Origin of the sequence: Methylobacterium sp. J-067, assembly GCF_022829465.1 — a bacterium.
GTDB classification, from domain to species: Bacteria; Pseudomonadota; Alphaproteobacteria; order Rhizobiales; family Beijerinckiaceae; genus Methylobacterium; species Methylobacterium litchii.
The window spans coordinates 1-112,273 of the sequence record NZ_JAKSXZ010000146.1; the positions used below are offsets into that span (position 1 = coordinate 1).

The 112,273-nt window shown below is 69.7% G+C and carries 103 protein-coding genes, 1 tRNA gene and 1 pseudogene (1 of these 105 cut by a window edge); 56 read left to right on the plus strand and 49 right to left on the minus strand.

What is annotated here, in order from left to right; genetic code table 11:
• From MKK52_RS23375 to MKK52_RS23395, 5 genes and pseudogenes are all read right to left on the minus strand, one after another.
• Window positions 1-1,599: pseudogene (locus MKK52_RS23375) on the minus strand (hypothetical protein); the annotation flags it as partial.
• A gap of 88 nt (window positions 1,600-1,687) precedes the next feature.
• A complete protein-coding gene (locus MKK52_RS23380) occupies window positions 1,688-1,933 on the minus strand; it encodes a hypothetical protein (protein ID WP_243958432.1) in 246 nt (81 codons plus the stop codon).
• A 1,056-nt stretch (window positions 1,934-2,989) separates the two neighbouring features.
• Window positions 2,990-4,129: a YihY/virulence factor BrkB family protein gene (locus tag MKK52_RS23385; protein ID WP_243958433.1), complete on the minus strand. Its 1,140-nt coding sequence runs from the start codon at window positions 4,127-4,129 to the stop codon at window positions 2,990-2,992.
• A 43-nt stretch (window positions 4,130-4,172) separates the two neighbouring features.
• A complete protein-coding gene (locus tag MKK52_RS23390) occupies window positions 4,173-7,079 on the minus strand; it encodes an EAL domain-containing protein (protein WP_243958435.1) in 2,907 nt (968 codons plus the stop codon).
• Window positions 7,080-7,163: 84 nt separating this feature from the next.
• A complete protein-coding gene (locus tag MKK52_RS23395; RefSeq protein WP_243958437.1) occupies window positions 7,164-7,451 on the minus strand; it encodes a hypothetical protein in 288 nt (95 codons plus the stop codon).
• Between the two features lie 138 nt (window positions 7,452-7,589).
• On the opposite strand from MKK52_RS23395, the gene MKK52_RS23400 reads away from it, so the two are divergent.
• The 7 genes from MKK52_RS23400 (at window position 7,590) to mdoH (ending at window position 14,441) form a co-directional block, all read left to right on the plus strand.
• Entirely contained in the window at window positions 7,590-8,699 is a 1,110-nt protein-coding gene (locus MKK52_RS23400; RefSeq protein ID WP_243958439.1) for a major royal jelly family protein, read from the plus strand.
• Between the two features lie 96 nt (window positions 8,700-8,795).
• On the plus strand, window positions 8,796-9,149 hold the full coding sequence (locus MKK52_RS23405) for a hypothetical protein (protein ID WP_243958441.1): 354 nt from the start codon (window positions 8,796-8,798) through the stop codon (window positions 9,147-9,149).
• Between the two features lie 74 nt (window positions 9,150-9,223).
• Entirely contained in the window at window positions 9,224-9,577 is a 354-nt protein-coding gene (locus MKK52_RS23410) for a hypothetical protein (RefSeq protein ID WP_243958443.1), read from the plus strand.
• Window positions 9,578-9,609: 32 nt separating this feature from the next.
• Window positions 9,610-9,771, plus strand: a complete 162-nt coding sequence (locus tag MKK52_RS23415) for a YqaE/Pmp3 family membrane protein (protein ID WP_243958445.1) — start codon at window positions 9,610-9,612, stop codon at window positions 9,769-9,771.
• Between the two features lie 420 nt (window positions 9,772-10,191).
• A complete protein-coding gene (locus tag MKK52_RS23420) occupies window positions 10,192-10,635 on the plus strand; it encodes a MucR family transcriptional regulator (protein ID WP_243958447.1) in 444 nt (147 codons plus the stop codon).
• 129 nt (window positions 10,636-10,764) lie between these two features.
• Window positions 10,765-12,306 carry a glucan biosynthesis protein gene (locus MKK52_RS23425; RefSeq protein ID WP_243958449.1) on the plus strand — a complete coding sequence of 514 codons (1,542 nt, stop codon included), beginning with the start codon at window positions 10,765-10,767 and terminating at the stop codon, window positions 12,304-12,306.
• Window positions 12,306-14,441, plus strand: coding sequence for a glucans biosynthesis glucosyltransferase MdoH (gene mdoH / locus MKK52_RS23430; RefSeq protein WP_243958451.1), 2,136 nt, complete (start codon window positions 12,306-12,308; stop codon window positions 14,439-14,441). Before MKK52_RS23425 ends, mdoH begins: the two co-directional genes overlap by 1 nt.
• A 2-nt stretch (window positions 14,442-14,443) precedes the next feature.
• On the opposite strand, the gene MKK52_RS23435 is transcribed toward mdoH, so the two are convergent.
• Window positions 14,444-14,992 (minus strand): invasion associated locus B family protein, encoded by a 549-nt coding sequence (locus MKK52_RS23435; protein WP_243958453.1) that lies wholly within the window; start codon window positions 14,990-14,992, stop codon window positions 14,444-14,446.
• A 220-nt stretch (window positions 14,993-15,212) separates the two neighbouring features.
• Here MKK52_RS23435 and MKK52_RS23440 point away from each other — a divergent pair, with 220 nt between their 5' ends.
• Window positions 15,213-16,406, plus strand: coding sequence for a YbfB/YjiJ family MFS transporter (locus MKK52_RS23440; RefSeq protein WP_243958455.1), 1,194 nt, complete (start codon window positions 15,213-15,215; stop codon window positions 16,404-16,406).
• Between the two features lies 1 nt (window position 16,407).
• Here MKK52_RS23440 and MKK52_RS23445 read toward each other — a convergent pair whose 3' ends face one another.
• The gene (locus MKK52_RS23445) at window positions 16,408-16,884 is read right to left on the minus strand and encodes a CYTH domain-containing protein (RefSeq protein WP_243958457.1); all 477 of its coding nucleotides are present in this window, start codon (window positions 16,882-16,884) and stop codon (window positions 16,408-16,410) included.
• 423 nt (window positions 16,885-17,307) lie between these two features.
• Here MKK52_RS23445 and MKK52_RS23450 point away from each other — a divergent pair, with 423 nt between their 5' ends.
• From MKK52_RS23450 to MKK52_RS23485, 8 genes are all read left to right on the plus strand, one after another.
• Complete coding sequence (locus MKK52_RS23450; RefSeq protein ID WP_243958459.1) at window positions 17,308-19,764, plus strand: PAS domain-containing protein; 2,457 nt, start codon at window positions 17,308-17,310, stop codon at window positions 19,762-19,764.
• Between the two features lie 71 nt (window positions 19,765-19,835).
• On the plus strand, window positions 19,836-21,416 hold the full coding sequence (locus MKK52_RS23455) for a sigma 54-interacting transcriptional regulator (RefSeq protein WP_243958461.1): 1,581 nt from the start codon (window positions 19,836-19,838) through the stop codon (window positions 21,414-21,416).
• 206 nt (window positions 21,417-21,622) lie between these two features.
• A complete protein-coding gene (locus tag MKK52_RS23460) occupies window positions 21,623-22,174 on the plus strand; it encodes an OsmC family protein (RefSeq protein WP_243958464.1) in 552 nt (183 codons plus the stop codon).
• Window positions 22,175-22,232: 58 nt separating this feature from the next.
• Window positions 22,233-23,414 (plus strand): acyl-CoA dehydrogenase family protein, encoded by a 1,182-nt coding sequence (locus MKK52_RS23465; RefSeq protein WP_243958466.1) that lies wholly within the window; start codon window positions 22,233-22,235, stop codon window positions 23,412-23,414.
• Window positions 23,411-24,745, plus strand: a complete 1,335-nt coding sequence (locus MKK52_RS23470; RefSeq protein WP_243958468.1) for an FAD-dependent oxidoreductase — start codon at window positions 23,411-23,413, stop codon at window positions 24,743-24,745. Before MKK52_RS23465 ends, MKK52_RS23470 begins: the two co-directional genes overlap by 4 nt.
• A gap of 59 nt (window positions 24,746-24,804) precedes the next feature.
• The gene (locus MKK52_RS23475) at window positions 24,805-26,163 is read left to right on the plus strand and encodes a CmpA/NrtA family ABC transporter substrate-binding protein (RefSeq protein WP_243958470.1); all 1,359 of its coding nucleotides are present in this window, start codon (window positions 24,805-24,807) and stop codon (window positions 26,161-26,163) included.
• Window positions 26,164-26,166: 3 nt separating this feature from the next.
• Window positions 26,167-27,006: a nitrate ABC transporter permease gene (gene ntrB, locus MKK52_RS23480; RefSeq protein WP_243958472.1), complete on the plus strand. Its 840-nt coding sequence runs from the start codon at window positions 26,167-26,169 to the stop codon at window positions 27,004-27,006.
• A 7-nt stretch (window positions 27,007-27,013) separates the two neighbouring features.
• On the plus strand, window positions 27,014-27,976 hold the full coding sequence (locus MKK52_RS23485) for an ABC transporter ATP-binding protein (RefSeq protein WP_243958474.1): 963 nt from the start codon (window positions 27,014-27,016) through the stop codon (window positions 27,974-27,976).
• Window positions 27,977-28,045: 69 nt separating this feature from the next.
• Here MKK52_RS23485 and MKK52_RS23490 read toward each other — a convergent pair.
• Together MKK52_RS23490 and MKK52_RS23495 are read right to left on the minus strand one after the other, a co-directional pair.
• Window positions 28,046-28,122 (minus strand) — tRNA-Met (locus tag MKK52_RS23490).
• Between the two features lie 94 nt (window positions 28,123-28,216).
• Entirely contained in the window at window positions 28,217-30,184 is a 1,968-nt protein-coding gene (locus MKK52_RS23495) for an OPT family oligopeptide transporter (RefSeq protein WP_243958476.1), read from the minus strand.
• Window positions 30,185-30,316: 132 nt separating this feature from the next.
• Here MKK52_RS23495 and MKK52_RS23500 point away from each other — a divergent pair, with 132 nt between their 5' ends.
• Genes MKK52_RS23500 through MKK52_RS23520 form a run of 5 tightly spaced genes read left to right on the plus strand, consistent with a single transcriptional unit; the run spans window position 30,317 to window position 34,084 of the window.
• A complete protein-coding gene (locus tag MKK52_RS23500; RefSeq protein WP_243958478.1) occupies window positions 30,317-30,745 on the plus strand; it encodes a CHRD domain-containing protein in 429 nt (142 codons plus the stop codon).
• Between the two features lie 29 nt (window positions 30,746-30,774).
• Complete coding sequence (locus MKK52_RS23505; protein ID WP_243958480.1) at window positions 30,775-31,110, plus strand: hypothetical protein; 336 nt, start codon at window positions 30,775-30,777, stop codon at window positions 31,108-31,110.
• 31 nt (window positions 31,111-31,141) lie between these two features.
• Window positions 31,142-32,047 carry an aldo/keto reductase gene (locus MKK52_RS23510; RefSeq protein ID WP_243958482.1) on the plus strand — a complete coding sequence of 302 codons (906 nt, stop codon included), beginning with the start codon at window positions 31,142-31,144 and terminating at the stop codon, window positions 32,045-32,047.
• Window positions 32,037-32,774 (plus strand): NADPH-dependent F420 reductase, encoded by a 738-nt coding sequence (locus MKK52_RS23515; protein ID WP_243958484.1) that lies wholly within the window; start codon window positions 32,037-32,039, stop codon window positions 32,772-32,774. The genes MKK52_RS23510 and MKK52_RS23515 overlap by 11 nt, the downstream gene beginning before the upstream one ends.
• Window positions 32,771-34,084 (plus strand): NTP/NDP exchange transporter, encoded by a 1,314-nt coding sequence (locus MKK52_RS23520; protein WP_243958486.1) that lies wholly within the window; start codon window positions 32,771-32,773, stop codon window positions 34,082-34,084. The genes MKK52_RS23515 and MKK52_RS23520 overlap by 4 nt, the downstream gene beginning before the upstream one ends.
• Window positions 34,085-34,105: 21 nt before the next feature.
• Here MKK52_RS23520 and gyrB read toward each other — a convergent pair whose 3' ends face one another.
• From gyrB to MKK52_RS23535, 3 genes are all read right to left on the minus strand, one after another.
• Window positions 34,106-36,550 carry a DNA topoisomerase (ATP-hydrolyzing) subunit B gene (gene gyrB, locus MKK52_RS23525; protein ID WP_243958488.1) on the minus strand — a complete coding sequence of 815 codons (2,445 nt, stop codon included), beginning with the start codon at window positions 36,548-36,550 and terminating at the stop codon, window positions 34,106-34,108.
• Between the two features lie 171 nt (window positions 36,551-36,721).
• Window positions 36,722-37,690, minus strand: a complete 969-nt coding sequence (locus MKK52_RS23530) for an aldo/keto reductase (protein WP_243958489.1) — start codon at window positions 37,688-37,690, stop codon at window positions 36,722-36,724.
• A 5-nt stretch (window positions 37,691-37,695) separates the two neighbouring features.
• Complete coding sequence (locus MKK52_RS23535; protein ID WP_243958501.1) at window positions 37,696-38,340, minus strand: MBL fold metallo-hydrolase; 645 nt, start codon at window positions 38,338-38,340, stop codon at window positions 37,696-37,698.
• A 143-nt stretch (window positions 38,341-38,483) separates the two neighbouring features.
• Here MKK52_RS23535 and MKK52_RS23540 point away from each other — a divergent pair, with 143 nt between their 5' ends.
• The 4 genes from MKK52_RS23540 to MKK52_RS23555 all read left to right on the plus strand — a co-directional run bounded on the left by MKK52_RS23540 (window position 38,484) and on the right by MKK52_RS23555 (window position 44,868).
• A complete protein-coding gene (locus MKK52_RS23540; protein WP_243958503.1) occupies window positions 38,484-40,091 on the plus strand; it encodes a cytochrome C oxidase Cbb3 in 1,608 nt (535 codons plus the stop codon).
• 63 nt (window positions 40,092-40,154) lie between these two features.
• The gene (locus MKK52_RS27275) at window positions 40,155-40,409 is read left to right on the plus strand and encodes a hypothetical protein (RefSeq protein ID WP_243958505.1); all 255 of its coding nucleotides are present in this window, start codon (window positions 40,155-40,157) and stop codon (window positions 40,407-40,409) included.
• Window positions 40,410-40,750: 341 nt separating this feature from the next.
• Entirely contained in the window at window positions 40,751-43,771 is a 3,021-nt protein-coding gene (locus MKK52_RS23550) for a penicillin-binding protein 1A (protein ID WP_243958507.1), read from the plus strand.
• A gap of 26 nt (window positions 43,772-43,797) precedes the next feature.
• On the plus strand, window positions 43,798-44,868 hold the full coding sequence (locus tag MKK52_RS23555) for a hypothetical protein (RefSeq protein WP_243958508.1): 1,071 nt from the start codon (window positions 43,798-43,800) through the stop codon (window positions 44,866-44,868).
• A gap of 3 nt (window positions 44,869-44,871) precedes the next feature.
• Here MKK52_RS23555 and MKK52_RS23560 read toward each other — a convergent pair whose 3' ends face one another.
• Complete coding sequence (locus MKK52_RS23560; protein ID WP_243958510.1) at window positions 44,872-45,087, minus strand: hypothetical protein; 216 nt, start codon at window positions 45,085-45,087, stop codon at window positions 44,872-44,874.
• Window positions 45,088-45,329: 242 nt separating this feature from the next.
• Here MKK52_RS23560 and MKK52_RS23565 point away from each other — a divergent pair, with 242 nt between their 5' ends.
• Both MKK52_RS23565 and MKK52_RS23570 read left to right on the plus strand, forming a co-directional pair.
• Window positions 45,330-45,578: a hypothetical protein gene (locus MKK52_RS23565; RefSeq protein WP_243958512.1), complete on the plus strand. Its 249-nt coding sequence runs from the start codon at window positions 45,330-45,332 to the stop codon at window positions 45,576-45,578.
• Between the two features lie 132 nt (window positions 45,579-45,710).
• Window positions 45,711-46,265: a hypothetical protein gene (locus MKK52_RS23570; RefSeq protein ID WP_243958514.1), complete on the plus strand. Its 555-nt coding sequence runs from the start codon at window positions 45,711-45,713 to the stop codon at window positions 46,263-46,265.
• Here MKK52_RS23570 and MKK52_RS23575 read toward each other — a convergent pair whose 3' ends face one another.
• Entirely contained in the window at window positions 46,266-46,844 is a 579-nt protein-coding gene (locus MKK52_RS23575; RefSeq protein WP_243958516.1) for a polysaccharide biosynthesis/export family protein, read from the minus strand.
• A 248-nt stretch (window positions 46,845-47,092) separates the two neighbouring features.
• On the opposite strand from MKK52_RS23575, the gene MKK52_RS23580 reads away from it, so the two are divergent.
• Window positions 47,093-49,285, plus strand: coding sequence for a GumC family protein (locus MKK52_RS23580; protein WP_243958518.1), 2,193 nt, complete (start codon window positions 47,093-47,095; stop codon window positions 49,283-49,285).
• A gap of 6 nt (window positions 49,286-49,291) precedes the next feature.
• On the opposite strand, the gene MKK52_RS23585 is transcribed toward MKK52_RS23580, so the two are convergent.
• The 3 genes from MKK52_RS23585 to MKK52_RS23595 all read right to left on the minus strand — a co-directional run bounded on the left by MKK52_RS23585 (window position 49,292) and on the right by MKK52_RS23595 (window position 51,269).
• The gene (locus MKK52_RS23585; protein WP_243958520.1) at window positions 49,292-50,500 is read right to left on the minus strand and encodes a GNAT family N-acetyltransferase; all 1,209 of its coding nucleotides are present in this window, start codon (window positions 50,498-50,500) and stop codon (window positions 49,292-49,294) included.
• Between the two features lie 122 nt (window positions 50,501-50,622).
• On the minus strand, window positions 50,623-50,958 hold the full coding sequence (locus tag MKK52_RS23590) for a hypothetical protein (protein ID WP_243958522.1): 336 nt from the start codon (window positions 50,956-50,958) through the stop codon (window positions 50,623-50,625).
• A 107-nt stretch (window positions 50,959-51,065) separates the two neighbouring features.
• Complete coding sequence (locus MKK52_RS23595) at window positions 51,066-51,269, minus strand: DUF2842 domain-containing protein (protein ID WP_243958525.1); 204 nt, start codon at window positions 51,267-51,269, stop codon at window positions 51,066-51,068.
• A gap of 157 nt (window positions 51,270-51,426) precedes the next feature.
• Between MKK52_RS23595 and MKK52_RS23600 the strand changes: the two genes are divergently transcribed.
• The 3 genes from MKK52_RS23600 to MKK52_RS23610 all read left to right on the plus strand — a co-directional run bounded on the left by MKK52_RS23600 (window position 51,427) and on the right by MKK52_RS23610 (window position 55,001).
• Window positions 51,427-52,539 (plus strand): COX15/CtaA family protein, encoded by a 1,113-nt coding sequence (locus tag MKK52_RS23600; RefSeq protein WP_243958527.1) that lies wholly within the window; start codon window positions 51,427-51,429, stop codon window positions 52,537-52,539.
• Between the two features lie 150 nt (window positions 52,540-52,689).
• Entirely contained in the window at window positions 52,690-53,373 is a 684-nt protein-coding gene (gene trhA / locus MKK52_RS23605) for a PAQR family membrane homeostasis protein TrhA (RefSeq protein WP_243958530.1), read from the plus strand.
• Window positions 53,374-53,486: 113 nt separating this feature from the next.
• A complete protein-coding gene (locus MKK52_RS23610; RefSeq protein ID WP_243958532.1) occupies window positions 53,487-55,001 on the plus strand; it encodes an undecaprenyl-phosphate glucose phosphotransferase in 1,515 nt (504 codons plus the stop codon).
• On the opposite strand, the gene MKK52_RS23615 is transcribed toward MKK52_RS23610, so the two are convergent.
• A complete protein-coding gene (locus MKK52_RS23615; RefSeq protein WP_243958534.1) occupies window positions 54,995-56,236 on the minus strand; it encodes a penicillin-binding protein activator in 1,242 nt (413 codons plus the stop codon). The genes MKK52_RS23610 and MKK52_RS23615 overlap by 7 nt on opposite strands.
• Window positions 56,237-56,374: 138 nt before the next feature.
• Between MKK52_RS23615 and rsmI the strand changes: the two genes are divergently transcribed.
• Complete coding sequence (rsmI, locus tag MKK52_RS23620; protein WP_243958543.1) at window positions 56,375-57,310, plus strand: 16S rRNA (cytidine(1402)-2'-O)-methyltransferase; 936 nt, start codon at window positions 56,375-56,377, stop codon at window positions 57,308-57,310.
• Entirely contained in the window at window positions 57,310-57,690 is a 381-nt protein-coding gene (locus tag MKK52_RS23625; RefSeq protein ID WP_243958545.1) for a YraN family protein, read from the plus strand. The genes rsmI and MKK52_RS23625 overlap by 1 nt, the downstream gene beginning before the upstream one ends.
• Window positions 57,691-57,696: 6 nt before the next feature.
• On the opposite strand, the gene MKK52_RS23630 is transcribed toward MKK52_RS23625, so the two are convergent.
• From MKK52_RS23630 to MKK52_RS23640, 3 genes are all read right to left on the minus strand, one after another.
• Window positions 57,697-58,086: a response regulator gene (locus MKK52_RS23630; RefSeq protein WP_243958547.1), complete on the minus strand. Its 390-nt coding sequence runs from the start codon at window positions 58,084-58,086 to the stop codon at window positions 57,697-57,699.
• Window positions 58,087-58,378: 292 nt separating this feature from the next.
• On the minus strand, window positions 58,379-59,476 hold the full coding sequence (locus tag MKK52_RS23635; RefSeq protein ID WP_243958549.1) for a L,D-transpeptidase: 1,098 nt from the start codon (window positions 59,474-59,476) through the stop codon (window positions 58,379-58,381).
• 82 nt (window positions 59,477-59,558) lie between these two features.
• Window positions 59,559-60,377 carry an extensin family protein gene (locus tag MKK52_RS23640; protein WP_243958551.1) on the minus strand — a complete coding sequence of 273 codons (819 nt, stop codon included), beginning with the start codon at window positions 60,375-60,377 and terminating at the stop codon, window positions 59,559-59,561.
• A 133-nt stretch (window positions 60,378-60,510) separates the two neighbouring features.
• Between MKK52_RS23640 and MKK52_RS23645 the strand changes: the two genes are divergently transcribed.
• Both MKK52_RS23645 and MKK52_RS23650 read left to right on the plus strand, forming a co-directional pair.
• Complete coding sequence (locus MKK52_RS23645) at window positions 60,511-62,586, plus strand: M3 family metallopeptidase (protein ID WP_243958553.1); 2,076 nt, start codon at window positions 60,511-60,513, stop codon at window positions 62,584-62,586.
• 86 nt (window positions 62,587-62,672) lie between these two features.
• On the plus strand, window positions 62,673-63,524 hold the full coding sequence (locus tag MKK52_RS23650; RefSeq protein ID WP_243958555.1) for a hypothetical protein: 852 nt from the start codon (window positions 62,673-62,675) through the stop codon (window positions 63,522-63,524).
• 9 nt (window positions 63,525-63,533) lie between these two features.
• Here MKK52_RS23650 and MKK52_RS23655 read toward each other — a convergent pair whose 3' ends face one another.
• Both MKK52_RS23655 and MKK52_RS23660 read right to left on the minus strand, forming a co-directional pair.
• The gene (locus tag MKK52_RS23655) at window positions 63,534-63,752 is read right to left on the minus strand and encodes a hypothetical protein (RefSeq protein ID WP_243958557.1); all 219 of its coding nucleotides are present in this window, start codon (window positions 63,750-63,752) and stop codon (window positions 63,534-63,536) included.
• 209 nt (window positions 63,753-63,961) lie between these two features.
• Window positions 63,962-64,357, minus strand: a complete 396-nt coding sequence (locus tag MKK52_RS23660; RefSeq protein WP_243958559.1) for a DUF2267 domain-containing protein — start codon at window positions 64,355-64,357, stop codon at window positions 63,962-63,964.
• 250 nt (window positions 64,358-64,607) lie between these two features.
• On the opposite strand from MKK52_RS23660, the gene MKK52_RS23665 reads away from it, so the two are divergent.
• The 3 genes from MKK52_RS23665 to MKK52_RS23675 all read left to right on the plus strand — a co-directional run bounded on the left by MKK52_RS23665 (window position 64,608) and on the right by MKK52_RS23675 (window position 68,421).
• The gene (locus MKK52_RS23665; protein WP_243958561.1) at window positions 64,608-65,468 is read left to right on the plus strand and encodes a transglutaminase-like domain-containing protein; all 861 of its coding nucleotides are present in this window, start codon (window positions 64,608-64,610) and stop codon (window positions 65,466-65,468) included.
• 351 nt (window positions 65,469-65,819) lie between these two features.
• Entirely contained in the window at window positions 65,820-67,550 is a 1,731-nt protein-coding gene (gene ilvD / locus MKK52_RS23670) for a dihydroxy-acid dehydratase (protein WP_243958563.1), read from the plus strand.
• On the plus strand, window positions 67,537-68,421 hold the full coding sequence (locus tag MKK52_RS23675; protein ID WP_243958565.1) for a tetratricopeptide repeat protein: 885 nt from the start codon (window positions 67,537-67,539) through the stop codon (window positions 68,419-68,421). Before ilvD ends, MKK52_RS23675 begins: the two co-directional genes overlap by 14 nt.
• A 6-nt stretch (window positions 68,422-68,427) precedes the next feature.
• Here the strand turns inward: MKK52_RS23675 and MKK52_RS23680 are convergent, their stop codons facing one another.
• Entirely contained in the window at window positions 68,428-69,051 is a 624-nt protein-coding gene (locus MKK52_RS23680) for a glutathione S-transferase family protein (RefSeq protein ID WP_243958567.1), read from the minus strand.
• Window positions 69,052-69,068: 17 nt separating this feature from the next.
• Entirely contained in the window at window positions 69,069-69,863 is a 795-nt protein-coding gene (xth, locus tag MKK52_RS23685; protein WP_243958569.1) for an exodeoxyribonuclease III, read from the minus strand.
• Window positions 69,864-70,027: 164 nt separating this feature from the next.
• Here xth and MKK52_RS23690 point away from each other — a divergent pair, with 164 nt between their 5' ends.
• Together MKK52_RS23690 and glpX are read left to right on the plus strand one after the other, a co-directional pair.
• Window positions 70,028-71,344, plus strand: coding sequence for a homoserine dehydrogenase (locus MKK52_RS23690; protein WP_243958571.1), 1,317 nt, complete (start codon window positions 70,028-70,030; stop codon window positions 71,342-71,344).
• Window positions 71,345-71,478: 134 nt separating this feature from the next.
• The gene (gene glpX, locus MKK52_RS23695) at window positions 71,479-72,468 is read left to right on the plus strand and encodes a class II fructose-bisphosphatase (RefSeq protein WP_243958579.1); all 990 of its coding nucleotides are present in this window, start codon (window positions 71,479-71,481) and stop codon (window positions 72,466-72,468) included.
• Window positions 72,469-72,507: 39 nt separating this feature from the next.
• Here the strand turns inward: glpX and MKK52_RS23700 are convergent, their stop codons facing one another.
• The 9 genes from MKK52_RS23700 to MKK52_RS23740 all read right to left on the minus strand — a co-directional run bounded on the left by MKK52_RS23700 (window position 72,508) and on the right by MKK52_RS23740 (window position 81,193).
• The gene (locus tag MKK52_RS23700; protein ID WP_243958581.1) at window positions 72,508-72,867 is read right to left on the minus strand and encodes a hypothetical protein; all 360 of its coding nucleotides are present in this window, start codon (window positions 72,865-72,867) and stop codon (window positions 72,508-72,510) included.
• Between the two features lie 158 nt (window positions 72,868-73,025).
• Window positions 73,026-75,578, minus strand: coding sequence for a TonB-dependent receptor (locus tag MKK52_RS23705; RefSeq protein ID WP_243958583.1), 2,553 nt, complete (start codon window positions 75,576-75,578; stop codon window positions 73,026-73,028).
• Between the two features lie 226 nt (window positions 75,579-75,804).
• The gene (locus tag MKK52_RS23710) at window positions 75,805-76,431 is read right to left on the minus strand and encodes a hypothetical protein (protein ID WP_243958585.1); all 627 of its coding nucleotides are present in this window, start codon (window positions 76,429-76,431) and stop codon (window positions 75,805-75,807) included.
• Window positions 76,428-77,318: an ABC transporter permease gene (locus MKK52_RS23715; RefSeq protein ID WP_243958595.1), complete on the minus strand. Its 891-nt coding sequence runs from the start codon at window positions 77,316-77,318 to the stop codon at window positions 76,428-76,430. The genes MKK52_RS23710 and MKK52_RS23715 overlap by 4 nt, the downstream gene beginning before the upstream one ends.
• Before the next feature lie 13 nt (window positions 77,319-77,331).
• Window positions 77,332-78,120 carry an ABC transporter ATP-binding protein gene (locus MKK52_RS23720; protein ID WP_409564731.1) on the minus strand — a complete coding sequence of 263 codons (789 nt, stop codon included), beginning with the start codon at window positions 78,118-78,120 and terminating at the stop codon, window positions 77,332-77,334.
• Window positions 78,075-78,320 carry a hypothetical protein gene (locus MKK52_RS23725; RefSeq protein ID WP_243958599.1) on the minus strand — a complete coding sequence of 82 codons (246 nt, stop codon included), beginning with the start codon at window positions 78,318-78,320 and terminating at the stop codon, window positions 78,075-78,077. Before MKK52_RS23725 ends, MKK52_RS23720 begins: the two co-directional genes overlap by 46 nt.
• A complete protein-coding gene (locus tag MKK52_RS23730; RefSeq protein WP_243959715.1) occupies window positions 78,320-78,727 on the minus strand; it encodes a hypothetical protein in 408 nt (135 codons plus the stop codon). Before MKK52_RS23730 ends, MKK52_RS23725 begins: the two co-directional genes overlap by 1 nt.
• Before the next feature lie 157 nt (window positions 78,728-78,884).
• On the minus strand, window positions 78,885-79,868 hold the full coding sequence (locus MKK52_RS23735; RefSeq protein WP_243958601.1) for a YVTN family beta-propeller repeat protein: 984 nt from the start codon (window positions 79,866-79,868) through the stop codon (window positions 78,885-78,887).
• A 101-nt stretch (window positions 79,869-79,969) separates the two neighbouring features.
• Window positions 79,970-81,193: an ABC transporter substrate-binding protein gene (locus tag MKK52_RS23740; protein WP_243958602.1), complete on the minus strand. Its 1,224-nt coding sequence runs from the start codon at window positions 81,191-81,193 to the stop codon at window positions 79,970-79,972.
• A gap of 194 nt (window positions 81,194-81,387) precedes the next feature.
• Here MKK52_RS23740 and MKK52_RS23745 point away from each other — a divergent pair, with 194 nt between their 5' ends.
• From MKK52_RS23745 to MKK52_RS23775, 7 genes are all read left to right on the plus strand, one after another.
• Window positions 81,388-81,915 (plus strand): DUF3280 domain-containing protein, encoded by a 528-nt coding sequence (locus MKK52_RS23745; protein WP_243958604.1) that lies wholly within the window; start codon window positions 81,388-81,390, stop codon window positions 81,913-81,915.
• Between the two features lie 80 nt (window positions 81,916-81,995).
• Window positions 81,996-82,682: a (5-formylfuran-3-yl)methyl phosphate synthase gene (locus tag MKK52_RS23750; protein WP_243958606.1), complete on the plus strand. Its 687-nt coding sequence runs from the start codon at window positions 81,996-81,998 to the stop codon at window positions 82,680-82,682.
• Window positions 82,679-83,248, plus strand: a complete 570-nt coding sequence (locus MKK52_RS23755; RefSeq protein WP_243958608.1) for a uridylate kinase — start codon at window positions 82,679-82,681, stop codon at window positions 83,246-83,248. Before MKK52_RS23750 ends, MKK52_RS23755 begins: the two co-directional genes overlap by 4 nt.
• A complete protein-coding gene (locus MKK52_RS23760; protein WP_243958610.1) occupies window positions 83,245-84,750 on the plus strand; it encodes a DUF6513 domain-containing protein in 1,506 nt (501 codons plus the stop codon). The genes MKK52_RS23755 and MKK52_RS23760 overlap by 4 nt, the downstream gene beginning before the upstream one ends.
• A gap of 4 nt (window positions 84,751-84,754) precedes the next feature.
• Window positions 84,755-85,345: a DUF447 domain-containing protein gene (locus MKK52_RS23765; RefSeq protein WP_243958618.1), complete on the plus strand. Its 591-nt coding sequence runs from the start codon at window positions 84,755-84,757 to the stop codon at window positions 85,343-85,345.
• Between the two features lie 21 nt (window positions 85,346-85,366).
• Window positions 85,367-85,900 carry an SRPBCC family protein gene (locus tag MKK52_RS23770; RefSeq protein WP_243958621.1) on the plus strand — a complete coding sequence of 178 codons (534 nt, stop codon included), beginning with the start codon at window positions 85,367-85,369 and terminating at the stop codon, window positions 85,898-85,900.
• Window positions 85,897-86,847 carry a YncE family protein gene (locus tag MKK52_RS23775; protein ID WP_243958622.1) on the plus strand — a complete coding sequence of 317 codons (951 nt, stop codon included), beginning with the start codon at window positions 85,897-85,899 and terminating at the stop codon, window positions 86,845-86,847. The genes MKK52_RS23770 and MKK52_RS23775 overlap by 4 nt, the downstream gene beginning before the upstream one ends.
• Here the strand turns inward: MKK52_RS23775 and MKK52_RS23780 are convergent.
• From MKK52_RS23780 to MKK52_RS23805, 6 genes are all read right to left on the minus strand, one after another.
• Window positions 86,844-87,044: a hypothetical protein gene (locus MKK52_RS23780; RefSeq protein ID WP_243958624.1), complete on the minus strand. Its 201-nt coding sequence runs from the start codon at window positions 87,042-87,044 to the stop codon at window positions 86,844-86,846. The genes MKK52_RS23775 and MKK52_RS23780 overlap by 4 nt on opposite strands.
• A 92-nt stretch (window positions 87,045-87,136) precedes the next feature.
• Window positions 87,137-88,282: a chlorophyllase/cutinase-like alpha/beta fold protein gene (locus MKK52_RS23785; RefSeq protein ID WP_243958626.1), complete on the minus strand. Its 1,146-nt coding sequence runs from the start codon at window positions 88,280-88,282 to the stop codon at window positions 87,137-87,139.
• A 98-nt stretch (window positions 88,283-88,380) separates the two neighbouring features.
• Window positions 88,381-88,578 carry a hypothetical protein gene (locus MKK52_RS23790; protein ID WP_243958628.1) on the minus strand — a complete coding sequence of 66 codons (198 nt, stop codon included), beginning with the start codon at window positions 88,576-88,578 and terminating at the stop codon, window positions 88,381-88,383.
• A gap of 108 nt (window positions 88,579-88,686) precedes the next feature.
• Window positions 88,687-89,130 (minus strand): response regulator, encoded by a 444-nt coding sequence (locus MKK52_RS23795; RefSeq protein WP_243958630.1) that lies wholly within the window; start codon window positions 89,128-89,130, stop codon window positions 88,687-88,689.
• Window positions 89,131-89,375: 245 nt separating this feature from the next.
• Window positions 89,376-90,245 (minus strand): dienelactone hydrolase family protein, encoded by an 870-nt coding sequence (locus tag MKK52_RS23800; RefSeq protein WP_243958632.1) that lies wholly within the window; start codon window positions 90,243-90,245, stop codon window positions 89,376-89,378.
• 54 nt (window positions 90,246-90,299) lie between these two features.
• Window positions 90,300-91,217, minus strand: a complete 918-nt coding sequence (locus MKK52_RS23805) for a YihY/virulence factor BrkB family protein (RefSeq protein WP_243958633.1) — start codon at window positions 91,215-91,217, stop codon at window positions 90,300-90,302.
• Window positions 91,218-91,415: 198 nt separating this feature from the next.
• Between MKK52_RS23805 and MKK52_RS23810 the strand changes: the two genes are divergently transcribed.
• The 4 genes from MKK52_RS23810 (at window position 91,416) to MKK52_RS23825 (ending at window position 96,038) form a co-directional block, all read left to right on the plus strand.
• Window positions 91,416-92,312, plus strand: a complete 897-nt coding sequence (locus MKK52_RS23810; protein ID WP_243958635.1) for a DMT family transporter — start codon at window positions 91,416-91,418, stop codon at window positions 92,310-92,312.
• An 84-nt stretch (window positions 92,313-92,396) separates the two neighbouring features.
• Window positions 92,397-93,950, plus strand: a complete 1,554-nt coding sequence (locus MKK52_RS23815) for an FAD-dependent oxidoreductase (protein WP_243958637.1) — start codon at window positions 92,397-92,399, stop codon at window positions 93,948-93,950.
• 89 nt (window positions 93,951-94,039) lie between these two features.
• Entirely contained in the window at window positions 94,040-94,246 is a 207-nt protein-coding gene (locus MKK52_RS23820; RefSeq protein WP_243958639.1) for a hypothetical protein, read from the plus strand.
• A 109-nt stretch (window positions 94,247-94,355) separates the two neighbouring features.
• Window positions 94,356-96,038, plus strand: a complete 1,683-nt coding sequence (locus tag MKK52_RS23825) for an acyl-CoA dehydrogenase family protein (protein WP_243958641.1) — start codon at window positions 94,356-94,358, stop codon at window positions 96,036-96,038.
• 47 nt (window positions 96,039-96,085) lie between these two features.
• On the opposite strand, the gene MKK52_RS23830 is transcribed toward MKK52_RS23825, so the two are convergent.
• Window positions 96,086-96,259: a hypothetical protein gene (locus MKK52_RS23830; RefSeq protein WP_243958643.1), complete on the minus strand. Its 174-nt coding sequence runs from the start codon at window positions 96,257-96,259 to the stop codon at window positions 96,086-96,088.
• A 539-nt stretch (window positions 96,260-96,798) separates the two neighbouring features.
• Here MKK52_RS23830 and MKK52_RS23835 point away from each other — a divergent pair.
• The 4 genes from MKK52_RS23835 to MKK52_RS23850 all read left to right on the plus strand — a co-directional run bounded on the left by MKK52_RS23835 (window position 96,799) and on the right by MKK52_RS23850 (window position 101,651).
• Window positions 96,799-97,152, plus strand: a complete 354-nt coding sequence (locus MKK52_RS23835; protein WP_243958644.1) for a phasin — start codon at window positions 96,799-96,801, stop codon at window positions 97,150-97,152.
• Between the two features lie 106 nt (window positions 97,153-97,258).
• Window positions 97,259-97,672, plus strand: a complete 414-nt coding sequence (locus MKK52_RS23840; protein ID WP_243958646.1) for a hypothetical protein — start codon at window positions 97,259-97,261, stop codon at window positions 97,670-97,672.
• Window positions 97,673-97,835: 163 nt separating this feature from the next.
• Window positions 97,836-99,092, plus strand: coding sequence for an N-acetylmuramoyl-L-alanine amidase (locus MKK52_RS23845; protein WP_243958648.1), 1,257 nt, complete (start codon window positions 97,836-97,838; stop codon window positions 99,090-99,092).
• A gap of 144 nt (window positions 99,093-99,236) precedes the next feature.
• Window positions 99,237-101,651 carry a penicillin-binding protein 1A gene (locus MKK52_RS23850; protein WP_243958656.1) on the plus strand — a complete coding sequence of 805 codons (2,415 nt, stop codon included), beginning with the start codon at window positions 99,237-99,239 and terminating at the stop codon, window positions 101,649-101,651.
• 48 nt (window positions 101,652-101,699) lie between these two features.
• Here the strand turns inward: MKK52_RS23850 and MKK52_RS23855 are convergent, their stop codons facing one another.
• The 4 genes from MKK52_RS23855 to MKK52_RS23870 form a co-directional block, all read right to left on the minus strand.
• Window positions 101,700-102,929, minus strand: a complete 1,230-nt coding sequence (locus tag MKK52_RS23855) for an acyl-CoA dehydrogenase (protein ID WP_243958671.1) — start codon at window positions 102,927-102,929, stop codon at window positions 101,700-101,702.
• Window positions 102,930-103,035: 106 nt separating this feature from the next.
• Window positions 103,036-103,965, minus strand: coding sequence for an AEC family transporter (locus tag MKK52_RS23860; RefSeq protein ID WP_243958673.1), 930 nt, complete (start codon window positions 103,963-103,965; stop codon window positions 103,036-103,038).
• 393 nt (window positions 103,966-104,358) lie between these two features.
• Window positions 104,359-104,814 carry a hypothetical protein gene (locus MKK52_RS23865; protein ID WP_243958675.1) on the minus strand — a complete coding sequence of 152 codons (456 nt, stop codon included), beginning with the start codon at window positions 104,812-104,814 and terminating at the stop codon, window positions 104,359-104,361.
• An 89-nt stretch (window positions 104,815-104,903) separates the two neighbouring features.
• Window positions 104,904-106,109 carry a trans-sulfuration enzyme family protein gene (locus tag MKK52_RS23870; RefSeq protein WP_409564732.1) on the minus strand — a complete coding sequence of 402 codons (1,206 nt, stop codon included), beginning with the start codon at window positions 106,107-106,109 and terminating at the stop codon, window positions 104,904-104,906.
• A 79-nt stretch (window positions 106,110-106,188) separates the two neighbouring features.
• On the opposite strand from MKK52_RS23870, the gene MKK52_RS23875 reads away from it, so the two are divergent.
• Window positions 106,189-106,707: a TspO/MBR family protein gene (locus tag MKK52_RS23875; RefSeq protein WP_243958677.1), complete on the plus strand. Its 519-nt coding sequence runs from the start codon at window positions 106,189-106,191 to the stop codon at window positions 106,705-106,707.
• Window positions 106,708-106,719: 12 nt separating this feature from the next.
• On the opposite strand, the gene MKK52_RS23880 is transcribed toward MKK52_RS23875, so the two are convergent.
• From MKK52_RS23880 to MKK52_RS23895, 4 genes are all read right to left on the minus strand, one after another.
• The gene (locus MKK52_RS23880; protein WP_243958679.1) at window positions 106,720-107,256 is read right to left on the minus strand and encodes a phosphate-starvation-inducible PsiE family protein; all 537 of its coding nucleotides are present in this window, start codon (window positions 107,254-107,256) and stop codon (window positions 106,720-106,722) included.
• 57 nt (window positions 107,257-107,313) lie between these two features.
• Complete coding sequence (locus MKK52_RS23885; protein WP_243958681.1) at window positions 107,314-107,871, minus strand: DUF4337 domain-containing protein; 558 nt, start codon at window positions 107,869-107,871, stop codon at window positions 107,314-107,316.
• A 71-nt stretch (window positions 107,872-107,942) separates the two neighbouring features.
• Window positions 107,943-111,077, minus strand: coding sequence for an efflux RND transporter permease subunit (locus MKK52_RS23890; protein ID WP_243958683.1), 3,135 nt, complete (start codon window positions 111,075-111,077; stop codon window positions 107,943-107,945).
• 9 nt (window positions 111,078-111,086) lie between these two features.
• Window positions 111,087-112,273 carry the 3' portion of an efflux RND transporter periplasmic adaptor subunit gene (locus MKK52_RS23895; protein WP_243958684.1) on the minus strand. 43 nt of this gene lie beyond the right edge of the window, so 1,187 of the gene's 1,230 nt are visible here — the last part of the coding sequence; its start codon lies beyond the right edge, outside the window; its stop codon occupies window positions 111,087-111,089.

The following is a 112,273-nucleotide window of genomic DNA, read 5'->3' on the forward strand; positions in this document are numbered from 1 at the left end:
CGCCACGCTGCGCCCCACCGACGCGTTCGCATTGAACCCGATCGCCACCGCGCCCGCCGCCCCGGCGACGTTGTTCATCCCCAGCGCCACCGTATGAACGCTCGCCGCGTTCGCCGCGCTGCCCAGCGCCAGCGAGCCCTCCCCCGACGCCCGGGTCGCCGTGCCCACCGCCGTCGTGTAGGCATCGACGGCGCTGGCTTGGTTGCCCACCGCCGTGGCCAGCTTGTCGGTCGCCCGCGCCTCGTAGCCGATCGCCACCGCGTTCCAGCCAGAAGCCACCGCCCCGGACCCGATCGCAGGCGCAGGGCTCGTCAGCGGCGCGATTTGCACCTGCGTGGTGGAGACCACCGAGTACAGCTGGCTGCCGTTGATGGCGTCCGTTGAGTCGGCGGTGATTTGGCCGGCCGCGACGTTCGTGATCTGGCGCGTATCATAGCGACGCGTATCGACATTCTGGCCGCCGACCGAGACCGTGCCGGTGGGCGTGGTTCCCGCGAAGCCGCCGTACGTCGTAATTCCGATCGTGGCGTCCGACACGTTGACGGGGGACGCCGCGCGCGAATAGGCGCCCAACGCGACGCTGTTGGCGACACTGGCCTTGGCCTTGTAGCCCAGGGCCAAACTGTTCACGCCCGAGGCGGTCGCCTGGGGTCCCACCGCGGTCGCTTGGTCGCCCGAGGCTTGGCTGGCGTGGCCGATCGCGACCGCCGCAGACCCCGTCGCCGACACCTGCGAGCCGAGGGCGACCGAATCCTGAGTCTTCGCGAATGCCTGATAGCCCGCGGCCAGACTATAGGACCCCGCCGCATTGGCGGACGAGCCAAAGGCCGCCGCCCCACTCCCCGACGCATTGGCGCCAGACCCAATCGCGGGTGTATCGCTGGCACCGGACGCGGCCGAGACGGCCGAGACCGCCGCATAAAGCTGGCTGCCGTTGATCGCATCGGTTGAATCCGCAGCGACTCGCCCGGCCGATACGTTCTGGATCTGACGGGTTTGCGCAGCAACGGCTCCTCTTTGGACGGTGCCCACAGACACCACACCAACTGAAGACGTACCCGCAAAACCCGTCAACGCTACTCCACCAACCGTCGCCGAAGACACAGGCGTAGCCGCCGCAACGACACTGGAGCTGTCGCCGATCGATACACTATGCGCGACGTTCGTTTGTGCATACATTCCTATCGCGATAGCATATTCAGCGTTGGTCTTTGCTGACTCACCAACTGCGATAGCGCCTTGACCGATGGCGTTTGCATAACTTCCGATAACGGTGGCCCCAGAACCGTGGGTTGCTGATTGAAATCCTATGGCCGTTGAACTGATACCATCGGTAACTGCCATATCTCCCAAAGACGTCTCGGTGACAGCTATGGCAGGCACGACTCCCCCGAACGTCGCAAGAACCGCCCCCGCCCCGAGCGCCCCCAATCGCGCCCGACGACCGAACGCCATGCACAGCGACGACAGCCGCAGCACGGCCATGATGCGCCTGCGCATACCGCGCGAGAGATTACCCTGGATGCCCACGGTGTAACCCACGTGGACGAGGCGGCGGCCCTTCTGGTCGGCGGGCCGGTTGGTGCGGTTCGTGTTCATGCTCACCCTCGATGATGGTCGCGCCGTCGCCGTCGCGTTGAGCCGCTCGCCTTCGGGCGGGCAGCGAATTCGTTTTTGGGATGTCGGGTCAGGGCTCGGTCTGGAGCCGGTCCTGCTCGAAGGCGCCGCGGAGCCACCAGCCGGCGAAGCCCATGCTCGGCACGAGGAACGTCGCCAGGAGTGCGAGGCCCGCTTCGCCGTGGACGATCAGGCCCATGACGAAGCCGGAGACCGCCGCCAGCATGAGGGCGACGAGGACCGCGCGGCGGTCCTCCTCCCCTTGGCTGTCCTGGCCCGCGTCCTCGAACCGGCCATCCGATTTGCGCTCGCGCATCCGATCACCCCCGACCCCTCGGCCCCGCTCCCAGCATTCGCAGGCTTCGGTTTCGTCACGGCGCCTCGAAAGACACCGAACATCACGAACTCTTGCCCGATCCAGCCTAACAAGTTGCCTGCTCAGCGCTGATTGCATTGTTTTGAGCTGCAACTTGAAGTAATATTGGTCGTATTACTTGAAGCGAATTGGTGATGTCCGAGCCACAGGACCCTGTCAACGCAGGGCGAGGGGCGGTTCCATCACTAAGGTGAACGAGTTGCGGCCGAGCATTGCTTAACAAGTCGGAAAGCAACCCATCGACAGTTCATCGGCGAAACTGTGTGATCGGTGGCTCGCACTCTCGGTGGCTCAACGGATGTTGGCGCGCGGTCGGCCGTAGCTCTCGGATCATCGGCTCGGTGAAACTCAGTACGCGTGGCGCTGCGCAGATTTCTGCGGCGAAGACCGCGTTCTTCAGGATTGTCCGCCGTGGCGGTCGCATGATCCTGCCGGGATTTGCCGAGCTTCGGTGCGATGCCGATGATCGGCCCCGTGGCGTCGCGATTGACTTTCCGGCCCGGCACGGATGTCGGCGAAGATCTCGTGGCAATCGCTTTGGTCGCGATAGTGTCGAGGGGCGGGGTGTGGGGGCGTTGGCGGGCCGGTTCCGGGGCGCTTTCCGGCGGGCGGCGTGCGCTCCGGCCCGTGGCGGCGTGGGCGTGGGGACTCGTGGGGGGATGCGGCGTCTTCAGTCTTCAGCCGAGGTGGATGGCGCAACAGCGGGCGATACGGCGCCGCCTTCCAGTGTTCCGGGGGCGACCGGGGGCCTCCCGCGAGATCCTGTCCAGTCAAACGCCGCCGCTGGTCCGCATGATGGCGCGGTGATGCTCTCGGGATGCGCTTCGGCATTGGAGGAAAGGCGGTTTTTCGCGGTGTTGCTTTGCGGGATGGGCCGGGAATCTGGGCGTGGGATACCCGGCGTTCCGGCCCCCGATTGGGCGTTCCGCCGGCTGGGGCCGGGGGTTTCGCGCAATCTCGGCGGGGCGTGGCATTCGCGCCACACCCCTTTGCCGGTCATTCGGCCGCCTGCCCCACGGTGTCCGCCATCCGGGCGCGGCGGGTGCCCATGGGCTGGGGTTGGCCCACCGTCGTGTCCTCGGCGGTCTGGTGTTCCATCTCGGCGTTCAACTGCGCGCCCAGCAGCACGATGGTGGTCGAAATCCAGATCCAGGTCATGAAGCCGATGGCGGCGCCGAGGGACCCGTAGGTCTGGTTGTACTTGCCGAAGTTGCCGACGTACCACGAGAACAACAGGGAGCCGCCGAGCCACAGGAACGCCGCCAGGGCGGAGCCGGGGGTGGCCCAGCGCCAGCGGGGGGCGTCGCGGCTGGGGCCATAGCGGTAGAGCAGCGCGAGGCCGAGGAGCACGGCGAGGAACATCACCGGCCAGCGCAATTGCGAGAGCCACCATGCGCCCTCGCCGAGGCCGAGGAAGTTCAGGGCGATGGGCAGGGCCACGACGCCGGCCAAAGCCAACAATAGGAACAGCAGCGCCCCGGCGGTGAAGCCGAGGGAGACGAGGTTGAGGGTGAAGAAGCCGCGCGATTCGCGCTCGTTGTAGACGAGGTTCAGCGCATCGAAGACGTGCTTCATGCCGCCGTTGGCGCTCCAGAGCGACAGGGCGAGGCCCAGGAGCAGGCTGAAGCCCAGGGTGGTGTTGCCCTTCTCGTTGAGGCGCGTCACCTGCTCACCGACGATGTCGAGGGCGCCCTGGGGCAGGATGCCCTGCAGGCTGCCGAGTTGCTCGGAGATGGTCGCCGTGTCGGCCACGAGGCCGTAGAGCGAGACCAGGGCGGCGATGGCGGGGAAGATCGCCAGCAGGGCGAAGAACGTCACGCCGGCGGAGACGAGCATGATTCGGTTCTCGCCGACATCCCGCCACGTGCGCACGAGGATGTCCTTCCAGCCGGCGGCGGGGATCTCCTTGGGGGTGGCGGCCTTGCGGCCCCGGTCGGCCTGGGTGCGGGCGACGTGTTCGGCCTCGGGGCCGGAATGGGAGGGCGAGGGCTCGCGGGCGTCGCCCTCCCGCGGCCTCGGCGTGCGGGTTCTCGGCAGGGCGACGAGGCCGACGAGGGCAGTGGCGAGGCCGAGCGTCCAGATGAGGGACGCCGCGCCCGTGGTTCCGTCGTGACGTGGGGAAGGTGAATCCGGCATCGACGCCCCCGTTTCATTCGGGAATGCGCCCGAATTCCTTCGGCTAACCTCCGTTCGACCCGGCGCGTTTCAGGGGTCGGCCGGTTTGTCTTTCGGGGGGTGCGAGGCGGGCTTGCCCATCCCTGGCCCAGGCCGCCGCCGCGCCCTCGCCCCGGAGGTAGTGGGCGAAGACCTCGATGGGTTCGGGCCGGCCGACGAGGTAGCCCTGCACCTCGTCGCATTCCTCATCGGTGAGGAAGCGCATCTGATCGGTGGTCTCCACGCCCTCGGCCACCACGCCCATGCCGAGGCTGCGCCCGAGGCCGAGCACGGCGCGGACGATGACCGCCGCCTGGGGGCTTCCCTCGACATGGCCGACGAAGGAGCGGTCGATCTTGATCTTGTCGAAGGGGAAGGCCTGCAGCGTCGCGAGGGAAGAATAGCCGGTGCCGAAATCGTCCATGGCGATGGAGATGCCGAAGCTCTTGAGCCGGCGCAGGATGCTGAGCGCGCGGGCCATGTCGTTGATGATGACCGATTCGGTGATTTCCAGTTCGAGCCGCGCGGGCGGCAGGCCCGCCTCGGCCAGGATGGCGAGGACCCGCTCGGCGAGGTCCGGCTGCTGGAACTGGAGGGGGGAGAGGTTCACGGCGATCTTGAGGGGCCGATCCCAGCTCGCCGCCTCGCGGCAGGCCGCCCGCAGCACCCATTCGCCGAGGGCCATGATGAGCCCGCTCTCCTCGGCTAGGGGCACGAAGACGCTCGGCGGCACGAGCCCCCGCGTGGGGTGGCGCCAGCGCACCAGCGCCTCGAAGCCCACGAGGTCCCGCCCGCCCGTGGTCATCTGCGGCTGGTAGTGGAGCGTGAGCTCGTTCGCTGCGATGGCGTCGCGGAGGTCGCATTCGAGGTCGCGGCGCTCGGCCACCGCCTCGTCCATGGCGGATTCGAACACGCGGTGGGTGTTCCGCCCCTCCAGCTTCGCGCGGTAGAGGGCGAGGTCGGCGCGCTTGAACACCTCCTCGCCGCTCTGGCCGTGCTCCGGCACCAGGGCGATGCCGATGCTAAGCCCCACCTCCATCCGCTGCTCGCCGAAGGAGATCGGCGCGTTCACGGAGAGGATGAGGCGCCGCGCCAGATCCTCGATGGCGGCGAGGTCGCCCCCCTCGGCCACCAGCACGGCGAACTCGTCGCCGCCCAGGCGGGCGACCACATCCTCCGCATGCACCTCCACCCGGATGCGGTGGGCGACGGCGCGCAGCACCGTATCCCCCGCGAGGTGGCCGAGGCGGTCGTTGACGGCCTTGAACCGGTCGAGGTCGAGGCAAAGCACCGCCGCCGAACCCCCGCGCTGCCGGAGTTCGCCGAGGCGTTCGTCGAGGCGATCGTAGAACAGGGCGCGGTTCGGCAGGTCGGTGAGGCCGTCGTGGCGGGCCATGTGGGCGATCTGGCCCTCGGCGGCCTTGCGGGCGCTGATGTCGATCTGCGTGCCGACGAAGCGCAGGGGGCGGCCGTCCTCGGCGCGGGCCACCACCCGGCCCCGGGTGAGGAGCCACGCCCAGGTGCCGTCGCTGCGGCGCATCCGGTGCTCGCACTCGTAGAGCGCCGTGCGGCCTTCGAGGTGGTCTTCCAGGGTGCGCTCGGTGAGGGGCGCATCCTCGGGGTGGACGAGCATCCGCCATGTGCGGGCATGGGCTTCGAGATCGCCGGGCTGGTAGCCCAGCACCTGCCACCACCGCTCCGAGCACCACGCGGCGCCGGTCGCGAGGTCGGAATCCCACAGGCCGTCGCTGCCGGCGTCGAGGGCCAGCGCCAGCCGCGCCTCGCTCTGCGTCACGCGGATCTCGGCGGCCTTGCGGGCGGTGATGTCGGTGAAGGTGAGCACGGCGCCGCCGCCGGCGAGAGGCACGAGCCGCACCTCCACGACGCTGCCCTGCGGGCCTTCGTGCTCGAAGGCGTAGGTCTCCCCCATCGCGATCCCGTCGAGGGACCAGTGGCGCAGCCGCTCCGGGGCCTGGGCGAAGCGGCCCGCAGCGATCAGGTGGGAGCACACCGCCTCGAAGGCGGCCTGGGCGCGCATCAGCGCGGGCGGCAGGCCGAGCAGGGCGACGGCGCGCTCGTTGCACACCCGCACGGTGCCGGCGGAATCGACCATCATCAGGCCCTGGTCCATCGTCTCCAGGACCGTGTCGAGCAGTTCGGACTTCTCCCGCAGGAGTTGCTTGCCTTCCCGCAGGCTGCGGTTCGTGCGGTGCAGGTGCTCGACGAACAGCGCCAGCGCCGACATGGCGAGGATCGTCAGCATGCCCGCCGCGATGCCGAGCGCCAGCGCGCCGCGCGGGAAGGTGTTCACCTCCGGCACGAAGGTCGGATCCGGCACGATCTCCACCGCCGCCATGGCGATGAAGTGCAGGCAGGCGATGGCTCCGGTCAGAAGAGTGGCCGACACTACGTCGGCGCCGCGCCCGGCCGCGCGCCGGGCTTCGGTGAGCGCCAGCGCGGCGAGGCCTGTCCCCGCCACCAGGGCGACGCCGACCATGGGGATGTTCCAGGCGAAGAAGCCCGGCAGGCGCACGCCGGCCATGCCGGTGAAGTGCATCGCCGCGATGCCGAGGCCGAGCACCGCCCCGGCAAAGGCCGCCCCCGCCGCCCCGGGCAGGTGCCGGGCGAGGACCAGGGCAGTGCAGGAGGAGGCCACCCCGACGCCGAGGGACAGGAGGGTCAGGGACAGATCGTAGCCGATGCCGAAGCCGGGATCGTAGCCGAGCATCGCGATGAAATGCGTGGACCAGATGCCGATGCCGGCCGCGAGACCCGCTCCGAGGATCCAGGCGGTATGGCTCGCCTGCGCGCCGGCCCGCGACTGACGCAGGAGGTAGAGCGTCGCGAGGCAGGAGAACCAGCAGACCAGGGCGGCGAGCGGCACCGCCCAGGCCGTGTGTTCATAGGTCAGGCAGAAGAACGCGCGGTACATGAGTCCATCGAGCCCCCGACAGTTGGGGGACGATGGACTCACACAACTTTAAGATGTGTTATTTTGCAACCTGTCGGCGATATTCTAACGGCCTAGTGATGGGCCGCCGGCCGCACCGCCGGTGCCGGGCGGGCCGCTCGTGTTGGTGCCGCCGATGTTCACGCCGGGCGTCGTGCCGGGAATCGGCGAGTTGCTGGGATTGGCCTCGTTCCCGCGCGTGACCGGGCTCGTGCCGAGGTCGCGTTCGCCGCGGGTGACGCCGCCGACGCTGGCGGGCGGGGTGACGCCCGTGTTGCCCGCACCTCCGGTGACGGTCTGTGCCATGGCGGGCGATGCGAGGGCGAGCGACAGGGCGAGGAAGGTGAGCCGCATGAGGTCCGATCCGTTCGGGGGGAAGCCGGGCGGCAACGGATCGGGCGGGGGAAGGTTCATCCGCGCTGCGGCGTCGCCACCGGGAACCAGCCGCGCGACGGGGGCTTTTTCGAGGCTGAACGCCTTCAGGAACCCTGCATGATCCGCCAGACGCTCGCCGCCGCCTTCCTCGTGTCCTTCGGCCTCGGCGGGCCGGGCCATGCCGAAGGGGGCGCCCAGTTCGACGGCTCGGCCCTGAAGACGATGCTGCAGAGCGACAGCCTCGTCTTCAACGGCGTCACCCGTTCGCAGGATGGGCGGGTGTTCTCGCCGTTCCAGCGGCAGAGCAAGAACAAGGGCATCGAACTCGGCGAATGGAAGGACGGCAAGGTCGTCGCCTATCCGAACGAGGAGTGGAATTCCTGGAAGCAGGGCGACGACCCGGCCAAGGCCTTCGTCGCGGTGAACGCCATCCGCATGGGGCCGGACGGCGACCTGTGGGTGGTCGACAAGGGCGCGCCGGGGCTCGGCGAAGCCCCGCTGCCCAACGGGCCGAAGCTCGTGCAGATCGACATCGCCACGAACCAGATCCGCAAGGTGTATCCGCTCGGGGCGGCCACCAGCGACAAGAGCTTCATCGACGATTTCCGCTTCAACGGCGGCAAGGTCTACCTCACCGACGCCGGGCATCCGGGGCTGATCGTGCTCGATCTCGCCTCCGGCAAGCTGTGGCGGGTGCTCGACGGGCATTGGTCGACCATCGCGCAGCGTCCGCTCACCGGCCAGGGCCGGGTGCTGCGCGACGACAAGGGCACGCTCCTGGCGATCCATGCCGATCAGCTCGAAGTCTCGCCGGACGGCAAGACCTTCTATTACCAGCCCTGCACCGGGCCGCTCTACAGCATCGGAACCCAATGGCTCGATGACGAGACCGCCAGCGATGCGGAGCGCGCCCAGCACGTGAAGCTGTTCGCGCCGACCGTTTCGACGGGTGGGACGGCCATCGCCGCCGACGGCACCATCTATTCGAGCGACACTGACGCCCTGCGCATCCTGAAGATCGCCCCGGACGGCACGACCAGCACCCTGGTGCAGGACCCCCGCCTCGTCTGGGTCGATGCCATGTGGATCGACGACGAGGGCGGCCTCTGGATCCCGGCCGCGCAGATGAACCGCACGCCGGCCATGAACGGCGGCGAATCCTCGACGGTGAAGTTCCCCACCACGATTTATCGCCTCGACATCGGCGCGAAGCCCGTCAGGAACTGAGTCGCGGAAACGCGCGGCGGTGGATGTCTCGTCCGCCGCCGCTGCATCGCGCGACGGATCGGCTAAAGTCGGGATGTCTCCGCCGCGCCCGAAGTGATGTTCCCGCTGACCGAAACGCCCGCTCCCACCCGTGACGATCCGGCCGAAGGGCTGTCGAAGGTGCACCGTCTGGCGACGGAGCTCGCGGCCCGGATGCGCTATGCGCAAATCGTCGAGCGCCCTCTGCCGTCGGAGCAGGTCGAGGCGCTCGTTCAGGCCGCCCGCCTGCTGCAGGAGAAGGGCGAGCCCTGGCCACAGCTCGTCGGCGAAGTTCTGAAGCAGGTCGCCGACGATCTGGCCGAGGAAGCCGAGCCGAAGGAGCCGGAGCCCGAGGGCGGCCGCATCGTCGCCGGGCTGAACCGTTTCCTCGGCGCATTCCGGCGAGAGGCGAAGGCGTCCTCTGGGGCATGAGCAAGTGGCGACGCGCCGCACGCAGCCTTTGCGTCGGTGTCGCGTTGGCCCCGCACGACTGCAAGGGCTCCACGATGCTTCGCTCCGAAACCCCACCCCCGCCGGGAAACCTCGATTCCCACGAGCCGCCGGAAAACGACCGGCCGAACGCCGCCCAGCTAAAGGGCGACATCAATAGCGGCCGCACCGGGGACAAGATCGAGCATGTCGATGTCGGGGCCGCGATGCTCGGCACCTGCGAGGAGGCCGGCGGCGCCCCGCCGACGTCGCAGGAGGTGAAGCTCGCCCGCAAGAACGAGGCGGCATCCGAGCGCGTCCGCGACGCCGCCGATCCGCACGGCAAGCGCAGTTGGACCCTTCCGCTTTACGGCGGCGTTCTCGCAGCTATCTGCGTCGTTCTGGTCGTCGGGCTGATGCTGATCCACTGATCGCCACCCGGCCATCGAGGAGTTCTCGTTTCATGGTCATGATCATCATCTGCTTCCTGGCGCCATGGCTCGCCATGTTCCTGCGCGGGAAGATCTTCCAGGGCATCGTCTGCATCATCCTCCACCTAACGCTGATCGGCTGGATCCCCGCGACCATCTGGGCGCTGATGGTCACGCGGAAGGAGACGGCCTGACAGGCTCGTCACGACGATAGCCCGAGGTCTGTGATCAAGATTTAAGCGCGACGCGACATTCAATGGAATGCCGCGCCGCGCTCATTTTATTGTATAATTACTTTGCTTTACGGTCGAGACGACGCCAAAATAACCGATTCATTCGCTACGACCATTCATTACATTCATAGAAAACGAACTTAGTCCAAAGCCACTACCTTAGGTAGTATACATAACGCGACAGGCGCGATGCCGCGCTGTACTCAGGTCGCCACGCCGAGCTTGGCCATACGATTTCCACAATCGACAATCTTACTGATGAGCATCCAGCCATTCGCTGAGCGCTGATCTGTAATACACCCCTACGACACCATTCCCCCTTGCACTTTTCCGCGTTTAAGCTCATCGCAAAGTCGAGGGTGCAATTATGGAAACACACGAATGTCTCACGAAACCGAAGGGCATGGCTTCGACTTCATGGTAGCGACCGGCGACATCGTCGCCGCCTACGTGTCGCACAATCATGTTGCCGCAGCCGACCTGCCCCACCTGATCGCCACCGTGCACCAGACCCTCGGTGCCCTCGGCACGAACACCCCCGCCGTTCAGGAAGAGGCGGTCGAGAAGCCGTCCGCCGCCCAGGTCCGCAAGTCGATCCAGCCGGATGCGATCATCAGCTTCCTCGACGGCCGCCGCTACAAGACGCTGAAGCGCCACCTCGCGGCGCATGGCTTCTCCCCGGCGACCTACCGCGAGCGGTTCGGCCTCGCGGCGGATTATCCGATGGTGGCGCCGTCCTACAGCGAGAAGCGCTCGAACCTGGCGAAGTCCCTCGGCCTCGGCCGCCCGACCGACTCCGCCGAGTCCGGCCGCAAGGCCGCCTGAACCAACCCGCACCGGCCGCACGGGTGACGCCCGGCGGCCGGCGCCACGCCTTAGCCGGGACAGCGGGGAACCATTCAGCGACCTTGGCTATATCTGTAGCTCCGAGACGCGCTGAAGAGACCCAATCCCGTGCATCGACGCAACGTCCTCCTCGGCGGATCCGGTACGGCCCTGGCTGGCCTCCTGGAGTGGGGTCTGCTGCCGGGCGCCGCGCTGGCCGAGACGAACGACAAGCAGCCCGCACCGGGCCCGTTCGAGGGATCGACCGTCCGCCGCCTCGCGCAGGCTCTGTCGAAACAGCCGTTCAAGGCGCCCTCCACCGACCTGCCGGGGGCGATCAAGTCCCTCAGCTACGACCAGTATCGCGGCATCCGCTTCCGCAGAGAGCGCGCCCTGTGGCGCGACCAGAAGCTGCCCTTCGAGGTGCAGTTCTTCCCGCGCGGCTTCCTCTTCCGCCCGGCGGTCGACATCTTCGAGGTCGCGGACGGCAGGGCGACCGCCGTGCCCTACAATGCCGACCTGTTCAGCTACGACGACCCGACGTTCCGGGTGACCGAGCCGCTGGGCTTCGCGGGCTTCCGCATCCATGTGCCGGGCCAGGGCGGCGGCGACAGCGACGAACTCTGCGCCTTCCTCGGCGCGAGCTACTTCCGCGCCATCACCAAGGGGCAGCAATACGGCCTCTCAGCGCGCGGCCTCGCCATCGGCACCGGCAATTCCAAGGGTGAGGAATTCGCCCGCTTCCGCTCGTTCTGGCTGGAGAAGCCGAAGCCCGACTCACCGGCCCTGGTGATCCATGCGCTCCTCGACAGCGAGAGCGTCACCGGCGCCTACCGCTTCACCGTGCGGCCGGGCACCGCGACCGTGTTCGACGTCGAGAGCGTGCTCTACCCCCGCGTCGACATCGTCGAATCCGGCGTCGCGCCGCTCACCAGCATGTACCAGTTGTCGCCGAAGGATTCCCGCCGGTTCGACGAGTGGCGCCCGGCCGTCTACGATTCCGAGGCGCTGCTGATGTGGACCGGCCAGGGCGAGCAGATCTGGCGCCCGCTGTGCAATCCCGTAGACCTGCAATTCAGCGTATTCGGGCAGGCCAACCCACGCGGCTTCGGGCTGATGCAGCGCGACCGGATCTTCGCGGATTACCAGGACCTCGAAGCCCGCTACGACAAGCGGCCGAGCCTCTGGATCGAGCCCATCGGCGATTGGGGCGAAGGCGCCATCGACCTCGTGGAGATCCCGACGCCCAACGAGACCAACGACAACATCGTCGCGTTCTGGCGCCCGAAGGACAAGCTCTCCGCCCACGGCGAATACACCTACACCTACCGGATGCACTGGGGCTGGGACACGCCCTGGCCGACCCAGTTGGCGCGCGTCACCCGGACCCTGATCGGCGCGGGGCCGGAGGACAACAGCCGCATCTTCGTCATCGACGTGGTCGGCGAGGCGGTGAAGGGGAAGGGCGCCGACACGCCGTTCCACGCGGAGGTCGGCACGAGCGTCGGCAAGGTCACCGACGTGTCGGCCATCCCCAACCCCGAGACGGGGGGATGGCGGGTGAGCTTCCACCTGCGCCACGGCGGCGCCAAGCTCGCGGAACTGCGCTGCGTCCTGCTCGGGGATTCGGGGCCGGTCTCCGAGACCTGGCTCTACCGCTGGACCGCCTGATGCAGAGTCTGGACGCCGTGTCCGACGCGGCGACGGTTCCCGCCCTTCCGCCCCTGGCTCCGCTGGACATGCCGGTCCAGTCGCTGCGCGCCGAGCCGCGCCGTGAAGCCGGGCTGATCGCGCCGACGCGGGGTGTCGCCCTGCGGCGGCTCCTCGTCATCGGCGGCGCCGTGGTGATGACCGCCATCGGCGGGCGGCAGATGTACCTCGTCCTCAACGGGGCGGGGCAGAGCTTCCTCGGATGGGCGGTGCTCATCCTCTTCGTCGTGCTGTTCGCGTGGATCGCCCTCGCCTTCACGAGCGCCCTCGGCGGCCTGATCGACATGCTGGCCGGACGCCGCAGGAATGCCGACGAGACTCTGCCGGAGCTCGGCACGCGCATGGCCCTGCTGATGCCCTGCTACAACGAGAGCCCGGCGCGGATCGCGGCAGGTCTGCAGGCGATCTACGAATCCCTCCAGGCGACCGGCCGGCTCGACCGCTTCGACTTCTTCATTCTCAGCGACACGACCGATCCGGACGTGTGGATCGCGGAGGAGGCCTCGTTCCTCGCCCTGCGCGAGCGGACGGGGGGCCACGGGCGGATCTTCTACCGGCGCCGGGCCAAGAACACCGAGCGCAAGGCCGGCAACATCGCCGATTGGGTGCGCCGCTTCGGCGGGGCCTACCCGTTCATGCTGATCCTTGATGCGGACAGCGTCATGGAGGGCGCCAGCGTCGTGCGCCTCGCCGCGCTGATGGAGAAGGAGCCGGGCACCGGGCTGATCCAGACCCTGCCGGTGATCGTGAACGGCACGACCCTGTTCGCGCGCATGCAGCAATTCGCCGGGCGCATCTACGGCCCGCTCATCGCCCACGGCATCGCCCGCTGGCACGGCACCGAGGGCAATTACTGGGGCCACAACGCCATCATCCGCACCCGCGCCTTCGCCGAGCAGGCGGGCCTGCCGGTTCTGCGCGGGCGCACGCCCTTCGGCGGCCACGTCCTTAGCCACGATTTCGTGGAGGCGGCCCTGATCCGCCGGGGCGGCTGGGCCGTGCGCATGGTGCCGGACCTGCCCGGCAGCTTCGAGGAGAGCCCGCCCTCCCTCACCGACGTCGCGGTGCGCGACCGACGTTGGTGCCAGGGCAATCTGCAGCACGCCGCCGTGCTGCCGACGCGGGGGCTCCACTGGGTCAGCCGGCTGCACCTGATGATGGGCATCGGCAGCTACGTGACCTCGCCCCTGTGGCTGGTCTTCCTGCTGTTCGGCGTGCTCATCTCGCTGCAATCGCGCTTCGTGCGACCCGAATATTTCGGCGAAGGCCCCTCGCTGTTCCCGAACTGGCCGAAGGTCGATCCGGTGCTCGCCGAGCAGCTCTTCACCGCCACGATGGCGGTGCTGCTGGCGCCGAAGCTGATGGCCTACATCACCCTGCTGTTCGACAGCCGCCTGCGCCGGGCCTGCGGCGGCGGCCTGCGCGCCTTCGGCAGCGTGCTGGTCGAGACCCTGGTCGGCGGCCTGATCGCCCCCATCGCCATGCTGATCCAATCCTCGGCGGTGGTCGGCGTGCTGCTCGGCCGGGATTCCGGCTGGAATGCGCAGCGCCGGGACGACGGGCGCGTGCCGGTCGGCGCCGTCATCCGCGGCTACTGGCAATACACGCTGTTCGGCCTGATCCTGGCGGGCGCCGCCTACGCGGTCTCGACACCGCTCTTCCTCTGGATGACGCCGGTGCTGGTGGGCCTCGGCCTCGCCGTGCCGCTGGTGCTGCTGACGTCGAGCCGCAGCGCCGGCCGCGCCCTGCGCCGCCTCGGCCTGCTGCGGATCCCGGAGGAGGTCGCCCCGCCGCCCTCACTGCAACGGGCGCTGGTCCTCTACCGACAGTTGAGCCAGGAGATGCAGGACGAGGACGCGATGCAGCGCCTGATCCGCGATCCGGCCCTGTGCCGACATCACCTCGACGCTCTGCCGCCAGCCCGTAGGCGCGGCGAAGGCCCGCTGGACGCGAACCTCGTGGTGGGCTGCGCCAAGCTCGCCGATGCGGACAGCCTCGACCACGCCTGGGCGAATCTCACCCACGCCGAACGGGCCGCCGTTCTGGGCTCCCGCGACGGCATTAAAGCCGCGCTCGCGCTTACCGAACCGGCCTGACGTCAGGTCCGGTTCAGCGCCTCGATGGCCGGCTGAAGGCCCCGCAGGGAGAGGGGCAGCACCATCGGCCGGCCGGTCGCGTCCGTGAAGGTGAGCCGGCCCGGCTCGGCGGCGGTCAGATAGGCCTTAAGCGCCTCGGCAGGGGGCTGGACCTCCGCGACGCAGCCGCCGGGGATGCAGCGGCGCCACGGCAACTCGATCGGCCGCGCGTCCTTCTCCGACAGCGCGAGGGCGGCGCTGCTCGGCAGCACGATGTTGGTCGGCAGCACGACCATGATCCGCAGGGGCTCGCCGGGCTTCGCGCGGCTGAAGGTGATCTGCGCCACGGGGACCGTGCGGTCCTTGTCCTTCACCTGGATGGTCTGCGCGACCTCGCAGGCTTGGCTCTTGTCGTTCACCCGCTGGCAGCGGAGCACCCAATCGCCGTAGGCGGCGGTGGTCGCGACCGGATCGGACGCGACCGGAACCGGCGCGGGACCGGCCGCCGACGCAACGAAGCCCGAGGCGCAGAGGAGGAAGGCGACGACCAGACCGGTTTGTATCAGTGACATCACATTGTCCGGAGGGAGCATCGACCGTACCGGCCGATATCGCTAGTTGTATTATCTCAATAGTTACATCTATAGATGTAATTGGATAATATAAAATCGAATACAAGCTCACGCCCGGTCGCACAAGCACCGGTTCGGCTTTACCGGAGGCGTTTCACCGCGAGCCCCGGGGTGGATTGGGCGTTCCCAAGGCGGGGCCGCCGTGCTCAACCCTTGGGCAATGACGAAGCCTACGCCTTCCCTCGCCCATTCCCCCGGCACGAACCGGCCCATCGTCGCGAGTGGCCTCGTCGCGCTCGCCATCGCCATGGGCATCGGTCGATTCGCCTTCACCCCGCTCATGCCGCTCATGGTCCGGGACGGAACGCTGGATGTCGCCTCCGGCGCGGAATGGGCGGCGGCGAACTATCTCGGCTACTTCGTCGGGGCGCTCACCGCGTCGTGGTTCTCGGGCAATCCCCGCCGGGGCCTGCTGCTCAGCCTCCTGGGCGTCGCGGTGACGACCCTCGCCATGGCCGCCGTCGGGGCCTCCTCGCCCGGCTTTCTCGGCCTTGGTCTGCGGGCGGCGGCGGGGGTGTTCAGCGCCTGGGCCCTGATCTGCGCCAGCGGCTGGTGCCTCGCGGAACTGGCCCGACGGGGCGCCGCCGCGCTGGGCGCCTGGATCTATACCGGCGTCGGCCTCGGCATCGCCTTCGCGGGCGTGCTGACCTGGCTCGGCGGGGTCCAGCCGGCGGAGAGGCTATGGCTCGAACTGGGGGTGATCGCCGCCCTCGGCGGCCTGCTGGTCCAGGGCCTGTCCCACGGCCAGGGCACGCAGCCGGCACAAATCGCGGAGCGGGAGGCGGCCGCCGTCGCCCCCCTGCGCGGGGGCGGGCAGACGGCCCTCGTGATCTGCTACGGCACCTTCGGCTTCGGCTACATTGTCCCCGCGACGTTCCTGCCGGCCATGGCCCGCGCCCTGGCACCGGACCCGCTGGTATTCGGCCTGACATGGCCGCTGTTCGGCCTCGCCGCCGCCCTCTCGGTGGCGGCAGTGGCCCGCTTCGCCGCGCGGGGCTCGCGGCGGCGGATCTGGGCGCTGGCTCAGGCGGTGATGGCGCTCGGCACCGCCCTGCCCCTGTTCGTGCAGACGCTGCCCGCCATCGCCGCCTCGGCGGTGTTCGTGGGCGGCACGTTCATGGTGGCAACCATGGCGGGGCTGCAACTCGCTCGGGAAGCGCGGCCCGATGATCCGACGCCGCTCCTCGCCCGGATGACGGCCGCCTTCGCCGCCGGCCAGATCGCCGGCCCGCTCATGGTGCGGGCCATCGGCCCCGGCCGCGTCGCCGGGTGGGATGCCTTGAGTTGGACGGGGGCGCTGGCGACGATCCTGCTGGTCCTCACCGCGCTCTGGCTCTGGCGGGCCGAGGCCTGATTCAGGCGGCGACCAGCAGGGGCCGACGCATCCCGGCCGCGAGCCGCGAATTGCGGTAGCGCTCGTCGGTGGTCACTTCGCGTCCGATCCAGGACGGGAGCGGCACGTCCTCGTCCTCGCGGGTCAGTTCGACCTCGGCTAGGATGAGGCCGGCGAGGCTCCCGGCGAACAGGTCCACCTCCCAGGTGAAGCTGCCGGCCGCGATGCGGTGGCGGACCTTCTCGACCCGGTGGCGGGGCGAGACCGAGTCGAGCATCGCCGCGCCGAGTGCGGCATCGACCTCACGCTCGATCTCCTGCCGGACGGCGCCCTGCCGCTTGCCCTTCCAGGCGACGAAGTAGCGCTCGCCCATCCGCCGCACCCGGAGCGTGTTCTCGTCGTCGGTGTGCAGGTAGCCCTGAACGATGCGGACCCCGTTCCGGCAATGCTCCAGCACGGACGGGTGGGCGAGGAATTTCCGCTCGATCTCGATCGACATGCAGGGCCTGGGGCGTTCGCGATGCGACGTCGTTACGCGCAATTGGCCCGGAGGCAAGGGCGCGGCACGGACCGCTTCGCGTTATCCCGCTTACGCAACAGGCGGCGGACCGCATCGACCCGATGCTGAACAAGGGAATTTGCGCCCCTTGGTTGCAGATCAGGCTTGCCCAAAAGTCATGCAGTCGGGCGAAAGCGCCGGCAAAGCTCTCACCTTCAAAGGCGTTCAGTTGCGTGGGACCAACGGGCGCCCCGTGGGGTTCCCTATAAACTTGGGTTGGCTTTCCACGGCTCCGATCTCGCGAAAGCGTCGGGTGCCGTGCAAGGTCGACTCGTGCCGGCATCGGTGCGGTGGGCATGACGACAGCTATGCACGGCAACTTGTTCGTCCGGGTGGCAGCCCCTCGGGTGGGTCGCGACTTCCATGGCTGACCCGTTCCGGTTCCTGCCTCCGGGAGGTTTGACGGGTGCCGAGATCCGCGCCCACGATTGGTCGGCGAGCCCGCTCGGCCCGCCGGAGGCGTGGCCGCCGGCTTTGCGGAGCACGCTTGCGCTGATGCTCCCCTGCCCCACCGCGATGTTCCTCGCCTGGGGGCCGGACCTGCGGTGCTTCTACAACGACGCCTACCGGCCGATGCTCGGCTACCGCCTGAGCGACGCCCTCGGACGCCCCTTCCGCGAGGTCTGGGCCAGCATCTGGGACGAGATCGAACCGCTCGTGGCGGCCACCCTCGCGGGCGAGAGCCAGACCCTCACGGACATCATGCTCGACCTGTCGCGGGACGGGGCTTCCGAACAGGGCTGGTGGTCCTTCACCTACTCGCCTGTCCTGGATGAATTCGGCAGGGTGAGCGGCCTGTTCTGCGTCACCGCCGAGACCACGGCGCGGGTGCGCGGCGAGGCCCGCCTGCGGGAGAGCGAGGACCATTTCCGCCATACGGTCGAACTGAACCCGCAGGTGCCCTGGACCTGCGATCCGCAGGGCAACATCACCTCCTATTCGAAGCGCTGGCTCGACCTGACGGGGCAGGCCACCGGCGAGCCGGACGGCGCGGGCTGGATCAAGGCCCTGCACCCGGACGACGTCCCCTGGACCGTCACCGTGTTCACGCAATGCCTCGCCTCGGGCGAGCCGGTCGATGTCGATTACCGCATCCGCGACGCGCGCACCGGCACGTCCCGCTGGATGCGCGCCCGCGCCCAGCCGCGACGTGGGGACGACGGCGCCATCCTCCGCTGGTACGGCGTGGTGGAGGACATCCACGACCGCAAGCTCGCGGAGGACGGCCTGCGCGAGATGAACGCGACGCTGGAGCGGCGGGTCGCAGAGGCCCTGTCCGAGCGCAAGCTCTGGGCGGACGTGTTCGAGACCACCGACGCCCTCGTCGGCGTCCTCGATTCCGGCTACCGCTTCCTTGCCGTGAACGCCGCCTATGCCCGCGAGTTCGAAGCCCTCTACGGCATCCGGCCCAGGGCGGGCGACAACCTGCTCGACCTGCTGGCGGATCATCCCGAGCACTGGGACGCCGTGCGCGCCGTCTGGTCGCGGGCGCTCTCGGGCGAGGAGTTCACGATCATCGCGGAGTTCGGCGACCCGGCCCGGACCCGGCACTGTTACGAGTTGAAGTTCACGACGCTGCGGGATGCGCAGGGACGGCGGCTCGGCGCCTTCCAATACGCGCAGGACGTCAGCGAGCGCCTGCGCAGCGAGGAGCAACTGGCCCGCGCCGAGGAGGCGCTGCGCCATGCCCAGCGGATGGAGGCGGTGGGCCAGCTGACCGGCGGGGTGGCGCACGACTTCAACAACCTGCTCACGATCATCCGCTCGTCGGTGGAGTTCCTGCGCCGGCCGAACCTCGCGGAGGAGCGGCGCACCCGCTACCTGGAAGCGGTGTCCGACACGGTGGACCGCGCGGCCCGCCTGACCAGCCAGCTTCTCGCCTTCGCCCGCCGCCAGCCCCTCGCTCCCGAGGTGCTGGACGTCGGAGAACGCCTCGGCGGCGTGGCCGACATGCTGAACGCCGTGACCGGAGCACGCATCCACATCGTCACCGAGGTCCCCGACGGGCCCTGCCACGTGCGGGCCGACCCGAGCCAGTTCGAGACGGCCCTGGTCAACCTCGCGGTGAACGCCCGCGACGCGATGGATGGCGAGGGCACGCTCACCCTCCGGCTCGCCTGCGGGACGGCGCTACCGTCCATTCGCGGACATGCGGGCGCGCCGGGGCCGTTCGCCGCCATCTCAGTGACGGACGAAGGGCCGGGCATCGCGCCGGATCTGCTGGTGCGGATCTTCGAGCCGTTCTTCACCACCAAGGATGTCGGCAAGGGCACCGGGCTTGGGCTTTCCCAGGTGATCGGCTTCACCAAGCAATCCGGCGGCGACGTGGAGGTCGTGAGCGAGCCCGGTCGGGGGGCGACCTTCACCCTCTACCTGCCCCAGGTCGACGCCCCGCCGCCCCCGAAGGAAAGCGATGCCGGCGCGGATGACGGGCAGGCCGACGGGCGCCCGCTCTGCGTGCTGGTGGTGGAGGACAACCTCGAAGTCGGGCGGTTCTGCACCCAGCTTCTGGAGGATCTCGGACACTCGACCGTCTGGGCGCACAACGCCGAGGCGGCCCTCTCCGAGATGGAGCGGGTGCCGTTCCGGTTCGATGCCGTCTTCTCGGATGTCGTCATGCCGGGGATGGGCGGCGTCGCCTTGGCCCGGCGGCTCCGCACCGAGCACCCGAACCTGCCGGTGATCCTCACCACCGGCTACAGCGACACGCTGGCCCGGGACGACGCCCACGGCTTCGAGCTGGTGCGCAAGCCCTACAGCGCCCAGCAGGTCGCCCGCGCCCTGCGCGGCGTCGTGAACCGGAGGGCCGCCAGCGGCTGAGACCCCGCGCGGACGATTGCACGAAGCTTGCAGATCTCCGCCGCCAGGGAGACCTCGAAGGGCGCCGCGGGATGGATGAACGTGTCAGGGGTGCGTCCTCCGCGCATTGGCGCACCCAGGAGATGTTCCTGCTGCAGGAGGTGATGAACCTGATCGGCAAGGGCATCCACCTCGATCAGGTCGCGCGCGAGATGCTGCATCTCCTGTCAGAAATCGTCGGCCTCAACCGGGGGCGGATCGTCCTCAAGGAACCGGACGGGGACGGCTACCGCATCGCCTATGCCTACGGCCTGACGCGGGAGGAGGCCGCCCGGGGGCGCTACGCGGCGGGGGAAGGCATCACCGGCCGCGTCATCAAGGACGGTCACCTCATCATCGTGCAGGACATCGACAAGGACCCGGTCTTTCTCGGCCGGGCGGTCGAGCGTGCCCGGCTTCCGCGGGGCGCGGTCTCGTTCCTGGCGCTGCCGATCCGCGTCGATCACCGAACCGTCGGCACCATTGCCTGCCATCGCATCCGCCACCGGGAGCGGGCGCTCTCCGACGACCTGACGATCCTCCGGATCATCGCCACCATGGTCAGCCAGTTGCTGACCCTGAACGAGCGGGTGGAGCGGAAGACGCGGGCGCTGGAGGAGCACAACGACATGCTGGCGCGGGAGCTGCGCATCAAGCGCGCCCGCTACGGCATCATCGGCACTTCCCCCGCCCTGCTGCGGGCGCTCGGGCAGGTGGAGAAGGTGGCGAACGCGACGGCGAGCGTGCTGCTGCTCGGCGAATCCGGCAGCGGCAAGGAGTTGTTCGCCCGCGCCCTGCACCTCGCGAGCCCGAGGCGGGACCGGCCGTTCATCAAGGTGAACTGCGCGGCCATCCCCGACAGCCTGTTCGAATCCGAATTGTTCGGCCACGAGCGGGGGGCCTTCACGGGCGCGGTGGAGGCGCGGGCCGGCTGGTTCGAGCAAGCGAGCGGCGGCACCATCTTCCTCGACGAGATCGGCGAGATGCCGGCCGTCCTCCAGACCAAGCTCCTGCGCACCCTGCAGGAAGGCACGGTGGTCCGCCTGGGCGGCAAGCGCGAGATCCGGGTGGACATGCGCCTCGTGGCCGCCACGAACCGCGACCTCGCCGCCGAGGTCGCCCATGGCCGCTTCCGGGAGGACCTGTTCTACCGGCTCAACGTCGTGCCGATCACCCTGCCCCCGCTCGCCGAGCGGCGCAGCGACATCCCCGACCTCGTCCTCCACTTCCTCACGAAGGCCAACCAGGACAACCAGCGCAACGTGAACCTGACGCAGGCGGCGTTGGGAACCCTCACCCGCCAGCCCTGGCCGGGCAACATCCGGCAACTGGCCAACTTCATCGAGCGGCTGGTCCTCCTCTCCGGAGACGGCGTCCTCGACACCGACGACCTGCGGCCCATGCTCGAAGGGGACAGGATGGCGGGCTTCGCCACGTCACGGCCATTGCCGGGGTTGGCGCCGGAACGGGGATCGCCGATCCGCCCCTACCTCCCCGCGACCTCGCACGACCACGAGCAATTGCGCATCGCCCTCTCCCAAGCCGGGGGCAACAAGACCCGCGCCGCCCAGCGCCTCGGCCTGACCGAGCGGCAATTCTTCTACCGCTGGCGCAAGCTCCAGACGGCCTACTGAGCGAATCGGACAAAGCCCGACATTGTCGACAAAGTGTCGACAATTCCTGCCGCCGGGCCCGTGCGCGGTAACGTCCTTCTCCACGCAAGCCGTTGCCGGAGAACGATCTTTCAGAATTTCCGACACTCCTTGAGGGTTGGCATCGGCCTTGCCAAACCCCAGCCGAGCCGGGCCCGGCAGGGCTCGCGCAAGGAGGATCCCTCGCCATGAGCACCAGTGCCGCCCCCAAGACCGTCACGGCCTATCTCCGCCCGATCGACCGCGACGGGCTGATGCAGTTCGCGGAGAAGGGCCGCAACAATCCGGGCTCGCGCGGCACCAACAAGGTGCACACCGTCGTCGACGGCCAGTACCGCTCCTTGAGCTATGTCGGCGACCATCAGCCCGTCGTGGTGGACGAGCCCCTGCACCTGTTCGGCGAGAACACCGCGCCGGCCCCCGGTGAGATCGTGCTCTCGGCCCTGGGCGGCTGCCTCGCGGTGGGCATCACCGCCGTGGCGACCTGGAAGCAGGTCCGCCTGTCGCGCCTCGAACTGCATCTCGAAGGCGATATCGGCAACCCGGCCGCCTGGGGTGCCGGCGGTGCCGAGAAGGCCCCGGAAGACATGGGCTTCCAAGAAATCCGCGTCGCCGTGACCATCGAGGGCGACGCCTCCCGCGAGGAACTGGACGAGATCGTCCGCCACGCGAACGCCTACTCCCCGGTGGCGAATTCCATGCGCAACCCGATCCCGTTCACGATCGGCCTCGCCGGCTAACCCCTGCGGCGGGGGCCTCGGCGCCCCGCCTCCTTCCCCCACCTGAGGAGACGGCACGATGGCGAGCGCACCCGCTCTTCGGTTGGTCGAGGCCCCCATCGGGGCGGCTTCGGCGGTCGGCCCCGACTGGACGGACGAGGCCGTCCTCGCCCGGACGACGGCCATCGCCGAGGGTCCCTTGAGCACGGCGGCGACGAGCATCGACCACGGCGACTACCCCCTCGACATCATGGGCCAGCTCGGCGCGGCGGGGGCGCTCGGCGTCCATCTCGACCGGCACGGCGGGCGCTTCGGGCTCTCCCTCGCCGCGATGCAGGCCGCCAGCCGCGCCTGCGGCGCCACCGGCTTCCTGATGTGGTGCCACGATGTCTGCGGCCTCTACCTCGAACAATCGGGCAACCCGGCGCTGACCGGCGCCGTGCTCGACGATCACCTGACCGGCCGGACCTTCGGCGGCACCGCCCTGTCCAACCCGATGAAGGCGTTTGCCGGGATCGAGCCGATCCTGCTCCGCGCCCGCCGCGTCCCCGGCGGCTACCGGGTGAGCGGCATGCTGCCCTGGGTCAGCCATATCGGGCCCGGCCAGTATTGCGGGGCCATCGCGGGCGTGGTCGGCGCGGGCGAGGCGATCAGCCACGAGATCATGTTCCTGCTGGCCTGCGACCGCGCCGAGTTGCGGCCCTGCCCGCAATTCTCCGGCATGGAGGGCACCAGCACTTGGGGCCTGCGCCTGGACGAGTACTTCGTCGGCCAGGACGACCTGATCGCCGACCCGGCCCGGCCCTTCATCGGCCGCATCCGCGCGGCCTTCATCCTGCTCCAATGCGGCATGGGCCTCGGCGTCACCGAGGGCAGCCTGGATTCCATGCACGCGGTCGAGGAGCCCCTCGGCCACGTCAACCAGTTCCTCCACGACCGGCCCGACGCCATCGCCGCCGAACTCGCCGAGTTGCGCGCGCGCGTGATACGCCTCGCCGAGACGCCCTTCGAGGGCGCGACCGACTACCTGATCGACGTCCTCGACGCCCGCGCCCAGGTGGCCGAACTGGCGCTCCGCGCGTCGCAATCGGCGCTGCTGCACCAGGGCGCGCGGGGCTACCTGATGTCGGCGGCGCCGCAGCGGCGCATCCGCGAGGCGCATTTCGTCGCCATCGTCACCCCGGCGATCAAGCACCTGCGCTGGGAGATGGCGCGGCTCTCGCAGGACATCCTGCCGGCCGCCACCGGGGGTCGGGCATGAGCGCCCCCGAACCCACGGACGGCCTCGGCTCCTGGAAACAGTTCCTCTGCCGGGCCTGCGGGCTGATCTACGACGAGGGCGAGGGCGACCCGGACGGTGGATTGCCCCCCGGCACGCGCTTCGCCGACATTCCCGACGATTGGGCCTGCCCGATCTGCGGCGTGACCAAAGCCGATTTCGAGCCCTACCAGCGTCGGACCCGGGTCGCGGCGGCCCCGGTGGCAATCGCACCGCAGCGGCGGCCGGGCGTGGTGATCGTCGGCGCCGGCCTCGCCGGCTGGAGCACGGCCGAGGCGATCCGCGCCGAGGACGCCACGATCCCGATCACCCTCGTGACCGCCTGCGACGGCGACCTCTACCACAAGCCGGAACTCTCTATCGCCCTCGGGCGCGGCCTCTCGCCCGCCGACCTGCGCCGGGAGACGGGCGTGGAAGCCGCCTCCCGCCTCGGCGCGCGGCTCATGAGCGAGACCTTCGCCATCGGCCTCTCGCCGGAGCGGCACAGCCTGCGTACCACGCGCGGCACCCTGCCCTACACCCACCTCGTCCTCGCCCACGGCGCCCGCCCCGCCCTGCCCGCTTGCCTCGACCCCAGCCTGTGCTGGCGGGTGAACGACCTCGCCGCGTGGTCCGGCCTGCATGCCGAACTGGCGCAGAAGCCCCGCAACGTCGCGATCATCGGCGCCGGCTTGGTCGGGTGCGAGTTGGCCGAGGATCTGGCGCGGGCCGGTCACACGGTGACGCTCATCGGCGCCGAGGCGCGGCCCCTGCCCGAACTCCTGCCGGAACAGGCCGCGCGCCGGCTGCTGGCCGGGCTCGGTGGGCTCGGCGTAAGCTTCCTCGGCGGCACCCTGGTGAACGGCCTCGCCCGCCGGAAGGAGGGCGACATCGCCCTCGCCCTCGCGGATGGGACGAGCCTCGTCGCCGAGACCGTTATCGCCGCGACCGGGCTCGCGACGCCCTCCCGCCTCGTGCGCGGGGCCGGGATCGCCTTCGACAAGGGCATCGCCGTCGATCCGGCGACGCTGCGCACCAGCGCCCCCGACATCTTTGCGCTCGGCGATTGCATCAGCATCGCCGGCAGTCCGTGCCGCTACATCGAGCCGGTGGCGCGGCAGGCTCAGGTGATCGCGCGGGCGATCCTCGGCTGGGAGAGCCCCGGCTATGCCCATGCCGCCCCCGTCATCCGCCTGAAGACCCGCTCGGCCCCGATCGAGCTTCACGGCGTGCCCGTCGCCGGCGCCCCCTGGCACGTCACCGAGGAGAGCGAGCGCCGGCTCGCGATGGAGCAGCGCCAGGGCGGCGAGGTCGTCGCCTGGCTGGCCGCCTAGCGCCGCTGTTGGCGCAAGTGTTGCTGAGAGTTTCTGAGACCACCCCGCCGGAGATCGCGATGGCCCTGTTCGATAATCCCTTCGGCACCCCGCGTCGCCTTCGGGGCGGTTGCTCCTGCGGTGGCCATGCGGATCAGGCCACCCACGAGGCGGCGCTTCCCTCGGGCGATGCCGCCATCACGCAGGCCGTGGAGGCGACGATGATGCGGGCGCTGTTCCCGTACGCCGCCGAGCGCCGGGCCTTCCTGCGCAGCGTCGGCCTCGCGACGGCGGCAGCGGCCGTGAACCAGTTCCTGCCGACGCGTTTCGTCGCCGAGGCCTTCGCGGAGGCGGGCAAGCCGGAGAAGACGGACCTGAAGGTCGGCTTCATCCCGATCACCTGCGCCACGCCGATCATCATGGCCAAGCCCATGGGCTTCTACGAGAAGCAGGGGCTCAACGTCGATGTCGTGAAGACCGCCGGCTGGGCGGTGGTGCGCGACAAGACCCTGAACAAGGAATACGACGCCGCCCACATGCTGGCACCGATGCCGCTCGCCCTGACCCTGGGCCTCGGCTCGAACCCCGTGCCCTTCGCGGTTCCGGCCATCGAGAACGTCAACGGCCAGGCAATCTGCCTCGCCAACAAGCACAAGGACAACCGCGACCCGAAGAACTGGAAGGGCTTCAAGCTCGCGATCCCGTTCGATTACTCGAACCACAATTACCTGCTGCGCTACTACCTGGCCGAGCATGGGATCGATCCCGACACCGACGTGCAATTGCGCCTCGTGCCCCCGCCCGAGATGGTCGCCAACCTGCGGGCGGACAACATCGACGGGTTCCTCGCCCCCGACAACTTGGTCCAGCGGGCGGTCTACGACGGGGTCGGCTTCATCCATATCCTGTCGAAGGAGATCTGGGACGGGCATCCCTGCTGTTCCTTCTCGGTGGCGCAGGACACGATCCGCGAGATGCCCAACGCCACGGCCGCGCTGCTACGCGCCGTTCTCCAGGCCACCGCCTATGCCTCGAAGCCGGAGAACCGGAAGGAGATCGCCGCCGCCATCGCCCCCGCCAACTACCTGAACCAGCCGGTGACGGTGGTGGAGCAGGTCCTCACCGGCACCTACGCGGACGGGCTCGGCAGCGTGAAGAAGGACCCGAAGCGGATCGCCTTCGATCCCTTCCCCTACGAGAGCTTCGCCATCTGGACGCTGACGCAGATGAAGCGCTGGGGCCAGATCAAGGGCGATATCGATTACGCGGCGGTGGCTCGCCAAGTCTACCGCGCCACGGACGCGGCCAAGCTGATGCGCCAGGATGGGATGACGCCCCCGGAGACGACCACCAAGACCTTCGTGGTGATGGGCAAGACCTTCGATCCGTCGAAGCCGAAGGAATACCTCGAATCCTTCGCCATCAAGCGTGCGAGCTGAGCCATGCAGCGTTCGCTGACGCTGAGGGCCGGGGCGCTCTCGCTGATCATCCTCGCCCTGGCCCTGTTCGGCTGGCAGATCGCGGTGAGCGGCGTCGGCAAGACCGAAGCCATGGACCCGGAATACGCGGCCCTGATGGGCGAGACCGCCACCACCGGCAAGTCGGCCATGCCCGGCCCCCTCGATGTCGGGGCGACGATCTGGAAGCACCTGAAGGACCCGTTCTACGACCGGGGGCCGAACGACAAGGGCATCGGTATCCAGCTCGCCTATTCCATCGGCCGCGTGGCCCTGGGCTATGGCTTAGCGGTGCTGGTGGCGATCCCGGTGGGGTTCCTCATCGGCATGTCGCCCCTGATGAGCCGGGCGCTCGATCCGTTCATCCAGATCATGAAGCCGGTCTCGCCCTTGGCGTGGATGCCGCTCGCCCTCTACACGATCAAGGATTCGAGCCTTTCGGCGATCTTCGTGATCTTCATCTGTGCCCTCTGGCCAATGTTGATCAACACCGTGTTCGGCGTATCCAGCACGCGCAAGGAATGGCTCAACGTCGCCCGCACCCTGGAAGTCGGGCCGGTGCGCCGGGCCTTCACGGTGATCCTGCCGGCGGCGGCCCCGACGATCCTGACGGGGATGCGCATCTCCATCGGCATCGCGTGGCTCGTCATCGTCGCCGCCGAGATGCTCGTGGGCGGCACCGGCATCGGCTACTTCGTCTGGAACGAGTGGAACAACCTGTCGATCACCGATGTGATCACGTCGATCCTGGTGATCGGCCTCGTCGGCATGGTGCTCGACCAGTTGCTGGCCCGCGCGCAAGCCCTCGTCACCTTCCCCGAATGAGGCCCGCATGAGCACGCTTCTGCCCTTCGCGCGGCAGGCCCGCCCCGTGGCCGAGACCCGCCGGACGACCTCGTCTGACAAGTTCATCTCCATCGAGGGGATCGCCCGGCGCTATCCGGCCCCCGGCGGCAAGCAGACCACGATCTTCGAGAACCTGTGGCTGCCGGTGCGGCGGGGCGAGTTCGTCTGCATGATCGGCCATTCCGGCTGCGGCAAGACCACGGTGCTGAACATCCTCGCCGGGCTGGAGGCCCCGAGCGAGGGCGTCGTCATCGTGGACGGGCAGGCCATCGCGGGCACCAGCCTCGACCGGGCGGTGATCTTCCAGGGCCATGCGCTGCTGCCCTGGCGCAGCGTCCTCGGCAACGTGGCCTACGCGGTCTCCTCGCGCTGGCGAAAGGCGAAGCGGGCGGAGGTCGAGGCGCGGGCCCGGAAGGCCATCGCCACGGTCGGCCTCGCGGGCTCGGAGCACAAGCGGCCCTCGGAATTGTCGGGGGGCATGAAGCAGCGGGTCGGCATCGCCCGCGCGCTCTCCATCGAGCCCAAGATCCTGCTGATGGACGAACCCTTCTCGGCGCTCGATGCGCTGACCCGCGGCACGTTGCAGGACGAGGTGCGCCGGATCTGCGTCGAGACGGGGCAGACGGTGTTCATGATCACCCACGACGTGGACGAGGCGATCTACCTCGCCGACCGGATCGTGCTGATGACCAACGGCCCCGAGGCGAAGGTGGCCGAGATCGTCGAGAACCCGCTGCCGAAGGACCGGGACCGGACGCAGTTGCACCACGCGCCCGGCTATTACGCCCTGCGCAACCACCTGATCGACTTCCTCGTGACGCGCTCCCGCACCCTGCGGGACGCGATGCCCGAGGGCTACGATCCCATGCACCCGCCGGTGGTGCGCCCGTCCCTGAGCGAGGCGGACGCCGCCGCGATCACCGCCGAGAAGCCGGCCCTGCGGGCCTGATCCCGCCACCGCCGGCCTGCCGCGCGCGCAAACAAAAACCCCGCTAAGGGCTTAGCGGGGTTGCTGAATTGGTAGCGAGGGAGGGATTTGAACCCCCGACACAAGGATTATGATTCCTCTGCTCTAACCAGCTGAGCTACCCCGCCCCAATACGCTGCCGCCCCGTAGGGGCTGCGTGCGACCGGCGCGGTATAGGAAGAGGCGGCGCTCGGTGTCAACGGGGCGCATGGCGGTTCCGGTTCAAATCGTGCGCGGGCGCGTCAGGGCGGCGGCGATGGCGCCGAGCCCTAGGCCGAACGTGACGAGGCCGAGCCACAGCACCGTGCCGCTGCCGAGGGAGCCGGCCAGCGACAGGGAGCCCGTCCGCCCGGTGGCGGCGTCGATGGCCGCAAGGCCGACGCCGACGAAGCTCTCGCCGACCAGAAGCCCCGAGGCGATCAGCACGCCCCGGCGCCGGGACGGCTCGAGCGCACCGGGATCGCGCCGCCGCAGCACCCGCTCGCAGGCGAACCCGAGGATACCGCCGAGGCCGATCGTCATCTCCACGGACAGGGGCAGGTACATGCCGATCCCGACCGTCAGCGCCGGGAAGCTGAAGCCCTGCCGCTTCAGCACCACCTCCAGCCCCACCGCCACGAGGCCGAGAAGCCCGCCGAGCAGCAACATAGGCCAGGGCAGCGTCGCGTGGACGATGCCCTGCGTGATCTGCGTGACGAGGGCCGCCTGCGGCACCGCCAGCGCCTCGCGCGGGTCCATGCCCGGCCGGGGCAGCGCGCCGACGAAGCCGTAGGCGTTGTAGAGCAGCGACAGCAGCGGCACGATCACCACCGAGCCCACCGCCACCCCGAGCAGCAGCACCGCCTGCTGGCGCCAGGGCGTCGCGTCCACGAGCTGGCCGGTCTTCAGGTCCTGCAGGTTGTCGTTGGCGATGGAGGAGGCCGTCACCACCACCGAGGCGGCGAGTAGCACCGCCGCCATGGCGAAGCGCTGGATGTTGGGCGAGGCGGTGGAGCCGACGACGAGGGGCACCGCCAGCGCCCCGACCATCGCCGAGAGGATGCCGATGCCGGAGATCGGGCTGGTGGAGGAGCCGAGCAGGCCGGCGAGGTAGCCGCACACCGCCGCCATCGCGGCCCCGAACAGGAGGCAGAACAGCACGCAGGCCGCCGTCACCCCCGCCGCCTCCGGGCCGGACAGCCCGGCCGCCGTGCTGAACCCCATGAATAGCCACGCGAGCGGCAGGGTGAGGAGCAGCGTGCCGAGGCCCACCCAGCGGATCGGCAGGTCGCGCTCCTGCCGGGGCAGGTCGCGGACGGGGCGACCGGCCGCGGCGGCGGCTGCGACGATGCTCGCGAGGATCGGCCGCGCCAGGGCTGCGACCGTCCAGAACCCGCCGACCGCGATGATCCCCGCCCCGACGAGGCGGACCTGCCCCGACCAGACCGCCTGCGCCGCCTCCCCCGGGCTCGCCCCGGCGACGGGCCCGAAGGCGGTGAGAAGCGGCACGAGGAGGCCCCAGGCGATGGCGACGCCGGTGAGCAGCGCGAGGCACGCGCCGATGCCGACGAGATAGCCGACCCCGATCAAGGCGAGGGAGAACCCGCTGCCGATGCTGAACGCGGCGCCGCCGATGGAAAAGGCGGTCAGCACCCCGTCCGCCAGCACCCGCAACCCGTTGGTGAGGAACGCGACGAGGCCGGAGCCGGCGGCGGCGGCAAGCAGGGTGGAGAGGCCCCCCCGCCCCGCCTCGGTATGTCCGGCGCGGAGCACCTCGGCGGCGGCGATGCCCTCCGGGTAGGGCAGGTTGCTGCCGGTGACGAGCGCCCGCCGCAGGGGGATCGAGAAGGCGACGCCGAGCCAGCCGCCGATGAGGCAGACGAGGCTCGTCTCCCAGAACGGGAACCCCTGCCAGTAGCCGATCAGCACGAGGCCGGGCAGGACGAGGATGACGTTGCACAAAGTCCCGGCCGCCGAAGCCTGGGTCTGCACGATGTTGTTTTCGAGGATGCCGCCGCCCGCCAGCCGCAGGGCGCCCATCGACAGCAGCGCCGCCGGGATCGAGGACGAGAACGTCATCCCCGTCTTCAGGCCCATGTAGACATTGGCCGCCATGAAGGCGACGGTGATCACCGCGCCGAGGACGAGGCCCCGCACCGTGATCTCGCGGCCATGGCGGCCCGCCGTGGCGATCTCGTTCCTCGCGTCCATCGCTTCCCGTCGGTCGCCCTTCGTGACACCGGAAGGACATCACGTCCGGGCCGCCGCGACAATGTCATGGCCACGGCGGCCGATTCCCCTATCTGCCAGGGCGGGTCCCGTGGGGGACCCCGGGAGACTGCCATGACCCACCGCACCGCATTGTTCGGGCTCGCCCTCGCGTTCCTCGCCGCCTCCGGCGCCCAGGCGGCCGATGCCGGCCGCTTCAGCGCCCAACTCACCGGCGCGGGCGAGGTCCCCCCCACGGGCTCGAAGGGCACGGGCGAGGTGACCGCCACCTACGATGCCGCCTCCAAGCGCCTGAGCTGGAAGGGCAGCTACAGCGGCCTCACCGGCCCGGTGACGGCGGCGCATTTCCACGGCCCGGCCAAGGCCGGCGAGAACGCGGGGGTGCTGGTCCCGGTGGATGCCAAGGCGAGCCCGTTCTCAGGCGAAGCGACCCTCGACGACGCCAAGGCGGCGGATCTCGAAGGCGGCAAGATGTATTTCAACCTGCATACCGCGGCGAACCCGAAGGGCGAGCTCCGCGGCCAGGTCGAGCCGGCGCGCTGAGCCCGGCCCCACGCGAGACGCCCGAAACAATGAAGCAACTCGAGGCCATTATCGCCTGGACGCCGGCCCGTTGGGCCGACCTCCGGCCGGAGACCGCCGGGCAGGTGGTCGTGCTGCCGCTGGCGGAGGCGGAGGCCGCCAAGCGCTTCGCCATGCGGGCCGGGGCGAGTTCGTCGGCGCTGGCCACGCTCACCGAGGAGGGGCGCATCGCCCGCCTGTTCATCGACTTCCAAACCCTTGTGGTCCGCGACGGGATCGACGTCCAGGCCGCGCACCGGGCCTTCCTCGCCATCGACGAGTACCGTTTCCGCATCGCCCCCGACACCGAGGGTGCCGAGTTCGAGGACCCGCCCGAGGAAGACTGACACGGCCCCTCTCGCCAGAAGGACGAGCCCGATGCCCCTGTCTCGCCGCACCCTCCTCGGCGCCGCCGCCCTCGCGCCGGTCGCGCTCCGCGAGGCCGCCGCGGAGCCCGGCGTGATCCGCCGGCCGATCCCCTCCTCCGGCGAGATGCTGCCGGCGATGGGCATCGGCACGTCGCGCCGCTACGAGGTCGAGCCGGCGCCGGAGCCGGTGAAGCCTCTGCGCGAAGCGGTCGAGACCTTCGTGAGGCTCGGCGGCACGGTCATCGACACGGCGCCGAGCTACGGCACCGCCGAGGACGTGCTCGGCCTGATCCTCTCCGAGGGCGACCTGCGCTCCAAGGTCTTCCTCGCGAGCAAGGTCGACACCAGGGGCCGCGACGAGACGCGGGCCGAGTTCGCCCGCTCCCTCCAGCGCATGCGCACGGACCACCTCGATCTGGTGGCGGTCCACAACCTCATCGACACGAAGGACAATCTCGCCGTCCTGCGCGACCTGAAGGGCGAGAAGAAGCTTCGCTACGTCGGCGTCACCGTCTGGCGGGACAACCAGTTCGACGGGCTCGAACCGGTGATGCGCGCCGAGCCGCTGGACTTCGTGCAGGTGAACTACGCCATCGACAACCGCGCCGCCGCCGAGCGCATCCTGCCGCTCGCCGCCGACAAGGGCATCGCGGTGATGATCAACGTGCCCTTCGGACGGGATCGTCTGTTCAACGCGGTGCGCGGCAAGGAACTCCCGCCCGTCGCGAGGGAGATCGGCTGCCGGAGCTGGCCGCAATTCTTCCTGAAATACGTCCTCGGCCACCGGGCGGTGACATGCCCGATCCCCGGAATGGCCAAGGCGTCCTACGTCGAGGACAACCTCGGCGCCGCCCACGACCCGCTGCCCGATGCCGGACAGCGCAAGCAGATGGAGGCCTTCATCGATGCGCTCTGACATGCTCTCGCGCCGCGCGGCGCTCGTCCTCGGCGCCCTCGCGCTTACCGTAAGCCCGGCGCTGGCGCAGGAATCCGGCGGCAAAATCAAGATCGGCGTGATCGGCGGCGGCAACATCGGCGGCACGATCGGCGGGCTATGGGTGAAGGACGGGCACGAGGTGATGTTCGCCTCGCGCCACCCCGAGAACCTGAAGCCCCTCGTGGACGAACTCGGCGCCAAGGCGAAGGCCGGCACGCCGGAGGAGGCGATCAAATTCGCCGACGCGGTGTTCCTGGCCGTACCCTACAAGGCCTATCCCGAACTCTCGAAGGAGGTCGGCCCCCTGTTGAAGGGCAAGGTCGTGCTCGATGCCGGCAACGCGACCGAGCGGCGCGACGGCGAGCTTTACGCCGAGGCGCAGAAGAACGGTATCGGCGAGACATCGGCGAAGTATTTTCCCGGTGCGAAGCTGGTCCGGGCCTTCAATGCGGCGAACTATAAGATCTTCGCCAAGGCCGGCGCCAACGGCGGCAAGGACCGCGCGGGTGGGCGTATGGCGATCCCGATCGCGGGGGACGACCCGCAGGCGCTCAAGGTGGCCGAGGGCCTCGTGCGGGACGCCGGCTTCGAACCGGTGGTGGTCGGCGGCCTGAAGGATGCCGACAAGTTCGCCATGGGCTCGCCCGGCTTCGGCCACGACGTCACCGCGCCAGAACTGAAAGAGAAGCTCGGGCTCGCCAAGTGAGCGATGGGCAGGCGGCCGCGCCCCAACGCGGCCCCCTGGCACGGCTCATCGACATCCAGCCCGGGGAAGGGCCGGCGCTCGCATGGTCCTGGGCCTACATCTTCTCGATCCTCGCTGCCTACTACGTCCTGCGGCCGATCCGCGACCAGATGGGCTTGGCGGGGGGCATCGAGAACCTGCCCTGGCTGTTCACCGCCACGCTCGTCGGTATGCTGACGCTGAACCTGCCCTTCGCCTGGCTGGTGAAGCGCATGCCCCGCGCGCGGTTCGTGCCGCTCACCTACCGCTTCTTCGCCCTGAACATCCTCGGCTTCGCCGCCGCGCTCTACCTCGCGCCGCCGGATTGGGACGTCTGGATCGGCCGGGTGTTCTTCATCTGGCTGTCGATCTTCAACCTGTTCGTGGTGTCGATCTTCTGGGCGACCATCGTCGATGTCTTCACCAACGAGCAGGGGCGGCGCCTGTTCGGCTTCATCGCGGCCGGGGCGACGCTCGGCGCCATCGCCGGCTCGGCCACGACGGCGGGGCTCGCCAAGAACGTTCCGACGTGGGGATTGATGATCTGCGCCGTCGTGTTGCTGGAGGCGGCGGTGTTCTCGATGCGCGGCCTCGCCCGGCTGGCACAGCAGCTTCACGAGGTGCCGGGGGGCGGCAACGAGGGGACAACGCGGGACACCGCCATCGGCGGCAGCGTCTGGTCGGGCATCACCCGCACCCTGGCCTCGCCCTACCTTCTGAACATCGCGGTGTTCCTGCTGCTGTTCTCGATCACATCGACATTCCTCTATTTCGAGCAGGCGGGCATCGCGAAGCGCAGCTTCCCTGACCGGCAATCGCAGACCGCCTTCTTCGCGACCGTCGACCTCGCGGTGAACGTGCTCACCCTCGGCGTACAGCTGTTCCTCACCGGACGGATCGTCGGGCGGCTCGGGGTGGCGGCGACGCTGGCGATCCTGCCGGTCTTCAGCGTCTTCGGCTTCGCGGCGCTGGTCTATGCGCCGACCATCGGCGTGATCGTGGGGTTCCAGGTCCTGCGCCGGGCCGGCAACTTCGCCATCGCCCGGCCGATCCGTGAAGTGCTGTTCACGGTGGTGCCGCGCGAGGACCGCTACAAGGCGAAGAGCTTCATCGACACGGTGGTCTATCGCCTGGGGGATCAGGCGGGGGCATGGTCCTTCACGGGACTCGGCGCCCTGGGTCTGGGCACGGCGGGCATCTCCGGCGTCGCCGTGCCGCTTTCGATCCTGTGGCTGTTCAACAGCCTGTGGCTCGGCCGCGCGCAGGAGCGGCGACGGGCGGCGCCCGAGTGAGAGCCGCCGCCCGCGCAGGCATCAGACGTCGAGGTTCGCCACGCTGAGCGCGTTCTCCTGGATGAACTCGCGGCGCGGCTCCACCACGTCGCCCATCAGCTTGACGAACAGGTCGCCGGCATCGGTGGCGTCCTTCACCTTCACCTGCAGCAGCGAGCGCACCTCGCGGTCGAGCGTCGTCTCCCAGAGCTGCTGGGCGGTCATCTCACCGAGGCCCTTGTAGCGCTGGAGTTGCAGGCCCTTGCGGCCGAAAGCCATCACCGCCTCGAACAGGCCGACCGGGCCGTGGAGCACCGTCTCGTCCGTCTTGCGGATGAGCGTCACCGGCTCGCCGTAGATCTCCCGGAAGGCGTCGGCGCGCTCGGCGAGGCGGCGGGCCTCCTGCGAGGTCACGAGCCCGGCATCGAGCATTGCCACCTGCTTCACGCCGCGCAGCGTCCGGGTCAGTCGGTAGCCGCCCTCGGCCGCCTCCCCCTGCCAGCCGCGCTCGATCTCGTCGGCGATCAGGTCGAGGCGCTTGGCGGTCATGTCCGCCAGCACCTCCGCCTCGCCCGGGCGGTTGTCGAGTTCGGGATCGAAGGCGCCAGCCAGAACCGCCTGCTCCACCACCGAACGGTCGTAGCGGGTGTGCAGCCCCTGGATGACGCCGCGGAAGCCGCGCGCCTCATCGACCAGCGCCCGCAGCTGCGGGCCGGTGAACTCGGCTCCCGTCGAGAGGCGCAGGATCGCCCCCTCGACGCCCTGCTCGATCAGGTAGTCTTCGAGCGCCCGCTCGTCCTTCAGGTAGATCGCCCGGCGCCCGCGCTCGGCCTTATAGAGCGGCGGCTGCGCGATATAGAGATGCCCGCGGTCGATCAGCTCCGGCATCTGCCGGAAGAAGAACGTGAGCAGCAGGGTGCGGATGTGCGAACCGTCCACATCGGCATCGGTCATGATGATGATGCGGTGGTAGCGGAGCTTGTCCGGGTTGAAGCCTTCCCGGTCGGTCGAGGAGCGGCCGATCCCGGCGCCGAGCGCCGTGATGAGCGTGCCGATCTCGGCCGAGGACAGCATCCGGTCGGCCCGGACGCGCTCGACGTTCAGGATCTTGCCGCGCAACGGCAGCACCGCCTGGAAGGCGCGGTCGCGGCCCTGCTTGGCCGAGCCGCCGGCCGAGTCGCCCTCGACCAGCAGGATCTCGCACTTCGACGGATCGCGCTCCTGGCAATCGGCGAGCTTGCCGGGGAGCGAGGCGATGTCGAGCGCGCCCTTGCGGGTCACGGTCTCGCGGGCCTTGCGCGCCGCCTCGCGGGCCGAGGCGGCGAGCACGACCTTGCTCATCACCACGCGGGCCTGCTGCGGGTTCTCCTCCAGCCAGGTCGAAAGGCCCTCGTTCAGCACGTTCTCGACGGCGGGGCGCACCTCGGACGAGACGAGCTTGTCCTTGGTCTGTGACGAGAATTTCGGGTCCGGCACCTGCACCGAGATGACCGCCGTCAGCCCCTCGCGGCAATCCTCGCCGGTCAGCGAGACCTTCTCGCGCTTCGAGACGCCGGAGCTGTCGGCATAGCCGGTGATCTGGCGGGTCAGGGCGGCGCGGAAGCCGGCCATGTGGGTGCCGCCATCCCGCTGCGGGATGTTGTTCGTGAAGGGCAGCACCGTCTCGTTGAACGAGTCGTTCCACCAGAAGGCGCATTCCACGCGGATGCCGTCCCGCTCGGCGCGGACCACCACCGGGTTGGTCATGCCGTCGATCGGCTTCTTCGAGCGGTCGAGGTAGCGGACGAAGGCTTCGATGCCGCCGTCGTAGTACAGTTCCTCGCGCTTCTTCTCGGCGTGGCGCGCGTCGGTCAGGACGATGCGCACGCCGGAATTCAGGAACGCCAACTCGCGCAGGCGCTTCTCCAGCGTCGGATAGTCGAACTCGATCATCGTGAAGGTGTCAGTGGAGGGCAGGAAGGTCACCTCCGTGCCCTGCCGGCCGCCGCCGGGGCCGACCACCTTGAGCGGCGCCACCGCGTCCCCGTGGCGGAACTCCATCGCGTGCTCGGTGTCGTTCCGCCAGATCCGCAGGCGCAGCCATTGCGAGAGGGCGTTGACCACCGAGACGCCGACGCCGTGGAGGCCGCCCGAGACCTTGTACGAGTTCTGGTCGAACTTCCCGCCCGCGTGCAGCTGGGTCATGATGACCTCCGCCGCCGAGACGCCTTCCTCCTTGTGGATATCGACGGGAATGCCGCGACCGTTGTCGGTGACGGTGACCGAGCCGTCGGCGTTCAGCGTCACCGTTACGAGGTCGGCATGGCCGGCGAGCGCTTCGTCGATGGCGTTGTCGACCACCTCGTAGACCATGTGGTGGAGGCCGGAACCGTCATCGGTATCACCGATGTACATTCCTGGACGCTTGCGGACGGCGTCGAGCCCCTTGAGCACACGGATCGATTCAGCGCCGTACTCGGCGGGCTGGGTCTCGGGTGTATCGGCCATGAACTTCCTCGGGCAGGCGGCGGACATCTCTCGCTGTGCGTGTACGCGGCGGAGGCGCCAGCCTGCTCATGCTTCCTGTTCGCCCAATATAGGGGTTTTGTGCTGCCGATGCACGCACTTATGGCCGGGGATCACCCGGCCATGCACGCGTTCTCGGCAGCCTGTGGACGCTTACGCCGCCTCGGCGATTCCCCCCTCGCTCGCCGCGTCGAGACGGGCCACGGCGTCGGGCGACAGCGTCAGGCGCGCGGCGCCCAGCAGTTCGTTGATTTGCGCTACGGAGGTCGCGCTGGCGATGGGGGCGGTGATGCCGGGCCGGGCGATGATCCAGGCGAGCGCCACCTGGGCCGGGCTCGCGCCGTGGTCGTGCGCGACGGCGTCGAGCACGTCGAGGAGGGCGAAGCCGCGCGGGTTGAGATAGGGCGCGACCCGGTTCTCCCGCGCCCGGCCGGTGGCCGATCCCGCCTCGCGGTACTTGCCGGTGAGGAAGCCCGCCGCGAGGGAGAAGTAGCCGATCACGCCGACCTCCTCCGCGCGACACAGGGGCTCCAGCTCGGCCTCGTAGCCCCGCGCGGCGAGGCTGTATTCCGGCTGCAGGCACTCGTAGCGGGGCAGGCCCTTGTCCCGCGAGACCGCCAAAGACTGCGACAGGCGACCGGCCTCGTAGTTCGAGGCGCCGATGGCCCGGACCTTCCCGGCCCGGACGAGCCTGTCGTAGGCGGTCAGCGTCTCCTCGAAGGGCACCTCGGCATCGTCGAGATGCGATTGGTAGAGGTCGATCCGGTCGGTCTGGAGCCGTCGGAGCGACGCCTCGCAGGCCCGCTCGATATGGGCGGCGGAGAGGCCCTTGCCGGCCTCGCCCATGTCCATGCCGACCTTGGTGGCGAGCACGATCCTGTCGCGCGCGCCCGGCCGGGACGCGAGCCAGCGGCCGATCACCGCCTCGGACTCGCCGCCCCGATGGCCCGGTGCCCAGCGGCTGTAGACATCCGCCGTGTCGATGAAGTCGAAGCCCTGCTCCACGAACCGGTCGAGGATCGCGAAGGAGGTGGCCTCGTCCGCCGTCCAGCCGAAGACGTTGCCGCCGAGGCAGAAGGGGGCGACCGTGAGGTCGGAGCGGCCGATGCGGCGCTTGTCCATGGGGTTCAGCCCTGCAGGAAGGGGTTGGAGACGCGCTCTTCGCCGAGCGTGCCGGTGGGACCGTGGCCGGGGATGAAGGCGATGTCGTCGCCGAGCGGCAGCACCTTCTCCTTGATGGCGCGGATCAATTGCTCGTGATTGCCGCCGGGCAGGTCGGTGCGCCCGATGGAGCCCTTGAACACCACGTCCCCAACGAGGGCGAAGCGCGCGTCGCGGCTCACGAACACCACGCTGCCGGGCGAATGGCCGGGGCAGTGCAGGATGTCGAAGGTCAACTCACCGACCTGTACCGTGTCGCCCTGGTCGAGCCAGCGGTCGGGCGTCACCGGCCGGGCGGGGTCGAGGCCATATTGGGCCGCCGTCGCCGGCAGGGACTCGAGGAGGAACTTGTCGGCGAGGTGCGGCCCCTCGATCGGCACGCCGAGCCTTTCGCGGAGTTCGTCCGCACCGGCGGCGTGGTCGACGTGGCCGTGGGTAAGGAGGATCTTCTCCACGCTCACCCCCTGCTCCGCGATGGCCGCCTGGATCCGGTCGAGGTCCCCGCCGGGGTCCACCACGGCGCCGACCTTGGTGGCGTCGTCCCAGATCAGCGTGCAGTTCTGCTGAAAAGGCGTGACCGGGATGATCCCGGCGCGGGGCGTTCCTGGCATGAGGCGGGCTCGTTCATCGTCGTGTGGAGGGCACCCTTCTAACGCGCCGGACCGCCCGCCGCACCCGGCGCGGCCGAACTTCCCCGCGCTCCGGCGGTTGTGCACGCGCTCGTTTTCCCGAGCCTGCTGGAAGAGGTCGAGACGTGGGCCGCAAACGAACCGCTCTGGCTCTGACCGGCGCCGTCCTCATCGTCGGAATTGGCGCTGCCGCCGGGCTCGGCCGGTTCAGCTACGCGCCGATGCCGGACGCCGCCGACCTCGCCAATCCCGGCCGCTCGCCGCTCACCACCGCCTTCGACGTGCTGGGCCGGCGCATCGCCAGGGACGAGGCCGACCGGCTGCGCGGCACCGAGGAGGGCCGACGCATCCTCTCGCCGGAGAACGGCGCGGTCGCCATCGATGAGGCGGTCGTCGCGCGGGGGCGCGAGGCCTTCTACCGCGAGACCTTCGGCAACGAGGTGTTCCTCACCGACGTGATGGGGATGCTCGACGGGGCGATCACCCCCTTCGAGGTGGTCCGCGCCGTGGCCGCCTTGAAGGGCGGGGCCACCACCAACCTTCAGGTGCCGCTCGCCCACGACATCACCATCGGCGCGAAGACCTACAGGAAGGGCGAGCGCGTCCCGACCGGCCTCGACGTGCCGAAGGGCGGCGCCTTTATCATCGGCATCAAGAGCTTTTACGACCGGGGCCACCTGCGCATGGGCATCACCTGCGCCCTCTGCCACGCGGCGGTGGACCCGGCGAGCGGCAAGGTGGTGGAGGGCGCGCCCAACACCGACCTCAATGCCGGCCTGCTGATGGCGCTCGCCAAGAACTCGTCCGCCTACTTCATGCATGCGAGTGTGCCGGAGGCGGATGCCAAGGGGACGGCCCTGCCGGATGCGAAGGCCGTCGAGGCGGCGACCAAGGTGCAGGTGGCGAGCTGGCCGCCGGGCAGCTTCGATTCCTCCGCCGACCGGGTGACGAACCCGACGTCGATCCCGTCGAGCTTCTCGGCCTATGGCGAGCCCTATAGCTGGAGCGGGCGCGAGACCCTGGGGCCGTTCGGCGGCCTGTCCTCGCTCAACAACAATGTCCACGCGGCCAATTCCGATACGACGCAACTCGCCGCCGCCGCGCCCTGGCTCTTTGGGCTCGACCCGGAAACCTATCTCGGCATCCTCCTGCGCGGCGCCCCCGACGGCCCGCTGCGCTACGACCCCGCCGGCCCACGCCGCCCCTCCGAGGTGCTGCGCGAGGCCGACCCGACGCCGGCCTCGCCCGGTCTCAACAGCTACGCGGTGCTCTCGACCTATCCGGCCACGAACTACATGACCGACAACGGGCTGTTCGCCTCGGTGCCGGGGGAGCCGGCGAACTATGCCAACAACGCCATGTCCGCTTTCCAGAACCTGCTGCGCCCGCCGCAGGCCAAGGTGGACGCGACCACGGCGCGCCAAGGCCAGGCGGTGTTCGAGCGGGCCGGCTGCGGCGCCTGCCATGCCGGCCCGGCCTTGACGAACCATCGGGTGATCCCGGAGGCCGAGATCGGCACGGAGCCGACCCGCGCCCGCGCGGGCGCCAAGATGGAAGCGCGGCTCTCGCCACCCGCGATGTTCGCCACGGACACGCCGTTCCCGCTGCCGGCCGATCCGAAGCTCGTGCCCCTCCCCATCGCAGCCGACCGGCTGTCGCAGGTGCTGCTCGCCTGGGGCCAGGGCGGGACGGAGGGCGGATACAAGGTGCCGAACCTCGTCGGCCTCGCCTGAACGGCGCCCTACCTGCACGATTCCGGCGTCAGCGTCGGGCCCGATTCCGGGAAGGATCTCGGCGTGCCGGGAACCCTGGACAAGGGCATCGCCGCCGATCCCGCCAACAGCCTGCGCGCCCTCGTGGACCGGCAGCTGCGCGAGACGGTCGTGGCCGCGAACGCCGCCTCGGAGAAGGCCCGCACCGCGCGGGTCACGGGCAAGGGCCACGCCTTCTGGGTCGATGAGCAGGCGGGCTTCACCGCCGCCGACAGGGACGCCCTGGTGGGTTACCTCCTGTCGGTCGACCGTCTCACCGAGGACGTGCCGACACCCTGAAACCGCCGAGCCATGCAACTCACGCATGCCCGGCGAGACGAGCTGAGCCTTGCTTGCTGCGGCGCGTCATCGTACTTGTTGCATCGCAGGAACGCGATGGCGTCGCGGTCCTGTTGCCCTTCTTGGGCGTTTCCTCCCTAGACTTCGGGCCGCTCCTTCGGGAGTGGCCTTTTTTCTGTCCGGGGCGCGGAAACTAGCCGTGGCGGCGCAGGGCCACAAGCCCGTCTCACCCGTGGTCCACCGCGGAGGCTGGCATCATAAAACAGCCGCGTTGTGCACGCCCTGTTCAGGCTGGACTCCCCAACGTCCCCTGACACCCGCGTCCCGCCGCCCCGGCCTGTATGAACATCATCCTCATCAAGCTGTTCGCGACCGCCCTGACGCTGAGCCAGGTGACGACCCGGCCGGATTCGCTGCGGACGCAGTTCGATCCGGTCAAGGACGGGCCGGAGGTGGTGCGCATCCTGCGCGACGGCTGCGCCCACATGCGCAAGGCCTTCGACATCGAGGACATCAACCTCGACGACCTGATCTCCACGGCGATGGAGGACCCGACCAGCGTCGCCGGCCCCACGGCGCCGAAGATCCTGCACGGGCTCGATCTCAACGAGCTGAATACGAGCTACAAGCAGTTCTGCAAGGGCGAGGACCCGCCGAACTCGCCGTTCGACGCCAAGGCAGTCATCGAATTCTACGACAACGCGACGAAGGACCTTCCGGCCGCCGAGACCCTGCGGGACAAGGCCCTTCCGGGGATGAGCCGCATCCTCGACGCCTCCGGCAAGCCCTTCGCCGAGACCTTCGAGCCGAACGCGCGCCGCCTCGTCGTGCCGATCACCGCCGTGCCGACCCTGGTGCAGAAGGCGTTCATCGCCGCCGAGGACAAGCGCTTCGAGAGCCACCACGGCATCGACGAGCGCGGGGTGATCCGCGCCTTCATCGCCAACCTCGCCTCGCCGGGGCGCCCGGCCGGCGGCTCCACCATCACGCAGCAGGTGGTGAAGAACCTCTCCGTCGGCGACGACGTCACCTACGAGCGCAAGATCCGCGAGATGATCGTCGCGGCGCGGCTGGAAAAGCTCCTCACCAAGCCGCAGATCCTCGGCCTCTACCTCAACGGCATCTATCTCGGCCGGGGCGCCTACGGCATCGAGATGGCGGCGCAGAGCTATTTCGGGAAGCCCGTCTCGGACCTCACCCTGCCGGAGGCGGCTCTCCTCGCCGGAATGCCGAAGGGCCCGAACTTCTACAGCCCCGACAAGTATCCCGAGCGCGCCCGCGAGCGCCGTGGCTACGTGCTCGCGCGGCTCAAGGAAGAGGGCGTCATCACCGACGCCGAATTGGCCAAGGCCAACGCCGCCGATCTCGGGCTGAAGCCCGTGGAGATCACCCGGCGCGATTCCGGCTTCTACCTCGTGGATTACCTCTCGCGGGAGGCCCGCACCGTGGCGGGGCTCGACAGCCTGACCTCCGCGTCCTTCACCGTGAAGGCGACGGTGAACGCGCCGTTGCAGCGCGCGGTGGAAACCGCGTTGCAGGACGGGCTCGCGAACTACGAGCGCTCCACCGGCCGCCAGACCTTCACCGGCCCGGAACTCAACCTCGCCGACAGCGTCCGCCGGATCGAATCCGCCGCGACCGCGCCGGAAGCCTCGCCCCAGGCCGCTCCGGCGGTGACGGGGGCCAAGCCCGAAGCGACTAAGACGACCCGCAAGGGCAAGGCCGCTCCGGCCCTCGTCGCCGGCAAGCCCGCCTGGCAGCGGGCGCTGGAGAGCGCGAGGCCCTCGCTCTACGACGTGCACTGGCCCCTCGCCATCGTCCTCGACGGCGGCAAGGGCGCGGTGAAGGTCGGGCTGGAGGACGGCCGCGTGGCGACCCTCGATCCCGGCATCGCGCGCGGCAAGCTTCAGCCCTACGACGTAGTGCGGGTGAAGCTCACGGAAGGGCGGGGAGCGCCCCGCGCGCAGATCCGCGTGAAGCCGACCGTCCAGGGCGCGGCCATGGTGTTGGAGAACAAGACCGGCCGCATCCTCGCCATGGCGGGGGGCTTCTCCTACCCGATGAGCCAGCTGAACCGCGTGACCCAATCGGTGCGCCAGCCGGGCTCGACGCTTAAGCCGCTGACCTATCTCGCCGCCCTCAATGCCGGGTTGCAGCCGAACACGCTAGTGCTCGACAGCGCCGTGACCCTGCCGCCCATCGGCGGGGTCGGCGATTCCTGGTCGCCCAAGAATTACGAGGGCGGCGGCGCCGGGCCGACCACCCTGCGGCGGGGCCTCGAATTCTCGAAGAACCTCGTCACCGCCCGCCTGCTCCAGGGTGGCATCGCCCCGAAAGCGCCCGACAGCCTCAAACGCGTCTGCGACATCGCCCTCGAAGCGCAGATCTACGCTGAGTGCGAGCCCTATTACCCGTTCGTGCTCGGCGCGCAGCCGGTGCGGATGCTCGACCTCGCCGGCTTCTACGCCGCCGTGGCCAACGAAGGCGTGCGGCCGACGCCCTACGCCCTCGAATCCGTCGAGCGCGACGGCAAGCCGGTCTTCACCCATCCGAACCGCGAGCCGGTGCGGATCGGCTCGGCCGACCGGGTGGCGTTCTACCAACTCAAGACCATGCTCCAGGGCGTGACCCAGCACGGCACTGCCGCCGCCTTGGCCAAGGTCTCGAACAGCGTGGCGGGCAAGACCGGCACCTCCGAGAACGAGAACGACGCGTGGTTCGCGGGCTTCTCGAACGAGATTACCGTCGTGGTCTGGGTCGGCTACGACAACGCCGACGGCACCCGCCGCACCCTCGGGCGCGGCCAGACCGGCGGGCATGTCTCCGTGCCGATCGCCGGGGCGATCTTCCAGGCGGCCTGGGCGAACGGCGTGCCGCGCACGCCCCTGCGCGGCCCCTCCCCCGAGGCACGGCCGCTCATCGCCGACATCGCCATCGATCCGCGCAGCGGCACGCCGGGCGCGGCCAGCTTCATCGAGCATTTCCGCACGGGCGGCGGCGGCCAGGTGGCGGACACCCGCTACAAGCTCGTGCCCCGCGAAACGCTCTACGCCATGCGGCCGGATTCCGACGACGGCGACCTCGCCGGGGCCGAGAACGGGGCCGACGTCGCGGGCGACCTCTTCGGCAATATGACCGGCGAGCGCTCCCGCCCCGACCTCCTCGACCCGTTCGGCGACCGGCCGGCGCAGCAGCGCAGCCGCCGGGCCGGCGCCGACCCCTACGGCACCAGCGGCACGGAGGACCCGTACCGCCCCTGGCCCGGCCAGACCAACCGCTCCCCCTTCGGCGACGACGACGCTCCTCGCCGGCCCCGGCGCCGCGATCCCGACTATCTGTTCGGCGACGACCCCGGCTTCTGACGCCCGATCCCCCGTCCGAGATGACAATGCCGCGTCCGCAGACCTCTGCCGCCCTCGCCCTCGCCCTGTGCCTCGGGACCGCCTGCCCGCCCGCGATGGCGCAGACGACGCCCGCCGCCAACTCCGCGCCCGCCCCGGCCTCCGCCGGCCGCATCCGCGAGGTGCCCTCGGTGGTAGCGGTCGATCCGGCGTCGCTGAAGCCGGGCGAGATCCTGTTCACCGACCATCAGGACAAGGCCGGCGGGGCCGAGAGCGGGCTGATCCCCTATCTCGATTGGCTGAAGGCGCGGCCCGCCGAGGCGCAGGCGCTCTCGCCCTATCCCGGCTACAAGGAGCCCGACTACACGGTGACGCTGAACGGGGTGAGCAAGCCCCGGCACGAGACCCTGAAGGTCTATGTCGCGGAGGGCCGCTTCGTCGTGGCGCGCCCGGCCGAGAGCATCGATCTCAAGGCGCTCGCCAACCTCGGCTTCGTGCAGGCGATGGACCCGGCGATCAAGCACCGCGTGATCGCCCCCGCCGACGTCACGCCGACCAAGGACCCCGCCGCCGCCTTCGCGCAGCGGCCCGACAAGCCCTGGTGCGAGGGTGCCTCCGCCTGCATCGAGTCGCGCTACGACCTCGAAGGCAAGCTGCCGCTCGGCGTGCGGCTCGCCAACAAGCTCGAAGAGGGCTCGGCCAAGAAGATCGCCGAGTTCGTCTCGTTCCAGAGCGAGTTGCGCCTGCTCGATCCGGCCCAGGCCGCGTCGCTCACGGCGCTGACGAAGATCGAGACCCCGCCGGCCGGCGGGCTCGAACAGACGATCTTCTGGGTCAACCAGATCCTGCGCTTCGGCAAGTTCCTGGCGGTGTTCCAGCCGATGCCGAACGATCCGCAGAAGACCGTCGTCACAGCCTACGTCGCCCTGGCAATCAAGGGCGACGTGCTCGACCGCAAGGCCGAATACGCCCGCGTGCCGGTGTTGAAGAACCTGCTGCCGGCGCAGGTGCTGATGGGCAAGTCGACCTTCAACACCGGCACCTCGATCAGCGCCGGCCTTCCGATCTACGCCCGCAACCGCATCGCCGCCTTCGCCGATGCGGTGGGGAAGCGCTGAGGCTCACATCCCCCGGTTGGCGATGGTCGGCAGCGACGGCTGCGTGTAGGCGCGGTTGACGTCGCGCCGGGTCTGCGTGCCGTTCGTGTCGCCGGAGGCCCGGTAATTGTCGAGGCTGAAGCTCTCTGCGAGACCGCTGCTGCGGCCGCTGTCGGTGCTGGAGCAGGCGCAGAGGCCCAGGGCCGCGACGGCGGCGAGGGTGATGGGGAGAAGACGCATCGCGGACCTCGATGGAAATGGCGGCCGACCTTAACCGGCTGAGGTCGGCAAGGTCAGGCCCCGGCGCATCGCGTCAAGGCTTCTTCCCATTCAATGAAGCGGTTTGAGCCATCTGCGAGGCTCTTCGGCCACGGAAAACAAACCACTCCACCGCTTTCGGGCCTAAGCGGGGGGCCAATGTGTTGAACGGGGGGCCCTCCCCCCTGGCAATGAGGCCCGGTTTTGGGCGACAAGGGCTGGCGATGAGCAATGTCCTGCCCTTCCGCCCGCGTCCGGCCGTCGCGACACTCGCCCGCTGCGAAGTCGTCGCCGTCGCCGGAGACCTCCTCACCCTGCTGGAGCAGCTTGAGGACGTGAGCGCCCGCGCCTCCGCCACCGGCCGCCCGCCCCTCGAGGTCGAGCGCACGGTGCAGCATCTCCTCGACGCCATCTCGGCCGTCGAGCGCGCCCTCGATTGCATCGGCGAGGGCGAGCAGGTCGCCCCAGCCTGAGCCGGAACCAGCCGATACCCGTCTAGGTTGTAGCGGCGAAGCGGCGCAACCGGAGCGGGGCGGATGCCATCTCGGACTGCAAGGGCGGCGTGCGTCGCCGCATTGACGATCATTACATGTACCACTGCCCACGTGGCGACGGTCCATGCCGCCGAGGGCGGTTTCCTTGAAATGCTGTTCGGCGTGCGGCCTGCGCCGCAGCCGGAGTCCCAGGCGGCCATGCCGTATCCCGGCGCGCAGCCGGTGGCCCGGTCACGGCATCTCGGCTTCGGCCGGCACAAGCTGAAGACTCGCTACGCCGCGCTGCCGGTGAAGATCCACGTCAGCGACCGCCAGACGCCGCTGGACATGAGCAACGGCGCCGCCGCCGCCCTGTTGAAGGACGAGACCCTGCGGCCCGGCGACATCGTGGTGTTCAAGACCGGCGCGCAGGTCTTCTCCGGGCGCACCGGCCGTCCGCACGTGATGAGCGACTTCGAGCCGGTGAAGCAATCGGCGCTGGTCGATCGCAAGACGCGCCAGCTCCTCGCCTCCATGACCCAGCCGGCCGGGGTGCTCCCCGCCGACGAGGCCCGGCGGATGGTCGCGCGGATGCGCAAGGCCGCCCCCGCCAAGGCCGACGCGAAGGCGCAGGTCGCCCGCTCGGAGGAAATGCGCATTATCAACCCCTGGCGGACGACGCCCTGATCAGAAGAAGCGCTCCTTGACGACGATCGTGTCGCCGGGGCGCACCGCGTAGGTCATCGGCACGATGCCGGAGACGAGACCCGACGGCGTGGTGCGGGTGAGCACCGCGTAGTCGCGGGCGGCGCGTGGGTTGAAGCCCGCCGCGATGGCCACCGCCGTCTCGACGGTCATGCCGTTGACGTAGGCATACTGGCCCGAGGTCGTCACCTCACCGAGGATGTAGAATGGCCGGTAGGCGTCCATCTCTACGGTAACGTGTGGCTCGCGCACGAAGCCCGAGGACAGCTTGCCCTCGATGGCCCGCGCCGCCTGACCCGTGGTCTGGCCGCCGACCTGCACGGTGCCGATCAGCGGCATCGCGATCTTGCCCGCGCCGTCCACGGTGTAAATGTTCGACAGGTTGTCCTGTCCGAACACGATCACCCGCAGGCGGTCCCCCGCCGCGAGGGTATAGCGGGCGCTGATCGAGCCCGTGCCCGTAGCGTCAAGTTCGCTGGTCCGAAAGTCGGGACGCAGGCAGCCCCCGAGCGCGAGGCTGGTGCCGAGTGCGAAGACAAGTGCGCGCCGGTTCATCACCATCGCCGTGTTGTGAATGCCGATGCAACTGCTGGTACGGTGTTAAGGTTAACGAACCCTATCCGACGCAATCAAAACGTGTCTCGACAGAATTCACAACGCGATTAACGGTCAAGCAACCTTAACGCTTTCAAATGTGGGTTGCGGCTTCAAGGCCGTCCGGACCACTTCTGCGTAAAGAGCTGCCCATGTCCCGGATCAGAATGCGTAAAACCGCCTCCGCATTCCGGGCGGCACGGCGTGAAGACGGCGTGACCGTCAAGCAGGCCCCGCACAACCTGCGCAAATCTCTTCCCTGGGTCGTCGTGCCGACCGCTTTGGCCGCCCTCGGCTCGGCCGTGGTCGTGAACGTCATCCCGCCCCGCTATACCGGCGAGACCCAGCTCGTCCTCGAAAGCCGCGAACCGGCGGGGCGCGCCGCCATCGACGAGCAGGCGGCGGCGAACCAGGTGATGGCGTCCCGCGACATCGCCCGCGAGGCGATCAAGCGCCTGAAGCTCGTGGGCAACCCCGAATTCGACGCCACGGCCGGCGAGATCGGCCCGGTGCGGCAGCTGATGATGCTCCTCGGCGTCGGGGCGAACCCGTTCGACCGACCCGCCGAGGACCGTGTGACCGACGCCTATTTCGATCACCTGACGGTCTCCCCCGCCGGCAAGCCGCGGACCCTCACCGTTGCGTTCGACGCAACAGACCCGGCGCTGGCCGCCGAGGCCGCCAACACGGTCGCGCAGCTCTACCTCACGTCCCTGACGGACGACCGCGCCGACACCGCGCGCTCGGCGTCCACCGCGCTGAACGGCACCGTCGCCGCCCTCCGCCGCAAGGTCGCCGAGGCCGAGGCGAAGGCCGAAGCCTTCCGCGTGAAGAACGGGCTCGTCGCCAACGCGGGGAGAGCCGGGCGGCCCCTCTCGGCGCAGCAATTGTCCGAGGTGTCGGGCCAGCTGGCCCAGGCCCGGGTGCAGCGCGCCGACATCGCCGGCCGCGTCGCCGCCATCAAGGACCTCCTGAAGGACGGCCGCGCCTACGAAATCACCGACGTCGCCAACAACGAGATGCTTCGCCGCACCATCGAGACCCGGATCACCGTGCGGGCGCAACTCGCCCTGGAATCGCGGACGCTCCTACCGGCGCATCCGCGCATCAAGGAGTTGAAGGCCCAGCTGGAAGACCTCGACGCGCAGATCAAGACGTCCGCCGAGCGCACGGTGCGCGTCCTCGAGAACGACGCCAAGCTCGCCGACGCGCGCGTCGCCAGCCTGCAGGCCGCCGTCGATGGGCAGCAGGACACGATGGTGAAGGGCAATGCCGGCGATATCGAGCTTCGCGCCCTGGAGCGCGAGGTGAAGATCCAGCGCGAGCAGCTCGACACCGCCCTCGGCCGCGTCCGCGAGGCCGAAGGCGCCGCACCGGCCGAGGCCCGCATCCTCTCGCGGGCGGTGGCGCCGTCCGTGCCCTCCTTCCCGCAGAAGCTGCCGATCGTCGGTTTCGTCACCCTGCTCACCCTGCTGCTCAGCCTCGGCGGCGTGCTCGCCCGCACCCTGCGCGGCAAGCCCGCCAAGGTGGCACTCCCCGAGACGCGTCACGAAGAGGCCGAGACCGTCGCTCCCGTGGCGGCCAACCCCTTCCTGTTCCCCGAGGCGATGCCGGCCAAGGACTGGGCCGAGCCCGTCGCCGCCGAGGCCGGGAGCGAGACCGAGATCGAGGCCGAGACGCAGCCCGAGCCGGTCGCCGAAGCCGAGACGGTGGGGGAGACGCCCGTGGTGGAGGCCGAGCCCGCCCCGGTGGCGGCGCCGGTCGCGGTCGCCGCACCTGCGGACGGCTTCGACCTGACGCCCCTCATCGAGCGCCTGTCGCGGCGTCCGGTCATCGCCGGCGCCCCCGAGGGCCGGATGGTCGTGCTGATGGAGACCGATCAGGCCGCCATGCCGACCCTGGCCGGCGCCCTGGCGAGCGCCTTCGGCCGCGACGGCAGCGTCCTCGTGGTGGACCTCGCCGGGCCGGACGCCGCGTCGGAGCAGGTAGGCTTCACCGACGTGGTCTGCGGCGATGCGGATTTCGTGGAGGCGATCCAGGCGGACGGGCCGGGCGGCGCGCACCATGTCGCCGCCGGCATCGCCCCGGCCGGGCTCCTGTTCGAGGAGCCCCGCGCCCTGGCCTTCACCCTGGAAGCCATGGCCGAGGCCTACGAGTGGGTGATCTGCCGCCTGCGCCCGCAGCCGGAGGCCGCCGAACTCCTGGGCCTCGTCGCGACGCTCGCCGACAGCGTGGTGATCGCCTCGAACGCCGACCCGGCCGACGAGACCCTGGCTGACCTCTACGCTACCGCCCTCGAAGCGGGTGCGGGTCAGGTGCTCATCGCCCAGGACCGGCCCATCGCCGAGCCCCCGGCCGACCGGCACGAGGAACTCGTCTTCCCCGAGTTCCACCTCAAGGCGGCGTGAGGGGCCTCAGCCCTTCCGGCGAAGTAGCGAACGGACGCGCGAAGCGGCGGCGAAGAGGCGGGGATCGCCCTTCACCCGCCGCTTCACGCGCGTCAGGGCGGTGCGGATCAGGGCGTAGGCATGCCCCCGCAGGCTCACGGGCCATACGGTTTCCACCAGCGCGATCGTCTCGTCGCAGATGCTCGCCTTGTAGCGGGCCTCGCCCACGCCGAGGTCGAAGCTCAGGCGCCCCCGGGCGGTCTGCGCGCCCACGAGGTGGTGGAGCAGCAAGTCGCCGGGACTGAAGCGGCTCACTTCCGGATCCGCGTCGAACGAGGTCATCATCCCGCTGTAGCGCGTGGCGTTCACTGCCCCGCCGAACACCGCCAGGATGCGCCCGGTCTCGACCACCCGCAGGGCGTGAACTTCTATCGCCGGGTCGTCCCCGGACGCGGCCCGTTCCAAGAAGCGGCGGATCGCCTCCGGCGCGTAGGGGTCGAGGATGCCCATGCCGGCGAAGCGCGCCGCCTTCTGGCGGTAGAAGGCCGCGAGGATGGCGCGGGCCTCCTCGCCATCCGCCGCCCGGTGGTACGCGATCTCGCCCAGCGCCTCGATCAGCCGCTTCTCCTTCGAGCGCAGCTTCTTGCGGGCGTCGGCGCTGAACACCCGTCGGATCGTGGCATCCGGGTCCGGCCCGAGGACGAGGCCGTAGGCGTCGCTGGCCTCCGGTTCGCCGCCCCGCGCGAGGGGGTTCGGCGTGCCCTCCCAGAGGCGCGGCTGATGCGCGAAGGCGAAGGCGTCGATCCCCACCCCCGCCCCCGCCGCGACGAGGGCGGCCCGGACCTCTTCGGCCGGCACGGCGGCGGTGTCGCGGGTGAAGAGCGGCAGGTGGTAGTTCGCGTGGGTGTCGCCCATCGAGCGGGCCAGCGTGATGCCGTGGCGCGTCTGGACAACCAAAGGCATGAGCATGCGCACCCGCCCCGCCTGATCACGCAGGATCGCGACGCGGCTGTGCTCGATGTCGCCGGTCTCACCGAGGTAGGAGGAGGACCACGCGAAGCGCTGGTAGGGTGAGACGAGGCAATCCGGCGCCGCCTCGAAGGCGCGCCACAGGGCTTCGGCCGCGCCGAGCCCGGGCAGGATCTCGGCGCTCAGCACGGGGAGGACGCCCGGCGCGGACCTGACGGCCTCATCCCCGACCCTCCGCTCGCTCTGCCGGTGTACGATCGCCACCATCGTCCCCTCCACCAAGGCCGGACGATCTGAGGCGGAGCCCCTGAAGCGGGGGTTTACCAGCGGGCAGGAAGACACCTACCAGCGATAGCAATTGCTAGGTTTGGGTAATGCTTAGTTGCGTCTCAGCGACGGCGGTGGCGGCGGTACTCGCCGGTGGTGAACATGGCGTACTGGCGTCCGTGGCGGCGATAGCGGCGGCCCCGGCGCGGGGCGGCATCGGCCTCCTGCTGCACCTCGGCGGGGGTGGCCTCCGGCAGGGCGGGTGCGGCGGCGGCATCGACCGAGGCGTAGCCCGCCGCGACGTTCTTCGCCGCCGGGCCGAACATCGCCAAGCACTGATTGTAGGCGAGGTCGTTCTTCAGGCGCTCGCACTCGCCGATGCTCCGGGGCGTCCCCTGTGCCAGGGCAGCGAACGGAACGAGGCACAGGATCGACGCAACGAGACGCGTTTGGGACATGCAGCCGGAACTCATGGGACAAGCGCGCGACCGCGACGTGCGAATCGCTCAAGCTCTGTCTCGGCTGCGAGTGCGGCGAAAACGAGGGGGGTGTGCCCCCGCACAGGCTAATCGGGCCGTTCCATCCACTTGATGAGCGGCATGAGCGGCAGGATCCAGCCGATGCCGAGGATCGAGTAGAGCACGGCCTGGATCGGAGCCGGCGTCTCGGCGATGCGGCTGTCGGCAAGAGCCATGGCGATGGGTGCGTAGAGGCAGACGAAGGCGAGCATCCCCACCGTCCCGACCAGCACGCGGATGCGTCGCGGCATCGCCCCCTCCCCTCCTCGACCAGCGCTCAGGGGCTAACCTCCTGATGGAGCGGAGGCAACCGGCGCGTTGCCGCGCGGAGGCGATGCGGCGCCACGCGCGTTGCCCGCGCCCGGCCGATCCCTTAACCCCGGCGCGAACGATGGCGCGGAGGACCGGATGGGCGCGAGAGCGGAACGGGGGACGGGCGGGGCATCCTCCGCCGTGCGCCTGTGGCTGGCGGTGGTGGCGGCCCTGGTGATCGCCATGGTCGCGGTCGGCGGGGCGACGCGGCTCACCGGATCGGGCCTGTCGATCACCGAGTGGCGGCCGGTGACGGGCGTGATCCCGCCCCTGTCGGAGACCGATTGGGCCGCCGAGTTCGCCAAGTACCGCGACACGCCGCAATACAACATCCTCAACCAGGGCATGGGCCTGTCGGCCTTCAAGGTGCTCTACGGCTGGGAATGGGGCCACCGTCTGCTCGGGCGGTTGCTCGGCCTCGTCTTCTTCCTGCCGCTCCTCGTGTTCTGGTGGAAGGGCCTGATCCGCCGCCGCCTCGGCTGGGGGCTGCTGGCCCTCGGTCTGCTCGGCGGGCTACAGGGCGCCATCGGCTGGATCATGGTCGCCTCCGGCCTCCAGCCGGGCATGACCGCCGTCGCCCCGCTGAAGCTCGCCCTCCATCTCACCACGGCGAGCCTGATCCTCGCGGGCCTCGTCTGGCTCGCGGCGGGGGAGCGGCTGGGCGCCCTGGCCCCGGCGCCCACGCGCCTGCGCGCCACCGCGCTGATCCTGCCGCCGCTCGTCCTGGCACAGATCTTCCTCGGCGGCCTCGTCGCGGGTTCCCATGCCGGGCTCGTCTACAACACGTGGCCGGACATGGACGGGGTGCTGATCCCCTCCGCCGACCACCTGTTCGCCGTGCGGCCCTGGATCGAGAACTTCGTCGACAACCACATGCTCGTGCAGTTCGACCACCGCCTCGTGGCCTACCTACTCTTCGCGGTCGCGCTGCTGCACGCGGCCGATGCGGTGATCGCGGCGCGGGGCTCGGCCGTCGCCCGGCGGGCCCTCGTCGTCGCCGCCTTCGTCCTCGCCCAGGCCGGGCTCGGCATCGCGACCCTGCTGCTGGCGGTGCCGCTCTGGGCGGCGCTGGCGCATCAGGTGATGGCGATGTTCGTGCTCACCGCCGCGACGGTCCACGCCCGTCTCAGCCGGGGTGTGACGGCCGGCGCCACCGTAAAACCGGCGGCCGTGCGCGCCTATCCCGGGCTCGCCGCCCGTGGTGCGTAAGCTTTTTGCCCTGCGACATTCGTGCCGCAGGGCACAAAACACTGCTTATCCACGATAAACTCAGGTTGATTCCTTATTGCGCAGTCATCCTGTGGAACAGGATAATCACTTCAGGATTACACTCCTGCGTGTTGTGCAGGAGGCTCCGCAATGTCTCTCGCAGAGGACGGTCGTCCGATTACCTTGACGTGGAATTACACCCCGCGTGAGATCCTTGCCGATGGGATCGTCCACGGCCTGGGGGTCGCCCTCGGTGTCCTGGGGGCGGGAACGCTCATCCTCACGGCGCTGAGCGCCCACCTCGCCTTCGGGGCGCAAGCCGCCCTCTTCGTCTACGCCTGCGCCCTGGTGCTGATGCTCGGCGTCTCGGCCACCTATAACCTCTACCCGGTCGGCCCCCGCAAGTGGCTCCTGCGCCGGGCGGACCATGCCCTGATCTACCTGATGATCGCGGGCACCTACACGCCCCTCGTCACGCTGGTCGGCTCGGGCCCCGTCGCCTACGGGCTGCTCGCGGTGATCTGGGTGGTGGCGCTGATCGGCATCGCCGTGAAGCTGTTCCTGCCCGGCCGGTTCGACCGGCTCTCCATCGCCCTCTATCTGATCCTGGGGTGGAGCGGGCTCTTCGCCTATGAATCGGTGATCGCCGCCCTGCAGCCCACCGCCCTCTGGCTCCTCGCCATCGGCGGCGCGCTCTACTCCATCGGCGTGGTCTTCCACGTCTGGCGGACGCTGCCCTTCCAGAACGCGATCTGGCACGCCTTCGTCCTCATCGCCACGGCCTGCCATTACGGCACGATCTGGTCGAGCCTGCACGGCCCCACCCTCGGCTAGGCGCGCCACATCGTCGAAGACGGAGGATGCAACCTTCGGCTTTAAGCATTCCGTGAAACAACCGTGCGAGCCTCGGGCGACACGCTTAGTGAACGAGGCTGGAAGACGGCGCGATGAGTGCTTTCGACGTCCGCGACATCATGAAGGCGGCAGGCCCCGCATCGGCCAATGCCGGCACCGGGGTGGGAGCCGAGGACAGGCCCCTGAGGGTCGAACGGCCGAAGGCGGTCTCGCCCCTGGTCCTGTGCGGCACGGTGCGGATCCTGGAGGCCGTCACGCTCCTCGGCTACGGCATCCTGCTCTACGCGGTGATGCTGCACGGCCGCATCGCCTCCGTGACGACCTATGCTGCCGCAATCGTCCTCGTCCCCGCCGCGACCGTCGCCATCGCGCAGGCGGCGGGCGCCTACCGGCTCCAGGCGATGCGCGGCTTCGTGCGCATGGCGATCCGCATGGTCGCCGCCTGGACCACGACCTTCCTCGTGCTCGCCGCATTCCTCGTCTTCGCCAAGCTGGCGGACCAGACCTCGCGGCTGTGGCTCGCCACCTACTATGCCGGAGGCCTGACCCTGCTGCTGGGCGGGCGGCTGGCGGTGTCGCGCTACGTGGAGGCGCATACCCGCGCCGGCCGGTTCGACCGCCGCACCGCCATCGTTGGCGGCGGCGAGGCCGGCGAAACACTGATCTCCGCCCTCTCGGCCCAGCCGGATTCCGGCATCCGCATCGTCGGCGTGTTCGATGACCGCAACGACGACCGTTCCACGGACACGGTGGCCGGCGTGCCGAAGCTCGGCAACGTGGACGACCTCGTCGCCTATGCCCGCCGCCAGCCCCTCGACCTGATCGTGTTCACGATCCCGATCACCGCCGAGGGGCGCATCCTGCAGATGCTCGCCAAGCTCTGGGTGCTGCCCATCGACATCCGGCTCTCGGCGCATGCGGCGAAGCTGCGCCTGCGGCCCCGGAGCTATTCCTACCTCGGATCGGTGCCGGTGCTCGACGTGTTCGACAAGCCGATCGCCGATTGGGACGTGGTGATGAAGGCGGCCTTCGACCGCTGCGTCGCCCTGCTGGCCCTCATCGCCCTCTCGCCGGTGATGCTCGGCGTGGCGCTTGCCGTGAAGCTGACCTCGCGCGGGCCGATCCTGTTCAAGCAGAAACGCCACGGCTTCAACAACGAGCTGATCGAGATCTACAAGTTCCGCTCGCTCTACGTCGATCAATGCGACCCGACGGCGAGCAAGATCGTCACCAAGAACGACTCGCGGGTCACGCCGGTCGGCCGCTTCATCCGCAAGACCTCGATGGACGAACTGCCGCAGCTGTTCAACGTGCTGAAGGGCGACCTGTCCCTGGTCGGCCCGCGCCCGCACGCCGTCGAATCCCGGCAGGCCGACACCCTGTTCGAGCAGGTGGTCGACGGCTACTTCGCCCGCCACCGGGTGAAGCCCGGCATCACCGGCTGGGCGCAGATCAACGGCTGGCGCGGCGGCACCGATACGCCCGAGAAGCTGCAGCGCCGCATCGAGCACGACCTGTATTACATTGAGAACTGGTCGGTGCTGTTCGACCTGCGGATCCTGCTGATCACGCCCTTCGCGCTGCTGAAGACCGAAAACGCCTACTGAGGCGCCACGGCCGCCAAGCCCGGCTTGCCGAGAACCCTCGGGGCCGGGCTCACCACGCTCACCGCGTTGTTGCGGATCTCGTAGACGGCGAGCGCCCGGTCGCTGGTGCCCTCGGGGCTGAAGCGGAACGTGCCGTCGAGGCCGGCGAAGCCCGAGGCGCTGGTCAGCGTCGGCTCCGCGAAGCGCTGGGTGCCGAATTGCCGGGTCAGCGTCGCGGAGAGCATCACCGCATCGTAGGCGAGCGAGGCGACGCGGGGCGGGATCGCGCCGAACCGCGCCTGGTACCGCGCGCTGAAGCCTGCGAAGCCACCCCGGTCGGGCGCGGCGAAGCGCCCACCCTGCAGGGCGGGCAGGGCGAACAGGGCGGGCTCGTTCCACGGCGCCGTGCCGACCGGCCTGACCTTCGCGGGCGAGAAGCCGGCCCCCGTGAGGGCGGCGGCGACAGCGGGCAGCCCGTCGGCGGTCTCGGGAATGAACAGCACGTCGGCGGTGGCGCGCGGCCCGGTGATCACCCCGGAGAGCCGCTTTACCGCCTCGCCCGGCGCCCCGGCCGGGTAGCGCTCGATGGCCGCGACCCGCGCCCCCCGATTCGTCACCGCCTCCCGGAACTGCGCCTCGACGGCGTTGCCGTAGGCGGTCTCGGGGATCAACGCCGCGAAGGAGCGGCGGCCCGAGGCGACCTCCTCCTCCACGATCCGCGACACCTCCGGCTGCGGTAGGAAGCTCAGGAGGTAAATGCCGCGCGAGGCGACGCCGACATCGGTCGAGAAGGCGATCATCGGCTTGCCCGCCGCCCGCGCCGGCACGGAGGCCGCGCGGACGTTGCCCGCGAAGAGCGGCCCGAGCACGAGGTCGGCCCCGGCCTTCAGGCTGCGCTCCGTGGCGCTCGCCGCGCCGGCCGGCGTGCCGCCATCATCCTCCACGAGGAGGGTGAGATCGGGCTGCTGGCCCTCATCGTAGGCGAGTTGGGCGGCGTTGCGCAGCGCCGCGCCGACACTGGCCCCCTGCCCCGTCAACGGCACCACGAGGGCGACCTTCACGCTGCCGCTGCCGATGCGCTCGCCCGCGAGGGCGGGGCCCGCCGCCGGCTCCAGGGGGGCCTCGGCCACGGCGACGGGCGCGGGCGGCGGACGCTTGCGCGCCACCCTGTCGGTGCCGACGCAGCCCGACAGCGCCGTGGTGCAGATCAGCACGGCCGGAACGACCACACCTCGCGAGCGCGGTGCCTGCGCCATCGGAGGTTCTCCTCAGAGGAAATCCGGGTGAAGCCTGTCGGTCCTTGTCCGGCTTGTAAATGCCGGTTGCACCTCTTCCCCCGTTCTCCACTTCCCCGGCGGCGACGCGGGAGCCCGCCTGTGGCAATCTCGCCATCGATGAACCGTCGAATCGATCCCGCGCGGCCGGCTTCCGCCCGCAGCAGCACCTTCACCGCCTTCGGCCTCGCGAGCGAGGCGGAGCCCCTCCCCCCCGGCTTACACATCGTCGCGACGCCGATCGGCAACCTGCGCGACGTGACCATCCGCGCCCTCGCGACGCTGGCCGCCGCCGACGCGGTGCTGGCCGAGGACACCCGCGTGACGCGGACGCTCCTGGCCCATTACGGCATCACCACGCCGCTGGTGGCCTATCACGAGCATTCCACCGACGCGGTGCGCGAGCGGATGGTCGCCCGCCTCAAGGCCGGCGAGGCGCTGGCCCTCGTCTCCGATGCGGGCACGCCCCTCGTATCGGACCCCGGCTACAAGCTCGTCCAGGCGGCGATCGAGGCCGGCATCGGCATCGTGCCCGTGCCCGGCCCCTCGGCGGTGACGACCGCTCTCGTCGCGGCGGGCCTGCCGACGGACCGCTTCTTCTTCGAGGGCTTCCTGCCGCAAAAGGCCGGCGCCCGGCGCAACCGGCTCGAAGCCCTGGCGCAGGTGCCGGGCACGCTGGTCCTGTTCGAATCCCCCCATCGGCTGATCGAGATGCTGGCCGACGCCGCCGCGACCCTGGGCGCCGACCGCGCCGCCGCCGTCACCCGCGAATTGACGAAGCTCTACGAGACCGTGCGCCGCGACAGCCTCGGCAGCCTCGCCGCGCGCTTCGCCTCCGAGCCGCCGCCCAAGGGCGAGATCGTGGTGGTGATCGGCCCGGCCCTGCCCCAGGCGGCCGGGCCCGAGGACGATGCCGCCCTCGACGCGGCGATCCGCACCGCCCTCGCCCGCCATTCGATCAAGGATGCGGCGAGCCTCGTGGCGGACGAGACCGGCCAGCCGCGCCGGCAGGTCTATGCCCGCGCCCTGGCGCTCGCCCGCGAGGGCGAGGCGTGATGCAGGCCGCCCAGAGCGAGGCACGCCGGGCCGCCTACCGGCTCGGGCACCGGGCGGAATGGATCGCCCTGCTGGCGCTGATGCTGCGCGGCTACATCCCGGTCGCGCGCCGGGTGTCCCTGGCGGGGGGCGAGATCGACCTGATCGTCCGGAGGGGCGGCACGCTGGTCTTCGTGGAGGTGAAGGCGCGGGCGCGGATCGACACGGCGCGGGAGGCCATCGGCGCGGTCAAGCGGCGGCGCTTCTCTAAGGCGGTGCGGGCCTGGGTGGCCCGGCACCCGTCCACGGCGGGCCTGACGCTGCGCGCCGATGCGGTCTTCGTCGGGGGGCGGGGCTGGCCGGAGCATTGTCCGGCCGCGTTCACCCTCGAGGGGCTGTAGGGCCCGTCAGCCCTCGGCCTTGCGCATGGCCCCGATCAGGGTGCGCTTCAGGTCCGCCTGGCTGAATGGCTTCTGCACGACGGGCCGGTCGCGGAAGGGCTCGCGGATGCCCGCGCCGCCGTAGCCGGTCGAGAAGACCAGCGGACGGTCCCGCGCGACGATGGCCTCGGCCACCGGATAGATCGGCTCGCCGGCCACGTTCACGTCGAGGATCGCGACGTCGAACGTCTCGCGTGCCGCCATTTCAAGGGCCGTCGACAGCCGCGCCGCAGGTCCGACGACCGTACAGCCAAAGTCGAGCAGCATGTCCTCGAGCAGCATCGAGATAGCGGCTTCATCCTCGACGACGAGGACGCGGACACCGTTGAGCAGTTCGTCGTTGAGGTCAGCACTCACGCCGGGCCGTCTTCCCTTCGCTGCCCCCGACGGGGTCGTTTCCGCGCGATAACATCGGTCTACTGGTAAGCGAACCGCCTATTGGGGGATCGCAAGACCTTAACGGTGGGTCGCCCGTTCCCGCTGGCGTGTCAAGCGACAGCTCGCCACGCCGGCCCCCTGCGGCCCAACCCTATGTTAAACTCAGATACATTTTCGGTGAGATGCGGCCCGATTGCAACCTGAGCCACGGTCCACGGGGGGCGAAAACGCACCCCCGGCCACCGACGATCCGGTACAGGCGTACTGTGGTCTAGTCGTCGGTGAAAGCAACCTTGGCCCCACGGGCGACGTGCTTGGCGAGGTCGCGGGCGCTCCAGTTCGTCAGCCGGATGCAGCCATGGGACTCGGTCTTGCTGACGCGCTCGGGCTCGGGCGTGCCGTGAATACCGTAGCTCGGGATCGCGAGATCGATCCAGACGAGGCCGACTGGGTTGTTCGGGCCGGGGCGGATCGAGAATTTCTGCTTCGTTTTCACACCCTTGAACCCGTATTTGGGGTTGTAGGTGTAGACCGGATCGAAGGCGACGCCCTTGACCGTGGTCTCGCCGCTCGGCGCGGGCTTCTCGCTGCTACCGATGGAGGCCGGGTAATAGGCGAGGAGCGCGCCGTCCGCGCCAAAAGCACGCACGTCCCGGTTCGTTTTGTCGACGCTGATGCGCTCGACCTTCGGATCTTGCGGCAGATCTTTGCCCTTCGGCTTGTCCAGGCCCATCGGCTCGACGCCCGCCACGAGGATCGTCGTGCCGGCCTCGTCGAACTTCTTGTCGGGGTTGAGGGCGCCGAGGAGGTCGCGGCTCATGTGGAACCGTTCGGCCAGCATCTCGCGGGGGTTGGTGTAGCCGAGGGCGTCCAGCTCAGCCTGCTGTTCCATCTTGGGCGGGATGCGGCGCTCGTAGGGGCCGTCCGCATCCTCCTTGGTGATCGTGTAGGTCTTGAGGGCCGGCGCGGAATCGCCCGATTGCAGGGCCTCCCACACCTCCTTCGTCAGATGATCGGAGGCCGGGAGCTTCCGCGCGGCGGCGAAGGCTGCGAGCGCCCGGTGGTAATTGTCGCCCTCGCGCCCGTCGATGGCGCCCGGGGAGAAGCGCGCCCGGTCGAGGAGCACCTGCGCCCGCACGGTGATCGGCTGTGCCGGGGGCTCGCCCTTCTTCGACGTGTCCTCGTTGGACTTGGCCTCGCCAGTCTTGGCCTCGTCGGTCTTGCCCTCGTTGAAGGTCGCGGCGTTCACCGCCTGCTCCGTCAGCGCCGGGGCGGCGGGCTCCTTAGCCTTCGTATCCTTCGCGGAGGCGAGGGTCGGCAGGGCCAGCACCGCCAGGACGGCCGGCACACTCAGCCACGGTCGCATCATCGTCGTCGGGCTCCCGGAGCGAACGGCTCCGACCGCCCTAAGCGTCGGAGGCGTGGCAGCGTTCCGGGTCGCTCTGTCGCATCTATTCGCACAGGCGATGGCCGGCGGTCCGCTCGCGCTCGTCGAGATGGAGATGGTTGGCGTGGGCGGCGTTCGAGCCCGGCCCCAGGACCGTGCGGAAGAAGGCGCAGGCCTTCGTGCGCGTCGCCTTCAGGAAAGTGGCCTCGGGCCCGTCGCCGGGCGTCTCCTTCACCGGCACCGGGGCGCGCCCGGTGAAGACGTAACCCATCACGTCCACGGCGTCGGCGAAGGCGTGCTCGCTGAGCTTGGCATCGACATCGTGGTTCTGTCCCCGGCAGACATAGGTGCCGCCGAGGTCGAGGGCGGCGAGCGGCTTTCCGAAGGAGCGCTGCGCCTCGACCTGCACCTCGCTCGCCCAGCGCGCCAGCCCCTCGGCCGAGCGGCAGGTGAGGGTTGCGGCAGGCCGCAGGGCGATGCCGTCGGCCAGTTCCGTGACCTTCAGGGGCAGCGGGGCCGTGCATTGCCCCTCCGCGATGGCCGGAAGCGGCTCGAAGCTCGCGCCGAGACGCTTGAGGCGGGTCCGGCAGGCCTCGTCGTCCGGCGGGGCGACCGTCAGCGCCAGCACCGCCTCGCCGGACAGGTCGGCGGGCCGCTCCGGCGGCACCGGGGGCGGAACCGGCAGGGCGGCGGCGGGAGGCGGAGGGGTCAGTTCGGGCGGACGCGGCGGCGGGACCGGCGCCGGATCGGGAACGGGCGCGGAGGCCGGGGGCGGCGGGGTGAGTTCGGCCGGGCGCTCTGGTGGCGTCGGCGCCGCCTCGGCGGCCGAGACCGCAAGCAACGCGCCGCACAGGCCGATCGCTGTCGTAAGACGCTTGGCCATATCCCCTCGATTGCTTCTCCACCCGAGCCATAACGGCCGAGGCGCCGTTCGGATCGTTCGCCCCGGTTGCCGCCAGCGACGGATCGGCCCAGAACAGGCGCGACGGGCGCAGCGCCCGAAACCGAGGATGCGAATGCCGGACACTCTCGCCGCCGGGCTCGACAGCCTTCCGCAGGACAACCCCTTCGCGCCGGCGCATTGGGGCACGCCCTACGAGTTGCCGCCCTTCGAGCAAATCCGGCCCGAGCATTACCTGCCGGCCTTCGAAGCCGCCCTCGCCGCGCACGAGGCGGAGATCGCGACGATCGCGGAGGATCCCTCCCCGCCGCGCTTCGCCAGCACCGTCGCCGCGATGGAGCGGGCCGGTCAGGCGCTCGATCGGGTGGCGGGCGTCTTCTACAACCTCACCGGCAGCCACACGAACCCGGACCTCCAGGCCATCGAGCGGCAGATCGGCCCGAAGCTCTCCCGGCACGGCAGCGCCATCTACCTGAACCCCCGCCTCTGGGCGCGGATCTCGGCCGTCGATGCGGACGCGGAGAACCTCGGGCCGGAGGAGCGCCGGGTGCTGGACCGCTACCGCATCCGCTTCCGCCGGGCCGGCGCCGAGCTCGCCCCGGAGGCGAAGGAGCGGATGGCGGCCATCGCGGAGCGCCTGTCCGAACTCGCGACGCAGTTCAGCCAGAACCTGCTGGCGGACGAGAGCGGCTTCACCCTGCCCTTGACGGGGGAGGACGACCTCGCCGGCCTGCCGCCCTTCCTGCGCGCCGCCGCCGCCAGCGCCGCCAAGGAGCGCGGGCTCGACAGGCACGTCATCACCCTGTCGCGCTCGCTGATCGAGCCGTTCCTCGTCTTCTCCACCCGCCGCGATCTGCGCGAGAAGGCCCACGAGGCCTGGATCCATCGGGGCGAATCCGGCGGGCCGACCGACAACCGCGCCCTCATGGCCGAGATCGTGAAGCTCCGCGCCGAGCGGGCGCGACTGCTCGGCTACGAGAGTTTCGCGCATTTCAAGCTCGCGGACACGATGGCGGCGAGCCCCGACGCGGCGATGGAATTGCTGCGCGACGTGTGGACCCCCGCCCGCACCCGCGCCATCGAGGAGCGCGACCGGCTCCAGGCCATCGTCCAGCAGGAGGGGCACAACTTCGCCCTCCGCGCGCACGATTGGCGCCACTACGCCGAGAAGCTGCGCCGGGCCGAGCACGACCTCGATGAGGGGGAGATCAAGGCCTACCTGCCGCTCGACCGCATGATCGAAGCGTCCTTCGACACGGCGACGCGGCTGTTCGGCCTGACCTTCGAGGAATTGCACGACGTGCCGCGCTACCACCCGGATGTCCGGGTCTGGCGGGTGGGCGACGCGGAGGGCCGGGAGGTCGGCCTGTTCCTGGGCGATTACTTCGCCCGCGCCTCGAAGCGCTCCGGCGCCTGGATGAGCGCCTTCCGCTCGCAGGAAAAGCTCACCGGGATCGTCACGCCGATCATCGTCAACGTGATGAACTTCGCCAAGGCGCCGGAGGGCCAGCCGACGCTGCTCTCCTTCGACGACGCCCGCACCCTGTTCCACGAGTTCGGCCACGGGCTACATGGCCTGCTCTCGGACGTGACCTATCCGCTGCTCGCGGGCACCTCCGTCTCCGGCGACTTCGTGGAATTGCCCTCTCAGCTCTACGAGCACTGGCTGGAACAGCCGGAGATCCTGCGCGCCCACGCCCGTCACCACGAGACCGGCGCGCCGATGCCGGAGGACCTGCTCTGCAAGCTGCTCGCCGCGCGGGCCTTCAACCAGGGCTTCGCCACGGTGGAATACACCGCCTCGGCGCTGGTCGACATGACGCTGCACCTCTCGGCGGAGGGCGAGGCGGGGCTCGACGTGCCGGCCTTCGAGGCGGACGCCCTGCGCCGGATCGCGATCCCCGCCGAGATCGGGATGCGCCACCGCTCGCCCCACTTCGCCCATATCTTCGGCGGCGAGGGCTACGCGGCGGGCTATTACAGCTACCTCTGGTCCGAGGTGCTAGACGCGGATGCCTTCGACGCCTTCCGCGAGGCTGGCGACATCTTCGACCCCGAGACGGCGAAGCGCCTGCGCACCTACGTCTACGGCGCCGGCAACCTGCGCGACCCGCGCGAGGCCTACACCGCCTTCCGCGGCCGGATGCCGAGCATCGCGCCGCTCCTCAAGAAACGGGGTCTGGCGGCTTGAGCCGCCGATCCCAGTGGTAAGGATTTCGTAAAGAAACGTCCTTAACGACTGCTTACAGCACGGGCTGCGAGCGGGAGGGACGGACGATGACTGAATCGAAACCGACGGCATCGACCGACAACAAGCCGAAGATTGAAGTGGTCGAGAAGGACCCGAAGAAGGGCCTCAAGGTCGAGATCATCACCGAGAAGGCGCCGTTCTTCGCGACGCCCCGGCGTTTCGCCCAGACGATGATGCGCGCCGAATCGCGCCTCGTCGCGGTGGCGGGCAGCGCCCTGGCGCTCGGCGCGATGCTCGGCTTCGGCGCGGCCTCGCGCGATCAGGGCTCAACGGCGGCGGTGGCCTCCCTCGCCTCGGCCATCGACGCAAGCCGCACCGACACCGCCAAACTCACCGCGACGCTCGCCAAACTCGACCAGAATGTCGGCGAGTTGCGCAGCGCTACCGAAAGCGCCCGCAAGGAGAGCGCCGGCAAGGGCGGGAGCCTCAACGAAAAGATCGCCCAACTCGACCGCAGCCTCACGGCGAAGCTCGCGAGCCTCAACGAGAAGATCGATCAGGCCGAGAAGGAGCACGCAGCGCGGATCGCCGCCCTTACCCCGCGCCCGGTCGCGGCCAAGGCCGAGCCGACGCAGACCGGCAGCCTCGCGGAGCCGCGCGAGGTCAAGGCGGACGCCAAGCCCGTCGAGGTGAAGGTGCAGCCTCAGCTGGAGCCGGTGAAGGCCGCCGCGCCCGCCAAGCCGCCCGTGCTGGAGCAGTACGCCCTGCGCGACGTGTTCGACGGCGCCGCGATCATCGAAAACCGCAGCCGCAGGCTGTTTCAGGTGATGCCCGGCGATACGCTGCCGGGGGCGGGCCGTGTCGAGGCGATCGAACGCCAGGGCCGGCAATGGGTCGTCGTCACCCGCCAGGGCTTCGTGACGCCCAAGGAATGGTGAGAACGGCCCCTACGACTGGGGGACGGTCACGGGGGTGAGGTCGTCGCCCGACATCGGAAAGCGCGGCTCGATGGCGAAGGGGTCCGCCATCAGCGAGTTCCGCTCCGCGCGCCGACGGCCGAGGCGAAGGGCCCGGGTGCGGGCGCCGCGCGTGGGGTGAAGGATGGCCCCGAGGAGAGCCTGACCCTCGAATTCCCTGTCCAGATTCTTGGCGTCGAAGACGGGCATGACGGGCCTGCGGGGGACGTGGCGGCAGGCTTCTCATCATCGAGCCCGGCCGCGCACCTTAACAACGGGGATAGCGTGAACTCGTTCCGTGAAGCTTTCGCCTCGGAACGGTTTTTTCATAATCGGTCCGCCGGTCCCGTCCCGCAGTGCGACATCGCACCTGTGTCGCGGCGCACGGCTATTGCGCGCCGCGAAGACAGTGTTCGCGATCAGACGAATTGATTCAAACCGGGAATCGAACCGACGATCGGGCCCATCACATCTTCACCGGCCTTCTCGCGGCCGACCGCGAAGAGCTCCTGACCGAGGGGCTGCATCTGGCCCATCGGCACGCCCGCCGACATCAGCTTCTGGCCGAGGGCCATGACGCCCCCACCCCCCAGCATCCCGCCGAGCATGCCCATCAGGCCGCCGCCGCCGCTGCTCTCGCCCGCATCGGATTGCGCGGCCAGATCCTCGGAGCCCGGCAGGGCCGCCATGAGCTGCCCGACCTGGGGCTGCGGCCCCTCCTTCTGGAGGAAGGACAGGATGTGGCCGATGGCGGTCTGCGCCGTCGCGGCATCGAGGCCGGTGCGGGCGCAGACGCGGGCGAGCAGTTCTTCCATGGGGCATGTCTCGTTTGGAGGAAGTCCAAACAGTCCATCGTCTGGGAGGTCGGGGAAATCAAGCTTGAGCACTGCTATCGACGGCACGAAGGGCGTCGCGCGAGGACGTCGGCCATCGCCGATGGAAGGGCGCCGCCGCAATAGGCAAAACATTGCGAGGGCGACGCTATTTCGGGCAGGCCCCTGCGGAACTGCGGCGAGCCGCCGCGCTTTGCCGCTGTGGGACGACCACACCGCCAGAGACCATCCGATGCGCTACACGCTGGGCTGCAGCCTGTCTTACAATATCCTCGCGGACACGACGTTCATCTTCAACCTCGAGGTCGCCAAGCTGCGCAGCGTCGAGATCCTGCGCGAGACGCTGACGCTGAAGCCCGACCTGAAGCGCGAGGTCTACATTCACCCGGACGCGCAGAACCGCTATCTCGGCGTGAACGTGCCAACCGGGCCGTTCGCCCTCGAATACGAGGCGGAGGTCGAACTCACGGTCCACCGGGCCGATCCGGCGACGATCAACGAGACGCCGGTCGCCAAGCTTCCTATCGACATCCTGCCCTACCTGCTGCCCAGCCGCTTCGTGTCCTCCGACCGGCTGACGCCCTTCGCGCAGGCCGAGTTCGGCGCCCTGCCGCAGGGACACCAGCGGGTGAACGCGATCTGCAACTGGATCCACGATCACCTCGCCTACCAGCCCGGCTCCAGCGACGAGCAGACCACGGCCGACGAGAGCCTGCTGAAGCGGGCGGGCGTCTGCCGGGACTTCGCCCATCTCGGCACCGCCTTCTGCCGGGCGCTCGGCATCCCGGCCCGGTTCGTCAGCTGCTACGCCCACGGCCTCGTGCCGAGCGACTTCCACGCGGTGTTCGAAGCCTATCTCGACGGGCGCTGGTGGCTGTTCGACGCCACGCGGCAGGCGGACCCGGACGGACTCGTGCGGATCGGCGTCGGGCGGGACGCGGCCGAGATCGCCTTCTCGACGCCCTTCGGCAACATGCAGCCGGTGAACCAGCAGATCCGCATCCAGCGCACGGACGGCCAGGGCAGCCCGATGCCCCGCACTGTCGACGCCATATCGACCGAAGTGCCCGCCCCGCACGCCGGGGCGGCGTAGGCGCCTCCACCCGCTTCGGGCGGGGGGCGCCGCCGCTCCCCACCCACCCCGTCATTGCGAGCGAAGCGAAGCAATCCAGGGTGGCGCCCCGGCCTGAAGCGTGGCTGTGGCGAGGTCGCAACACCGCAAAAGCATCCCGGTACCGCCCCCGATCCTGCGCGTGGGCGCCGCGATCCCGCCATAGTCCCAGCCCACTCCGGGCCCCGCGGTAAACGGCAGTCTTGCCAAAGATTTACCGCGTACAAAAGTCAGCCTCCGGAGAGAGCGGGCGAAGTATCGGCTGATCGCAGTCGCGATGAGCCGCGCCGTGCCGCACCCTTCGGAAGGGCAAGCAGAGCTGCGGTGTTGGTCATGGACGCGCGTTTGAACGACAAGTCGAAGCTTCCGAGCCGTCATGTGACCGAGGGGCCGGATCGCGCGCCCCACCGCTCGTATCTCTACGCCATGGGCCTGACCCGTGAGCAGATTCACCAGCCGCTGGTCGGCGTCGCCTCCTGCTGGAACGAGGCCGCGCCCTGCAACATCTCGTTGATGCGCCAGGCGCAGGCCGTGAAGAAGGGCGTCGCCGCCGCCCACGGCACCCCGCGCGAATTCTGCACCATCACCGTCACGGACGGCATCGCCATGGGCCATGGCGGCATGCGCGCCTCGCTCCCGTCACGGGAGGTCATCGCCGACTCCGTCGAGCTGACGATGCGCGGCCATGCCTACGACGCCCTCGTCGGCCTCGCCGGCTGCGACAAGTCCCTGCCCGGCATGATGATGGCCATGGTGCGCCTCAACGTGCCGTCGATCTTCATCTACGGCGGCTCGATCCTGCCCGGCTCGTTCCGGGGCAAGCCCGTCACCGTGCAGGACCTGTTCGAGGCGGTGGGCAAGGTCGCTGTCGGCGACATGAGCCTCGAAGACCTCGACGAGCTGGAGCAGGTCGCCTGCCCCTCGGCCGGCGCCTGCGGCGCGCAGTTCACCGCCAACACGATGGCCACCGTCTCCGAGGCCATCGGCCTCGCCCTGCCCTACTCGGCCGGCGCCCCGGCCCCGTACGAGATCCGCGACAAGTTCTGCGCCACCGCCGGCGAGAAGGTGATGGAGCTGCTGGCCAAGCAAATCCGCCCGCGGGACATCGTGACCCGCAAGGCGCTGGAGAACGCCGCCGCCACCGTGGCGGCCTCCGGCGGCTCCACCAACGCCGCGCTCCACCTGCCGGCCATCGCCCATGAATGCGGCATCGAGTTCACGCTGTTCGACGTCGCCGAGATCTTCCGGCGCACGCCCTACATCGCGGACCTGAAGCCCGGTGGGCGCTACGTCGCCAAGGACATGTTCGAGGTCGGCGGCATCCCGCTGCTGATGAAGACCCTGCTCGACCACGGCTTCCTGCACGGCGACTGCCTGACCGTCACCGGCCGGACCATCGCCGAGAACCTCGAGAAGGTCGCCTGGAACCCGGATCAGGATGTGGTGCACCCGGCCAACCGGCCGATCACCCCGACCGGCGGCGTCGTCGGCCTGAAGGGCAACCTCGCTCCCGAGGGCGCCATCGTGAAGGTGGCCGGCATGCCGCAGGAGGCGCAGGTCTTCACCGGCCCGGCCCGCGTGTTCGACGGCGAGGAAGCCTGCTTCGCCGCCGTGCAGTCCCGCTCCTACAAGGAAGGCGACGTGCTGGTCATCCGCTACGAGGGTCCGCGCGGCGGCCCCGGCATGCGCGAGATGCTGTCCACCACGGCCGCCCTCTACGGCCAGGGCATGGGCTCGAAGGTCGCCCTCATCACCGACGGGCGGTTCTCCGGCGCCACGCGCGGCTTCTGCGTCGGCCATGTCGGGCCGGAGGCAGCGGTCGGCGGCCCGATCGGCCTGCTCAAGGACGGCGACATGATCACCCTCAACGCGATCGACGGCACGCTGTCGGTGGCGCTGAGCGACGAGGAACTGGCCGAGCGCCGCGAGGCGTGGGCGCCGCGCGGCAACGCGGCGACCTCCGGCTACCTCTGGAAGTATGCGCAGGGGGTCGGCTCCGCTCTGTACGGCGCCGTCACCCATCCGGGTGGGGCGCAGGAGACGGAGAGCTATGCTGACGTCTAGGACGGTCCTCGACCGGCCCGTGCCGGCAGGGACCTCTCCGCGCCGGCTCCGCGCGCTTCTCCTCGTGGCCGTGTCGGGCGCCCTGCTGATGCAGGCGCCCGCCGCGCGGGCGCTCGATGCCTTCGTGCGCACCCCCGTGCCGGTCACGGCCGAGAAGAGCTACCGCTCCGCGCGGGACGCCCTGCGGGCGGGCGTGCGCGAATACAATGCGGGCGACAAGGAAGGCGCCGCCCGCGCCCTCGAATACGCCGCCGGCCAGGGCCATGCCCTCGCCCTGTGGAAGCTCGGGCGGATGTACGCCGAGGGCGACGGGGTGCCCCATGACGACCTGAAGGCGTTCGAGTTCTTCTCGCGCATCGCCGATGCCAGCACCGACGATGCGGGGGATTCGCAGAACGCGGCGGTGACGGGCAGCGCCTTCACGGCTTTGGGCTCGTACTTCCTCGACGGGATCAAGGGCACCTACGTGCGCCCGAACCCTGAGCGCGCCTACGACATGTTCAACTACGCGGCCTCCTACTACGGAGACCCGAACGCGCAGTACAACCTCGCCCGGCTCTACCTCGACGGCAACGGCGTCGAAGCCGATCCCCGGCAGGCGGCGCGGTGGTTCAACCTCGCCGCCGAGAAGGGGCACCACCCGGCGCAGGCGCTGCTCGGCGACATGCTCGTCAACGGCGCGGGCGGCCTGCCGCAGCAGCGGGTGAAGGGCCTCGTCTGGCTCTCGCTGGCCCGCGACGGCGTCCAGTCCCGCAAGGACGACTGGATCGTCGCCCTTTACGACAAGAACTGGGCCGCCGCCTCGCCCGACGACCGGAGCGAGGCGCAAACCCAGCTCCAGACCGTCGGGTCGATCAAGCGGCGGAACTGACTACAGTCAGTTCTTCGCCGCCGCGATGGCCTTCACGAAGGACGGCCGCTCCAGGGTCTTCTTGATGTAGGCCGAAAGCTTCGGCCAGCGGCCGGCATCGACCTCGTAATTCGCCAGCCGCAGGTTGTGGAAGTTTGTCGCCACCGCGATGTCGGCGATGCTGAAGGCATTGCCGACGAGGTAATCGCCCTCGATCTGGCTTTCGAGATAGTCGAGGAGCGGCGGAAACTTCTCGTCGATGGTGCTCTGCGCGCGCGCCTCGTCACATTCCTTCTTCATCAGCCGGGGCTTCAGGAAGCGCTCCACGAAGGGGATGATGAGGACCGGGAAGAGTTCGGTATCGCCGTACTCGTCGAACCACACGGCCCGGCCCAGGGCCTTCGCCTCGGTGGAAATCAGCGCCGGCTCGGGGTGCTTGGCCTCGATGTAGTGCAGGATCGCGCTCGAATCGGGGAGCAGGAAGCCGTCATCGTCCAGGGCGGGAATCTTGCCCGTGGGGCTCGCCGCCTGGAAGCCCGGATCGTCCGCGTGGAAGGGGACGGGCTTGTGCTCGAACGGCACGCCCTTCTCGTAGAGGGAGACGAGGACTTTCCGGACGTAGGGCGAGATGCTGGTTCCGTAGACGATCATCGTGTCCTCTGGCTGTATCAGGTGCGGGCCAGCTCGACGGTCACGGGGACATGGTCCGAAGGCTTGTCGAGGCCGCGCAGGTGCTTCTGCACCGAGGCGGAGATAAGTCTGTCGGCGGCCTGCGGCGAGAGCAGGAGATGGTCGATGCGGATGCCCTGGTTCCGGGGCCAGCAGCCGGCCTGGTAATCCCAGAACGTGTAGAGCCCGTCGCGCGGGTCGCAGGCGCGGACCGCGTCGGTGTAGCCCTCGGCGAGCAGGGCGCGGAACGCCGCGCGGGAGGCGGGCAGGAACAGGGCGTCGCTGCGCCACGCCTCCGGGTCGGCCGCGTCCTCCGGTTCGGGGATGACGTTGTAATCGCCCGCCAGCACCACCGGGATCTCGGCCTCGGCCAGCGCCCGCGCATGGAGCCGCAGCCGTTCGAGGAAGGCGAGCTTGTAGGGGTATTTCGGGCTGTCGACGGGATTGCCGTTCGGCAGGTAGATCGAGGCGACCCGCACCGGCGCCACATCCGCGCCGCCGATCAGCGCCTCGATGTAGCGGGCCTGCACGTCCTCCTCGTCGCCGGGCAAGCCGCGCCGGATCTCCGACAGCACGAGCGGCGCCCGCACCAACAGGGCGACACCGTTATAGGCCTTCTGCCCCAGGGTCTCGACGGCGTAGCCCGCCGCCTCGACCTCGACGCGGGGGAAGCCTTCGTCCTGGCATTTCAGCTCCTGCAGGCACACGACGTCGGGCTTCGCCTCGTCGAGGAAGCCGAGCAGGTGCGGCAGCCGCTGCTTGATCGAATTGACGTTCCAGGTGCTGATACGCATCGGCCTCATCCGGCAGGCGGCCCGTCATCGGGCCTTCGCGCCCGGGTGACAAGCCGATTCCGCCATGCGTGGGAACGCTTGCAGATTTCCGCGCCGCGGGCGATGACCCTCGCATCGCGGGAGGCGCGGCACGGGAGCCGACGCCCGCGGGCACGGAAGGTCCCATGTCGCAGTCTCTTCGCATCGGCGTCGCCGGTCTCGGCACCGTCGGCGCGGCCCTCGTCCGCATGATCGGCCGCCGCCGGGAGGCGCTCCTCGCCTCCGGCCTCGACGTCACCGTCACCGCCGTCTCGGCCCGCGACCGCTCGCGGGATCGCGGCATCGACCTGTCCGGCGTCGAATGGTTCGAGGATCCGGTGGCGCTCGCCCGCTCGGCCTCCGTGGATTGCGTCGTCGAACTGATGGGCGGCGCCGAGGGCGCGGCCAAGGACACCGTCGAGGCGGCGCTGGAGGCTGGCAAGCCGGTCGTCACCGCCAACAAGGCGCTGCTGGCCAAGCACGGCGCGGCGCTGGCCGCCGCCGCCGAGAAGGCCGGCGTGGCCCTCACCTACGAGGCGGCGGTCGCGGGCGGCATCCCGGTGATCAAGGCCCTGCGCGAAGGGCTCGCCGGCAACAAGGTCGAGCGCGTCTACGGAATCCTCAACGGCACCTGCAACTACATCCTCAGCCGGATGGAGCGCGAGGGCCTGACCTTCGAAGCCTGCCTGAAGGACGCGCAGGCGCTGGGCTACGCCGAGGCCGACCCGACCTTCGACGTCGAGGGCTTCGACACCGCGCACAAGCTCGCGATCCTCACGAGCCTCGCCTTCGGCACGCAGGTCGATGCGGACGGCGTCTCGGTGGAGGGCATCTCGCGGGTGCAGCCCCTGGACCTGCGCATGGCCGACGAACTCGGCTACCGCATCAAGCTCCTCGGCGTCGCACAGGCGACCCCGGCGGGGATCGAGCAGCGCGTCCACCCGACCATGGTGCCGAAATCCTCGGCCATCGCGCAGGTGATGGGCGTGACCAACGCCGTGACCATCGACGCCGACGCCGTGGGCGAACTGACCCTGATCGGCCCCGGCGCGGGCGGCGAGGCCACCGCCTCCGCCGTGTTCGGCGACATCGCCGACGTCGCCCGGCGCATCGTGCGCCCAACCTTCGGCACCGACGCCGCGCGCATGGCCCCGCCCGCGCGGGCCGAGATGCAGCGGCACGAGGGCGGCTATTACATCCGCCTGACGGTCCACGACCGGCCGGGCGTCGCGGCAGGCGTCGCCCAGCGCATGGCGCAGCGGGAGATCTCCCTGGAGAGCATCCTGCAGCGCCGCGTCGAGGGGGCGGACAGCGATCCGCACGGCCGCTCCGGCCGCCCGGTGCCGCTGGTGCTGATCACCTACGCCGCCACCGAGGGCGCGATCCGCGAAGCCTTGGACGCCATCGCACAGGACGGTCTGCTCGCGGAATCGCCGCAGTTGATCCGCATCGAACGTGAGTAGACGCGCTGCGTGGTCCTCATCGAATATTCAGGCCCGGCGGCGTTAACATAGGAGGGCACGCGGTCCGCGCAGCCCCGCCATGATTTAGACCGGGATCCGGCATCAAGACCGGGCCCGGCAAGGGACAGGAAACGATGACCGAGACCGGAACGCCGCGTCCGCAGACCGTGCCGCGCACCCTCGCGCTCGAACTTGCGAGGGTCACGGAGCGCGCCGCCGTGGCCGCCGCCCGCCTGCGCGGCAAGGGCGACGAGAAGGCCGCCGACCAAGCCGCCGTGGACGCGATGCGCGCCGAACTCGCCGGTCTCCCGATCCGGGGGACCGTCGTCATCGGCGAGGGCGAGCGCGACGAGGCGCCGATGCTGTTCATCGGCGAACTCCTGGGTTCCGGCGAGGGGCCGGAGGTGGACATCGCCGTCGATCCCCTCGAAGGCACCACCCTCTGCGCGAAGGACATGCCGGGCGCCATCGCTGTCATGGCCCTGGCCGAGCGCGGCTCGCTGCTCGCCGCGCCCGATGTCTACATGCAGAAGATCGCCATCGGCCCCGGCTATCCCGCCGGGATCGTGGATCTCGACGCCAGCCCGATGGACAACATCCGGGCGCTCGCCCGCGCCAAGGGCTGCCCCACCGACCAGATCACCGCTCTGATCCTCGACCGGCCGCGCCATGCCGGCCTGATCGCGGAGGTGCGGGAGGCCGGCGCTTCGGTGCGGCTCATCACCGACGGCGACGTGGCCGGCATCATCTTCACGGCGAGCCCGGAGGAGACGGGGGTCGACATCTATCTCGGCACCGGGGCCGCCCCCGAGGGCGTGCTCGCCGCCGCCGCCATGCGCTGCATGGGCGGGCAGATGCAGGGGCGCCTGATCCTCGACACCGCAGAGCGCCGCCGCCGGGCGCTGGACATGGGCATCCGCGACGCCAACCGGAAATATGAACTGACCGACCTCGCGGGCGGCGACGTCATCGTGGCCGCGACGGGCGTGACCGACGGCTCGCTCCTGAGGGGCGTGCGCTTCCGCCAGGACAGGATCCAGACGGAGACGCTGGTCTATCGCTCCGAGGCCGGCACGATCCGCCGGATCCTCGGCGAACATCGGCGGGATTTCGGCCGGAGCTGAGGGGTCGAGGCACCGCCCCGCCCCCCCTCCGTCGGCGCGCTACGGCAGCGCGCCGGCCTTCTCCTTGGCCTTCATGATGGTCTGGCGGCACTCTTCCGCCTTGCCGGCTTTATCCTCTTCGCGGGCCTGGGCGACGAGCTTCTTTGCCTCCTCGACGCCCGAGGCGGTCGGCTTCACGTCCTTGTCGCCGGGGGTCAGCTTCGGCGGCGTTGCGAGCGCCTTCGGGCTGTTGGACGAGGTCGTGCCGCCGGGCGGCGTCGTGCCCGTGACTTCGGCCGCGCCCGAGCTGTTCAGGCGCCGCTCCAGCGTGCTCACCTCGTCGGCGCAGGGTGTGGCCAGGGCCGGGCCCACGGTGGCGGCCGAGACGGCTGCCAGGGCAAGAGCGAGGCGAAGCTTCATGAGCGATCTCCCGTGGCGGCGCGGCGGACATCTGCCGGCTCGCCTTCGGGATGGCGACGCGGAACGGACCAACCCGTTCCTGAGACAGGACGCCGCGCCAAAGACGAAGGGCCGCGCATCCGAGGATGCACGGCCCGTTTCGTCCAATGGTGCCGCGATCAGTACTTGCGGATGATCGGCTCCGGCGACATCGGCACCGGATCGGCCCCGAAGGCGTACTTGAAGCCACCGTAGATCGAGAGCGGCTGCGCCAGCGTCGTGGTGCGCGGGTCGTTGATCGTGAGGTTGCCGGCCACCGCGCCCGGCTCGGCGAAGGTGCCGAACGTGGCATAGCGGTTGTTGGTGAGGTTCGTGATGAGCCCGAACACCTCGAGGTTCTTCGTTACCTGATACTTCGTCTGCAAGTTCAGCACGTAGTAGGGCGGCAGCTTGCGGTTCAGGTTCGACTCGTCGCCCCGGTAGTAGGACGAGGAGAAGGCCTGCAGGTAGAGGCCGACCTGCCACTCCGGCGTGATGAAATAGTCGAAGCCGGCCTTGATCTGGTGGTTCGGCACCAGCGGCACGGTGTTGCCGCGCGTCACCTGGATCGCGCCGTCCACCGCGAGGGGGTTGTTCGGCGAGGACAGGGTGCCGTTGAACTGGAAGGTCGCGTCGATCAGGGCGTAGTTGGCGTAGACCCGCAGGTAATCGGCCGTGTACTCGGCGCCGACCTCGATGCCCTGCCGCTGGGTGGCGGGCACGTTCACGAAGTAGGCGCGGGCGGTGTTGCCGGGGGTGGCGAGGGAGAGGATGTCGTTCGACAGGTCGGTGCGGAAGGCGCCAATCTTGTAGGTGATGATGCCGCCGTCATAGGTGTTCGGCAGTTGGCCCCGGAAGCCGACCTCGTAGGTCTTGCCCGTCACCTGCTTCAGCGGCGGATCGGCCACCAGCGAGTTCGGCAGCAGGCACGGCCGGTCGGGATTCGCGCAGGCGAGTTCGAGCGGCGTCGGGGCGCGGTTCGATTCCGAGTAGCTGCCGTAGAGGTTCAGCGCATCGAAGAACCGGTAGGTCAGACCCGCGACGGGGTTGATCTTGTTGTAGTAGTGCGTGCCCGTGACGTCCGGCGAGAAGCCGGTGAGATCCTCGCTCTGGATGCGCGCGAAGTTCAGGCGGGCGCCGGCCGTCACCGAGAGGCGGTCGGTCAGGTCCAGGGTGTCCTGGGTGTAGAGGCCGAGATAGAGATTCGAGCCGTTGACCGAGCTCGGCGCGATACCGAGCGCCCCGGCGGTGCGGATGAAGGTCGTGCCGAGGCCGGGAATGGTGCCGTAGAACGGGTTGTTCGGATCGGTGGTGATCGACAGGTTCGGGTTGATGACGCCGAGCGTGCTGGACGACTTGAACGAGTAGTTCGCCGCGTCGATGCTGCCGCCCACGATGAAGGCGTTGTTGAAGCCGAAAATCTTGTCCCGGTTGGCCGCCTGCAACGACCCGCCGTAGCCGGTGGCCTCCGTCTTCGTCACGTCCAGGGTGCCGTAGGGAACGTTGGCCGTGAAGGGGATCGCCCGGTTCTGCTGACCCAGGATCAGGAACTGGTTGCGGAAGGCGAGGTTCGTCTGCCCTGCCGCCGGGCTGAACCCGTCATCCTCGTAGCAGAGGAAGCCGCGGAAGCTGCTCTGCCGGCTGCACTGCTCGAAGTTCCCGTCGTTGCCATCGACGTAGGTCTGGCTGAAGCGGCGGAAATAGGCGTTGCCGGCGAGATCCCAAGTCGGGGAAATGTCGACCCGGCCGGTGAGCTGGATCGTGCCGACGTCGGTGGTCGTGGTCTGCGGATAGGTGAAGATCGCGCGCGGGTCGTTGCGGGTGAAGTCCACTGGGGTCGCGGCGGCGGCGCCGAAGAAGCTCCGCGCGGCGAGGCCGATCAGGTGGAACTCGGCATCCTGCGAGCGGTAACCGAGATCGCCGTACATCCGGCCGATCGTGCTCGGGCTCTCGTAGCGCCAGCCGCGATCGTTCAGCCCGTCGCCGGTGAAGTAGAAGCTCCACGGGCCGGAGACCTTGCCGTATTCGAGATAGCCGGCCGTGCGCGCATCCGAGCCGCCCCAGGCGCTGATCTCGGTGCCCTGCCACGTGAAGCCGTTCTTCATCTGGATGTTCACCGCGCCGCCGAGCGCGTTGAGGCCGAAGACCGGGTTGCCGGTGACGACGTCGATCCGCTGGATCGCCTGCGGGGGGATCAGGTCGAAGTTGACGATGTCGCCGAAGGCTTCGTTGATGCGCACGCCGTTCTGGTAGACGGCCAGCCCCTGCGGCACGCCCTGAACCGGCGAGGCGGTGAAGCCGCGATAGGTTACGTCGGGCCGGTTCGAATTGCCCTGCGAGTCGGAGAGGTTCAGGCCGGGGGTGCGCCGCGCCAGGGTCGCGACCACGTTGTCGGTGCCGAGGTCGGCCCGGATGTCCTGGGCCGTCACCGTCTCGACCGTGCTGGGGATCTTGTAGAGCGGCTGCTCGCTGCCGCGCAGGCGCGGCGCCGGCACGGCTGCGACCGGCGCGATCTGGTTGAAGTTCTGTACGGCGCTGGAATTGCCGCCGCCCGCGCCGACCGGCGAGGTGGCCACGACACTGATCTCGCCGAGGGTGACGGATTGCTGCGCGTGTGCCGTGCCCACCGCCATCGATCCCGCGAGGACCGACGCCGACGCCGTCAGAGCTCCCCTGAGCGCCCGCAAAGACATTCCCGAACCCCTCGACACTCAAACCATTCGCCCGTTTCCCTCGGGCTTCAGTCAGTGATGTCGGGGGGATCGATGAACTGCAATCGCGGGCGGGCGCACTATCGACGACTTTCGCCCCGCCCGCTCCGTTCTTAACCGTGCCGTGGCCGTGTCGCCACAGTTTTTACGCGAAAAATCAACGACTTAGGGGAAATATGGCAAGCTGAACCGGGATGATTCGGCAAGCCTAAAGGCGCTGCTGGATCCGCTTGCCGAGTTCACCGAGTCGCTGTTCGAGGAGTTGCGGAACCTCGCACACGTAGGTGAGGGACTGGCTCCGCTCTTGGAAGATCCGGCGGTCCCAGGCGAACTTGGTCTCCAATTCGGTCTGGTCCTTCGGCAATTCGGTCTCGTCGCCCTTGCTCGGGGCATCCTTGATCTGGCTGACCTTGTCCGCCTCGTCGCGGATACGCTCGGCCATGCGGCGCTGGCCCTGGGCGTACCGGGCGATGCCGCTCATGATCTTGTTGCGCTCGCCGTTCAGCACCTCGAACGCGCCGGCATAGACGCGGGTCAGCGCCTTGTCCTTGGCATCCTTGTCGGCCCCGAACTTGGCGGCGAAGTCGTCGAGCAGCGGATCGACCTGCGACAGGTCGGTGCGGCGGGAGGCGATCTTCTGCGCCAGCACGGCGGCGTCGTTGTCGCTGCCCCAATCGCCGGCCGAGGCGAGGTCGGGCCCGGTCCAGAACTGGCCGGGGCTCAGGGTCTCGACCCTGCGCTGGACGCAGGGCCAATCCGGATCGATCTTCGGTTGGGCGAGGGCGGCGCCGGCCGTCACCGAGAGCAGGAGAGCGAGAGCGGTGGTTCTGATCATGAGGCTTCTCCGGCCGGTCCGCCGCGCCGGGCCATGAGGCCCCGGCCCGGATCGTAGGCGATCACGGCCATCGCGAAAAAGGCGAGCGTGGTCCCGACGACGACGGCGCAGGACACGGGCTCGAGCTGTTCGTACAGCGCGAAGCGCACGAGCTGCACGGCGTGGGTGAACGGGTTCAACTCGCAGATCCAATACAGGGTCTCGGACGATTCCCGGATCCGCCAGAGCGGGTAGAGCGCCGACGAGGCGAAGAACATCGGGAAGATCACGAAGTTCATCACGCTGGCGAAATTCTCCAGTTGCCGCACCAGCGACGACAGGAACAGGCCGATGGCGCCGAGCATCAGGCCGGAGGCGAGGAACGCCGGCAGCGCCGTCAGGTAGCCGAGCGTCGGAATGTCGGTTTCCCAGAAATACGCCACCGCGAGGAAGGCATAGGCCTGGACGATCGACACCGAGACGCCCGCGATCAACTTGGCGAGCAGCAGCATCCAGCGCGGATAGGGCGAGGTCAGCAGCACCTTCATCGACCCGACCTCGCGGTCGTAGACCATCGAGAGGGAGGATTGCATGCCGTTGAACAGCTGGATCATCACGGCGAGGCCGGGCACCACGTAGACCTCGTAGAGCACGTAGGTCTGGTAGGGCGGCTCGATGGAGACGCCGAGTGTGTTGCGGAAACCCGCCGCGAAGATGAACAGCCAGACGAGGGGCCGCACCAAGGCCGAGAAGAACCGCTCCTTCTGGTTGAAGAAGCGCAGCAACTCCCGGCGGACGATGCCGCCGAGGCAGATCAGGTAGCCGACCGCATCGAGCCGCCCGAGCTGGCGCGAGGGGGCGGCGTGGGTCTTGGTGTCGAGTTCGACGACGCGGGGCGACGAGGTCATGGGCTTCCCATCTTCACGCCGCCTGCTTTCCGCGCTCGGCCACGAGCCGGCGGAAGGCTTCCTCCAGGCTCTCGGTCCCCTGCGCGATGGTGCCGGCCGTGCCGCGGGCGACGATCCGGCCGAGATGCAGCACCACGGCATCGTCCTCGGGCCGGATCTCCTCGAAGATGTGGGTCGCCCAGAGGACCGACAGGCCCTCCTCGCGCACCAGCGCCCGGACGATGGCGACGATGTCCGCCCGCGATTCGAGGTCGAGGCCGACCGTCGGCTCGTCGAGGAGCAACAGGTCCGGCCGGTGGACGAGCGACCGGGCGATCTCGATGCGCCGGGATTGGCCGCCGGAGAGGGTGCGCACCTTGTCCCCGCGCCGGTCGGCGAGGCCGACCCGGTCGAGCAATTCGCCGATCCGCGCCTTGCCCGCCTTACGGGGGATGCCGTGCAGGCTCGCGTGGTAGAGCAGGTTCTGCTCCACGGTGAGGTCGGTATCGAGGGTGCGGGCCTGGAACACCACGCCGAGGCGGGCGAGCGCCCGCGACGGCTCCCGGTCGAGCCCATGACCGAAGATCGCCACCCGGCCGCTCTGGTTGTTGTAGAGCCGCGTGACCACCGAGAAGAGCGTGGTCTTGCCCGCGCCGTTGGGGCCAAGCAGGGCCGTGAACCGGCCGCGCTCGACGTTCATCGACACGTCGTCCAGCGCGGCCCGCGCGCCGAAGCGGTGGCCGACATTCGCGACGAGCAGGGCGGGCGCCTCGCCCGTCATTGTCCGAGCGCCTTGCGGGCATCCGCGACAGCGTCGAGGCATTCGTCGTATTCGCCCTCGCGCTGCTCGCGCTCGGCGTTCCGCAAAGCCTTCTTCAGCTTGGGCAGGGCGGCCTCGGGCGGATTGTTCGCCAGGGCGTCGCGGATCATCGTGATCCCCTCCGCGCAGGACGAGGCATCGTCCGCCGCGAGGGCGGGCGAGGCGAGGCCGCAGGCCAGCATGACGAGTGCCGGTCCCCTCATCATTTCACCGTCAGGGTGCCGGTCATGCCCTTCGCTTCGAGCCCCCGCGCCTCCCACTTGTAGGCACCGGGCTTGATGGCGACGAACTCGATGGCGATTTCGCCGGGCTCATCGAATTCCAGGTGATCCGGCGGGCCGCCGCCATGGATCTCCTTGTGCTCGATGACGATCTGGTTGAGCCAGATGTAGCGGAAGAACTCTGGGGCGTAGAACTTGTATTCCTGCCCGCCCTTGGCGACGATCCGGAGGCGGTACGCCTTGCCGGATTCGAGTTCGATGTCCTTGTTCTCGACCACGAAGTCGTTGCCCTGGTCGTTGCCGAGGACGAGATCGGGCAAGTTCTCGCGCTTGCGTGTGAGGTCGGTGGCCGAGGCCGGCGCGACACTCGCCGCCAGCACCGCCGTCATCGCGAGCGCAGCGAAGCGACCCAGGGCAGCGGGACGCTCCCGACCGTGGCGCTGCTGGATTGCTTCGCTCCGCTCGCAATGACGACGAGAGCGCAAGAACTGTCCGAGAAAAGGCATTCACACTCCATCGATCGCGGGCGTTAAGCGTCCCAAAGATTCAGTTCGGCGAGATCGCCACGCCCCACGGCAGCAGGCCGACGGGGATGCTCTTCACCACCTTTTCCGCCTCGACATCGATCACCGAGACGTCGTTCGACGTGCCGTTGGTCGTTAAGAGCTGCTTCTGGTCCGGGGTGAAGGCGAGCTGCCACACCCGCTGGCCGACCGGCAGGTATTTCTGCACGTCGTAGGTCTTGGCATCGATCACCGCGACGCGGTTCGCGGGGCCCAAAGCCACGAAGGCCTTGCTGCCGTCCTTGGTGATGCGGATGCCGACCGGCTGGATCGCCTCGTCGTTCACGCTCGGGATCTTGAAGGTGATCTTCTTCACCACCCGGCGGGTGGCGACGTCGATGACGCTCACGGTGCCGCCGACCTCGGCCGAGACCCACAGGAATTTCCCGTCCGCCGTGAATTCCGCGAAGCGCGGGCGCGCGTCGACCAGCACGTTGTCGATCACCTGGAAGGTCTTGGTGTCGATGAAGTGGGCCATGTTGGTCGTCTCGGAGGTGTTGACGAGGATCTTCCCGTCCGGCGACAGGCCCATCCCCTCCGGCTCGACACCCACCGGCACCTCGGCGAGCACCTTGTTCTTCTCGATGTCGATGATCGTGACTTGGCTGTCGTCCTCGTTCGCGACGTAGAGCGGGTTACCCGAGGAATTGAGGATGAACTGCTCCGGGTCGGGCCCGGAGCGGAGCGAGCGCACGACCTTGCCGTTCGACGTGTCGAGCACGTCGATGCGGTCGTCGTCGCTGGCGCAGACGAAGAGTTCCTTGCCGTCCTTCGAGACGGTGACGCCGCGCGGGCGCCGGCCCACCTTCCACGTCGCCGTCACCGCCATGGTCGACGAGTCGATGACGCTGACGGAATTGCCCTTCTCGTTGGTGACGTAGGCGGTGAAGGCGAAGGCCGGCACGCTCGACGCGAGCCACAGCCCGAGGGCGACGCTCCCCCATCCTGCCAATTGCTGGCGGCCCATCCGCTCTCCTCCCTTGGGCACCCTCGCGGGGCGCTTCTCGAACCGGATTGTAGGGCCCTCGCCGCCGGATGCGAGACCGGACGGCGACGCAGGCCCCGTCTTCACTGAAACTTGCAGGTCGTCTCGGGCAGATCGATCCCCAGCGTGTCCAGCGGCGTGCGCTGGTGCAGGAAGCCCTGCTCCGGCGCCACCGAGACCATGGATTTCGGCTGCACGACGATGATCGGCTGCCGCATCTGGTGGTCCCAGGGGCGGAAGCTCAGTTGCACGCCCTTGTAGGCCGGCAGACCGAAGGCGGGATCGGTCAGGAACGGGGTGATCGTGGCGGGGTCGTTGGCCTTCTTGGCCGTCACCGCGTCGCCCACCGTGCGCACCGCCATCCAGGCCTGGTAATCGAGGGGCCGCATCAGCCGCCCGGCCATCCGCTTGAAGCGGTTCTGCGCCTGCGCGGCGCCCCAGGTCTCCAGGACCGGCGACCACGTGGTCGGGGTCAGCCCCTGCGTGCCGCCCACGGGACGCGGATCGACCGTGCGATAGGGGACGTAATCGCCCCAATCGCCCTCCTCGTCCGCGACCACGGCCATGTCGTAGTCGAGCCCCCTCGCGAACACCAACGCCTCGGCGCGGGTCGGCGTGTCGCCCCGCGCCTTGGCGAGCGGCCCGAAGGTCCAGGGCTTGTCGGCCGTGACCTTCAGGGCGAACTTATGCGCGGAGTTGCGCATGGCGTCCGCGTAGCCCTTGTCCGCCTCGGTCGGGCCGACGATCAGGAACACCTTCCGCCAGCGCATCACCGTCAGGTACTGCGCTAGGGCATCGGTGAACATCGCCCGCGAGGGCACCACGTGGAACACGTTCGCCCGGCAATCCGCCCCGCGCAGGCGGTCGTCGGAAGCGCCCGCGTTGAACACCACCGTCCCCGTGCCCTTCACCGCGTCGGCCACCTTCAGCACCTGATCGGCCGGCAGGGTGAGCACGATGTAGTGAATGCCCTTGGAGACCAGATCCTTCGCCGCCGCCACCGGGTCCGGCGAGGCCTCCGAGAGCGCCCGCTCCTCCAGCTTGAAGGTCTGCTTGGTGAAGCGCCCGGTCGTGTTGTCGTCGGCGATGCCCATCCGGGCGCCGGCCACGCCCTCGTCCTCGGGCACGGCCTCGGCATCGTAGGAGGCGGGTGCCTCCTGCGGCCGGTAGATCAGGCCGATCTGCGTTTCGAGCGTGGCGGGCGGAGTCGCCGGCGCGGCGGCCGGCTCCTGAGCCAGCGCCGGGCCGGCGAGCAGGAGCGCCGTGAGCGCCACCAGGGAACCGGGAGAAGATGCACGATCTTGCATGCACGCGGCCTGTATCAGCATCTCGGGGGGGCGCTCAACCTGTCCGCGCCGGAAGTTCGCGCGGAAAAACGCCTCTTGGCAGCGGGAGTTGGGGCGTCCGGGCCGGTTCGTCCATTGCCAAAACGTCCCAGCGAACGAATTGACGGCTCAGCACGACACGGCCCCGCAGGCCCGGCGACCGGAGGAAACGCCCGATGCGCTCGACGACTCGCCCCGTGGCCCTCGCCTTCATGCTCGCAGGTCTCGCGGCGGGCATCGGCCCCGCCGTCGCGGCCACGGAGAAGGCGGCGGTCTTCCCCATCGAGATGAACGACCCCGGCGCCTCCTACGGCGCCCGCCTCCGCCCGGCGGATGCCAAGAAGCTCACCCTCGTCACCGACGAGTTGCGCAACGCCCTGAAGGCGCAGGCCGGAGTCGAGCTGGTGGACACCGCCCCCGCCGCCAAGGAGGTCGATCAGAAGGGGCCGCTCTACAAGTGCAACGGCTGCGCGGACGACATCGCCAAGGGCCTCGGCGCCGACCTGACGGTGACGGGCTACGCCCAGCGCGGCGCCAACCAGATCTTCAACCTCAACGTCACGATCGCCGAGGCCGCGACCGGCAAGATCATCCGGGGGGGCCAAGTGACGATCCGCGCCGACGACGACAACACCTGGGCGCATGGGATGCGCTGGCTGGTGAAGAACCGGCTGCTCGCCGAGCCGCTGCCCGCCAAGCCGTGAGCCTGAGTTTGCGCGAAACGTGTTCCCCTCGGGCGCACTCTGGGCTAGCCCAGGGGCGTTGTCCCGGATAGCCCGCCATCGTGACACCTGTTTCCTTCCCCCGGCTCCTCGTGAGCGTGCGCGACCCGGCCGAAGCCGAGGCCGCCCTGCTTGCGGGCGCCGACCTGATCGATGCCAAGGACCCGGACCGGGGCGCGCTCGGCGCGCTGGCCCCGGAGATCGTGGCCGAGATCATGGCGCGCCTGCCCGAGCAGGGCGTCGAGACGAGCGCGGTCGCGGATTCCACCGAGAGCCTCGCGGCCATGGCCTGCAGCGGCGCCCGCTGGGTGAAGCACGGTATCCCGCGCGACCTCTGGCAGGATGCCGACCACCTCGCCCGCATCGCAGGCTCCGTGCCGGGGCGGGTGATCGCGGTGCTGTTCGCGGAAGACGAGCCAGGCGCCCAGTGCGTGCCGGCCCTGGTGAAGACCGGGTTCGCCGGGGCGATGATCGACACGGCGGGCAAGGCGGGCGTGCGCCTGCCGGACCTCCTCGGGCCGGAGGAGTTGGCCGGGTTCGTGGCCGCCTGCCGCGCGAACGCGCTGCTCTGCGGCCTCGCCGGCTCCCTCAGGATCGCGGACATTCCCGCCCTCTCGGCCGCCGGGCCGGATTACCTGGGTTTCCGGGGCGGCCTGTGTCGGGGCTTCGACCGCACCAACGGCATCGACCCGCTGCGCGTCGCGGAGGCCGTGCGGGCGCTGAGGCCGCAAGCGCAGGACGCCGCGTGAGGGCTGTCGTCAAGGTCGGGGGAAGCCTCCTCGCGGACGGGCCGCGCCTGCGCGCCGTGCTGGCGGGCCTCGCCGCAGGCCCGCGCTGCGTGATCGTGCCCGGCGGCGGCCCCGATGCGGACGCCGTGCGCGCGGATCAGGCCCGCGAGGGCTTCTCCGACGGGCAAGCCCATCGCTTGGCCCTCGACGCCATGGGCCGCACCGCCGCGCGGTTCCTCGCCATCGAGCCGCGCCTCGCCATCGACACCGCACCCTGGGACGGGCCGCGCGACGAGACCGCCCTCGTCTGGGATCCGGCGCTCCTGCGCGTGGGCCATCCCGATATTCCCGAGACCTGGGACGTCACCTCCGACAGCCTCGCCCTGTGGCTCGCCGCGCGGCTCGCTGCGCCGTCCTGCACCCTCGTCAAATCCGCCGACGCCCCGGCGGGCTGCGACGCCGACATGCTGTCGCGGCTCGGGCTGGTGGATGTCGCCTTCCCCGCCTTCGCGCGTTGCTTCGGAGGGACCATCGTCATCGACGGGCCGGGCGGCCCGGTCCCGATCCCCGGCAGGAGGGCCGCATGAGCGACCCCGCGCAGGGCGCGTCCGAGCACATCGTCTTCGTCACCGGCAAGCTTGCCCGGCCGCGCCTCGAGAAGATCGCGGCGAGCCTGCCCGCGCGCATCCGCTGGAGCATCGCCGATGCCGGCGTGAAGGTCGCCGCGCTGATGACCGAGGAGATCATCAAGCGCCGCGTCGCGATCCCGGACGGCGCGACGCGCATCGTCCTGCCCGGCCGCTGCCGGGCGAACCCGGAGGCGTTGGCCGAGCATTTCGGCCTGCCCGTCGAGCGGGGACCGGACGAGATCGTGGACCTGCCGGCGTGGCTCGGCCTCGCCGGCCGCAGCCTCGACCTGTCCCGGCACGACGTGCGGATCTTCTCCGAGATCGTGGACGCCTCGAAGATGTCGCCGGAGCAGATCCTGGCGCGGGGCCTCGACCTCGCCCGGCGCGGCGCGGACGTCATCGACCTCGGCGGCCTGCCGGACACGCCCTTCCCGCATCTCGAAGCCTCGGTGCGGGCCCTGAAGGGCGCCGGGCTGACAGTGAGCGTCGATTCCTTCTCCCGTGACGAGCTTTCGCGAGGGGCGCAGGCCGGGGCCGACTATCTGCTGAGCCTGAACGAGGACACGCTGGACCTCGCCTTCGAGACCGATGCGGTGCCGATCCTCGTGCCGACCCGGCCGGAGGACCTGCCCTCCCTCGACCGGGCCATTGAGCGGATGCTGAAGGCCGGCAAGCCGTTCATCGCCGACGCGATCCTGGAGCCGATCCACCACGGTCTGGTCGACTCGGTCGCCCGCTACCGCGACACCCGCGCCCGCTGGCCCGACATCGAGATGATGATGGGCACCGGCAACCTCACCGAGCTCACCGAGGCGGACAGCCTCGGCGTCACCGCCCTGCTGATGGGGATGTGCTCGGAACTGTCCATCGGCAACGTGCTGATCGTCCACGTCTCGAACCACACCCGCCGCACGGTGGAGGAGCACGACGCCGCCCGCCGGGTGATGTACGCGGCCAAGGCCGATGCCGCCCTGCCCAAGGGCTACGGCCGGGAGCTACTGGCACTTCACGACAAGCGCCCCTTCGTGCAAACGCCCGAGGAGATCGCGGCCGCCGCCGCCGAGGTCCGCGACCCGAACTACCGGATCGCCGTGGCCGAGGACGGCATCCACGTCTACAACCGCGACATCCACAGGGTCGGCACCGACGCGATGGCCTTCTTCCCGGATCTCGACGTGAAGAGCGACGGGGCGCACGCGTTCTACCTCGGCGGCGAACTCGCCAAGGCCGAGACGGCGTGGCGGCTCGGCAAGCGCTACGTGCAGGACGAACCCCTCGACTGGGGCGCCTCCGCCGACCGGCCGAGCGAGGACACGACCGCCTTCAAGAAGGCCGGGCACACCAAGCATTCCGGCCCCGACGCGCCGTTCCCCGGCACCCGCGACGCCCGCGGGCCCGAGCCGGAAGCGGCGGGCGAGCGGATCGTCTGCGGACGCCTCGTGCCCTCGGACGAGTGCTGAGCCGATGCCGCTGATCCTGGAGACCATCGTCACCACGCTCTCGCCTGCGGGCGCGCTGCACCTCGTGCCGTTCGGGCTGATCCAGGAGGGCGACGACTACGTGCTCGCCCCGTTCCGGCCCTCGCCGACCATCGAGAACCTTGAGGCGAGCCCGTATTTCGCAGCCTCGAGCCCCCGGGACATCCGGGTGATCGCAGGCGCCGTCACGGGACGGCGCGACTGGCCGACCGAGCCCTGCGAGACCATCCCCGGCCGGCGGCTGGCGGACAGTTTCGGCCATGCCGAGTTCGAGGTGGCCGGGGTGAAGGAGGACGCGCAGCGACCGCGCTACCGGGGGCGCATCCGCCACCGGGCGGCGCATGCGGCGTTCATCGGCTACAACCGGGCGCAGGCCGCCGTGCTGGAGGCGGCCGTGCTCTCGACGCGGCTCCACATGCTGGAGCCCGCTAAAATTCTCGGCGAGATGACCTATCTCGCCATCGCCATCGCCAAGACGGCGGGCCCGCGCGAGCGCGAGGCCTGGGGTTGGATCGAGGACAAGGTGGCGGCGGCGCTCGGCCCCGACGCCCGCATCCTCGGCCGGGAGGACCGCTAAAGGCGGCAGGAGAGCAAAACGATGAAGACAATCACCCTGGCGACGGCGGCGCTCGCCACCCTCGTGGCCTTCACGGCCCAGGCGCATGGCCCGACCCGGCGCAAGGTGTCCGAGTCTATCGAGATCAACGCCCCCGCCGACAAGGTGTGGGCGGTCGTCGGCAACTGGAAGGACGCGGACTGGCTCGAGAACGTCACCAAGACCGAGACCCAGGGCGACGATCCGGCCAAGTCCAAGCGCACGCTCACGCTCAAGAACGGCAACACGATCAACGAGACCGGCGGCAAGTACAAGCCGGACGACAAGCTGTTCATGTTCTACATCGACAAGGTCGACGTGAAGGACCTGCCGGCCAACGACTATTCCGGCACGATCACCGTCGAGCCCGAGGGCGATGCCAAGTCGAAGGTCGAGTGGAAGTCGGCCTTCTATCGCGGCTACATGAACAACGATCCGCCGGCGGACCTGAACGACGAGGCCTCCGAGAAGGGCGTCAGCGCCTGGGTGAAGGCGAGCCTCCAGAACCTCAAGAACAAGGTCGAGAAGGGCTCTTGAGCCGCCTCGGGGCCGGCTTCGCGGCACTGCTCCTGACCCTCGCGCCGGCCCAGGCCGGGCCGGCGCGGGAGGCCATCGTGACGGTGCAACTCGCCAACGCGGTGGAGGTCGTGGATCTGGCCTCGAACACGGTGCTGCGCCGGATCGCCGTCGACGGCGCGCCGGCCGGCATCGCCCTCGCGCCCGACCGGAAGCGGGCCTACGTCACGCGGCCCGAGGGTCACGGCCTCGCCGTGCTCGACCTCGACGCGGGCACGGTGCTCACCGAGATCCCGCTCCCCGGCGGCCCCCTCGGCGTGGCGGCGGACCCGCGCGGCGGGCACGTCTACGTGGCCGATTGGTACGGCAGCCGCATCTTCGTCCTCACCGAGAAGGACGGCGTGCTGGCGCCCGATGGGGAGATCACGGTCGGGCAATCGCCCTCCGGCATCGCCGTCGCGCCGGATGGCGGCAGGCTTTACGTCGCCAACCGCGAGGCGGACACGGTCTCCGTAGTGGATGCGGCGGCGCGGCGGGAGATCGCCGTGATCCCGGTGGGCCACCACCCGTTCGGCATCACCCTCGATGCGCAGAGCGGGCGCGCCTACACCGCGAACGTCACGGGCGACGACGTGTCGGTGATCGACATCGCAGCGGCCAAGGAAATCGGCCGCGTGCCCACGGGGCGCCGCCCCTACGTGGTGGCGCTGCTGAACGGGCGCGGCTTCGTCACCAACCAATACGCGGACAGCGTGACGGCCTTCGACCTCGCGACGCTGAAGCCCCTCGCCGAGATCGATGTCGGCGACCACCCCGAGGGCATCGCCGCCGACCCGGCGACGGGCCGCCTCTACGTGGCCGATTGGGGCGACAACCGCCTCAGCGTCATCGACGCGGCCAGCCTGAAGGCGGTGGCGCAGATCGCCACCGGCAACGGGCCGAGGGCCTTCGGCGACTTCCTGCGCTAGACCGGCCGGCGCTGCGGCGCCCGCCGGTAGGTCGCGCGGGCGGCGACCAGGGCGCCTCCATATTGCAGGAAGCCGTTCTCCGCGAAATCGGGAGGGCCGAGATGGGCCTGCAGCAGCAGGCGCGTCACGGCGTTAAGCAGAAGCAGCGTCACGCAGAACGCGGCGGCGGCAAGCAGCGTGGCGACGAATTCCGGCATGGAGCGTCCCCTTCGAAGCGGGTCCGCATGGCCGGCTCACACCGCCATGCCGGCTAAGCTTAGCAAAGCCCGCGCCAAGGGGAAGGGGTGCGTCAACGGCGCCCGGAATCCGCCCCGTTCGCCACCGCCGGAGGCTTCGTGGGCTTCGGGATTTCGACGAAGAGGCGCTTCACCGGCCAGCCGTCGCTCCACCGCTCCATGTCGGCCAGACGCGGGTTCGCCTTGAGCGCCGTCGCGTCCCCACCGGAGAAGGCGGCGGCGGCGGCGAGGTCGAAGGTCTTCCAGAAGCCGAGGTAATCGAGGGCGTCGGCGCGGGCGAGGTTGATCTGCGAGACCAGCGTCTGCTGCTCCCCGGTCAGCGCCATCTCGGCAGACCAGCGGAAGGGCGGCGGCTTCGGCGCGTCCTTCGGCTCCGGCGGCATCTTGATCGCACCCGCATCGTAGGCCGCATCGATCCCGGCCGGGGCGGCGAGGGTCGCCGTCATGGCCGGAAAGCCATGATCGTCCGAGAGGGCGCGCACGAACAGCTTTCGCTCGGCCGGCACGGCGCTGGCCTCGCGCAGGAGGCGGCGGGAGGCCGCGTCCGCCGCGCGGGAATCCTTGTCGCCCACCATGGCGACGATCAGCGTCTCAGGGGCGATCCGCTCCAGGTCCTCCAGGGGGATGCCGCGCGACTTCGGCCCGCTGGCGATACCGCCGGGCACCGCCGCGAAGATCAGCTTCGGGGCCGGAAGCCCGTCCTTCGCCGCGGCGGCGGCGAGGTCCATGGCCAACGGCGCGCCCGCGAGGTGGCCGATCATCGCCACGCGCGACAGGTCGGGCTTGGCCTCCTTGTCGTCGGCGACCTCACCGAGGGCCGCCTTCACCAGCGATGCGGCGGTGGCGGGGGCATCGGACGGCTTGGTCCGGTTCACCTCCTGGAAGCGCGGGAACAGGACCAGCCAGCCCTGGCGGACGAGATGGTCGATCCAGGCGCCGTAGCTCTGCGGATTCACCGCGCCCCAGCCGTGCAGGAAAACGGCCACCGGACGGCCGGCTTCGGGCGCGGGGCTGGAGGCATAGAAGGCGAAGGTCGGGGCGCTGGGCCGCCCGAGGGCCCGCTTGGCCACGCTCACCTTGCGGTCGCCCACGCTCCCCGGCCCGTCATTCGGCTGGACCGGAGGGCTCGCCGCCTGGGCAGCATTCGCCACGGCGAACAGGCCGGCGGCGAACGTTGCGCGAAGGGCTTTCAGATGCATGGCGGCCTCGGGAGACGGTATTTCCAGGCCGGTTTGAACCGGTGGTTGTCCCCATAACAGATTCGCCGTCTTTGGCGATGGAGCGGCCCCCGATCTGGTCAAGTGATCGGGGCGTGATCCCGGCGCGTGGTGTCGAGGGACCGCAGGAGAGCCGCCAACGACTCGGGCAACTCGTTGCGCTCCCGCTCGAACGTCTCGCGCAGCCGCTCACCGATCACGGCGGCGACCAGCGCATCGCGGGAGTGTCCCCCCCGGCGAGCGAGCGTATCGGCGTGATTTTCGGCGACGACGTTCATGGTCTGCGATCTGACAAGGTGGCCTGCGCACGGCGGCACGCGGTGACGGAGAGCCACGAACGCGGGACCGGGGCGAAAGTTTCAGCCTTGCCGTGACGGATCGCGCCGCTACGCCTGCTGCTGCACCTTACCGGAGCCGATCATCCCCGGGCCGCCGGAGGACGGAGGCTGACCCGCCGCCTCCTGAACCCAGGCCAGGATGTCCTCGGCCCGCCAGGGCTTCGGGATGAAGGTCGCGGAGACGCGCAGGTCGCTTGGCTGGTCGCCCGCGTCGCCGGAGGTGAGGAGCACGCGCACCTTCGGCCACGTCACGCCGATGATGCGGGCCAGTTCGAACCCGCCGATGGGGCCGGGGGTGCGCACGTCGGAGAACACGACGCTGACTTCTTCGGCCCGGTCGTTGAGGATCGCCAGCGCCCGCTCGGCGGTCTCGGCCTCGATCACGGTGAAGCCTGTGTCTTCCAGGAGAGTGGCCGCGAGGAAGCGCTCGTCGGGCTGGTCCTCCACGACGAGGATGACGGGCTTTCGTCCAGGCAGTCGCGCGTCGCTCATCGAGCCGCTAATCCACTAGGTCTGAACGGCGAAAGCGGCGATCGGTTCATCACTAAAGCGTCGTCGCACCCCGCCGGACCCGCGCAGGCACAGATCCTTCCCGATCCATCGCACAGAAGACAGGAAACGGCCGTGTCATTCCGAACACAGCCGCCGTCGAACGTTGGAACAACTTGGCCATTCAGAAGTGATCGCGCGGCTTGAGCGGGGGAAAACCGCTCAAGCCGCTGTACCCTTGCGCGTCGTCAGACCCCGTGAGCCTTGAAGAAGGCCAGAGCACGCGCCCAGCCGTCCTCCGCAGCTTCCTTGCGGTAGCTCGGCCGGTAATCCGCGTGGAAGCCGTGCGGCGCCTCCGGGTAGACGACGAGTTCCACGCTCTTGCCCGCCGCCTTGGCCGCGTCGCGCGCCGCCTCCACGGAGGCGACGGGGATGCCGGTATCGGCCCCGCCATAGAGCGCCAGCAGGGGCGCGTGGATCTCCCCAGCCACGTCCCCGGCGGTGCGCGGCTGGATCGCCGTGCGCTCACCGCCCACCGGGCCGTACCAGGCGACCGCCGCCTTCAGGTCGGTGCGGTGCGCGTCGTAGAGCCACACCGCCCGGCCGCCCCGGCACCAGCCCATCACGCCGAGGCGCTGGCCATCGCCCTTGGCGGCGGAGGTCGCCCAGGCCACCGTGGCGTCGAGATCGCCGATCCACTGCGCGTCCGGCGTCTTGGAGATCACCTCGGCGATGATTTGCTTGACGTCGGTCATCTTCGAGAGGTCGCCCTGGCGGGCGTAGAGTTCCGGCGCCACGGCGCAGTAGCCCGCTTTGGCGAGGCGGCGGCAGATGTCCTTGATGTAATCGTGGACGCCGAAGATCTCCTCGACCACGAGGATGATCGGGAACGGCCCCTCCCCGTTCGGCACCGCCCGGTAGGCGGGCATCGGCCCGTCGCCGGCCGGGATCGCGACCTCGCCCGCCTCGATGCCCTCCGCATCGGTGTGGATCACCTGCGCCTCGACCCGCGTCGTCGCGAGGGTCAAACCGCTCATCAGGCTCGTCATCACGAAGCCCCGCCGCGAGAGCGGCGACGCGATGAGACCGTCGAGACCGGCATTGGCTTCGTCCCGCATATCAACCCTCGGTTGTCTTCGTGAGGAAGGGCTAGCCGGCCGGGGGCGGTGCGGTCAAACCGGGGCCGCGCGGTCCTCGGCCGGCCGCTGGGCTTCGAGGGCCGCCGCCTGCCGGGCGCGCATCCGCGCCTGGAGATGGCTGCGGCGGGCGGCGATGGCGGTGCCGTTGATCTCGCCGCCGAACAGGAACATCGCGGCGAGCCAATAGAGGAAGACGAGGAACACCATCGCCGTGGCGAGGCCTCCATAGGTCGAGGCGTAGGCGTTGGAGAACCGCTCCAGGTAGAAGCCGAAGCCGAGGCCGGCGAGGAACCACAGCAGCAGCGTCACCGCGATCCCCGGCAGGACCGAGACGATGGAGCGACGCCCCGCCGCGACGAATTTGTGGGCGATGACCAGCACGAAGGCGAGCAGCGTCGCCGTGACGGCGATGCGCACGATGGCGACGGTGAGCCCGAGGGGTTCGAGCCCCGGCGCCACGAGGATCAGCCGGCTCCAGATTAGCGGCCCGAGCACCACGAGGAGGGCGAAGGCCAGGATCGCGAAGGCACCGCAGATCACGTAGCCGATGGATTCGAGCCGCGTGAGCCACCACGGCCGGCTCTCGCGCAGGCCGTAGGCGCGGTTTAGCCCCACCCGCAGGCTCTCGACGCCCGACGAGGAGAAGTAGAGCGCGAACAGGGCGCCGAGGGTCAGCACGCCGCCGCGCTGCGTGGTGAGCACCCGGTGGACCTCGGCGACGATGGGCGAGGCGATCTCGCGCGGCCACGCCTCGAAGATCAGCGTGCCAGCCTCGTCCGCGAGGGACGCCGTGCCGAACAGGCCCGCCAGCGCCGCGAGCAGAATCAGGAACGGGAACAGCGAGGTCAGGATCGAGAGCGCGATATGGCTCGCGATGGCCCAGCCGTCATGGGCGACGAATCGCTGGGCGGCGAGGCCGGCCAGCCCGAGACCTTTGCGAAACCTGTCCAAGAATCCGGTCCGCTCCGTCGCCATGTCCGCGCGCCGTCGATGGCGGCGACGGGTGCCCCACGTCAACGCCGCCCGCCGCAGCCGCGGCCTTTCGCGCCGGGGTGACGCCTTCCGGCAACGCAACGATGACGAATCGTGGTTGCCGGAACGTCGCGGCCATGCTTGGCCTTGTCCGCCCGTCGCGTAGCCTGAACGAAGTTGAGCCCGTCGCGTCCTCCCACCCCCTCGCCGGTCGCGTCCGCCCTGGTGCCGGGCCTGTTCGTGCTGATCTGGTCGACGGGCTTCATCGTTGCGCGCGGATCGGTGCCCCATGCCGACCCGCTGGTCTTCACCGCCTTGCGCTTCAGCAGCGTGGCCCTCATCCTCGGCCTCATCGCCCTGGCGGTAGGGGCGCGGTTCCCGGCGGGGTGGACGGGCTGGCGCGGGCCCCTCGTCGCCGGCTTCCTGATGCAGGGGGTCTATCTCTCGGCCACCTTCGTCGCGATCAGCCACGGCCTGCCGGCCGGCATCGCTGCCCTCGTCGGGAGCCTCCAGCCCCTCCTCACGGCGTCCCTGGCCGGGCCGCTCCTCGGCGAACGCGTCAGCCGGCGCCGGGCGGCGGGCATCGCCGTGGGCTTCCTCGGCGCGGCGCTCGTGCTCGTGCCGAAGCTTGGGGCCACCGATGCGGCGGGGATCCCGCCCGGGGCGCTCGCCGTGTCGCTCGGCAGCGTCGTCGCCCTGACGCTCGGCACCCTCTGGCAGAAGCGCACGGGCGGGGGCGGCGACCTGCTCGCCAGCGCCGTACTGCAATTTCTCGGCGGGACGGCCTGCGCCGTGCCCCTGGCCCTGGCCTTCGGCGGGCCCCGGTTCGACGCGGTCGGCCCCCTCTGGTTCAGCCTCGGCTGGGCGATCCTCGTGAACTCCGTCGCCGGGGTGCTGCTGTTCCTGTTCCTCATCCGGCGGGGCGCCGTGGCGGGCGTCGCCGCGCTGTTCTTCCTCGTGCCGCCGGTCTCGGCGGCGCTCGGCTACCTGCTGTTCGGCGAGACCCTGACGCTGGTGCAGATCGCCGGCATGGCCGTGGCGGCGGCGGGCGTCGCCGTGGCGAACAGGGGTTAGGCGCGACGTCGCGGAGCGCAACCGGATCGGGCTCAGCGACTTGATCGGCCGGGCGCAACGGCGCTCGCCAGGAGTGACGCCGCCATGCCCGGAACCGAGATCCGCCTCGCCCTCGACGCGATCCCGATGGGAGGCATGAAGGAAGGCGCGGCCGGGGACGACAAGGTGCTGTTCGTGCGCGACGCCTCCGGCGTGCGGGCGTTCCAGGCCAAGTGCCCGCATCTCGGCGCACCGCTGGCCAAGGGCGAGATCTGCGGCGGGCGCCTCTACTGCCCCTGGCACAAGACCGCCTTCGCCCTCGCGGACGGAAGCCTCGAAGAGCCGCCGGCCCTCGACTCCCTCACGCGCTATCCCGTGCGCATCGAAGGCGCGGAGGCGGTCGCGACCCTGACACCGGAGCCCGCGCCGAAGAAGACCATCAGCGCCCCCGTCGCGGACGTACTGATCGTCGGCTCGGGCGCCGCTGCCGTCGCCTGCGTGAAGACCCTACGCCGGGAAGGCTATGACGGCCGCATCACTTTGGTCGGCCGCGAGACGCATCCGCCCTACGACCGGACCAAGCTGTCGAAGCAATTCCTGGCCAAGCCCACCCCGCCGGAAAAGGTGCTGATCGAGCCCGATTTCGCGGAAAGCAACGGGGTCGAGCGACTGACGGCGGACGTGACCAAGGTCGATCCCGCCGCCCGCGAGGTCCGGCTGAAGGATGGGCGGACGCTGAAGGCCGGGGCGATCCTCGTCGCCACGGGGAGCCGGGCGGCGATGCCGGATTTCCCCGGCAAGGATCTCGACGGCGTGTTCACCCTGCGCAGCCTCGACGACGCGCTGCGCGTGAGCGAGGCGGCGGGCGAGGGCAAGACCGTCGTGGTGGTGGGCGCCGGCTTCATCGGCATGGAGGCCGCCGCCTTCCTCACCAAGCGCGGCCTCGCCGTCACGGTGCTGGCCCGCGAGGAGGTGCCCTTCGCCAAGCGCTTCGGTGAGGCGGTGGGCGCGGCGCTCAAGCAATATCACGCCGGCAACGGCGTCACCTTCGCACAGGGCTCCGTCGCCGGAATCGCCGGGAACGGCCATGTCGAGGCCGTCGAGACCGAGGACGGACGGCGCTTGCCGGCCGACATCGTCCTCGTGGGCGCGGGCGCGAAGCCGGAAGCGGACCTGATCGCCGGGATCGCCCCGGACGACAGCGGCGGGCTCACGGTCGGCGGCGACCTGAAGGTCGCCGACGGCGTCTGGATTGCGGGCGACATCGCCGCCTTCCCCGAGAAGGCGAGCGGGCAGACCGCGCGGATCGAGCATTGGCGCCTCGCGCAGCAGCACGGCACGCACGTGGCCCACGCGATCCTCGGCCGGGGCGGCGACTTCGCGGGCGCGCCGTTCTTCTGGAGCAACCAGGGCGACAAGCGGCTCGATTACGGCGGCTATGCCAAGGATTTCGACCGGATCATCCTGCAGGGCGATCCCGCCGCCCTCGACTTCATCGCCTATTACGTGACCGGCGACACCGTCACCGCCGCCTGCAGCATCGGCCGGAACGGCGCCTTCACCGCCTTCCTGCATCTGCTCGGGCTCGGGCGCCTGCCGAAGGCCGCCGAGATCGAGGCCGGCGCGGACCTTTCCGCCCTGGCGCGGGACGCCGCCTAGGCGGGCACTGCGTCAGCACGGCACGGAACGGGGTGGAGGGGTTCCCGCTTTCCCCTGCTTGCGCCATCGGGCGCCGTCGGGGATGCGCCATGAACCAGATCATCGTCGTCGCGCTCATCTGCGCGGCCTCCGTCCAGGGGCCGGATTGCTCGCGCGACACCGCCCTCGACGTCATCACCGGCCCGGCTCACACCCTACAGGAGTGCCTGATCCAGGGTCCGGTCCTCGCCGCCAGTTCGGGCTTCAAGGGCGAGGACGGCGCGTATGTGAAGACCCGTTGCGAGGTGAAGCACTGAGCCGTTCTTGAACTTTGGTTCAAGCGTCCGGCAATGGAATCTATTTCGGCGTTGGCCCGGAAGCGTTTAGAAGGGTCGCCATAACAGACGCAAAACGCGAGAGAACGCCATGTCCGCTTCCCCCGCCATCCAGGCCGAACCCTTCGACACCGTCGCGGTGACGAAGGCCGCCGGCCAAGCCGCCAAGCGCCTCAGCGACGAGGCCATCCGTCGTGTCCGCGCCCGCGTCATCGGCGCCGACGGCAAGATCGACACCGCCAAGCTCGAAGCCCAGCAGCACGCCGCCCACGGCCTCGCGTGGCTCGCGACCTATGCAGAGGCCGTGCGCGAACTCGGCGACTATGCCGAGCGCCTGACGGAATCCGGCCAGTTCGGCGAGACCGAGGACCTCCTCGTGCGCATCGGCGCGGGCGAGTATCTCGACCAAATGTTCTCGGCCATCCCGATGAGCCAGGGCGAGATGGTGCGTCCGGTCAGCTCCCTCGGCCTGTCGGCCAAGGAGGTCGCGGAGTTCCGCACCGAGGCGGTCGAGACCCTGATCGCCGAGGGCAACACCGCCGAGAACCGCGCTGCCCTCGTCCTGCGGATGCGCGACGGCAGCGGCGGCGCCACGGTTGGCAATTCCGGCCTTGACGAGGACATGGAGGCGATCCGCTCCGAGATGCGCCGCTTCGGCAAGGCCGAGGTCGCCGACCACGCCCACGAGTGGCATCTGCAGAACGCCTACATTCCGATGTCGGTGGTCGAGAAGATGGCCGAGCTCGGCGTGTTCGGCCTGACGATCCCCGAGGAATACGGCGGCATGGGCATGCCCAAGGCCGCGATGTGTGTGGTCTCGGAGGAACTGTCCCGCGCCTATATCGGCGTCGGCTCGCTGGGCACCCGCTCCGAGATCGCCGCCGAACTGATCCTGTGCGGCGGCACTGAGGAGCAGAAGCACCGCTTCCTGCCCAAGATCGCCAGCGGCGACATCCTGCCCACCGCCGTCTTCACCGAGCCGAACACCGGCTCCGACCTCGCCTCGCTGCGCACCCGCGCGGTGAAGGAGGGCGACACCTGGAAGATCACCGGCAACAAGACCTGGATCACCCACCCCGTCCGCGCCGACATCATGACCGTGCTGGTGCGCACGAAGCCGGAGGAGAAGGGCCACAGGGGTCTCTCCCTCCTCATCGCCGAGAAGCCGCGCGGCACCGACGAGGATCCCTTCCCCGTCGAGGGCCTGTCCGGCGGTGAGATCGAGGTGCTCGGCTACCGGGGCATGAAGGAATACGAGCTGGCCTTCGAGAACTTCGCCGTCCCGGCGGCGAACCTGCTCGGCGAGGTCGAGGGCAAGGGCTTTACCCAGCTCATGCAGACCTTCGAATCGGCCCGCATCCAGACCGCCGCCCGCGCCATCGGCGTCGCCCAGGCGGCACTGGATGTCGGCCTGCGCTACGCCGAGGAGCGCGTGCAGTTCGGCAAGGCGCTGGTGAACTTCCCTCGCGTCTCCGACAAGCTCGCGATGATGGCGGTGGAGATCAACATCGCCCGGCAGCTGACCTACTTCTCCGCCCGGCGGAAGGACGAGGAGCGACGCTGCGATCTCGAAGCCGGGATGGCCAAGCTGCTCGGCGCCCGCGTCGCCTGGGCGGCGGCGGACAACGCCCTCCAGATCCACGGCGGCAACGGCTTCGCCCTGGAATATCCGGTGAGCCGCATCCTCTGCGACGCCCGCATCCTCTCGATCTTCGAGGGCGCGGCCGAGATCCAGGCCCAGGTCATCGCACGCCGCCTGCTCGACGCGGCGTAAAACGTTTCCCCGAAGGCCGGGCGGCGCCAAGCCGCCCGGCCTTTTTTTTATTTCGTGATCTTCACGGAGACCGGGTCGCTCGACGGGAAGGTCTCTTCGAGGGCGTCGTCGAGACGCTCGCTCAGCTTCTCCTGCTTGTTTTCCGGATTCTGCTTGTCGCCCGGCTTGGCGCTGTCCTGCTGGAAGCCGGCCTGATCGGGCTTGGTCCTGTCGTCGGCCATCGCGGTTTCCTTCGCATGGGGGATGCACCCAGTCGGGTGCGGGTGCCCATCAACGCGAGGCGCCGCCGGTGTTTCCGAAACCGGCACCGACTTTTCAGACACCCTCACCCTCTCCTTCCGGTGATCGCCTCCGCAGGGAGGACGCGGCATCGCGCGCCCAGCCTAGCGCTGCGCCGCACAAACGGGACAGCTTCTCAAACTTTGCCGTGAGGCTTTTGGCAGCGCTGCCATCAGACTTTATCAACGGTTACGCTTGCAGTACATCGAGCGATATGTGTAATCGCGACGCCTTGCTTGAGATGGGGCGACTATAGGCTCCTCGGCTCGCTTCGGCGGATTCAGTCCGGGCACGAACCGGGGGGGCCAAGGTCTATAGGTCGAAACCTATTGCTGGCCTGCCCCCTCCCTGACATCGGTGCGAATGGCAGGATAATTTCCGCGATTAGCCCGATTGACTTTTATTGCAGCGCAACATAGATCGATTCCGTCAACGGCGAACCGAGGGTTCGCGCCCGCTGTCATTCTGGCTGGAGACCCCCATGCAGACCCCGAATTTCGAGATCCCGAACGAGATGCGCGATTTCGCCGAGAAGAGCGTGGATCAGGCCCGCACCGCCGTCGGCACGATGATGGCCAACGCCATCAAGGCCAGCGAGCAGATGCAGACGGCCGGTCACACCTTCCAGTCGACGTTCACCGCCGCCGTCTCGAAGGGTTTCGACCACGCGCAGAACAACGCGAACGCCGCGTTCGACTACGCTCAGAAGCTGGTCCGCACCCGCGACATGCGCGAGGCCTTCGAGCTGCAGTCCGAGTTCGTCCGCAGCCAGTTCGCCACGCTTCAGTCGCAGGCGAAGGAGTTCGGCTCGCTGGCCCAGAACGCCGCGCGCTGATCGCCTGAGCCAAACGGCGCGTCCCCACCCCGGGGGCTCGCCCCACGCCGCCCGGCCCTCCTGAGCGCGATGCCGCCGAGGGCGCCTGCGACGAGGATCGCCCGCGATGTCCAAGCCGCGCCGACCGCGATACCAGAGACAGCAGCCGACGCCCGCCGCGGCACCGGCCGTGCTCCCGGATGCCGGGTTCCAGGAACCCGCCCCCGAGCCGGCTCCCCTCGATCCGCCTGCTGAAATCCTACCCGCAACGGTTATGGAAGCCGCCGCCGTGCCGGCTGCCGCCATCGCGTCGACCTCGCCGCGTCTGCTCGACGCGGAAACCTTCGGCACCACGGTGATGAACTACGTCATCGGTGAGGGCGAGGCGTTCGCGGCGCATCTGCGCGCCCTCGCGGGGGTCCGCTCCGTGGCCGACTTCGTCCGCCTGCAGATCGGCGAATTCCAGCGCGCCGCCGACTCGACCCTGACCTGCTGGGGCATGCTGACGGTCTCCGCCAGCCGGTCGTTCACCGCCCGCTGATGCTCGCACCGCGCGAGAGCGACGTGGTGAGCGCAATCTAGAGTACGCTTCCGCTGTCGCTTCGCGGCAACATCCACGCCCCGAACGAACCTGTGATGGAAAGCATCGGTTAACCATCGCGCTCCTATTGCCTATCGAGGCGCATGGGAAACGACATGGTCCGATGCTTGGCCGCGCGTATTTGATCCGCTCCGTAGTCCTCGGCCTGGCCGCCGTCCTGGCTCTGGCCGTGCCCCTGCGCGCTCAGGACAGCGAGCGCGGGGCGGCCGTCGCCATCGGCGCCGACCTGTCGAGCCAGGGCAACCAGAGCAAGCTCACCCTTACCCTGTCGCGGCCGGTCGATGCCCGCGCCTTCGTGATGGAGCGGCCCGACCGCGTGGTGATCGACCTGCCCGAGGTCAACTTCCAATTGGATTCGGATTCCGGCCGTCGGCGCGACGGCGTGGTGCAGTCCTTCCGCTACGGCCTGTTCGCGCCGGGCCGCTCGCGCATCGTCATCGACCTCGCCGCCCCCGCCACCGTGGGCCGGATCGACACCGCCACCCGCCCCCGCGACGGGGCGGTCCTCATGACGATCCCGCTTCAGAAGGTGGATCGCGACGCATTCCGCAAGGCCGCCGCCTCTGCCGATCCCCGGCCCGCCCCGGCCCCCTCGGCGGCCGCGACGACCACCGATCCGCGCCCGCTCATCGTCATCGATGCCGGGCATGGCGGGACCGATCCCGGCGCCATCGCCACGACGGGCGTGTTCGAGAAGGACATCGTGTTCGGATTCGCGCAGGATCTGGCGGGCAAGCTGAACGCCGCCGGCCGCTACCGGGTGCAGATGACCCGTGACCGCGACGTGTTCGTGCCCCTGAACGAGCGCGTGCGCATCGCCCGCGAGGCCAAGGCCGACCTGTTCATCTCGATCCATGCCGATTCGATCTCCTCGGCGCCGCAGGTGCGCGGGGCGACGATCTACACCGGCTCCGAGAAGGCGACCGACGCCGAATCAGCCAAGCTCGCCGAGCGCGAGAACCGTGCCGACGCCGCCGCCGGCGCGGAAGCCGCCGAGGCCGCGCCGGACATCGCCGACATCCTTCAGGAACTGACGTTGCGCGAGACGCGTGGCTTCTCGTCGGGCTTCGCGCGCAACCTCATGGGCCAGCTCGGCCCTGTGATGGAGATGAGCACCAAGCCCCACCGCGAGGCCCGCTTCGTGGTGCTACGCTCCCCCGACGTGCCGAGCGTGCTGGTGGAACTCGGCTACCTGTCGAGCAAGCGCGATCTGGAGAAGTTGCAGGACCCCGAATGGCGCGCCGGGGTCACGGGATCGATGGCCAAGGCCGTCGATCAATTCTTTGCAACCCGCACGAGTATCGGTAAGCCGGGCACCGGGACGCGCCGGTCGGCCGCCATCGCCCCAGTTTCACCATAGATACGGTGTGGATACGGGGCGTTCGGATGCCCCGGCACGCGAGGTTGCAAAGCGGCTCCTCGCGGGGCTCCTGAGGGCAGCGTCCGGGAGCCGATTGCGCCGAGAGTCGGTGCAACTCCGGGCTGGCGGCGAGCGGAAAACCGGATGCGTCTGATCCTTCGTTTCTTCGGGATTCTGTTCAGTGCCGGCGCGGTGCTGTTCTGCGTCGGCGCCGTGGTGGCCGGCTACTTCTACTGGAAGTACAGCCAGGACCTGCCCGACCACGCCGCGCTCGCGAACTACGAGCCCCCGGTGATGACCCGCGTCCACGCGGCGGACGGCTCGCTGCTGGCCGAATATGCCCGCGAGCGCCGGTTGTACCTGCCGATCCAGGCCATGCCGAAGATCGTCGTGGCGGCCTTCCTCTCGGCCGAGGACAAGAACTTCTACAAGCACGGCGGCATCGACCCCGAGGGGATCGTGCGCGCCTTCCTAACCAACGCCAAGTCAGGCAAGCGGCAGGGTGCCTCGACCATCACGCAGCAGGTGGCCAAGAACTTCCTGCTCTCCTCGGAGCAGACCTACGACCGCAAGATCAAGGAGGCCCTCGTCGCCCTACGCATCGAGGCCGCCTACTCGAAGGACAAGATCCTCGAGCTCTACCTGAACGAGATCTTCCTCGGCACCATCGTGCCGGGCCGGAACCTGCACGGCGTCGCCGCCGCCGCGCTCGATTATTTCGGCAAGTCCGTCCACGAGTTGACGATCAACGAGGCGGCCTACCTCGCCGCGCTGCCGAAGGGGCCGAACAACTACCACCCCTACCGCAAGACCCAGGCGGCGCTGGACCGGCGCAACGAGATCATCCGCCTGATGCGGGAGAACGGCTACATCACCCGCGAGGAGGAGGAGAACGCCAAGAAGCAGCCGCTCGGCGTGAACCCCCGCGTGGCCTTCCCGAACGGCTCCATTGCCAACTACTTCACCGAGGAGGTCCGCCGCGAGATCTCCGAGCGCTACGGCGAGAAGAAGCTCTACGAGGGCGGCCTCTCCGTGCGCACCACCCTCGATCCGAAGATGCAGGCCTGGGCGCGCAAGGCCCTGGTGGACGGCCTCGTGCGCTACGATCAGGCGCATGGCTGGCACGGCCCGGCGAACCACGTCGACCTGACCGGGCGCGATTGGGGGCAAGCCGCCTCCGAGGTGCCGGCGCTGGGCGACGTCGCCCCCTGGCGCCTCGCCGTGGTGCTGGGCTCCGGCGCGAGCGGCATCCAGGTGGGGCTCCAGCCCCGTCGCGAGGCCTCCGGCCAGATCTCCAAGGACCGCGAGACCGGCGTGATCACCCCCGAGGGGATGCGCTGGGCCGGGCGACCGAACCTGCGGCCGGGCGACATGGTCTATGTCGAGGCCATGGATGGCGGGCGCAACCAGTACCGCCTGCGCCAGCGGCCGGAGGTCTCCGGCGGCATCGTCGCCATGGACCCGAACACCGGCCGCGTGCATGCGATGGTCGGCGGCTTCTCCTACGATGAATCCGAGTTCAACCGCGCCACCCAGGCGATGCGCCAGCCCGGTTCGTCGTTCAAGCCGATCGTCTACTCGGCGGCGCTCGACAACGGCTACACCCCCTCCTCCATCGTGCTCGACACGCCGATCACCATCGAGGCCGGGCCCGGCCAGGAGGCGTGGACGCCCTCGAACTACGACGGCAAGTCCGGTGGCCCGCACACGCTGCGCTACGGGATCGAGCACTCGAAGAACCTGATGACGGTGCGCCTCGCCAAGGATGTCGGCATGCCGCTGATCGCGGAGTATGCCCGCCGCTTCGGTGTCTACGACGACCTGCTGCCGGTGCTGCCGATGTCGCTCGGCGCGGGCGAGACGACGGTGATGCGCATGGTCACCGCCTATTCGATGCTCGCCAATGGCGGGCGCCGCATCCGCCCGACGCTCATCGACCGGATCCAGGACCGGATCGGCGAGACGATCTACCGGCACGACAACCGCAAATGCGTCGGCTGCGACGCGGAGAAGTGGTCGGGCCAGGACGAGCCGAAGCTGGTGGACGATTCCGAGCAGGTGCTCGATCCGCTCACCGCCTACCAGATGGTCTCGATCATGGAGGGCGTCGTCCAGCGCGGCACCGCCACGATCCTGAAGCAGATCGGCAAGCCGCTGGCCGGCAAAACCGGCACCACCAACGACGCGAAGGATGCGTGGTTCGTGGGCTTCTCCCCCGACCTCGCGGTGGGGATCTATATCGGCTTCGATAAGCCGCGCTCGCTGGGCGACCGGGCGACCGGTGGCGGCCTCGCGGCCCCCATCGCCCTCGACTTCCTGAAGCAGGCGCTGAAAGACAAGCCGCCGACGCCGTTCCGCGTGCCGCCGGGCATCAAGCTGATCCGCGTCAACCTCGCCTCCGGCACCCGCGCCGGCTCGGGCGAAGGCGCGGGCACGATCCTGGAGGCGTTCAAGCCGGGCACCGCCCCGCCGGACGCCTACGTGGCCCCGGCCAGCAGCGCCCCCGCCGCCGCCGCGCCGAACGCCGACGCAGCCGCCCAGGCCGGTGGGGTGTACTGAGCTTCCCCTCCCCTCTCGCCGCAAGCGGCGAGAGGGGACAGTGCGATCTCAGAAGAACGCCTGCAGCCCCGTCTGCGCCCGTCCGAGGATCAGGGCGTGGACGTCGTGGGTGCCCTCGTAGGTGTTCACCGTTTCGAGGTTCTGGGCGTGCCGCATCACGTGGTACTCGCCCATGATGCCGTTGCCGCCGTGCATGTCGCGGGCGACGCGGGCGATGTCGAGTGCCTTGCCGCAATTGTTGCGCTTGATCAGGCTGATCATCTCCGGCGCCATCTTGTGCTCGTCCATCAGGCGGCCGACCCGCAGCGAGGCCTGGAGGCCGAGCGTGATCTCGGTCTGCATGTCGGCGAGCTTCTTCTGGACGAGCTGCGTCTGCGCGAGCGGGCGGCCGAACTGCTTGCGCTCCAGCGTGTAGTCCCGCGCCCGGCGCCAGCAATCCTCCGCCGCGCCCATGACGCCCCAGGAGATGCCGTAGCGTGCCCGGTTGAGGCAGCCGAACGGACCCTTCAGGCCGGAGACGTTCGGCAGCAGCGCGTCCTCCCCGACCTCCACATCCTCCATGACGATCTCGCCCGTGGTGGAGGCGCGCAGGGAGAGCTTGCCCTTAATAGTCGGCGCGGAAAGACCCTTCATCCCCTTCTCAAGAATGAAGCCGCGGATGGCGTCGTCGTGTTCCGCCGACTTCGCCCAGACGACGAACACGTCCGCGAAGGGCGCGTTCGAGATCCACATCTTGGCGCCAGAGATCCGATACCCGTCGGCGGTCTTTACCGCCTTGGTCTTCATACCCGCCGGATCGGAGCCGGCATCCGGCTCGGTGAGGCCGAAGCAGCCGATCCACTCGCCCGAGGCGAGCTTCGGCAGGTACTTCCGGCGCTGCTCCTCCGAACCGTAGGCGTAGATCGGGTACATCACGAGGGAGGATTGCACGCTCATCATCGAGCGGTAGCCGGAATCGACCGCTTCCACGGCCCGCGCCACCAGCCCATAGGCGACGTAGCTCGCGCCCGCGCAGCCGTATTCCTCCGGCAGGGTCACGCCGAGAAGGCCGCGCTCGCCCATCTCCCGGAACAGGCCGGGATCGGTCTTCTCGTGGGCATAGGCCTCGACGATGCCGGGCAGCAGCCGCTCGCGGGCGAAATCCTGCGCCGCGTCGCGGATGGCGCGCTCGTCCTCGGTCAGTTGCTCGTCGAGCAGGAACGGGTCGTCCCACACGAAGCGCGCGGAGGGCGGGGCGGAGGGGGAGGCGCTGCCCGGGGGGCGCATCGGCGCGTTCATGGGTTCCTCGCAGGGTCGCGCGGGTCTCATGGCCCGCTGTCGTCGGGTCAACCTAAACCCATGCCGGCCCGCGGCCAACGCGACGGGTGACGCGCGGCCCGTCCCGTCAGGCCTTGCCGAGGAGAGTGAGCCAGAACAGCGCCGAGAGCGGCGCCATCAGCGTCGAAACCAGCACCGAGGCGGCGATCATGCCCATCTCGGTCTTGTAGCGCGCGGCCATCAGGTAGGCGTTGATGCCCACCGGCATGGCGGCGAACAGCGTCGCGACACCCGCATAGGCAGGCGGCATCGAGAAGACGTGGAAGGCGAGCAGCCAGACCGCGAGGGGATGCAGGATGTTCTTGAGCAGCGCGATGACCAACGCGCCCTTCAGATCGAACAACACCTTGTAGCGCTTAAGCCCCGCCCCGAGGGCGACGAGGGCGCAGGTGGAGGCCGTGCCGGCGAAGGAATCGATCAGCGCCTTCGGGATGCCCGAGGGGGTGATGCCCGTCCCCTTCAGCACCATGCCGACGATCAGGGCGACGAAGATCGGGTTCTTCAGCAGCACCAGGGCAAGGCCCCGCAGGCGCGCGAGGATCGGCTTGTCGGAATCCGATTCGATGAGGAACGTGGCGCTGCCCATCATCAGGGGCAGGTGGACGGCGAGCAGCATGAACAGGGGGAAAGCCCCCTCCTCGCCATAGGCCTGCAGGATCATCGGCACGCCGACGAACACCGTGTTCGACTGGCTCGCCGCGAAGCCGTGCAGGATCGCGCCCCGGCGCTCCACGCCGGCCCGCCGCTTGGCGATGAGCGTGCCCGTCAGCCACGACAGCGCCGCGCCGCCGAAATACGAGACCCAGTACGACCACGCGATCTCGCCGCTCATCCCCGGCCGGGTCAGCGTCGCGACGATCAGCGCGGGCACCGCGACCGCGAAGACGTATTCCGAGAGCCCGTCGCTCACCTTGTCGGAGATCAGCCCCGTCAGCGCGGCGCCCCAGCCGATCAGGACGATCCCGAAGATCGGGGCGATGATGGTGAGGGCGTTCACGGATCCGGCAATCTGGCGCAGGCTCGACAGCGAGCTTTGCCGGCGCATAGCACGGCGATGCGCCGTGCAGACCTTCGAAGAACGCAGGGACGACTTCGCAGTACAACCTACGGGGCCCTTGACCGCTCTTCGGCACCGGCCCCATATTTTCGGAGCGGCCCATGACGGCTTTCGCCGCCCCGGACCTTCTTGTTGGTTAATTAACCGAGCTTAACGCGGAGGATCAGGTGCCAGCTGGTCCTCCGCACTCGTTTCACCACCACAAGAACGCTGATCCGTGGCAGGCACCACATCTCGGCGTCTCCGAATGACCGAGCGATGTCCTCGCCCGCAGGCACCCGTCGGCTCACCGGGCACGGGATCTGGACATCCTGGCGGTTGTTTGCGCCGACCTTACTGGTTTTCGAGCACCTTCAACGGGTCCGTCCGCTGGCTCGCGCTCGGCTCCTTGGTGAGGTTCTGTCCGTCCTGGCCCTCGACGCCGGCCGACTTGGCCGTACCCTTGCCGCCGACGCCGGTGTCGCCGGTATTCTGGCCCGGCACCACGCCCGTCGCGAGTTCGAGACAGGTGATCATCTCGACATAGGACGGGTAGCCGCCGGCCTTGAACTGCGCCTCGCATTGCCGCTTCGCGGCGGGCGCGTATGAGTTCCAATGCTTCTCGGCCTGGCTCTTGGCGTCCTTCTCGGAGCGCAGACAGCCCTCGTAGCTCGCCTTGTCGTTGACGCCGGGATCCGCGATCTGGGACGACCGGCAGGTCTTCTCCACGTCGAGGTCGGGCACCGTGTCGGCCTGGGCGTGGGCGGCGAAGCCCAGGATCAGGAACGCGGCGGGGAGAAGCGGTCTCATCGGAGGTCTCGCGGGCTGAAGGCGCCGGGCGCCGTGGCGGATGTCCGCGACAACGCGCCAGCGCGCCTTTCGGCACCAGCGGCGATCCATCACCCCGCGTGCGCGGCCCTCAGGGCGGCGTCGAGGTCGGCGTAGAGGTCGTCCGGGGCCTCGATCCCCGTCGAGAGGCGCAGAAGATCGGGCGGGCACGGGCTGTCCGGCCCCTCCACGGAGGCGCGGTGCTCGATGAGGCTCTCGACGCCGCCGAGCGACGTCGCCCGCTTCCACAGCCGCACCCGCGCGGCGGTGGCGATGGCCCCCGCCTCGCCGCCCACGACCCGCAGCGACAGCATGAAGCCGAACCCGTCGTGCATCTGGCGGGCGGCCACTGCATGGCCCGGATCGCCCGGCAGGCCGGGATAGAGGACATGCGCCACATGGGGATGCCCCTGGAACCGCGCGGCCAGGATCGCGGCACCGGCCGATTGCGCCGCCGCGCGGAGGTGGAAGGTCCGCAGGGAGCGCATCAACAGGTAGGCCTCGAACGGCCCGAGGATGCCGCCGCTGCCGGCGCGGATGCCGGCGATCCGCTCCCAGAACGCGTCGGCCTTCGCCCCCATGAGGGCGCCAGCCACGACGTCGGAATGGCCGTTCAGGATCTTGGTCGCCGAATGCATCACGATGTCGGCGCCGAGATCGAGGGGGCGCGTGTGGAACGGCGAGGCGGCGGTGGAATCCACCGCGAGCCGCGCGCCGGCCTCGTGGGCGAGGGCGGCGGCGGCGGCGATGTCGGTGACGGTCCAGAGCGGGTTGCCGGGCGTCTCGATCCAGACGAGCTTCGTCGCGCCGGGGCGGATCGCGGCCTTCAGGCCATCGAGGTCGTCGGTGCCGACGAAATCCACCGCGATGCCGCGCCGGGGCATCTCCGCGCGCAGCCAGCGCTTCAGCGCCCAGTACATCACATGGCTCGCGACCACGTGGTCGCCGGGCTCAAGGGCGCCGAACACGGCCGTCGCCGCCGCCATGCCGGAGCCGAACAGCATGGCCCCCGCCTGCGCGCCCTCCAGCATCGCGAGCACCGCTTCCGCCTCGCGGACGGTGGCGTTGTCGGGCCGGGCATAGGAGAAGCCCGACGAGTAGCCGTTATCCGGGTCGCGGATGAAGGTCGTCGCCACATGGAGCGGCATCACCACGGCGCGGGTGGCCGGGTCGACATGGCCCATCGCCTGCGCGGCGAGGCTCCGCCGCGAGAAATCCACCGCTTGCGTGTCGTCCGGCATGCCACCCGGCGCCTCTGGTGCGTTAGTGCCTGACATCCGATTTGTCCTGCCCGTTCCGCGCCCGCGCTGACACGACGGCGGGGCCGCCGCAACCCACGCCAACCGACGAGCCGCCATGACCGCCGCCACCCATGTCCCGGAAGGCCCCGCGCTGAGGCCCTGGCTGCGCCTCGCCTGCGCGGTCCTGCCGGTCGCCGCGACGGCGTTCATCGGCTCCGTCTCGACCCAGGCCGAGATCGGCGGCTGGTATGCCGGCCTCAACAAGCCGTGGTTCAACCCGCCGGACTGGGTGTTCCCCGTCGCCTGGACCGTGCTCTACACGATGATCGCCGTGTCGCTGTGGCGGCTGCTCGGGGCGCGCCCGCTCACCGGGCCGAGCCGCGAGGGCTGGCGACTGGCGCTCGGCGCCTTCCTCGTCCAGATGGCCCTGAACGCGGCCTGGACGCCGGTCTTCTTCAGCGCCCACGCCATCGGCCTCGGGCTGATCGTGGTGGCAACCCTGCTCGTGATGGTGCTCTGGACGATCCGCCTGACGTGGCGGTTCGACCGGGCGGCGGCGTGGCTCCTCGTGCCCTATGCCTGCTGGGTCGCCTTCGCGACGATCCTGAACGCGGCGGTGCTGCGCCTCAACTGAGGGACGTCTGCCTCACCCGCCCGCATGCTCGTGCGCTTCCTCGCCCGCCGGCTTGCCGTCGTCGCGGGCGCGGTGAAGTAGGAAGATCGCGAAGACCATCACGATGATCAGCCCGGCGAGCACGCCGAGCTCGATCATCGCCGCCTGAAACAGCGCATACTTCTCCGGCGTCATGTCCTTCGCGTGGGTGAGTTCGGAGGATTGCAGGGTGATCACCAACACCCGCCGGATCGACGCGATCAGCCCGACGATCAGGAACGGCTCGACGGTGAGCTTGCCCGACCGCATTGAGACCCGCACCGTGTGCAGGATCTCGATGATCATCAGCAGGAACAGCAGCCGGTCCACGACTTCGAGGATCTGGTCCGCCCCGCCGAGCGAGCGCAGGGCGCCCCAGGTCAGCACCACCGCCTCGGTGAGCGCGGCCAGGGCGGTGAGAGCCAGCAGCAGGCCGAGGGCCGCATAGATCGCGTGCTCGGTGTGCAGGAAGATGAAGCTCGCGGCCCGCGTCAGGCGACCCTGATCCTGGTCCTCGTCCTGCTCGGCCATGATAGTCCCCCGTCGTGATTGGGTGTAGAGCGCGGCCGTTCGAAGGGAATACCGGTCTCAGTGCAGGAACGGCAGGGTGTGCGGCGCGAGGTAGCCGAAGGCGAGCAGCGCCGCGCCCGCGATGCCCAGCGCCCCGCCCGCGAAGACCAGGGCGGCGATGCCGGTGATGACCTCCGCCGAGGCGAGCACGATGCCGATCTGGAAGGCGGCCGAGGCCAGTTCGTAATGGTGGTAGCGCAGGAGCGAGAGGTCGCGGCGCTCCTCGGCGAGCTTGGCCTTGGCGGTGAGTTCCTTGCGGCCCTCGCCGGTGGCGGGCTCCGACTCGTAGCGGGCGAGAGTCTTCGCCCATTCGGCGCGCTTGGCCTGGATCGCCTCCTGGCTCGTGCCCGGCGGCAGGAGGGCGATGGCCTCGTCGGCGGTGCGGATCACCGTCATGCGGATCGTCCGCGCCTGGAAGAACGCCCAGAGGTTCGAGGCCTCGACGTTGGCGCCCAGGGCCTCCGTCTGCGAGGCTTTGCCGAGGGTTTCGCTGAAGGCCAGGAACAGGGCCAGCACCGAAATCAGCAGCGCCACGCGCTTGTTCGAGCTGCCCCCCGACCCGTGACCACCCGACATGCCCGCACTCCCCCATTCGTGTCCCGGGCGGGAGACACCTTATCGCGGGGCGAAGCGCAAGGGCCTTCGCGCTACTCCGCCGCGACGCGGGGCGGCCGGTGTCCGTCGTTGGAGGCCGAGGGATGGTCGTAGGCGGGGGCGTCGAGCGGATCGTCGCGCTCGCCCACGAAGCGGCCGAGCAGCCGGCCGATGAACCGCGAGAGATCGTCCATCAGCACGAAGATCGCCGGCACGAAGACGAGGGACAGACCGGTCGAGACGATCAGCCCGCCGATCACGGCGATGGCCATGGGCGAGCGGAACTCGCCGCCGATGCCGAGCGCCAGGGCGGAGGGAATCATGCCGGCGGCCATGGCGATGGTGGTCATCACGATGGGCCTGGCGCGCTTGCGGCCGGCATCGACGATGGCCGTCGTGCGGTCGACGCCCTCGCGGATCTGCTCGACGGCGAAGTCCACGAGCATGATCGCGTTCTTCGTCACCACGCCCATCAGCATCAGGATGCCGATGACCACGGGCATGGAGATCGGCTTCTGCACGATCAACAGCGCCAGGATCGCGCCGCCGATGGAGAGCGGCAGCGAGAACAGGATGGTCAGCGGTTGAAGGAAGTTGCCGAACAGCAGGATCAGCACGCCGAAGACCATCATCAGCCCGGCGCCCATGGCCAGGGCGAAGCCTTCGAACACCTCGCCCATCACCTCGGCGTCGCCGGTCTGCTTGATGGTGACGCCCGGCGGCAGGTCCTTCGCCGCCGGCAGCTTCAGCACCTGCGAGATCAACTCGCCGAGCGCGTCCGAGCCCTGCATGTCGCCCTCGATGGCGACGCGGATGGCGCGGTCGTAGCGGTCGATGGCGGTGGGGCCCTGGCCGAGGGTGATGTCGGCGACCGTTTCCAGCGGCACGGCCTGCCCGCCCTTCACCGGCACCTTCATGGCGCCGATCTCGGAGAGCTGGCCGCGCAGAGTCTCGGGCAATTGCACCCGGATGGGGATCTGCCGGTCGGTTGCGTTGAACTTGGCGAGGTTGAGCCCGATGTCGCCGATGGTCCCCACCCGCACCGTTTCGGCGATGGTGTCGGTGGAGACGCCGAGGTCGGCCGCCACCGCCGGCTTCGGGCGGATGCGGATCTCGGTGCGGTCCAGGGGCGCCGTCGACATCACGTTGACGAGGTGGGGGACGCTCGCCGCCTCGCGCTGGAGCCGAGCCGCGACGTCGGCCACCACGGCCTTGTCCGGGCCGGCGACGATCAGCGCGAGATCGCGCTGGCCGCCCTCGCGCAGCGCCCAGAAGCGGATGTCGGGCTCCTCGCGCAGGATCGCGGCGACCTCGGCATCCACCTGCTTCTGCGTGCGGTGGCGGGTGTTCTTCGGCGTCAGGTTGATGGTGAGGCTCGCGAGCCGCACCTCCTTCTTGCCGGGCAATTGCCGGCCGCCGTCCACGAAGACGCTCTTCACCTCCGGCAGCGTGCGGATCCGGTCCACCAGCTTGTCGCTGATGGCGACGGTGTCCGGCAGGCGCGCGCCCGGCGGCAATTCCACCACGAACAGGGTGCGCGCCTGATCCTCGGCCGGCAGGAAGCCCGCCGGCAGCAGGCCGGTCGACATGATGGAGGCGACGAAGCAGGCCAGCCCCAGCACCAGCGTGATGTACTTGTGGCGCACGGACCAGCGCACGAGGCGGGTATAGCCGCGCATCACCGGGCCTTCGTGGCTGTGGTCCGGCCCGTGGTCGCGCAGGAAGTAGGCGGCGAGCAGCGGCGTGATGAGGCGGGCCACCAGCAGCGACATGAACACCGCCGCCGCGATGGTGAGGCCGAACTGCTTGAAATACTGGCCGGCAATGCCGCCCATGAAGGAGACGGGGGCGAAGATCGCCATGATCGTCGCCGTGATGGCGATGACCGCGAGCCCGATCTCGTCGGCGGCTTCCAGCGAGGCGCGGTAGGGCGATTTCCCCATCCGCATGTGGCGGACGATGTTCTCGATCTCCACGATGGCATCGTCCACGAGGATGCCGGTGACGAGGGTGATGGCAAGCAGGCTGACCGCATTGAGCGAGAAGCCCATCGCGCTCATGGCCCAGAAGGTCGGGATCACCGAGAGCGGCAGCGCCACGGCGGCGATCACCGTCGCCCGCCAGTCGCGCAGGAACAGGAGCACGACGATCACGGCAAGCGCCGCGCCCTCGATCAGCCCCATCATCGCGGAGTGATAATTGCCGATCGTGTTGGTGACGCTGGTGTCGATCAGGTCGAAGCGCACATCGGGGTTGGCCTCGTGCAGGGCCTCGATCTTCTTGGCGACGCCCACCGAGACGTCGGCATCGCTCGCCCCCGTGGCGCGGGAGATGGCGAAGGCCACCACCGGCTCACCGTTGAACCGGGCGAAGGTGCGCGGCTCCTCGGCCGTGTCGGCGAGGGTCGCCAACTCGTCGAGGCGCACCTTACGGTTGCCGGGCACGACGATGGACGTCGCCGCCAGGGTGTCGAGGCTGGCCGACGCGGCGAGGGCACGGATCGACTGTTCCTGCCCGCCGACCTCGGCACGGCCGCCGGCCATGTCGGCGGAGGTCAGGCGCAATTGCCGGTTCACGTCGGCCGCCGTGATGCCGAGCGACAGCAGCCGGTCGGGCTTCAGGGTGACGCGGATCTCGCGGGCAACACCGCCCAGGCGCTCCACACCGCCGACACCCTTCACGCTCTGCAACCCGCGCGCGACGACGTCGTCCACGAACCACGACAGGTCCTCGGGCGTCATCGCGGGCGCCGAGGCGCCGTAGATCATGATCGGCAGGCCGGCGATCTCCACGCGGGAGATAATCGGCTCATCGATGGTACGTGGCAGGTTGATGCGGATCTTGGAGATCGCATCCTTCACATCGTTGACTGCGCGGTCCTGGTTGATCTCCAGCCGGAACTCGATGGTCGTGGTGGAGATGCCCTCGGTGATGGTGGAGAGGACGTGCTTCACGCCCTTCACCCCGGCCACCGAATCCTCGACCCACTTCGTCACCTGGGTCTGCAATTCGGAGGGCGCGGCACCGGCCTGGGTGATCGTCACCGAGACGATCGGGATGTCGATGTTCGGGAAGCGGGTGATCGGCAGGGAGCGGAAGCTCACCAGCCCCAGCACCATCAGCACCAGGAACAGCACGATGGAGGGCAGCGGCTTGCGGATCGCCCAGGCGGAGACGTTGAGGCGCATCGCTCGTCCTCAGCGCGCTTCGGCGATGGCGGGGGGCGGGGCGGCTTCCACCGCCCGCACCCGGTCGCCGTCGCGCAGGAAGCTGCCGGCGCGGGCCACGACCCGCTCGCCCGCCGCCACGCCGTCGCGGATCTCGGTGAAGCCCTGGGACGAGAGACCCGGCGTGACCTTGCGCGCCTCGACGCGCCCATCCTTCACGACGAGCAGGCTCGCCCGCCCGTCGGCGGCGTAGATCAGGCTCGACACCGGCACCGCGATGCCCTCGCGCCGGGCGACCTCGATGCTGCCCCGGCCGAAGGCACCGATGCGCAGGGCCGGATCGTCGGCGAGGCGGATGCGCACCTTGCCCAGGCGGGTCATGCGGTCCACCTCCGGGTAGACCCGGCGCACCGAGCCGCCGACGGCGCGCCCCGGATCGAGGGTGAGCCGGGCGGGATCGCCCACCTTCAGCCGGGCGAGCCAGGTCTCCGGCACCTCGCCCTCCAATTCGATTTCGCCCCGGGCGATCAGGCGGAACAGCGGCTCGCCCACCGCCGTCGCCGTGGCGCCGACGCGGGCGGTCCGGCGGTTGACGATGCCGGCCTCGGGGGCGCGGAGATCGGTGCGCGCCCGGCGCAGGGCGATCTCGGCGCCCGCCGCCTTCGCCGTGGCGAGGTCGGCCTGGGCCGCCTGGAGCCCGCCCTTCGCGGCGGCGACCCGGCCGATGGCGCCCTGCGCGGCGGAGGCGCGCTGTTCCAGCACCGCCGCCGTGGCGTTGCCGGTCTTGCTCAGGGTCTGGGCGCGTTCGAGGGAGAGCCGTGCCTCGGTCTCGGCCGCCTCGGCCTGGACGATCTGGCTCTGCGCCTGGACGATGGCGGCCTCGGCGCGGGCGATGGCCGCCACGTTGGACGCCTCCTGCGTCGCGATCATCTCGCTCGACAGGCGGGCGAGGACTTGCCCCTTCGCGACCCGGTCCCCCTCCTCGACCAGCAACTCGGTGATGCGCAGCCCCTCGACCTCGGGGGCGACGAGGATTTCGTCGCGTGGGACCAGCGTGCCGGTGACGACGGCGTTCTCCACGATCTCGCGCCGCTCCGCGTGCACCACGGTCACGGCCGGGGCGATGGCGGCGGGCTCGGGCACCGAGGCGGGCTCGACGGCGCGGGCCGGGGAGGCCAGCAGCACCAGGGCGAGGGCGCACGCGGCGTGCGCGGAAC

Bases quoted from the DNA above. Each gene is read 5' to 3' on its own strand.
- MKK52_RS23380 (WP_243958432.1), bottom strand. From the start codon at position 1,933: ATGCGCGAGCGCAAATCGGATGGCCGGTTCGAGGACGCGGGCCAGGAC.
- MKK52_RS23385 (WP_243958433.1), bottom strand. From the start codon at position 4,129: ATGCCGGATTCACCTTCCCCACGTCACGACGGAACCACGGGCGCGGCG.
- MKK52_RS23390 (WP_243958435.1), bottom strand. From the start codon at position 7,079: ATGTACCGCGCGTTCTTCTGCCTGACCTATGAACACACGGCCTGGGCG.
- MKK52_RS23395 (WP_243958437.1), bottom strand. From the start codon at position 7,451: ATGCGGCTCACCTTCCTCGCCCTGTCGCTCGCCCTCGCATCGCCCGCC.
- MKK52_RS23400 (WP_243958439.1), top strand. From the start codon at position 7,590: ATGATCCGCCAGACGCTCGCCGCCGCCTTCCTCGTGTCCTTCGGCCTC.
- MKK52_RS23405 (WP_243958441.1), top strand. From the start codon at position 8,796: ATGTTCCCGCTGACCGAAACGCCCGCTCCCACCCGTGACGATCCGGCC.
- MKK52_RS23410 (WP_243958443.1), top strand. From the start codon at position 9,224: ATGCTTCGCTCCGAAACCCCACCCCCGCCGGGAAACCTCGATTCCCAC.
- MKK52_RS23415 (WP_243958445.1), top strand. From the start codon at position 9,610: ATGGTCATGATCATCATCTGCTTCCTGGCGCCATGGCTCGCCATGTTC.
- MKK52_RS23420 (WP_243958447.1), top strand. From the start codon at position 10,192: ATGTCTCACGAAACCGAAGGGCATGGCTTCGACTTCATGGTAGCGACC.
- mdoH (WP_243958451.1), top strand. From the start codon at position 12,306: ATGCAGAGTCTGGACGCCGTGTCCGACGCGGCGACGGTTCCCGCCCTT.
- MKK52_RS23435 (WP_243958453.1), bottom strand. From the start codon at position 14,992: ATGTCACTGATACAAACCGGTCTGGTCGTCGCCTTCCTCCTCTGCGCC.
- MKK52_RS23440 (WP_243958455.1), top strand. From the start codon at position 15,213: ATGACGAAGCCTACGCCTTCCCTCGCCCATTCCCCCGGCACGAACCGG.
- MKK52_RS23445 (WP_243958457.1), bottom strand. From the start codon at position 16,884: ATGTCGATCGAGATCGAGCGGAAATTCCTCGCCCACCCGTCCGTGCTG.
- MKK52_RS23450 (WP_243958459.1), top strand. From the start codon at position 17,308: ATGGCTGACCCGTTCCGGTTCCTGCCTCCGGGAGGTTTGACGGGTGCC.
- MKK52_RS23455 (WP_243958461.1), top strand. From the start codon at position 19,836: ATGGATGAACGTGTCAGGGGTGCGTCCTCCGCGCATTGGCGCACCCAG.
- MKK52_RS23460 (WP_243958464.1), top strand. From the start codon at position 21,623: ATGAGCACCAGTGCCGCCCCCAAGACCGTCACGGCCTATCTCCGCCCG.
- MKK52_RS23465 (WP_243958466.1), top strand. From the start codon at position 22,233: ATGGCGAGCGCACCCGCTCTTCGGTTGGTCGAGGCCCCCATCGGGGCG.
- MKK52_RS23470 (WP_243958468.1), top strand. From the start codon at position 23,411: ATGAGCGCCCCCGAACCCACGGACGGCCTCGGCTCCTGGAAACAGTTC.
- MKK52_RS23475 (WP_243958470.1), top strand. From the start codon at position 24,805: ATGGCCCTGTTCGATAATCCCTTCGGCACCCCGCGTCGCCTTCGGGGC.
- ntrB (WP_243958472.1), top strand. From the start codon at position 26,167: ATGCAGCGTTCGCTGACGCTGAGGGCCGGGGCGCTCTCGCTGATCATC.
- MKK52_RS23485 (WP_243958474.1), top strand. From the start codon at position 27,014: ATGAGCACGCTTCTGCCCTTCGCGCGGCAGGCCCGCCCCGTGGCCGAG.
- MKK52_RS23495 (WP_243958476.1), bottom strand. From the start codon at position 30,184: ATGGACGCGAGGAACGAGATCGCCACGGCGGGCCGCCATGGCCGCGAG.
- MKK52_RS23500 (WP_243958478.1), top strand. From the start codon at position 30,317: ATGACCCACCGCACCGCATTGTTCGGGCTCGCCCTCGCGTTCCTCGCC.
- MKK52_RS23505 (WP_243958480.1), top strand. From the start codon at position 30,775: ATGAAGCAACTCGAGGCCATTATCGCCTGGACGCCGGCCCGTTGGGCC.
- MKK52_RS23510 (WP_243958482.1), top strand. From the start codon at position 31,142: ATGCCCCTGTCTCGCCGCACCCTCCTCGGCGCCGCCGCCCTCGCGCCG.
- MKK52_RS23515 (WP_243958484.1), top strand. From the start codon at position 32,037: ATGCGCTCTGACATGCTCTCGCGCCGCGCGGCGCTCGTCCTCGGCGCC.
- gyrB (WP_243958488.1), bottom strand. From the start codon at position 36,550: ATGGCCGATACACCCGAGACCCAGCCCGCCGAGTACGGCGCTGAATCG.
- MKK52_RS23530 (WP_243958489.1), bottom strand. From the start codon at position 37,690: ATGGACAAGCGCCGCATCGGCCGCTCCGACCTCACGGTCGCCCCCTTC.
- MKK52_RS23535 (WP_243958501.1), bottom strand. From the start codon at position 38,340: ATGCCAGGAACGCCCCGCGCCGGGATCATCCCGGTCACGCCTTTTCAG.
- MKK52_RS23550 (WP_243958507.1), top strand. From the start codon at position 40,751: ATGAACATCATCCTCATCAAGCTGTTCGCGACCGCCCTGACGCTGAGC.
- MKK52_RS23555 (WP_243958508.1), top strand. From the start codon at position 43,798: ATGCCGCGTCCGCAGACCTCTGCCGCCCTCGCCCTCGCCCTGTGCCTC.
- MKK52_RS23560 (WP_243958510.1), bottom strand. From the start codon at position 45,087: ATGCGTCTTCTCCCCATCACCCTCGCCGCCGTCGCGGCCCTGGGCCTC.
- MKK52_RS23565 (WP_243958512.1), top strand. From the start codon at position 45,330: ATGAGCAATGTCCTGCCCTTCCGCCCGCGTCCGGCCGTCGCGACACTC.
- MKK52_RS23575 (WP_243958516.1), bottom strand. From the start codon at position 46,844: ATGGTGATGAACCGGCGCGCACTTGTCTTCGCACTCGGCACCAGCCTC.
- MKK52_RS23585 (WP_243958520.1), bottom strand. From the start codon at position 50,500: ATGGTGGCGATCGTACACCGGCAGAGCGAGCGGAGGGTCGGGGATGAG.
- MKK52_RS23590 (WP_243958522.1), bottom strand. From the start codon at position 50,958: ATGTCCCAAACGCGTCTCGTTGCGTCGATCCTGTGCCTCGTTCCGTTC.
- MKK52_RS23595 (WP_243958525.1), bottom strand. From the start codon at position 51,269: ATGCCGCGACGCATCCGCGTGCTGGTCGGGACGGTGGGGATGCTCGCC.
- MKK52_RS23600 (WP_243958527.1), top strand. From the start codon at position 51,427: ATGGGCGCGAGAGCGGAACGGGGGACGGGCGGGGCATCCTCCGCCGTG.
- trhA (WP_243958530.1), top strand. From the start codon at position 52,690: ATGTCTCTCGCAGAGGACGGTCGTCCGATTACCTTGACGTGGAATTAC.
- MKK52_RS23610 (WP_243958532.1), top strand. From the start codon at position 53,487: ATGAGTGCTTTCGACGTCCGCGACATCATGAAGGCGGCAGGCCCCGCA.
- MKK52_RS23615 (WP_243958534.1), bottom strand. From the start codon at position 56,236: ATGGCGCAGGCACCGCGCTCGCGAGGTGTGGTCGTTCCGGCCGTGCTG.
- rsmI (WP_243958543.1), top strand. From the start codon at position 56,375: ATGAACCGTCGAATCGATCCCGCGCGGCCGGCTTCCGCCCGCAGCAGC.
- MKK52_RS23625 (WP_243958545.1), top strand. From the start codon at position 57,310: ATGCAGGCCGCCCAGAGCGAGGCACGCCGGGCCGCCTACCGGCTCGGG.
- MKK52_RS23635 (WP_243958549.1), bottom strand. From the start codon at position 59,476: ATGATGCGACCGTGGCTGAGTGTGCCGGCCGTCCTGGCGGTGCTGGCC.
- MKK52_RS23640 (WP_243958551.1), bottom strand. From the start codon at position 60,377: ATGGCCAAGCGTCTTACGACAGCGATCGGCCTGTGCGGCGCGTTGCTT.
- MKK52_RS23645 (WP_243958553.1), top strand. From the start codon at position 60,511: ATGCCGGACACTCTCGCCGCCGGGCTCGACAGCCTTCCGCAGGACAAC.
- MKK52_RS23650 (WP_243958555.1), top strand. From the start codon at position 62,673: ATGACTGAATCGAAACCGACGGCATCGACCGACAACAAGCCGAAGATT.
- MKK52_RS23655 (WP_243958557.1), bottom strand. From the start codon at position 63,752: ATGCCCGTCTTCGACGCCAAGAATCTGGACAGGGAATTCGAGGGTCAG.
- MKK52_RS23660 (WP_243958559.1), bottom strand. From the start codon at position 64,357: ATGGAAGAACTGCTCGCCCGCGTCTGCGCCCGCACCGGCCTCGATGCC.
- MKK52_RS23665 (WP_243958561.1), top strand. From the start codon at position 64,608: ATGCGCTACACGCTGGGCTGCAGCCTGTCTTACAATATCCTCGCGGAC.
- ilvD (WP_243958563.1), top strand. From the start codon at position 65,820: ATGGACGCGCGTTTGAACGACAAGTCGAAGCTTCCGAGCCGTCATGTG.
- MKK52_RS23675 (WP_243958565.1), top strand. From the start codon at position 67,537: ATGCTGACGTCTAGGACGGTCCTCGACCGGCCCGTGCCGGCAGGGACC.
- MKK52_RS23680 (WP_243958567.1), bottom strand. From the start codon at position 69,051: ATGATCGTCTACGGAACCAGCATCTCGCCCTACGTCCGGAAAGTCCTC.
- xth (WP_243958569.1), bottom strand. From the start codon at position 69,863: ATGCGTATCAGCACCTGGAACGTCAATTCGATCAAGCAGCGGCTGCCG.
- MKK52_RS23690 (WP_243958571.1), top strand. From the start codon at position 70,028: ATGTCGCAGTCTCTTCGCATCGGCGTCGCCGGTCTCGGCACCGTCGGC.
- glpX (WP_243958579.1), top strand. From the start codon at position 71,479: ATGACCGAGACCGGAACGCCGCGTCCGCAGACCGTGCCGCGCACCCTC.
- MKK52_RS23700 (WP_243958581.1), bottom strand. From the start codon at position 72,867: ATGAAGCTTCGCCTCGCTCTTGCCCTGGCAGCCGTCTCGGCCGCCACC.
- MKK52_RS23705 (WP_243958583.1), bottom strand. From the start codon at position 75,578: ATGTCTTTGCGGGCGCTCAGGGGAGCTCTGACGGCGTCGGCGTCGGTC.
- MKK52_RS23710 (WP_243958585.1), bottom strand. From the start codon at position 76,431: ATGATCAGAACCACCGCTCTCGCTCTCCTGCTCTCGGTGACGGCCGGC.
- MKK52_RS23715 (WP_243958595.1), bottom strand. From the start codon at position 77,318: ATGACCTCGTCGCCCCGCGTCGTCGAACTCGACACCAAGACCCACGCC.
- MKK52_RS23720 (WP_409564731.1), bottom strand. From the start codon at position 78,120: ATGCCTCGACGCTGTCGCGGATGCCCGCAAGGCGCTCGGACAATGACG.
- MKK52_RS23725 (WP_243958599.1), bottom strand. From the start codon at position 78,320: ATGAGGGGACCGGCACTCGTCATGCTGGCCTGCGGCCTCGCCTCGCCC.
- MKK52_RS23730 (WP_243959715.1), bottom strand. From the start codon at position 78,727: ATGACGGCGGTGCTGGCGGCGAGTGTCGCGCCGGCCTCGGCCACCGAC.
- MKK52_RS23735 (WP_243958601.1), bottom strand. From the start codon at position 79,868: ATGGGCCGCCAGCAATTGGCAGGATGGGGGAGCGTCGCCCTCGGGCTG.
- MKK52_RS23740 (WP_243958602.1), bottom strand. From the start codon at position 81,193: ATGCAAGATCGTGCATCTTCTCCCGGTTCCCTGGTGGCGCTCACGGCG.
- MKK52_RS23745 (WP_243958604.1), top strand. From the start codon at position 81,388: ATGCGCTCGACGACTCGCCCCGTGGCCCTCGCCTTCATGCTCGCAGGT.
- MKK52_RS23760 (WP_243958610.1), top strand. From the start codon at position 83,245: ATGAGCGACCCCGCGCAGGGCGCGTCCGAGCACATCGTCTTCGTCACC.
- MKK52_RS23765 (WP_243958618.1), top strand. From the start codon at position 84,755: ATGCCGCTGATCCTGGAGACCATCGTCACCACGCTCTCGCCTGCGGGC.
- MKK52_RS23770 (WP_243958621.1), top strand. From the start codon at position 85,367: ATGAAGACAATCACCCTGGCGACGGCGGCGCTCGCCACCCTCGTGGCC.
- MKK52_RS23780 (WP_243958624.1), bottom strand. From the start codon at position 87,044: ATGCCGGAATTCGTCGCCACGCTGCTTGCCGCCGCCGCGTTCTGCGTG.
- MKK52_RS23785 (WP_243958626.1), bottom strand. From the start codon at position 88,282: ATGCATCTGAAAGCCCTTCGCGCAACGTTCGCCGCCGGCCTGTTCGCC.
- MKK52_RS23790 (WP_243958628.1), bottom strand. From the start codon at position 88,578: ATGAACGTCGTCGCCGAAAATCACGCCGATACGCTCGCTCGCCGGGGG.
- MKK52_RS23795 (WP_243958630.1), bottom strand. From the start codon at position 89,130: ATGAGCGACGCGCGACTGCCTGGACGAAAGCCCGTCATCCTCGTCGTG.
- MKK52_RS23800 (WP_243958632.1), bottom strand. From the start codon at position 90,245: ATGCGGGACGAAGCCAATGCCGGTCTCGACGGTCTCATCGCGTCGCCG.
- MKK52_RS23815 (WP_243958637.1), top strand. From the start codon at position 92,397: ATGCCCGGAACCGAGATCCGCCTCGCCCTCGACGCGATCCCGATGGGA.
- MKK52_RS23820 (WP_243958639.1), top strand. From the start codon at position 94,040: ATGAACCAGATCATCGTCGTCGCGCTCATCTGCGCGGCCTCCGTCCAG.
- MKK52_RS23825 (WP_243958641.1), top strand. From the start codon at position 94,356: ATGTCCGCTTCCCCCGCCATCCAGGCCGAACCCTTCGACACCGTCGCG.
- MKK52_RS23830 (WP_243958643.1), bottom strand. From the start codon at position 96,259: ATGGCCGACGACAGGACCAAGCCCGATCAGGCCGGCTTCCAGCAGGAC.
- MKK52_RS23835 (WP_243958644.1), top strand. From the start codon at position 96,799: ATGCAGACCCCGAATTTCGAGATCCCGAACGAGATGCGCGATTTCGCC.
- MKK52_RS23840 (WP_243958646.1), top strand. From the start codon at position 97,259: ATGTCCAAGCCGCGCCGACCGCGATACCAGAGACAGCAGCCGACGCCC.
- MKK52_RS23845 (WP_243958648.1), top strand. From the start codon at position 97,836: ATGCTTGGCCGCGCGTATTTGATCCGCTCCGTAGTCCTCGGCCTGGCC.
- MKK52_RS23850 (WP_243958656.1), top strand. From the start codon at position 99,237: ATGCGTCTGATCCTTCGTTTCTTCGGGATTCTGTTCAGTGCCGGCGCG.
- MKK52_RS23855 (WP_243958671.1), bottom strand. From the start codon at position 102,929: ATGAACGCGCCGATGCGCCCCCCGGGCAGCGCCTCCCCCTCCGCCCCG.
- MKK52_RS23865 (WP_243958675.1), bottom strand. From the start codon at position 104,814: ATGAGACCGCTTCTCCCCGCCGCGTTCCTGATCCTGGGCTTCGCCGCC.
- MKK52_RS23870 (WP_409564732.1), bottom strand. From the start codon at position 106,109: ATGTCAGGCACTAACGCACCAGAGGCGCCGGGTGGCATGCCGGACGAC.
- MKK52_RS23875 (WP_243958677.1), top strand. From the start codon at position 106,189: ATGACCGCCGCCACCCATGTCCCGGAAGGCCCCGCGCTGAGGCCCTGG.
- MKK52_RS23880 (WP_243958679.1), bottom strand. From the start codon at position 107,256: ATGGCCGAGCAGGACGAGGACCAGGATCAGGGTCGCCTGACGCGGGCC.
- MKK52_RS23885 (WP_243958681.1), bottom strand. From the start codon at position 107,871: ATGTCGGGTGGTCACGGGTCGGGGGGCAGCTCGAACAAGCGCGTGGCG.
- MKK52_RS23890 (WP_243958683.1), bottom strand. From the start codon at position 111,077: ATGCGCCTCAACGTCTCCGCCTGGGCGATCCGCAAGCCGCTGCCCTCC.